This window comes from Anaerococcus vaginalis ATCC 51170 (assembly GCF_000163295.1).
GTDB lineage: Bacteria > Bacillota > Clostridia > Tissierellales > Peptoniphilaceae > Anaerococcus > Anaerococcus vaginalis.
On sequence record NZ_GG700527.1, the window covers coordinates 434,014 to 531,636 of the forward strand.

At 27.9% G+C, this 97,623-nt stretch carries 74 protein-coding genes and 3 pseudogenes (1 of these 77 only partly in view); 70 read left to right on the forward strand and 7 right to left on the reverse strand.

Annotated elements, in window-relative coordinates:
- The 17 genes from HMPREF0078_RS02135 to HMPREF0078_RS02205 all read left to right on the forward strand — a co-directional run.
- On the forward strand, positions 1-1,117 hold the 3' end of the coding sequence (locus HMPREF0078_RS02135; RefSeq protein WP_004838434.1) for a C40 family peptidase. Its footprint begins 1,850 nt before the window's first position; only the last 1,117 of its 2,967 coding nucleotides appear in the window; the start codon falls outside the window, past its left edge; the stop codon is at positions 1,115-1,117.
- Between the two features lie 19 nt (positions 1,118-1,136).
- Positions 1,137-1,394 carry a hypothetical protein gene (locus HMPREF0078_RS02140; RefSeq protein ID WP_004838435.1) on the forward strand — a complete coding sequence of 86 codons (258 nt, stop codon included), beginning with the start codon at positions 1,137-1,139 and terminating at the stop codon, positions 1,392-1,394.
- Positions 1,395-1,423: 29 nt separating this feature from the next.
- Positions 1,424-3,745, forward strand: a complete 2,322-nt coding sequence (locus HMPREF0078_RS02145) for a leucine-rich repeat protein (protein WP_407647771.1) — start codon at positions 1,424-1,426, stop codon at positions 3,743-3,745.
- Between the two features lie 15 nt (positions 3,746-3,760).
- Positions 3,761-4,639 carry a CD1107 family mobile element protein gene (locus HMPREF0078_RS02150; RefSeq protein WP_004838437.1) on the forward strand — a complete coding sequence of 293 codons (879 nt, stop codon included), beginning with the start codon at positions 3,761-3,763 and terminating at the stop codon, positions 4,637-4,639.
- 212 nt (positions 4,640-4,851) lie between these two features.
- Positions 4,852-4,986: a hypothetical protein gene (locus HMPREF0078_RS09310; RefSeq protein ID WP_277260963.1), complete on the forward strand. Its 135-nt coding sequence runs from the start codon at positions 4,852-4,854 to the stop codon at positions 4,984-4,986.
- A gap of 69 nt (positions 4,987-5,055) precedes the next feature.
- Complete coding sequence (locus HMPREF0078_RS02155; protein ID WP_004838439.1) at positions 5,056-6,762, forward strand: DNA topoisomerase 3; 1,707 nt, start codon at positions 5,056-5,058, stop codon at positions 6,760-6,762.
- A gap of 341 nt (positions 6,763-7,103) precedes the next feature.
- Positions 7,104-7,370, forward strand: coding sequence for a type III toxin-antitoxin system ToxN/AbiQ family toxin (locus HMPREF0078_RS02160; RefSeq protein ID WP_004838440.1), 267 nt, complete (start codon positions 7,104-7,106; stop codon positions 7,368-7,370).
- A gap of 1,238 nt (positions 7,371-8,608) precedes the next feature.
- Complete coding sequence (locus HMPREF0078_RS09365; protein ID WP_350310033.1) at positions 8,609-8,917, forward strand: TnpV protein; 309 nt, start codon at positions 8,609-8,611, stop codon at positions 8,915-8,917.
- A 1,262-nt stretch (positions 8,918-10,179) separates the two neighbouring features.
- Complete coding sequence (locus HMPREF0078_RS02165; RefSeq protein WP_407647772.1) at positions 10,180-18,558, forward strand: SNF2-related protein; 8,379 nt, start codon at positions 10,180-10,182, stop codon at positions 18,556-18,558.
- 262 nt (positions 18,559-18,820) lie between these two features.
- The gene (locus HMPREF0078_RS02170; RefSeq protein ID WP_039920404.1) at positions 18,821-19,477 is read left to right on the forward strand and encodes a single-stranded DNA-binding protein; all 657 of its coding nucleotides are present in this window, start codon (positions 18,821-18,823) and stop codon (positions 19,475-19,477) included.
- Between the two features lie 187 nt (positions 19,478-19,664).
- Positions 19,665-20,351 (forward strand): response regulator transcription factor, encoded by a 687-nt coding sequence (locus tag HMPREF0078_RS02175; RefSeq protein ID WP_039920406.1) that lies wholly within the window; start codon positions 19,665-19,667, stop codon positions 20,349-20,351.
- A complete protein-coding gene (locus tag HMPREF0078_RS02180) occupies positions 20,341-21,420 on the forward strand; it encodes a sensor histidine kinase (protein WP_004838444.1) in 1,080 nt (359 codons plus the stop codon). The genes HMPREF0078_RS02175 and HMPREF0078_RS02180 overlap by 11 nt, the downstream gene beginning before the upstream one ends.
- 214 nt (positions 21,421-21,634) lie before the next feature.
- Positions 21,635-23,206 carry a radical SAM/SPASM domain-containing protein gene (locus HMPREF0078_RS02185; protein ID WP_208853655.1) on the forward strand — a complete coding sequence of 524 codons (1,572 nt, stop codon included), beginning with the start codon at positions 21,635-21,637 and terminating at the stop codon, positions 23,204-23,206.
- A 34-nt stretch (positions 23,207-23,240) separates the two neighbouring features.
- Positions 23,241-23,435, forward strand: a complete 195-nt coding sequence (locus HMPREF0078_RS02190; RefSeq protein ID WP_004838446.1) for an Apre_1838 family putative sactipeptide bacteriocin — start codon at positions 23,241-23,243, stop codon at positions 23,433-23,435.
- Between the two features lie 103 nt (positions 23,436-23,538).
- Positions 23,539-24,417: an ABC transporter ATP-binding protein gene (locus HMPREF0078_RS02195; RefSeq protein ID WP_039920408.1), complete on the forward strand. Its 879-nt coding sequence runs from the start codon at positions 23,539-23,541 to the stop codon at positions 24,415-24,417.
- The gene (locus tag HMPREF0078_RS02200) at positions 24,410-25,651 is read left to right on the forward strand and encodes an ABC transporter permease (protein ID WP_167317028.1); all 1,242 of its coding nucleotides are present in this window, start codon (positions 24,410-24,412) and stop codon (positions 25,649-25,651) included. The genes HMPREF0078_RS02195 and HMPREF0078_RS02200 overlap by 8 nt, the downstream gene beginning before the upstream one ends.
- Positions 25,652-25,671: 20 nt before the next feature.
- Positions 25,672-27,312, forward strand: coding sequence for an ATP-binding cassette domain-containing protein (locus HMPREF0078_RS02205; protein ID WP_081445738.1), 1,641 nt, complete (start codon positions 25,672-25,674; stop codon positions 27,310-27,312).
- Between the two features lie 597 nt (positions 27,313-27,909).
- Here HMPREF0078_RS02205 and HMPREF0078_RS02210 read toward each other — a convergent pair.
- Both HMPREF0078_RS02210 and HMPREF0078_RS02215 read right to left on the reverse strand, forming a co-directional pair.
- Entirely contained in the window at positions 27,910-29,322 is a 1,413-nt protein-coding gene (locus HMPREF0078_RS02210) for a relaxase/mobilization nuclease domain-containing protein (RefSeq protein WP_004838450.1), read from the reverse strand.
- Positions 29,322-29,690, reverse strand: a complete 369-nt coding sequence (locus HMPREF0078_RS02215) for a hypothetical protein (RefSeq protein WP_004838451.1) — start codon at positions 29,688-29,690, stop codon at positions 29,322-29,324. The genes HMPREF0078_RS02210 and HMPREF0078_RS02215 overlap by 1 nt, the downstream gene beginning before the upstream one ends.
- A 543-nt stretch (positions 29,691-30,233) precedes the next feature.
- Between HMPREF0078_RS02215 and HMPREF0078_RS02220 the strand changes: the two genes are divergently transcribed.
- The 28 genes from HMPREF0078_RS02220 to HMPREF0078_RS02355 all read left to right on the forward strand — a co-directional run bounded on the left by HMPREF0078_RS02220 (position 30,234) and on the right by HMPREF0078_RS02355 (position 73,047).
- Positions 30,234-30,605: a metal-dependent transcriptional regulator gene (locus tag HMPREF0078_RS02220; protein WP_073998359.1), complete on the forward strand. Its 372-nt coding sequence runs from the start codon at positions 30,234-30,236 to the stop codon at positions 30,603-30,605.
- Positions 30,606-30,761: 156 nt separating this feature from the next.
- On the forward strand, positions 30,762-31,520 hold the full coding sequence (locus HMPREF0078_RS02225; RefSeq protein WP_004838453.1) for a thioesterase II family protein: 759 nt from the start codon (positions 30,762-30,764) through the stop codon (positions 31,518-31,520).
- Entirely contained in the window at positions 31,498-32,172 is a 675-nt protein-coding gene (locus HMPREF0078_RS02230) for a 4'-phosphopantetheinyl transferase family protein (RefSeq protein WP_004838454.1), read from the forward strand. Before HMPREF0078_RS02225 ends, HMPREF0078_RS02230 begins: the two co-directional genes overlap by 23 nt.
- An 18-nt stretch (positions 32,173-32,190) precedes the next feature.
- The gene (locus HMPREF0078_RS02235) at positions 32,191-33,780 is read left to right on the forward strand and encodes an AMP-binding protein (RefSeq protein WP_004838455.1); all 1,590 of its coding nucleotides are present in this window, start codon (positions 32,191-32,193) and stop codon (positions 33,778-33,780) included.
- 16 nt (positions 33,781-33,796) lie between these two features.
- Positions 33,797-39,970, forward strand: a complete 6,174-nt coding sequence (locus tag HMPREF0078_RS02240; RefSeq protein WP_004838456.1) for a non-ribosomal peptide synthetase — start codon at positions 33,797-33,799, stop codon at positions 39,968-39,970.
- A gap of 25 nt (positions 39,971-39,995) precedes the next feature.
- Positions 39,996-41,057, forward strand: coding sequence for a Gfo/Idh/MocA family oxidoreductase (locus HMPREF0078_RS02245; RefSeq protein ID WP_208853656.1), 1,062 nt, complete (start codon positions 39,996-39,998; stop codon positions 41,055-41,057).
- Complete coding sequence (locus HMPREF0078_RS02250) at positions 41,054-42,511, forward strand: condensation domain-containing protein (protein WP_004838458.1); 1,458 nt, start codon at positions 41,054-41,056, stop codon at positions 42,509-42,511. Before HMPREF0078_RS02245 ends, HMPREF0078_RS02250 begins: the two co-directional genes overlap by 4 nt.
- 24 nt (positions 42,512-42,535) lie before the next feature.
- On the forward strand, positions 42,536-43,912 hold the full coding sequence (locus HMPREF0078_RS02255; RefSeq protein ID WP_004838459.1) for a phosphopantetheine-binding protein: 1,377 nt from the start codon (positions 42,536-42,538) through the stop codon (positions 43,910-43,912).
- A complete protein-coding gene (locus tag HMPREF0078_RS02260) occupies positions 43,909-44,982 on the forward strand; it encodes an NAD-dependent epimerase/dehydratase family protein (protein WP_004838460.1) in 1,074 nt (357 codons plus the stop codon). Before HMPREF0078_RS02255 ends, HMPREF0078_RS02260 begins: the two co-directional genes overlap by 4 nt.
- A gap of 1 nt (position 44,983) precedes the next feature.
- Positions 44,984-46,033 carry a Gfo/Idh/MocA family oxidoreductase gene (locus HMPREF0078_RS02265; RefSeq protein ID WP_039920410.1) on the forward strand — a complete coding sequence of 350 codons (1,050 nt, stop codon included), beginning with the start codon at positions 44,984-44,986 and terminating at the stop codon, positions 46,031-46,033.
- Between the two features lie 19 nt (positions 46,034-46,052).
- On the forward strand, positions 46,053-51,416 hold the full coding sequence (locus tag HMPREF0078_RS02270; RefSeq protein WP_004838462.1) for an AMP-binding protein: 5,364 nt from the start codon (positions 46,053-46,055) through the stop codon (positions 51,414-51,416).
- Between the two features lie 19 nt (positions 51,417-51,435).
- A complete protein-coding gene (locus HMPREF0078_RS02275) occupies positions 51,436-53,547 on the forward strand; it encodes a class I SAM-dependent methyltransferase (RefSeq protein WP_004838463.1) in 2,112 nt (703 codons plus the stop codon).
- Between the two features lie 4 nt (positions 53,548-53,551).
- Entirely contained in the window at positions 53,552-54,241 is a 690-nt protein-coding gene (locus HMPREF0078_RS02280) for an alpha/beta hydrolase (RefSeq protein ID WP_004838464.1), read from the forward strand.
- Between the two features lie 119 nt (positions 54,242-54,360).
- Positions 54,361-54,984, forward strand: coding sequence for a TetR/AcrR family transcriptional regulator (locus HMPREF0078_RS02285; protein WP_004838465.1), 624 nt, complete (start codon positions 54,361-54,363; stop codon positions 54,982-54,984).
- A gap of 68 nt (positions 54,985-55,052) precedes the next feature.
- Positions 55,053-56,798 carry an ABC transporter ATP-binding protein gene (locus HMPREF0078_RS02290; protein ID WP_004838466.1) on the forward strand — a complete coding sequence of 582 codons (1,746 nt, stop codon included), beginning with the start codon at positions 55,053-55,055 and terminating at the stop codon, positions 56,796-56,798.
- On the forward strand, positions 56,792-58,525 hold the full coding sequence (locus HMPREF0078_RS02295) for an ABC transporter ATP-binding protein (RefSeq protein ID WP_004838467.1): 1,734 nt from the start codon (positions 56,792-56,794) through the stop codon (positions 58,523-58,525). Before HMPREF0078_RS02290 ends, HMPREF0078_RS02295 begins: the two co-directional genes overlap by 7 nt.
- 81 nt (positions 58,526-58,606) lie before the next feature.
- On the forward strand, positions 58,607-59,188 hold the full coding sequence (locus HMPREF0078_RS02300) for an MptD family putative ECF transporter S component (protein ID WP_004838468.1): 582 nt from the start codon (positions 58,607-58,609) through the stop codon (positions 59,186-59,188).
- Positions 59,188-59,922, forward strand: a complete 735-nt coding sequence (locus HMPREF0078_RS02305; RefSeq protein WP_004838469.1) for an energy-coupling factor transporter transmembrane component T — start codon at positions 59,188-59,190, stop codon at positions 59,920-59,922. The genes HMPREF0078_RS02300 and HMPREF0078_RS02305 overlap by 1 nt, the downstream gene beginning before the upstream one ends.
- Positions 59,923-59,924: 2 nt before the next feature.
- On the forward strand, positions 59,925-61,388 hold the full coding sequence (locus HMPREF0078_RS02310) for an ABC transporter ATP-binding protein (RefSeq protein WP_004838470.1): 1,464 nt from the start codon (positions 59,925-59,927) through the stop codon (positions 61,386-61,388).
- Positions 61,389-61,430: 42 nt separating this feature from the next.
- The gene (locus HMPREF0078_RS02315; protein WP_004838471.1) at positions 61,431-62,795 is read left to right on the forward strand and encodes an MATE family efflux transporter; all 1,365 of its coding nucleotides are present in this window, start codon (positions 61,431-61,433) and stop codon (positions 62,793-62,795) included.
- 238 nt (positions 62,796-63,033) lie between these two features.
- Positions 63,034-63,444 carry an RNA polymerase sigma factor gene (locus HMPREF0078_RS02320; RefSeq protein ID WP_004838472.1) on the forward strand — a complete coding sequence of 137 codons (411 nt, stop codon included), beginning with the start codon at positions 63,034-63,036 and terminating at the stop codon, positions 63,442-63,444.
- Positions 63,445-63,859: 415 nt separating this feature from the next.
- Positions 63,860-64,027, forward strand: coding sequence for a hypothetical protein (locus HMPREF0078_RS02325; protein ID WP_004838473.1), 168 nt, complete (start codon positions 63,860-63,862; stop codon positions 64,025-64,027).
- Positions 64,028-64,125: 98 nt separating this feature from the next.
- Positions 64,126-65,844, forward strand: coding sequence for a recombinase family protein (locus tag HMPREF0078_RS02330; RefSeq protein ID WP_004838474.1), 1,719 nt, complete (start codon positions 64,126-64,128; stop codon positions 65,842-65,844).
- Positions 65,845-65,890: 46 nt separating this feature from the next.
- The gene (locus HMPREF0078_RS02335) at positions 65,891-67,579 is read left to right on the forward strand and encodes a recombinase family protein (RefSeq protein ID WP_232618479.1); all 1,689 of its coding nucleotides are present in this window, start codon (positions 65,891-65,893) and stop codon (positions 67,577-67,579) included.
- Positions 67,572-69,092, forward strand: coding sequence for a recombinase family protein (locus tag HMPREF0078_RS02340; RefSeq protein WP_004838476.1), 1,521 nt, complete (start codon positions 67,572-67,574; stop codon positions 69,090-69,092). The genes HMPREF0078_RS02335 and HMPREF0078_RS02340 overlap by 8 nt, the downstream gene beginning before the upstream one ends.
- A gap of 189 nt (positions 69,093-69,281) precedes the next feature.
- Entirely contained in the window at positions 69,282-70,085 is an 804-nt protein-coding gene (locus HMPREF0078_RS02345) for a KilA-N domain-containing protein (protein ID WP_039920413.1), read from the forward strand.
- Positions 70,086-70,166: 81 nt separating this feature from the next.
- Positions 70,167-70,706, forward strand: a complete 540-nt coding sequence (locus HMPREF0078_RS02350; RefSeq protein WP_004838478.1) for an ABC transporter ATP-binding protein — start codon at positions 70,167-70,169, stop codon at positions 70,704-70,706.
- Entirely contained in the window at positions 70,696-73,047 is a 2,352-nt protein-coding gene (locus tag HMPREF0078_RS02355; RefSeq protein ID WP_155811428.1) for an FtsX-like permease family protein, read from the forward strand. Before HMPREF0078_RS02350 ends, HMPREF0078_RS02355 begins: the two co-directional genes overlap by 11 nt.
- A gap of 91 nt (positions 73,048-73,138) precedes the next feature.
- Here the strand turns inward: HMPREF0078_RS02355 and HMPREF0078_RS08925 are convergent.
- Positions 73,139-73,439 (reverse strand): annotated as a pseudogene (locus tag HMPREF0078_RS08925) (relaxase/mobilization nuclease domain-containing protein); the annotation flags it as partial.
- 398 nt (positions 73,440-73,837) lie between these two features.
- Between HMPREF0078_RS08925 and HMPREF0078_RS02360 the strand changes: the two are divergent.
- The 5 genes from HMPREF0078_RS02360 (at position 73,838) to HMPREF0078_RS02380 (ending at position 79,042) form a co-directional block, all read left to right on the forward strand.
- Positions 73,838-74,737 carry an ABC transporter ATP-binding protein gene (locus HMPREF0078_RS02360; RefSeq protein ID WP_039920414.1) on the forward strand — a complete coding sequence of 300 codons (900 nt, stop codon included), beginning with the start codon at positions 73,838-73,840 and terminating at the stop codon, positions 74,735-74,737.
- Positions 74,734-75,576, forward strand: a complete 843-nt coding sequence (locus HMPREF0078_RS02365; RefSeq protein WP_004838481.1) for an ABC transporter permease — start codon at positions 74,734-74,736, stop codon at positions 75,574-75,576. The genes HMPREF0078_RS02360 and HMPREF0078_RS02365 overlap by 4 nt, the downstream gene beginning before the upstream one ends.
- 7 nt (positions 75,577-75,583) lie before the next feature.
- Complete coding sequence (locus HMPREF0078_RS02370; protein ID WP_004838482.1) at positions 75,584-75,880, forward strand: radical SAM protein; 297 nt, start codon at positions 75,584-75,586, stop codon at positions 75,878-75,880.
- A gap of 151 nt (positions 75,881-76,031) precedes the next feature.
- On the forward strand, positions 76,032-76,712 hold the full coding sequence (locus HMPREF0078_RS02375) for an ABC transporter ATP-binding protein (RefSeq protein WP_004838483.1): 681 nt from the start codon (positions 76,032-76,034) through the stop codon (positions 76,710-76,712).
- The gene (locus tag HMPREF0078_RS02380) at positions 76,712-79,042 is read left to right on the forward strand and encodes an FtsX-like permease family protein (RefSeq protein ID WP_004838484.1); all 2,331 of its coding nucleotides are present in this window, start codon (positions 76,712-76,714) and stop codon (positions 79,040-79,042) included. Before HMPREF0078_RS02375 ends, HMPREF0078_RS02380 begins: the two co-directional genes overlap by 1 nt.
- A 96-nt stretch (positions 79,043-79,138) precedes the next feature.
- On the opposite strand, the gene HMPREF0078_RS02385 is transcribed toward HMPREF0078_RS02380, so the two are convergent.
- The 4 genes and pseudogenes from HMPREF0078_RS02385 to HMPREF0078_RS09370 all read right to left on the reverse strand — a co-directional run.
- Positions 79,139-80,470 (reverse strand): relaxase/mobilization nuclease domain-containing protein, encoded by a 1,332-nt coding sequence (locus HMPREF0078_RS02385; RefSeq protein WP_004838485.1) that lies wholly within the window; start codon positions 80,468-80,470, stop codon positions 79,139-79,141.
- 1 nt (position 80,471) lies between these two features.
- On the reverse strand, positions 80,472-80,828 hold the full coding sequence (locus HMPREF0078_RS02390) for a plasmid mobilization protein (protein WP_000013364.1): 357 nt from the start codon (positions 80,826-80,828) through the stop codon (positions 80,472-80,474).
- Between the two features lie 171 nt (positions 80,829-80,999).
- A complete protein-coding gene (locus tag HMPREF0078_RS02395) occupies positions 81,000-81,821 on the reverse strand; it encodes a serine protease family protein (RefSeq protein ID WP_039920416.1) in 822 nt (273 codons plus the stop codon).
- Positions 81,799-81,997 (reverse strand): annotated as a pseudogene (locus HMPREF0078_RS09370) (hypothetical protein); the annotation flags it as partial. The pseudogene HMPREF0078_RS09370 and the gene HMPREF0078_RS02395, both read right to left, overlap by 23 nt.
- Positions 81,998-82,749: 752 nt before the next feature.
- On the opposite strand from HMPREF0078_RS09370, the gene HMPREF0078_RS02400 reads away from it, so the two are divergent.
- The 20 genes and pseudogenes from HMPREF0078_RS02400 to HMPREF0078_RS02490 all read left to right on the forward strand — a co-directional run bounded on the left by HMPREF0078_RS02400 (position 82,750) and on the right by HMPREF0078_RS02490 (position 97,567).
- Positions 82,750-83,160, forward strand: coding sequence for a sigma factor-like helix-turn-helix DNA-binding protein (locus tag HMPREF0078_RS02400; RefSeq protein WP_039920420.1), 411 nt, complete (start codon positions 82,750-82,752; stop codon positions 83,158-83,160).
- Between the two features lie 434 nt (positions 83,161-83,594).
- A complete protein-coding gene (locus HMPREF0078_RS02405; RefSeq protein ID WP_004838488.1) occupies positions 83,595-83,804 on the forward strand; it encodes an excisionase in 210 nt (69 codons plus the stop codon).
- 77 nt (positions 83,805-83,881) lie between these two features.
- Positions 83,882-85,117, forward strand: a complete 1,236-nt coding sequence (locus tag HMPREF0078_RS02410) for a tyrosine-type recombinase/integrase (RefSeq protein ID WP_004838489.1) — start codon at positions 83,882-83,884, stop codon at positions 85,115-85,117.
- Positions 85,118-85,261: 144 nt separating this feature from the next.
- Positions 85,262-85,729, forward strand: a pseudogene (gene metG, locus HMPREF0078_RS02415) (methionine--tRNA ligase subunit beta); the annotation flags it as partial.
- Between the two features lie 372 nt (positions 85,730-86,101).
- Entirely contained in the window at positions 86,102-86,323 is a 222-nt protein-coding gene (locus HMPREF0078_RS02420) for a helix-turn-helix domain-containing protein (RefSeq protein WP_004838491.1), read from the forward strand.
- Positions 86,324-86,326: 3 nt separating this feature from the next.
- Positions 86,327-86,488 (forward strand): adenine-specific methyltransferase EcoRI family protein, encoded by a 162-nt coding sequence (locus HMPREF0078_RS08930; protein WP_004838492.1) that lies wholly within the window; start codon positions 86,327-86,329, stop codon positions 86,486-86,488.
- Between the two features lie 184 nt (positions 86,489-86,672).
- Positions 86,673-87,716 (forward strand): Fic family protein, encoded by a 1,044-nt coding sequence (locus HMPREF0078_RS02425; RefSeq protein ID WP_039920421.1) that lies wholly within the window; start codon positions 86,673-86,675, stop codon positions 87,714-87,716.
- 306 nt (positions 87,717-88,022) lie between these two features.
- Positions 88,023-88,766 carry an ABC transporter ATP-binding protein gene (locus tag HMPREF0078_RS02430; RefSeq protein WP_004838495.1) on the forward strand — a complete coding sequence of 248 codons (744 nt, stop codon included), beginning with the start codon at positions 88,023-88,025 and terminating at the stop codon, positions 88,764-88,766.
- Positions 88,747-89,472 carry a hypothetical protein gene (locus HMPREF0078_RS02435; protein ID WP_004838497.1) on the forward strand — a complete coding sequence of 242 codons (726 nt, stop codon included), beginning with the start codon at positions 88,747-88,749 and terminating at the stop codon, positions 89,470-89,472. The genes HMPREF0078_RS02430 and HMPREF0078_RS02435 overlap by 20 nt, the downstream gene beginning before the upstream one ends.
- An 8-nt stretch (positions 89,473-89,480) precedes the next feature.
- Positions 89,481-90,248: an ABC transporter permease gene (locus HMPREF0078_RS02440; RefSeq protein WP_004838499.1), complete on the forward strand. Its 768-nt coding sequence runs from the start codon at positions 89,481-89,483 to the stop codon at positions 90,246-90,248.
- An 11-nt stretch (positions 90,249-90,259) separates the two neighbouring features.
- The gene (locus HMPREF0078_RS02445; protein WP_004838500.1) at positions 90,260-90,940 is read left to right on the forward strand and encodes a response regulator transcription factor; all 681 of its coding nucleotides are present in this window, start codon (positions 90,260-90,262) and stop codon (positions 90,938-90,940) included.
- The gene (locus HMPREF0078_RS02450) at positions 90,930-92,006 is read left to right on the forward strand and encodes a sensor histidine kinase (RefSeq protein WP_004838501.1); all 1,077 of its coding nucleotides are present in this window, start codon (positions 90,930-90,932) and stop codon (positions 92,004-92,006) included. Before HMPREF0078_RS02445 ends, HMPREF0078_RS02450 begins: the two co-directional genes overlap by 11 nt.
- A gap of 117 nt (positions 92,007-92,123) precedes the next feature.
- On the forward strand, positions 92,124-92,390 hold the full coding sequence (locus HMPREF0078_RS02455) for a DUF3847 domain-containing protein (RefSeq protein WP_232618489.1): 267 nt from the start codon (positions 92,124-92,126) through the stop codon (positions 92,388-92,390).
- Between the two features lie 107 nt (positions 92,391-92,497).
- Positions 92,498-92,734, forward strand: coding sequence for a helix-turn-helix transcriptional regulator (locus tag HMPREF0078_RS02460; RefSeq protein ID WP_004838503.1), 237 nt, complete (start codon positions 92,498-92,500; stop codon positions 92,732-92,734).
- 210 nt (positions 92,735-92,944) lie between these two features.
- Positions 92,945-93,577, forward strand: coding sequence for a hypothetical protein (locus HMPREF0078_RS02465; RefSeq protein WP_208853657.1), 633 nt, complete (start codon positions 92,945-92,947; stop codon positions 93,575-93,577).
- Positions 93,578-93,585: 8 nt separating this feature from the next.
- Positions 93,586-93,819, forward strand: a complete 234-nt coding sequence (locus HMPREF0078_RS02470; RefSeq protein WP_004838505.1) for a hypothetical protein — start codon at positions 93,586-93,588, stop codon at positions 93,817-93,819.
- Positions 93,820-94,200: 381 nt separating this feature from the next.
- On the forward strand, positions 94,201-94,728 hold the full coding sequence (locus tag HMPREF0078_RS02475; RefSeq protein WP_004838506.1) for an RNA polymerase sigma factor: 528 nt from the start codon (positions 94,201-94,203) through the stop codon (positions 94,726-94,728).
- Positions 94,725-95,513, forward strand: coding sequence for a hypothetical protein (locus HMPREF0078_RS02480; RefSeq protein ID WP_004838507.1), 789 nt, complete (start codon positions 94,725-94,727; stop codon positions 95,511-95,513). The genes HMPREF0078_RS02475 and HMPREF0078_RS02480 overlap by 4 nt, the downstream gene beginning before the upstream one ends.
- The gene (locus tag HMPREF0078_RS02485; RefSeq protein ID WP_004838508.1) at positions 95,494-96,387 is read left to right on the forward strand and encodes an ABC transporter ATP-binding protein; all 894 of its coding nucleotides are present in this window, start codon (positions 95,494-95,496) and stop codon (positions 96,385-96,387) included. The genes HMPREF0078_RS02480 and HMPREF0078_RS02485 overlap by 20 nt, the downstream gene beginning before the upstream one ends.
- A gap of 25 nt (positions 96,388-96,412) precedes the next feature.
- Positions 96,413-97,567, forward strand: coding sequence for an ABC transporter (locus HMPREF0078_RS02490; RefSeq protein WP_232618482.1), 1,155 nt, complete (start codon positions 96,413-96,415; stop codon positions 97,565-97,567).
- The last annotated feature ends 56 nt before the right edge of the window (positions 97,568-97,623 follow it).

Below are 97,623 nucleotides of genomic sequence, written 5' to 3' on the forward strand. Positions count from 1 at the left end.
TCAGAGAGATTTTAGGAAGAAACACGGGGAAGGTTTAGTAAATAGAATAAAGAAATCTTTCGCTAATATTGGAAAGAAAACATTGGAAGTTTTAAAAAACAAAGGATATAAGCAAATTTTAATTGCTCTTTGTATTTTAGGACTTTTTTTTATGCTATTTCAAGGAATTAGCAATGTTGGCAGTCTTACTTCAGGATTAACAAGTAATGTTATAGCTACAAGCTATCTATCAAAAGAAGAAGTTTTAATGGATATTAATAATGAATTTACAAGTTATGAATATGCATTACAAGATGAAATAGATAGTATTAAAGAAAATTATCCAAATTATGATGAATATCATATAAAAGGAGATTCTGTTGGTCATGATCTACACGAGCTTTTTAGCTATTTAACAGCAAGATATGGAGAGATTAAGTCAGCTGAAGAGATACAAAAGGAATTAAAAAAACTATTTAATCAAATGTATGAGAAAAAATATACTTCAAAGTCTATTACAAAATATGACAGTGAAGGAAATCCATATACCTATAGAATTCTAACATTAACTATAAAAAAGAAAAGTGTTGATGAAATAGCAAGAGAAGAATTTGCAAACTATGAAACAAATATGGCTCATTATTTAGCTTTACTTGATAGTCAGGGAAATATGAGTGGATATTTTGGATCAAGCTATGGGAACTTGGGAGAGATTATAGACAATCCAAACTTTGGAAATCCCGGTCTTGCTTTTGATTCTGAAACTGCCAAAGCCTTATTTAATGAAGCAGAAAAGCATATAGGTAAAAGATATGTGTTTGGAGCAAGTGGACCATCTAACTTTGACTGTTCAGGTTTTGTATGTTGGTCATTTACAAAGTCTGGTGTAAAGAGAATGCCAAGAACTACAGCTTGGCTTATTTATAAAAACTATTGTAATCCAATATCTCCAAGCGAGGCAAAACCTGGGGATATTATTTTCTTTAAAGGCACATATAATTCCGGTACGCCAATTTCTCACGTAGGGATATATGCCGGAAATGGAATGATGCTCCATGCAGGAGATCCTATCCAATATACCAGTATAAACTCAAGATACTGGAAAAATCACTTTTATTCCTTTGGTAGACCAAAATAAGGGGAAGGAGTAAAAATCTATGAATAAAAAATTAATCAGAAACATAGAAAAACAGAAGAAATTAAGAAAGAAAAAAGAAGAAATTGAAATAGAACTTCAGTTATTAGTAGAGGAACAAGAAGAAATAGAAAATTTAGAGGTCATCAAGGAATTTCGAAGTCGAAAAATATCTCTTGATGAATTTTTATTTATTGTTAGAAAAAATAAGGAAGAAGAAAATAGAGAAAGACAAGAACTTAAAAAAAAAGATATAAATGAAAGTGAGGAAAATTTATGAAAAAAATAACCAGTGGGATTTTAGCTGTAATGATGCTACTTGTAAGTCTAGTGAATATAGTTGCTGTAAGTCCTGTATATGCAAAAACAGATGATAAGGTGGAGTGGACGGAAGATGATTTTATGTATTCCTCTGAGGGAAATATAATTGCCTTTAGTGATAAAGGCTTAGAAAAGAAAGAGAAGACAAATATTCTAGTGTTTCCTGAAGGAACGAAATCTGTAAATGGAAATTATTCTTTAAGTCATTCAAACGATGAACTTAGATATAAAAGAGAATTTGGACGTGGCAAACATTGGGATAAAGTAATTATTCCTGATTCTGTTAAGCATTTAGGTTATGCTGCCTTTTACGAAGCAAGTATAGACGATGTAAAACTATCAAATAGTCTAACTTATCTTGGTGGTTTAGCATTTTTCAACTGTGGACTTAGAGAAGTGACTTTACCTGATACTTTGGCAAATATTGAACATAATGCTTTTGAAAGAAATAACCTCCAAGAAATAACTATACCTAAGTCTGTGAAGACAATTGAACAGTATGCTTTTTCAAGAAATAAATTGCACACTATAAAAGTTTTAGGCAATCCAAATATTAACAGTAAGGGAGTATTCCATGATCAAGAAGTTGAGTATAGACCAAAACAAAATCCATTTTACGAAAATCATTTTGGTTTCAACGGAAATCAAGGATTCAAATCTATTCCTAATGGATTAAGTTATGAAAATGGAGAATTTGTCTTTGATAAGAATGTAGATAGTGTAGAACTTGAATTTGATTATAACAATGATATGTATCAAGGAAAGATGACTATATACAATCCAAATAAATATTCCATTGATACTCAAACAGATTTGACAGGACAAGATATTGATGAAAAGGACAATAAGATTGATGATTTAACTAAAAACATTAAGGATTTAGAAAATCAGATCAAAGACTTAAATGATAAGAAACAAGAAGACCAATCAAAGATAGATGAATTAAAGGAAAAGTTAGAATCTTGCAAAGATAATGGGGAGAAACTAAAACAAGAAAAAGCTAAGCTAGAAGAAGAGATTAGAGATAAAGACAATAAGATAGCTCAATTGAATAAAGAAATTGAGGATCTTAAAAACTCTAACAATGATGAACTAGTAGCAGAAATTACTCAGCTTAAAGATGAATTAAAAAGATTACAAGATGAAAATGAAAAACTAAAAGAAGATTATTCATCTACAAAATGGGAGTTAGAAGCTGAGAAAGAGAATACCGATAAAAACGAAAATAAAATCAAAGAAATGCAAGAAAAGCTCGAGTCTTTAGAAGGAGAACTTGCAAAGAAGACTAAAGAAATTGAGGATAAAGACAATAGAATTAAGGACTTAGAAAAAGCCCTTGATGAAAAAGATACTAAGATAAAAGACCTAGAGTCTAAAAAGAAAGAGATAGAAAAGACTAAGTCAGAATGCTGTAAGAAAATTGAAGAGCTTCAAAAGGCTATTGATAGTTTAAAAGAATCTTCTGAAAAGACGAAAAAAGAATTAGAAGATAAGATTAAAGAACTAGAAGAAAAACAAAAATCTTCTGATGAAGAAATTAAAAAGCTAAAAAAAGAGTTAGATAAGAAAATTGAAGAAGCAAAGAAGTTAATCGAGGAAGCAAATAAAAAATCGAAAGAAGAACTTGAAAAGCAAGCTAAAGATGAAAAAGATAAAAATCTAAATCAAGACTTATCTAAAAAATTAGATGAACTTCTAAAACTCCAAAAAGAAAACAAAGAGAAGAAAGAAGATAAGAAATCTCAAGATAAGAAGTGGGACGAACTTTTGAAAGCTGATGATAAGAACATTCTAAATCAATTTGATCTTAACAAGATGAAAAAGCAAGAGGAACAACAAGACAAAAAGCAAGTTAAAGATGAAAAAGAATTTGCAGTTTTCCAAGTAAACAAAAACTTCTATAACATTATAAAAGATGGAAAGAAAACTACTGTGTATATGGATGTAAAAGCATATATTAAGGATAATCGCATTATGCTACCTGTTAGATATGCAGCTTATACTCTTGGGTTTAATGTAGAATATGATGATAGTAAGAGAGAGGCTATCTTTTCAAATAAAGAAAATACAGCCTTACCTAAAAAAACTCTAAGATTAAATATAGATACTGGTGTTATGAAAGATAGTCAAGGAAACATTTATCATTCTGACACTAAACCTGTAATTATAAATGGAAGAATTCACGCATCTATTTCCAATATAGCTAAAGCTTTTAATGCAAGCTGTGGGGATATAAGAGATGAAAAAGATCAAAGTATAGAATGGGATAATAGCAGAAAGGCAGTTTATGTCTTTAAGAATATAAAGTAAGAAAAGGAGATAACTATGAAGAAAAAAAGATTAGGGGTAGCCTTAGTGCTACTCCTTTTACTATTAAGTATGCCAAGCATATCCATAGCTAAGAGCAATGATAATGAAATAAAAAATCAGTCAAATGATATTTATTTGCCAGAAAAAAGTAAAGAATTAGAAAGCTTATTTGATGAAGATATATATGAACCATCTAATGAGAGTCAAAAAATTCCTTATCAGGAAGTGCCGAAAATACAAGAAAATAACATAAAAAATGAGCAAGTAGATAAAAAAGAAAAGCCATCTAAACTTGTTAAAGGTGGCAATACTAAAGCAATTAATCCATTAGCTACAAAAGAAAATAAGGCAAGAGGAACAGTTATAGAAAATGTAGATAAAAATGGACAGGATATTACACCGAAAGTAGAAGATCAAACATCAAGAGATGAAAAAAAGGAAAATCCAATAGATGTTAGACAATTTTTAACCTTTCAAACAAAGAGTGGAAAAACTATGCACCTCATTGTAGATCATTCGGAAAATCAAGAAAATGTACAATTACTAACAGAAGTTGGAGAACAAGATCTACTAAATATGATTGAAGGAGAAAGTGAAGTAAAGCCAAAAGAAGAAGTAGTGAAAAAAGAAGAACCGGTGGAGGAAAAACCGAAGAAAGAGGAGAAAGAAGAAAAGAAATCAGGGGTAGGACTTTATTTATTTATGGGTTTAATTATTGTTGGTGTAATGGGTGCAGGATATTACTTCAAAATCTATAAAAAAAATGAAGAGGAAAGTTTTGAAGAGGAGCAAGATTATAATGAATTAGAAGATGATTATGAATCTGAAGGGGAGGATTATGATCTTGAAGATAAGGAAGATACAGAAATTATTCCAGATGAAGATGAATTTTAATCTTCTCAATGATTTAAGCAGTAGATTAAGGACAACAATAAACTCAATTATCGTGTAAATTTATAAAAAAAGTACAATTAGAATTCTGGAACTTTAATAAAAAACGATGAACAAAACGACAGCACAAACTTAATATATAAGTAAAGCTAAGTTGAAATGATTGATTGTATAATTAAGAATTTGATATAGATAAAATCATAAGTTTAATGAGAATGCTAAAAACGGATCAAGCTTTTTTATACAGATGGAATTCTTATTCGAAGAAAAATCTTTATGTTAGAGACATAAAGTTTGAAGATGTAATAGATAATGGAATAAATATTATAGAAAAAATAAAAAATCAGTAGAGCTATAAAAAGATGAGGGATTGAAAATTTAATCTCTCATTTTTTTATTAAAAAATTAAAGGAGGAAAAATGAAATTAGTAATCGCAGAAAAACCAAGTGTTGCAGCATCAATAGCAAAAGTTATAGGAGCAAAAAATAGAAATAATGGATATTATGAGGGAAACGGATATATTGTTTCATGGTGTGTTGGACATTTAGTACAAATGGCAAATCCTGATGTGTATGATGAAAGATATAAGAAGTGGAGAATTGAAGATTTACCTATTATCCCAAAAGAATACAAGTATGAGGTAACGAAGACAACTAAAAAACAGTTTAATATTCTTAAAAGGCTAATGAATAGTAATGAAGTTGACACCATTATTAATGCTTGTGATGCTGGTAGAGAAGGAGAAGCTATCTTTAGACTTGTATATATGATGGCAAATTGTAAGAAGAAAATGAAACGTCTTTGGATTTCCTCAATGGAAGACTCTTCCATAAAAGAAGGATTTAGCAACTTAAAAGATGGAAGTAATTATGATAATCTTTTTGATTCAGCTAAGGCTCGTGCCATAGCTGATTGGCTTGTTGGAATGAACATAAGTAGACTTTACTCCTGTCTATATAATGAAAATTATAGTGTAGGCAGAGTACAAACACCAACTTTATCAATGATTGTGAATAGAGATGATGAGATAAATAGTTTTAAAAAAGAAAAATATTATACAGTGGAGATTTCTATGAATGGATTTACACTGTCGACAGATAGAATTGATGACAAGATAGTGGCAGAGCAGCTTAAAAATTTAATCGGAGAAAAAATTGAAATAACCGATGTAATTAAAAAAGAAAAGATTACAAAGCCTAATCTGCCCTTTGATCTAACAACACTTCAAAGAGAATGTAATAAGTATTTTGGATACAGTGCAAAACAAACCCTAGATTATGCCCAAAGCCTGTATGAAAAGAAGTATATTACCTATCCACGAACAGATTCAAGATATTTGACAGTAGACATGATAGAAAGCACTGTAAATAATATTATAGGGAAAAATGATTTTGATACAGAAAGAATTAAGGTTGTTTTTAATACTGAAAAAGTTACAGATCATCATGCAATAATTCCAACGATAAGTTCGTTAAATAAGGATATTTCAGATCTTCCGGAAAGTGAAGCCAAAGTATATAGACTTATAACAAATAAACTCTATGCAAGTTTTGGATACCCACTTGTAGAAAATACAACAAAGATAGTGGCTGAATTTGACGGGTTTGAATTTATAAACACTTATAAAATAATTGCTGAAGAAGGATTTACAAAATATTTAGAAGAATATAAATCAAAGAAGAAAGAAGATATACAACTTCCTGATGTAAAAATAGGAGATTTTTTATATATTGAAAATAAAGATATAAAAGAGAAGTATACAAATCCACCTAAACACTTCACTGAAGACACACTCTTAAAAGCAATGGAAATAGCTGGGAATGATGAATTAGTTAAGGATGTTGAAGTTGAGAGAAAAGGACTTGGTACTCCTGCTACAAGAGCGGGAATAATAGAAAATTTGATATACAAAGGTTATATAAAAAGAGAAAAGAAAAACCTAATATCAACTAGAAAGGGATTAAACCTAGTGACTATAGTTATAGATGAGTTTAAATCTCCAAAGACAACAGCAAAATGGGAAATGAGATTAAGTGATATAGCAAAGGGTAAGGAATATAAAGAGAATTTTTTAAAAGAAATTGAAGAAGAAATAAAAAATACTATATGTAAATATTATAAGTAAATTGATTATAAAAACTTGAATATAATTATAGGAATTAAGAAAGGAATGATTTATGAAAGAAATAGGGTATAATATAAGTGATAAACGAGTAGGCATTAGGAAATTTGCTTATTTGACATTACTATAAATATACGTTATACTCTTATCAGATAAAGATGGTGTCCCGCTACCGTTAAAGGTGGAGCATTAAAGAAGGTGTATCACTATCTACATCCCAAAGGTAAAATATTAAAGCAAACAGAGAGGTTAAAACCTTTCTATTTTTTTATTCCAATTTCTTCTGCAAAGGAAAACGCAAAAAATGAAAGAATGTTTCTGATGAGCATTTTTTAATTTATGAAGTGATCGATGATAGTATTACTATAGATGGAGATATTTACAGATATTATTCTGATAAAGAAAAAATGCACATATTATCTATATTGGATATTAAGAAAATGATTCCTGTACCGACTGATTGTTATGAAAGAATTGATTTTAACGAACTTGAAGATATCAGATATAAAGACTTATTTCAAAAAGAATATGCTTTTTGTTTAAAAATAAAAACAAAGATCTTGATAAAGGTAGAAAAATATACAAAAATCAAAAGAAAACAGGAATTATAAGAAGAGCAAATTGCAATTTTTCAAAGTTAGAAAAAGCAATGTTGTGTTGGAAGTAATAGAATAAAGGCAGTTAAAGTGATTAAAAAAGTAAAAAATCTAATCACTTTTTTTATTGTAATAAAAAGATAGAGTAAATGACATTTTAAAGTTATCTTTTGCTTACAGAAATTTAAAAAATAGAAAGAAATAAAGTTTAATAAATAAATATATAAAAATTTAGTTCATTTTTATCACTATAATGAGGAGGGATAAAATGCCAAGATATGATATAGTAGATTTAAGCAGAACAATCTATCTTGCAAAAGAAGAATTTAAGAAAGATATAAAAAAATATGAGGAATATTTAAAGGTATCAGGCAATAACTATAAGTATCCATATATACATCAAATATCTATATACAATATGGATCCAAAAGCAACAGCCTGTGCAGAATTTGATTATTGGAAAAGTATAGGTAGAAGCGTTAAAAGAGGCGAAAAAGGAATACCACTTTTAGATATAGATAGTGGAAAAATAAAATATATATTCGACATAAGGCAAACAGTAAGTATTAATCATAATATTTCTGAGTTAAAGCTATGGAAATATGATAGCAAAAAGCATTTAAACTTATTAGATGAACTGATAGATAAGTTTAAAGAAAAAGATAGTAATCTTCTATTAAGCCAAGAAGATAAAATTGATGCCTTAGTAGAAAGTAATGTTAGAGGAAAATTCAATAAAATTATAGAAAGTCTATCTGATGAAAGTTTAAAAAGCATTCAAAAGGTAGACCTTTTTAATTTGTTAAAAGAATCCGTAAAAATTTCCATAAGCGAGAGAATGGAGATTTCATATCAGCTAAAAGAAGAAAACTTGTCCTTACTGTCTAAAATATCAAGTTCGGACGTAGACAAAGTATTAAGTATAAGCTCTAACATAAGTAAAAATATCTTACTTGACTTGGGAAGGGAAATAAAAAGATTAGAAATTTTAGAGAAAATTCAAGAAAGAAAAGATTTGGAGCAGACAAAAGAGCTTAAGGAGCGTTATAATAAATTAAGTTCTGATATAAACGGTGAAATAAATTTTAAAGGAGGCTTGGAAGATGAAAGAGAAATTAACATTGGCAGGCAAGGAATACCTCATGGAGGAGGGGATTTACACACCAATCGTCAAGGAGAATTCCTTCGAGAGACAGGGAGGGACATACAAGATGGAAGAATTGGAGGAAGGCATGGAAGTCCTAATACCCAATATGGCAATTCCCAAGGAAATAGATTTAAAGAAACTCAACAGATGGGGAAGGATGAGATTGAACTTTCTCAAGGAGAACAAAGAAGAGGATTATCAGATAATGTATTTGCAAGGGACATTGATGGATCATCTTCTATCAAAGGAAAAAGAGATAGAGGACTTTATCACGAGGGAAGAAGTCAAAATGATGGAAACTTGGGGTCTGACAGAAGAACTGAAAGAAGAGGACTATCTGAAATATCTGAGATTGAAGAAGAACATGGATATGACCCTACAAGAAATAGGGGAAAGGGAGATAATCCTAATCTAAAAAATGAGGAAGTAGAGTCTACTTCCTTTTTTTCTGCTAAAAATCATGGAGAGCAAATATCCTTCTCAAATCCAATAAGTCAAAGAGAAATAGATACATTTTTAATACATGGAGGAAATCATGAAGATGGAAGATTAGCAGTAATAGCAGAATTTTCTAAGGGTAAATCTTTAGAAGAACAGGCAAACTTTTTGAAAGAAATATATAGGGGAGCCAATGGTCTTGAAATTGAAGGAAGAAAGATATCTGCATGGTTTGGAAAGGAAGGAGCAATTTTTAAAGATGGAGATGAGGCAAGATATAGAGAAGGGCAAATAGTTTCTTGGAAAGATTTAGCTAATAATATTAATAATTTATTAGATAGAGGAGAATTTGCTAGCAATGTTGAGATTGTAGAAAGTGCGACATATGAAAGAGAAAAAATAGCAGAAAAATTATTGTATTTAAAGAGAGATCTTACTGATGAAACTAAGGATAGATATTTAGCGATTCTTAATGATATAAAAGGAAGAGGCTTCCCAGATGAAAAAGAAAATCTCGGGAAAAAACTTGAAGATAAAAATTTTATAAATAAACTCAGAAAAGAATACGAGGTATTTTTAGAAGAATATAAGATTAATCCTGATATTTTAAGATTTCATCATTATAAATTATCTAAAATCTATAATGATATCAATGATTTAGAAATAGAAAGAAAATTATATAGGTCAAATTTAAAGGATATTGCACCTATTCAGAGTTTTATAACACAAGATGAAATAGATGAAAGCCTAAAAAGAGGAAGCGGGTTTTCTGATGGAAAGAAAAGAATATATGAATTTTTTACTGAAAAGCATGATTTAAAAGAACAAGCAGATTTCTTGAAAAATGAATATGGCGTAGGTGGAAGTTCTCATGTACTATCTGCTGCAAGAGAAAGTGGTGAGTGGCACGATGCGAAGGGAATAAAATATAATAAAGGTAATGCAAAAGAAATACTACTATCTTGGTCTAATGTTGCAAGAAGAATTAATGACCTTATTAAAAAGAATAGATATATAGATGAAGAAAGTTTTGAAGAAAATAGGAAGAAAAAAACAGATCAGGAAATAAATAAAACAGAAAAAGAAAGCCAGGAGTATATAAATTATCAAGATGATTTGCCTCCAACTGATAATGATGTATATATAGAAAGAACAAATAATAGTTCTATATATTATTATCAAGGACAGTCTGTAGCAAGTATAGGTGATGATGGAAAACTTATCATTTATGATGAATTTATGCCAAACTTTTTAAAAGAAGAAATATATTCCATAGCCTTTGAAAAACAATTAGATATACCATTAGACCAGTTAGACGATGGAATTATTCTTGAGGGAATACATGACACTTTTTATATTAAAGAAAAGGAAGAAATAGAAGGAAGAGAATATTACCTTTTAGAAAGTCAAAGTCGATATGATGATATTCCAAATATTGTAGTTAATTCTAACAAAGAAGTTATAGATGATGATATAGTAAATGGTTTTGAAGAATTTAAGGAATTTTATCCTAATAAAAATAAAGAGAATATAGGTTTTGATTTAGATAGCCATAGAAAAGATGATTATTGGATAATTGAGTTTAATGAGGGTTCAAGTCTAATAGAAAAAGATTATGCAGGACAAAGGCTGACTAAAGAACTATTAGATGAAATAAGGGAAATAGATGAAAAGATAAGACTTCATAATAAGACCTTAGGAGAAGATGAATATGGGCAGATGACTGATAAGTGGGAGGGGTATTCCAAATTCTATTTTAACCATATAGTAGATGGGAAAATAGTTGATCACTATAAGATAGACATAGGTGATGGAAATGAGATCAACCAAAGAGACTTTGAATTTCTTTATGAACAAATAGGAAAAAGTCAGATAGAACTTAATCAAACTATAGAAGGAAATAAGATAGATGAAAAAATAATTTCAATAAATCAAATTGAAGATAGAATTTTTGATGTATTAGTTAAGGATAAAGTTTTAGAAAATGAAATTATAAAGGCAAGAGAAAACTTAGGAAATAATACCTTAGCAAGTTTTAACTCTGTATTCCAAAGAGAATATGTAAAAATCATGAGAGAAGTTGCCGATAAACAGGGAAATCTTCCGGATGATATGAAGGCAATAGATAAGGTTAAAGAATTAGCTATTAGAATAGAAAATAGATATAGAGAATATTTAAATAATTCACATGAAAACAATATAGAAGATGATAAGGAGATACTCTCTATAAAAGTGGGAGATATAGTTAGAACAGAGGATAATAAATATTTAAAAATAAAAGATATTTCCAGTGGATATGATAATAACCATAATCAAATAATATATTATTCATATGATGCCTATTTTGATAAGGACTTAAAACTATTCTCACATTCCTTTAAAGAAAGCGATTTAAAAGCTTTAGAAGTATTAAGAAATGAAGTAGAAGAAAAATTAACAAAAGAGATTGTAGAAGATAAAATAGCAGTAAAAGTAGGATTTTATTATGCTTTAGTAGATAAATATAAAACAAAGGATATAGAATTAGAAGAAACAGGAATTAGAGTTTATCCAAGAAAGGAAAACTCACAAGGAAAGATCTATACTTTATATAAAGGGAAATCTTTTGAAGATAGCAAAAAAATAGACAGTTTGTTTGATGAAATTACTGCCAAAATGAAAGAAGCAAATCTTACAAATTTAAATGATGTATTAGAATTGGAAAGGGAAGGTTTATTTGAAATTACTGATGATAAAGTTACAAAATTTGAGGAAGGCTATGATATAGATGTTCAAAGCTTTAATCAGCAATTTCCAGATTATTATAATGATATATATGTTTTTAATAAAAATCTTGAAATCAATGGAGCATATCAAAATTTAGCACATATAAATGAAGAAAATAAAATCACTTTTAATATAAATTTATCGCAAGAAGAAAAATCCAAAATTGAAGAAATAAGAGATAAGAAACAAGTTCTTTCCATGTTAATAGATAAGGATATCAAAGAAAAAAGAGAATACTATTTTGATCCTCAAGATGAAGAATACTTACTACTGTCAAAGAAAATAGAAGATGGATTATTAAAAAAACCAGAAAATATTATAGATGGAAAAGAAGGGTATAAGGTAGAGCTAATCTTAGATGTTAAGGGAAAATCTCTTAAACAAAATTTACGATACAATGGGTATATTTTAAATTCTAATCAAGCTATAAAATATAAAAGTTATAAGGACATATTAAGTAACTTACCTTATTTACTTGATGATAAACATAGAGAAGTGCTTTTAAATGGATATTTAAATCAGCAAATTGAAAATGATAGAACAAGGCAAGAAGAAAATCCATTTAAAGAAGGTATGAATGTTAGATACAAAGGAAAAGAATACACTATAACTGCCATTAACGATACTACAAGTCCTAAAACTATAGAACTAGAAGATAGCACAGGACTAATGAATGGTTTTATTACCGGAAGTGAAATAATTCTTTTTAATGACTACAAAGATCTTGATTTGGAAGTTATAAAAAAAGAGGAATTAATTCCGTTAGAAATAGAAGATTATAGTCTTTTAGGATTACCAGTTCAATTTAGAAATAAGGAATATTTAATTAAAGAAAATGAATTTAATGAAGCTGGAATGGGTAGATTAGCTTTAAGTACAATAGATAAGAGTGGTATTACTGAAGTAATATATAGTAGAGAAAGACCTGTTTCTAATATCTTTGTAAGAAAGGAAGATTTAGAAGAATATAAATCTAGTGAAAAAGATATATTAAGTAAAAAACAATCTATCGATAAAGAGGAATTAGTAGAACAAATTAGCTTTGAAGATATTGACAATAATAACGAAGAAAAAGTTAAAAAAGACAATTCAAGGCTTTTACATAAAAGCCTTGATGTAATAAATAATAAATCTTCTCTTATTGCTGATCAGTTTATAGTAAGAGTTGATAATGAAAAGGAAGAATTTTTAGTATATAGTTCGTCTAATCCAAAAAATTATAGGGAATTTACTCTACCTTTTTCTTACCTCAAAGGAATCGACAAAATTGACGGAGATGGTAATTCATTGAAATTAACCACTCATAGAAAAGAAACTATTGATAAGAAGTTAGAAGAATATAAGGAATGGAAAGAAAATAATAATTTAATAAGGAATGATAGAGAAAATATAGAAGGGGTTTCTGAAGTTTCTTTAGAAAACTATAAAATTATTAATGAAGAGGAAAACCTACCACCTTCACAGAGATTAAAAAACAACATTGAAGCTATAAATGTCTTAAAGGCTTTAGAAAAAGAAAATAGAAGTGCAAGAAAAGATGAACAGGAAATTTTGGCAAAATATATCGGCTGGGGAGGACTTTCTGATGTATTTGATGAAGAAAAGGAAGGTCAATGGCTTGATGCAAGAAACTTTTTAAAAGAAAATCTAACTGGGGAAGAATATAATAGGGCAAGAGAATCAACCCTAACAGCTTTTTATACGCCGAAAGTAGTTATAGACGCTATCTATGAAAGTCTTTCTAATCTTGGCTTTGAAAAAGGAAATATATTAGAACCAAGTGCTGGGACAGGTAGATTTATAGGAAATCTACCTGAAGAAATGAAAGAGTCAAACTTTTATGGAGTTGAATTAGATAGCATTAGTGGACAAATTGCCAAAGAACTTTACCCTAATTCCAATATACAAATAAAAGGCTTTGAAGAAACCAATTTTTCTAATAACCTATTTGATGTGGCCATAGGAAATATTCCTTTTGGAGAATTTAAAATAGCAGATCGTGAGTACGAAAGAAATAACTTTCTAATTCACGATTATTTTTTTGCTAAAACTTTAGATAAGGTTAGAGATGGCGGCATCATTGCCTTTATAACATCTTCAGGAACAATGGATAAAAAAAGTGAAGATGTTAGAAGATATATATCGGAAAGAGCAGAGTTTTTAGGAGCAATAAGACTGCCAAATACTACATTTAAAGGGGTAGCTGGAACAGAAGTAACTTCAGATATAATCTTTTTAAAAAAGAGAAATAGGCTATTAAAGATAGATGAAGACTGGATAAAGCTAGACAAAGATGCAAAAGGACTAATATATAATAAATACTTTGTAGATAATCCTCAGATGGTAATAGGGACTATGGAAGAAATACCGTCAAGATTTGGGACAAGCCTTGCATGTATTGAAAATAAAGATATTTCTTTAGAAGAAGGACTAAAAAAAGCCATTAAAAATATCCAAGGTAGGTATGAAGAAGCTCAAATAAATGATGATTTAGGAGAAGAAACAATACCAGCTGATGATAGTGTTAAAAACTATTCTTTTGCTTTAGTGGATGATGAAATATATTTTAGAGAAAATTCAATTATGCAAAGAATATCCTTAAACCAAAAGGATAAAGATAAGGTAAAAAAATATTTAAGATTAAATGAAAGTCTAAGGAAAGTTATAACCTATCAAAGAGAAGACTATTCAGATGAAGAGATAAAAAAAGAACAAGAAAATCTAAATAAATTCTACGATGATTTCAATAGCAAACATGGAAGACTAAATTCAAAAACCAATAAAAAGTTATTTAGAGAAGATGCCAATTTTTCTTTAATTTCAACTTTGGAAAAATTAGATAAAGAAGGCAACTTTATAGGAAAATCTGACATCTTTAACAAGAGAACTATAAAAAAAGCTGTAATAATAGATCATACAGATAGGGCAATAGATGCTCTGGTACTCTCTATTAGTCAAAAAGGTAAAATAAATTTTGATTATATGGAAGAATTGACAGGAAAAACAAGAGATAAATTAATAGAAGAATTAAAGGGAGAAATATTTTTAAATTTAGATTCCTTTGAACCTAATGATATAAATCCATTTAAGTCTGCTAATGAGCTAGGAGATTTTTCAAGACCTTACGTAAGTGCTGATGAATACTTGTCAGGAAATATAAGAGATAAAATTGAAGTTGTAGACTCTTATATTAAAAACATCGAAAAAGAGTTAGGAAAGGAAGAAAATCTAGAGGATAGTAAACTCTTAAAAAAAGAATTAGAAGAGTTACATTTTCAAAAAGCAAAGCTAGTGGAAGTAATGCCTAAAGCACTAGATGCAAGTGAGATTACAGTTAGAATGGGTGCAACATGGATACCGGAACAAGATTACAAAAAATTTATGTTTGATTTGTTGAAAACACCAGTTTCATCAAGGTGGAATATAGATATTAAGTATTCTGACTTTACAGGAGAATATAGAGTTGAAGGAAAAAGCTCTGATAGGGACAATGACCTTGCTTCTTTTACCTATGGTACAAATAGGGTAAATGCCTACAAATTGATAGAAGATACTTTAAATTTAAGAGATACTAAGGTATTTGACCAAGTAGAAGACAGTGATGGAAAGAAAAAATCTGTGCTTAATCAAAAAGAAACAATGCTTGCAAGAAGTAAGCAAGAGATGATAAAAGAAGAATTTAAAAGCTGGATATTTGATGATGTGGAAAGAAGAAATAGATTAGTAGAAGATTATAACGAAAGATTCAATTCCATAAGACAAAGGGAATATGATGGATCTAATCTTACTTTTGAAGGAATGAATCCTGAAATAGAATTAAGAGCACATCAAAAAGATGCCATAGCAAGAGGTTTGTTTGGTGGAAATACTTTACTTGCCCATGAAGTAGGAGCAGGAAAAACCTTTGAAATGATAGGTATAGCCATGGAGTCAAAAAGACTTGGTATGAGTAATAAGTCAATGTTTGTTGTTCCTAACCACATTGTAGAGCAATTTGGAAGAGAATTTAATGAACTTTATCCAGGAGCTAATGTATTATGTGCTACAGAAAAAGATTTTACACCAGATAGAAGAAAAAGATTTTGTAGTCGTATTGCTACAGGAAGTTTTGATGCTGTTATTATAGGGCACAGTCAATTTGAAAAAATTCCTATATCAAAAGAAAGACAAGAATATGAATTGCAAGGTCAAATTGATGAAATCATTGACTATATAGATGAATATAAGAGAGAAAGGGATCAAAGATTTACTGTAAAGCAATTAGAAAAAACAAAGAAAAAATTAGAGACAAAGTTAGAAAAACTAAATGCTGATTATAAGAAAGATGACGTTGTAACCTTTGAGGAACTGGGAGTAGATAAGTTATTTGTAGATGAAGCCCACGCATACAAAAACCTCTATCTATTTTCTAAAATGAGGAATGTAGCAGGAATTACTTCTACAGATTCACAAAAATCATCAGATATGCTTATGAAATGCCGCTATATGGATGAAATAACTAATAATAAAGGATTAGTATTTGCCACAGGTACACCAGTAAGCAACAGTATGGCTGAACTTTATACCATGCAGAGATATTTACAGTATGATGAATTAAAAAAGATGAAATTGCAACATTTCGATTCTTGGGCGTCTACTTTTGGAGAAACAATAACGGCAATAGAATTAAATCCTGAGGGTAATGGTTATAGGAGCAAAACCAGATTTGCAAAATTTTATAATCTTCCTGAACTTATGAATACTGTAAAAGGATTTATGGATATTAAAACAGTTGATGTTTTAAATCTTCCTACACCAATTGCCCATTATGAAACTATAAAAACAAAGCCTACCGAAGAACAAAAAGAAATTCTTGAAACTTTTTCCGAGAGAGCAGATAAGGTTCGTGATAAGCAGGTAGATGCAAGTGTTGATAATATGCTTTTGATTACAAATGACGGAAAGAAAATGGCACTTGACCAAAGGTTAATCAATCCTTTACTTTCTGATGATCCTAATAGTAAGGTGAATACCTGTATAAAAAATGTATTTAGCATTTGGGATAAATATAAAGATAAAAAATCTGCTCAATTAATATTTTGTGATATGTCTACACCAAGTAATGATTTTAATATCTATGATGATATTAAAACAAAACTTATAGATATGGGAGTACCTGAAAATGAAATAGAATTTATTCATAAGGCAAAAAACAATATGGAAAAAGACGCTATCTTTGATAAGGTAAGAAAAGGAGAAATAAGAGTCTTACTTGGTTCAACACAGAAAATGGGAGCAGGTACTAATGCCCAAGACAAACTAATTGCAATTCACGATCTTGATATACCATGGAGACCTGCTGATCTTTCTCAAAGGGCAGGCAGGATTGTGAGGCAGGGAAATGAGAATAAGGAAGTCCATATATTTAGATATGTAACAGAAAATACTTTTGATGCCTACCTATTCCAAACCTTAGAGAATAAACAAAAATATATTTCCCAAATTATGACTTCAAAGACTCCTGTAAGAGTTGCAGAAGATGTAGACGAAGCCACATTAAACTATGCCGAAATCAAAGCTCTTGCAACAGGAAATCCATTAATAAAGGAGAAGATGGACCTTGATGTTGAAGTTTCTAAACTTAAAATGCTAGAGTCCAATTTCAAATCAAATCTTTACAAGCTGGAAGATAAAGTAGTTAAATTTTATCCAAAGGAAATAGAAAGATTAAAAGAAAGGATAGAGAACTTAAAGGAAGATATTAAAAATGTTGAGCCTTATAGAGAAGTAGATAAAAATTTAAAAGAAGATAATAAATTTACCTCTCTAATTATTGACGGAAAGAAGTATATAGATAAGAAAATAGCTGGAGAGTTTTTGTTGAACAAAATTAAGGGAGTTAAAATATATAGGGAAATGGATAAAGATGGAGAAAAAATAGGTGATTATAGAAATTTTGATTTATCCATAAAATATGATTCTTTTTTCAATAAATATAACTTTATATTAAAAGGTAAGGGAGAATATAGAGGAGAGTTTGGAACAGATGAAATAGGTAATATAACAAGAATGGATAATGTATTGGATAAATTACCAGAAAGATTAGAAAATACAATTTCAAAACTAAAAGATATAGAGGAGCAATTTCAAACAGCTAAAATTGAAATACAAAAGACATTTCCACAAGCTGAACTTTTAAAGGATAAGACACTAAGACTTGCAGAAGTAAATAATTTACTAGATATGGGAAAAAGTGAAGATATAAGCCAAGATAATCCATTGCTAGAAGAAGTAAAGGAAGAATTGATAGATTTCCTTAACAGAGAATATGATGAAGAAAACAGGTTAGAGGACTTTGATACTATATTTCCTGACTTAACAGATATAGGAATAGCTTATACAACTACACCAGATGAAAAACATGAAATACAAGTAAGTTTAGATTTAATAAATTACAAGATGAACACCTATGTAGATAAGAACCTAATTGACAGCTTTCAATACACCTATGATCCCTTAGATGCAAGTGATTTGGAAGAGTTAATACAAATAAAGACGGATATTGGCTTTTGGGATTTTAGTGAGCTTTTAGCAGTTGATGAAAAAAAGTTAAAGGAAATTCTTGGATTTGAAATAGATGATGAAGGTAATTTTTATGATCCATTAAATTTAGACTTGGATAATGATGGAATTCCTGATAGATATGATAATGACTTTAAAGATTCTGATTATTTTGAATCTACTTATGATGTTGAAGATAATTTTCATGCTAAAGAAGAAAAGCAGTCTATATTAGAAAAAATTGCAGAATTTAAAGAGCAAGAAAGAATAGAAGAGATAAAAGATAAAAATGATAAGATACAAGAAAGGTAATAAGAGGGTCAGATTTTGTTCTTATATTTATTTTAAAGGTAGATATGGGATTTGAAAAAGATAAGTTTGAAGATTTTCTTAGAGGGAAAATTTACATTTGATGTAAAAATTCAAAAAATTAATATCAAGCTTATTAGAACAGGAAATAGAAAATTTAGATAATAATAAATTTTAGTTAACAGATTTTATCGAAAAAGATGTAGACGAACCAGTATTAACATTGGATAAAATAAAGCAATTTGAAATACAGGAGGATAAATATATGTATTACAAAGATATTAGAGAGAATATTAAAAAAATGGCAAATGACAATTACAAGGATTTTATAAAAGCGATTGTAGGTATAGAAAAAGGAATAGATGACGAAAAGGCTCTTGAGGAGATATATGATAAGTATATGGAAAATGATACAAGTGTATTATTGAGTGAAGGTTTCGATTATATGATTGATGAAATGAAAGAGCAAGGGAAAATTGTTGAAAATGAAAATAGTATTGAAGAAAAAGATGATTTAGTAAATTTGGTAGGAAATATAGTTGGAGAAGTTAAAAATCTAGAAAAAGAAAATGCAAATGGTGAAAAATTTAAAGTAAGTAATTTTTCAGTAGTATCAAAAGACGAGAAAGGAAATAAAATCTATACAAGATGTTCGGCTTATGGAGAAAAAGCAAAGGATGTAGCAAACTATAGAAAAGGAGATTTCGTAAAGATATTTGGACAAGTAAAGACATTTATAGATAATAATGGAAAAGAATATAAGAACGTGCGTATTCTATCTACTAAACTTTTAAAAACAAGAGAACAGTTAAAGAAGAAAAATAAAGGAAAGAAATCTATATTAGGGCAAATAGGCGATTTAAAAAGTAAGAATAAAGAAAATATAAAAAAGTTGGAGCATCATAAAGGAGTTGAGAGGTAGTATGGCGGTCTTCGGACTGCCATGTTTTTTTATTGCTGAATTGAATGTAATATTGAATAATCAGTTAAGATATCATATACTATTTGTAATAGAATACTGTAAGTAAGATGATTATTTTGCATATTTAAAAACAAGGTATTAATAAAGATAAATAAAAAAATATAAATTGAGAGTAAGAGGTAGACTATTGAAAAAAAACATTGTAATTGTAGATGACGATGAAAGGTTAGCAGATCTAATGAGAATTTATTTAGAAAATGCTAATTATAATGTTGTAACTTTTTTGTCACCAGTCAATGCATTAGAATATTTAATCGACAACATTCCCGATATCTTGTTGTTAGATATAATGATGCCGGAAATAGATGGTATAGAGATGTTAATAAAATTGAGAGATAAGTATAAGTATCCGATTATTCTTGTTAGTGCAAGAAATACCAATTTAGATGTAATAGATGGATTAGGCAAGGGAGCTGATGATTATTTGAAAAAACCTTTTGATCCAAGTGAATTGGTTGCTAGAGTTAATGCAATGATTAGGCGAAATGAAGAATATAGCAAAAATTCAAATTATACCATCATATATTATAAAGATTTAGAAATCGATATGGACAAACAGATGGTATTTAAAAATGATAAAAAGTTAGATCTTACCCAATCAGAATATAAGATTTTAAAAGAGCTAATAAAATGTAAAGGGAAAATTATATCAACTGAAAATTTATTTAAGTTAATTAGTGGAGATGATTACTATAATAGAGAATGTAATTCAGTGGCTGTACATATTAGAAATTTAAGATTGAAGTTAAATGATAGTTTTGATAATCATAAATATATAAAAACGTCATGGGGAGTTGGCTATTATGTTGACTAAAGAAAAAAGATTATTAATAAAAAGTTTGTTGTTTTTCCTACTTATTTTGTTTATAGTTTATATAATACTTGGGAGTAATATACATGATATTTTTGTAAAGAACTATTTGTTTGAAACAAAAGAAGTTAAGTACTTAGGTAAAGTATATACTAGTGGAATTTTAGATTGGCAAATTTTAAGAAATCATATTGTTATTGGTATAATCTGTGTGTTTATTATCACTTTTTATATTAATTATATATTTTTTCAAAATGAAAGTAAGAACTTTGTTAATAATATTACTCAGAGAATTATAAGTATAAGAAAAGGTGAGAAAGTTAAAGATGGATTGGAATTTATTTCTATAGATAGAGAAATAGAAGAACTAATAAAATTAGAAAATGATTTATCTGAAAAAATAAAAGCTCAATTTATAGAGTACAATCAAGAGATGATGTTTTTAGCTCATGATCTTAAAACACCATTAACAGCGATAATAGGTTACACAAATTTATTAATAGATAATCCAGAATTAGATAGACAAAAAGGGAATAAGTATTTAGAAATAGTTTTGGATAGTTCTCATCAGTTAGAAACTTTAATAAATAAATTTTTTGAGTTATCAAAATATAGTGTTCAATCTGATTTATTAACTAAACAAAATATAAAATTAGAAGACATAATTATTGAGATACAAGAATCCTTATATGTTGAAAGAAAAAAACATGATATAACACTTAGTAATAATTTAGAAGAAAACGTGTACGTTGATGTGAATTCAGAGCTTTTTGCAAGAGCATTGATAAATATATATAGGAATGCTGTTAAATATGCAGATAGAGGCTCAGAAGTTATAACGAATTTAACAGTAAATAATCAAGATAAAGTTTCTTTGTCCATTACAAATAAATTTTCGAGTGTAAATAAAGTTGATGTAAATAAAATATTTAATACTTTTTATAGAGGAGAAAATAGTTACGAAGGAAATGGATTAGGGCTAGCTATTGCAAAAACAATAATAGAAAAACAAGGGAGTACAATAAAAGCATTTCAAGAAAATAATGAATTGACAATTGTAGTTGAAATATAATGACAAAGAAATATTAATTTTTTAACCTTCACTAGTTGAAAACTAGTGGAGGTTTTATATTGAAATAAATTAAGGAATGTTATATATTAGCATTTCTTTATCAGGAAAATAAAGAAATCTTAATATTTTTATTTTTAAATATTTACTATATCTATATGGTTTTTTAATAAACAAATTCACATAAGTTGTTATAGTTAAGTTAAATAAAGCGGGGGTGAATGATAAAATGCTTGATTCAAAGTATCTAATAAAATTAGAAAATAATAGAGAAGTAAAGCGAATATTAAGTGATTACTATACACCTAGACTAGGAAGAGTGTTTAAAGCTGAAGAAAAGAAATATTTTTATGATACGGGTACAGGGAAAATAGCTGAAATAACTGATGAAGTTTATAAAATATTAAAGACGGTTTTAGAAAATGGAAAAATACAAGACCTTAATAAACTGAATTTAACAGACGAACAATTAGAAGAAGGTTTTTTAGATATTTTCAAGGCTATAAAAGAAGAAAATGTTTTATCTGCAAATCCAGTAGTTAAATTAACTGGAGAGGGAGTATACAATCTAGAATATAGTTTATCCAATAATCTCACAAGTTTATTGCTAGAGGTTACAGAAAAATGCAATCTAAGATGCAAATATTGTATTTATAATCCTAATCATCCAGAATTTAGAGACTTTGGACATAGAGATATGAATATAGATATTGCAATCAAAGCTGTTAATATGTTGTTTGAAAATTCGAATGACACAAACGAAGATATATGCATAGGCTTTTATGGTGGAGAGCCATTATTAAATAAGAAATTGATAAAAGAAATTGTTGAGTACTCTAAAGTAAAATCTATTGAATATGATAAAAATGTTATATTTGCAATGACTTGTAACGGAACATTAATGGATATAGATACTGCTCAATATATAGTTGAAAATAATTTCAATATCATTTTTAGTATAGATGGACCAGAGGAAATACATAATGAGAATAGAATTTTTGCTAATGGAAAAGGAAGTTTTCAAAGTGCTATTCAAGGTGTTAAAAACTATCAATATGTAAAAGAAAAAAGCGGAAAAGAAATGGAGAACCCATTAGTATTTAACATGGTAGTAGATGGTCAAGATATTTTAGGTAAATACACTAAGATTCAAAACTTTATTGATAGTAATGAATGGCTACCAGAAAATTTACAGATTTTGATTACCGCAATAGATTTAGGACCAGAAGAGTCTGAATACATACTTCCAATGAGTATTGAAGAAAGAGAAATCACTAAAAATAAAATTGATCCTTCGTTATATTGGCTTAGGAAGCAAAATACTAATAGAAAAGAGAAAACAATAATTGATCAGTCATTGTATAAAGGGCTTGAGAGAATACATAAGCGCCTTTGTATTGATAAACCAGTTACTCATTATGGAATGAATGGATGTTGTGTTCCTGGCAAACAAAGGATGTATGTAACAGTAGATGGAGAAATTTATCCGTGTGAAAAGACTGGTAATATACCGTCTTTAGGCAACGTTGAAAAAGGATTTGATATAAATAAAATAAAAAGATTTTATATAAAAGATTTCATTAATGAATCTTCTAAATACTGCAAAAATTGCTGGGCAATAAACTTATGTGGTTTATGCTATACGAACTGTTTTGATAGCAATTCTATACATTATAGCTATAGACATAAAAGTTGTATAGAAGAAAGGATTTATCTTTCTAATCTTCTAAGTGAATATTGTGCGTGTTTGGAAAATTTTCCAGATATCATAAAAAATTTGGAAGACTAGATTTTGATAAAAATATTAAATAGGAGGTGAGAAAATGAAATTTATTTCTACAGGAAATGGTGGAGCTAGACCATTTGCATGTATGTGTAGTACAACTACAGGACATGCTGATGCAAGACATACTAGCTGGATACCACCTTGTTTACATTGTGGTTGTTCATGTGGTTCCAAAGGTGAATACAAAACTGGAAATAGAGTTGCATCTTTAAGAACAATAGGACAGAAGTAATTATAAACAGCTCTTGAGCTTTTACTCAAGAGCTGTTTATAAAATTTTAGTTACATTTAAAAATTATTTAGTGTGGATTATTTTATATATTGGAGATAGAAATATGGACAGATTAGAAATTTCAAATTTAAGCAAATCATATGATAAGAAAGTGCTAAATGATATTAATTTAATTTTAGAACCAGGATTATACGGACTTTTAGGAGCTAATGGATCTGGGAAAAGTACGTTGATGAAAATTTTAGCTACTCTTTTAAAGCCTAGCTCAGGGAATGTAGTTTTTAATGGTGAAAAAGTAAAGAGAAATAATAGTAAATATTTAGATAAAATATCATATTTACCCCAAGATTTTGGGGTGTATTCAAATTTTAGCGGTAAGGAATTTATAGATTATATAGGAAAACTAAAAGGAGTTCCGACAGGAAAATTAAGAGAACGTAGTGAGATACTATTTAAGAAATTTGAATTACGTGATTATAAAAGTAGAAATGTTGCAAAATATTCCGGTGGAATGAAAAGAAGGATAGGAATAATACAAGCTTTTATTAATAATCCATCAATAATACTTTTAGATGAACCAACGGCTGGTCTTGACCCGATGCAAAGATTGACTTTTAAGAATTTTATTTCTGAGGAGAGTAAAAATAGAATTATTATATATTCTACACATATAACCGAAGATATTGAATCTATTTGCGATAATATAATTATGATAAAATCTGGAGAAATAATTTCTGAAGGTACTGAAGAAGAAGTATTAAAAGCTTTAGAAAATAAAATTTATGAAATTATAATATCAAAATCTGGTTTGTTAGATTTTTTAGAAAATAATTTAGTAGTAAATTATAAAGAACAGGATAATTGCTATAGGGTTAGATATATTAGTAATAAACAAACATGCAATTCTAAATTAGTTAAACCTAATTTGGAAGATTTGTATTTATACTATAATAAAAGAGTCGGAGATGTTAAAAATGTTTAGTTTAATCGGATATGAATTTAAAAAAATAATAAAGAATAAAGTTAATATAATTTCAATTCTTATTATGACCTTAATAATTTTATATTCATTTATTCCAAAAATAATCAATTATAGTACAACAACAGAAGATAATGACTTATTGAAAGGTAAAAAAGCAGTTAGATATGAAACAAATTATTTGAATGAGAGATTTGATAAGCCATTAGCTTCAAATAAAATATTAGGTGATATTAAAGATTTAAAAAAATTAACTAAAAATACTAATGAAGAATTTTATGATCCTAAAAATTATATGGATAAGAAAGATTATAACTCTTTATTTCTTCCATTAGGGGGATATTATTCTTGGATATCAGAAAGTTATGAAGGATTAGATGATAAACCTTATTGGGTATTATCTGATTTGTTAAATTATAATGATAAGTTAGATGATTTTTATAATTATAGAATGATGAAAGTGGAGAAGAGTATTAATAATTCACAGACTATAAAAAATCATCCTAAAGAAAGACAATATTGGAAAGAAAAGGCAATTCGTACAAATGGTCCGTATAATTATGGGTATTATGAAGGATGGAGCTCAATAAATGATACCTTCGATATATATGTCTTATTAATACTATTAGTTGTAGCCATCTCTATTTCAGGTGTTTTTTCTAGAGAGAACGAAAGTAATATGGTTTCTATTATTTTATCATCTAGAAATGGTGTCAAAAAATTATCTAAAGCTAAAATAATAGCTTCTGGTTTGTATATAGTACTGCTTTCATTAATTATGATATTAATATTAACTATTCCAAATTTATGTTTCTACGGGACTAGTGGTTGGGATTTTCCAGTACAAATTTTAAACACCAAAATACTATATAGTTGGAATTTATTAGATTTATATTTGATTAGAATAGCTATAAGTTTAGTTACTGCATTATCATTTGGATCACTATGTTTGTTTTTATCATCAATAACTAAAAAAACTTATATAGTAAATGTTATTTCAATGTTATTTATAATAGCTTCTTTTTTACTACCTGATGTGAGGAACAGATTATTTGTACAAATAGCAATGTTATTACCTCTTCAGTTAAATGGAGTTTTATATTATTCATATATAAGTTATTCATTATTTGGAAAGATATTTAATATATATCAAATAGGACCAGTTATTAATGTGTTAATTATGATATTGCTCTCTTTAATAGCTGCGTTATACTTCCGAAAGCAAGAATTAAAATAATATATAGAAGGGAGAAAATAGTGAGAAATATTAAAAGATGTATAGAGATTGCATATAATAGTAACAGAAATCATATGATAATTTATATTTTACTTACAATTTTAAATGGTATTTTCTCTGGCATATCTATCTTCTCTCTACAAAACTTGGTAAATGTTATACAAGTGAGTTACCAAAATGACAATTCAATGATCATTCCAGTAGGGAAATTTTTAATAATAAATATAGCATTTATATTAATAAGTTCATTGCAGCAATATTCGTATAGCATATTGAGCTTTTCGATGGATAAGTATTTATGTGTAGTATTTGCTGAGAATTGTAATGAATTAAGCGTAAAGGATTTTGAAAACGAAGAAGTTTATAATAAAATAGGCCAAATAAACAGATTTGGTAAAGATAAAGTTGTAGAAATATTTTTTAATATAGTACAGTTTATAGAAAGTGTAATAGCTATTATTACTATTTCAGGAATTATTTTCTCAAGCTCAAACAATAGTTGGGTTATAATAATTTTGATACCTATTATTAATTTCTTGATAAACATTAGATTTGGGAAATATATCTATAATATCGAAAATGATAATATAGTTTTATATAGAAAACAAGAGTATTGCAATTATTTGATTAGTAATAATATTGCTTGTAAAGAGAGAATATTCTATAACTTTGGTGAAAGTTTGATAAAAAAATTGGATCAAGTTACAGATGCTATAATACTTAAGAACAAAAAGATCACTGTTTTGACTTTATTAATAAACAGCATTTTTAATATTATTGAGCTGATTGCAAAAGTATATCTAATTTTAGTAGAAAGTATTAGTGTTTTTACAAATGACGGTCTGCTAGGTTCAATACTTGCATATATTTATTCTTTAGACATTGTCATGCAGAAGACCAATTTGTTACTTGGAAATATGCTGCTTATTATTAGTAATAGACTCTATGTAGAAACTTTTTTTGGGCTAATAGATAAAAATAATACTAATAATAAAAAAACAGATGATTTAAGAAAAATAAATAAAATAAATCAGATTGAACTTAAAAATATTTCTTATTCTTATGATGGAAATAAAAATGTGCTTAGCAATATCAATATAAAATTCGATCACAATGGGTTATATATAATCAAAGGGGGTAATGGAAGAGGAAAAAGCACTTTACTTAAGTTATTATGCGGGTTATACTTTGATTATACAGGAGAAATAAGGGTTAATGGTTTGAATATTTCGAGCTATAGTTTATTAGAATATAGGGCTAGAATAGGTGTAGTATTTCAGGACTTTAATAGATATGAAACTAGTGTAAAAGCAAACATAGCATTAAATAAAATGAATGAAACAGATTGTGTATTGAAAATCAAGAAATTGTTAAACTCTAAAGGAATTAAAATAAAAGATATCAATCCAAATACAATTTTAGGAAATTGGTTTGGAGGAAAAGAATTGTCAGGAGGAGAGTGGCAAAAAATTGCTTTTTTGAGATCTTTATACAATGAAAATGATATATTGATAGCAGATGAACCCACTTCAAATCTTGACTTTCAGTCAAAACAGAAGCTTGTAGAATTTTTCATAGAGGAATCAAAGAAAAAAATAATAATTTTGGCTACTCATGATGATATATTTGATACAATAGAGCATATTCCAATTGTTATATAGTATTCCGTTTTAATTTATAAATATAGATGTAATAAGGTGAGGGGAAAATAATGCTAAAATGATGATTTTAAGTTTGTTTTTTAGTTTTGAGTACATAAATAATTTGAAAATAATATATATTAATAATTAATGTTGGTAGATAAAAAACGTGAGAAATACCTAAATCATTTTAAAGATGTAAAAATAAAAAAAGATTTAGTGAAGATATTTTAGAGGATAAGGACATCTATTTATAATAATTATAAAGAACATAAAAATTTATGAATATTATTTATAAATTTTTTGAAGCTAAGAAAACACTAAAAGAACAAAATAAAGAAAAGAAATCTATATTAGAAAATATAAATGGTTTTTAAAGATGAAGATGAGAAAAAGGTAAAAATGGAATTTTATAAAAGATATTGGCGGTATTCGTACTGCTTTTATTATAGAGCTATTTATTTAATATTTTTTTGTATCAGAAAATTTTAGTTTTTTAATATGATCTTAGTAGCTATTTTATAGTTTAGTTTATACATAATATTTTACACTATCATTCTCAAAAATTTAGAGTTGAAGTTTTTTGGGGGAAGTAAGTGTAGATCAAGGGATATATACTTAAATTTTCTTAACATTCTTGTGAATATTTAACAGTATTTGCCACTTACCAAGCTCATTATTAATATACTTATCTGTATTTTTTCTTAATTGAGTAAGCTCGTAAATCAAGATGTTCTTATTGGAATATTCTACCATAAGAATATCTTTTTTACTTTTATATTCATCGTAAATATTTGATAGTTCTTTTATGCTTAAATTTTTATACTTGTTTTTATCTAAAATAGTTATTGATTTTTCGTATGCAATAATTTGAGTTTTGTATTCGGCATAAAATTCTTTATCTTTAGAGTTTGATTTATAGATTTCATAAATAGATTTATTTATTTTTAAAGTGTTTAAAGCCTCAATTGCAGTATAGATTTTGTTCAAATCTTTTTCTATATCCTTAATTTTATCTAAAGTTTTTTGCCTATTAATGGCTTCTTGTTGAAGTTTATTTTCTAGATCTATATTAGATGTCAGCCCATACTTTCTGAGTTGATTTAAAGTGTCAGCCATAGTATTCATATTGTGCTTCTTTGCCCATATTTCATAAGCTTTAGAAGATTGTATCTTTTTATTATTTTTTAAGTCTATTATATTATCAACTTTTTTGTATGCTTTCGTAGAAGAATCAAAATCAATTTTTACGAACTTTTTATTCATATTATTCTCGATTCTTTCCTTGATCTTTTCATTGGTATAATCTTTTCCAAGAGTAGTTTCTTTAGCACGAATAAATCGTCCTTTTTCTCCTTGCTCTTTATGACGAAAAGATAGGTACTTGCCTAATTTGATTTCGTATCCATATTCTTCCATAGTTTTTAAAAAGTTATCATAGCTATTAGACTTTTGAATAGCATGATCAATAGATATTTGAAGTCTATATTTCCAAGATGTTCCTTTTTTAAATTCCATATATTCTTTATATGATTTCCCATTAGTTTTATATTTATTTTTAAACTTCATATAGTCTTCATCTATAACAGACAACTTATATTTTCTACACAAGTCATCACTATAATTTCTAATTTGATGGTAAGATTTTTTATTGCTTTGATAGGCTTTACCTGTATGAAAAGAAACATTATTAAATAGAATATGGTTATGAATATGCTCCTTATCAACATGGGTAGTTATTACGTATTCATATTTTCCTTGCAGTACCTTCTCACATAATTCAATTCCAATTTTGTGAGCCTCTTCAGGTGTAGTTTCTCCAGGTGCAAAAGCTTGAATTAAATGTCTAGCTAAAACTTTTACCTTAGAATTACATTCTATTTTTGTTTGTTCAAACTCTAAATGAGCAGTTATAGGGTTGCAATTTAGAGATGAGATTAGAATTTTTTCGTCTGTTTTATTGCTATTCATAATATAATCAAGGGCAGCTTTTAAGGTAGATTTAATAGGATGGATTTTAGTAACAGCCATTATTTTTTCTCCTTATTAAAACTATTGGAATAGGTAAGAGAGTATATTTTTTTACGCATGGCTAAAATATCTTTTGCTTGTTTTTCTAATGATTTTTTCAAATCATCTACATCATTTTTATATATAAGGGATGTTGAGTTTACTCTTTTTGCAATTTGATTTATACTACTTGAAGTACGACTTATATTTGTTGACATTTCACGAAAAACATCCATATCTAGAATAAAGATATCTTTTTCTAAAATACATTTTATAATAAATTGTCTAAGAGATTTGCATTTAGATGCTTTATATTTTTTGTTCAGTAATTCTAATTCTTCATCAGATAGCATTAGATATATCCCGTTATTTCTAGTTCTATTTGCCATAGATTACCCTCCTTTATATAGTTAAGTAAAAAAAAGAAAAACCTGTAAAAGCAAGTATAGCAACTTGTTTTACAGGTTTAATTTATTATATATTCTTTAAGAAAACTCCTGAGTTTTGCTTCTAATTATTTTATATTTTATCACCTTTAAAAAGAATAATCAAATTTCATATAGGAGAGAATGTAAATATTTTTTATAAGGATAGCTAATGCAAGTTAAAAAAATTAGGGGTTTGGGGATATTCCCCAACAAGCAAAATAGATTAAAACAAACAGTAGCTTTATAGTTGATTTAATCTATTTTTTCGTAAGTGCATATGCACTTACTGTGCTTGCTATTTTTGCTATTTTTGCTATTTTTGTTTAATAAAAATACACTATTTTATGATAACTTAAATTTTAAAAAATTAAAAAAATCACTTTGAAATAGATACTTTTACAACTATAATAATATGTATGATATTAAAAAATATTTTAAATTATCATATTTAAAGATATTTAATTAAATTATTAGTTACTAACAATTTAAGAGGGGGAATAATTTATTTTACACAGAGAATTTGCTGAAGAAAATTATTTAGAAGCCATATATATTTTATCTTTGGAAAATGAAGAGGTTAGAAATATAGACATTGCTAACTATTTGGATTACAAAAGACCGACGGTTACAAGAATGCTAAAAAAACTTGACAATAAAGGTAGGATAACTTATGGAGATGATAAAATAATTCGTTTAACAGACGAATCAAAAAAATTTTGTGAAAAGATGTATAAAAAACATATGTATCTTACTAGCGTATTCATTAAACTTGGAGTTAATCCTAAACAAGCAGAAAGTGAAGCTTGTCTTATAGAACACGTTATATCAGATGAAACGTTTAAAAAATTAAAAAAACATTTTAATGAAACCTTATAATTAATAGCATAGATAACTTTTAAATAAGTTTTTTATGCTATTTTTTTTAATTATTTTACAAAAAAGTTCAAAAACTCATTGATAAATGTTATCAAATGGTATATAATGAATAAAAGTTAGCTATTGCTAACAAAAAATATATTAAAAGGTGAATTTATGTCAAAAAATTTTGAAATGCTAAATAAAGAATTAGACGAAAACAATATTAAAGCTAGTCTTGTTATATTTCCGTTTGCAGGAGGTGGAGTATCTGCATTTAGAAATTGGAAATATGAATTTGAAGATGTAAGGGTATTTGTTGCTCAATATCCAGGAAGAGAAAATAGATTTTCTGAAAAGGCTACAAGTGATATTAATATTTTAGTTGAAACATTATTCAATGATATGAAAGAAAATTTTGATTTTGGAAAACCTTACTATTTATTTGGACATAGTATGGGAACAAAAATTGTTTATGAAATAGCCTTAAAGATCAAAAATTCAAGTTATGAAAATCCAAGAGGAATAATAATTTCAGGTGGACGTGCTCCAGTGTATAAAGAACCAAATCCAATCTATCACCTTGATGACGAAGGTTTTATAGAAGGGCTAAGAAGATATGAGGGAACCCCGAAAGAGATATTAGATAATAAAGAATTGATTTCAATTTTTTTACCGACACTTAGAGCAGATTTTGTAATAGACGAAGACTATCAAGATACAAAACATGAAAAATTAGAAAGTCCCATACTTGGCCTTATGGGAGATAAAGATCAAGAAATGAAATTAGAAGAACTTAAAAAATGGCAAGATTATACAACAAAAGAATTTGTCTATAAATATATAGATGGCAAGCATATGTTTGTAAATACATCTACTGAAATGGTTATAAGGGAAATAAAAAGCTATATTAATGAAAACGTTAAAAATAATTAAAATTACAGAATTAACAAAATTTGACATTAATGAGGTAGTTCAATTTATACATGATGATTGTATAGCAGTAGTTGCTGTAGAAACAAATAGTTATGGAATTATAAGTGAATGTATTCCATATTTAAGTAAAGATCAAATTGAAATTATGTGGAAGTATAGAAAAGAAAGTGACAGAATTAATTATGTTGTAACAAAAGCAATAGTAAACTTGCTATTTTCTAAAATTGAGAAACTAAAATTCGAAGAGATTAGATGGCGTTACGGTAAATATAATAAACCATATATTAGAAATCATTTGAATTTACATTTTAATATATCACATACCACAGGATTTTCAATAGTAGCTTTCTCAAGAAATGATATAGGAGTTGATATTGAAAATATAGAAAGAAATATAGATTATAGTGAAATTAAGAATAATTTTTTTATTAACAATGAAAAAATATTAGGTTTGAAAGACTTTTACAAATATTGGGTTTGCAAAGAAGCTTATTTAAAATATAAAGGAGTCGGTTTAATTCAAAATTTGGAAACAGTTGATGTTATTAATAAAAATAATAATGTAATGAAAGTTATAGATAAAGAAAATAATATTCAAAAGGAGATTTTGATTTTTGAAAAAGAAAAATTTGTTTTTGCGTTATGCTATTAAAAAGGTAGGGCAAATATTATGAATTTAGAGATTAAGAGACAATTAATCAACTTTTATGATAAAGATGTTTGGGAGCATCTAACTGTTGGCGAACATTTGAAAATGTGGTCAAATACATACGCCGATAGAGTAGCAGTTGTAGATGAAAATGAAGAATTGACATATAGACAACTTAAAGATGAAGTGGATTGTTATGCTAATGGACTTTTAAATCAAGGCTTCCGTAAGGGAGATAAAGTATTATTTCAACTTCCTAATAGCAAAGAATTCATTATAATTTTATTTGCAATGATGAGTATAGGAGTGATTCCTGTAATTATCTTGATGGGTCATAGATATTCAGAAGTTAAGGGAATTTTAAATAAAACAAATGCAAAAGCATATATTGGAATTAACAGGTACTTAGGATTTTCATATGAAGATATGGTGTCTAATATTATAGAAGATACGAAAGAAGATTTACAAGTTTATTTGATTGGCGAAACAGAGAAATATGAGAAGTTATGTACCTTAAGACAAAATAGAAAAAATAAATTTGTTGAAGAATTAGAGTATAAGGAAACAGCTATATTTTTATTGTCAGGAGGTACAACCGGCTTTCCGAAACTAATACCTAATAGGCATTGTGAATTTATATATTTAGCAAAAGAACTGGCAAATGCAACAGATATGAATGAAGATACAGTGTATTTGGCAGCTTTACCTATGAGCCATAAATTTGCACTTTGTTGTCCGGGAATGATTGGGACATTGTCAAAAGGTGGTAAGGTAGTTACTTGTAGAGTATCCAGTCCTGATGAAATAATACCTTTGATTGAGGAACAGGAAGTTAGCATTATGGCATTGGTACCTACTTTAGCTAATATGTGTATAGAATATCTTGAAAATGATGATGCTGATATCAGCAGTTTGAAGTATATACAGATAGGTGGATCTGTTCTTGATTCTAACTTAGCAAAAAAGATTCAGGAAGAATTTAATTGTAAATTATTGCAATTGTATGGCATGAGTGAGTCGTTGATTACTTGCTCTAGGGTTTTGGACGATGATTATGACAGATTACATACTCAAGGGAAGAAGTTAAGTGAGTTTGACGAAGCTCGTATTGTTGATGAAAACGGGAAAGAGGTTCCTGATGGAGATTTTGGAGAGCTAATAGTTAGGGGACCATATACTATTTTGGAATATTATGATTCATCAAAACTAAATAATACTCAGTTTACAGAAGAATGTTTTTTAAGAACAGGAGATAGAGCCGCTAAGTTATATGGAGACAATTATAAAATTGTTGGTCGTGTGTTGGAGATGATAAATCGTGCTGGAGAAAAAATAGTTCCTTCTGAGTTGGAAAATATTTTGCTTACAAATAAGAATATTAGAGAAGTGCAAATTGTTGGCATACCCGATGAGACTCTCGGAGAAAAAATAGGTGTATTTATTTTGAAGGGGAGTACCGTTCTTACACTTAGAGATATAAAGAATTATTTGGTAGAAAGAGGACTTGCTTCTTTTAAGTTACCGGATGAAGTACAGTATGTTGATCAATGGCCATTAACAAGCGTTGGAAAGGTAGATAAAAGTAAATTAAAACAACAAATGATTAAATAGATAAGGAGGCTACAATATGGAAACATATCAAACTAGACAACAGGCAGTACGACTTCTTGATGAAGTGTTACAAGCAAACTTAGATGGATTTAAACCTTCAGGAAAAGACAATTTGATTGAAAAGGGTTTAGGCTCTATCCAAATCATGCAAATAGTTTCAGAGCTTAAAAAATTAGGGATAAAATTATCATTTGCAAAACTAATGGAAAATCCTACACTTGAAGATTGGATTAGACTTATTGAAAAAGCAAATATTAAAAATATTGATAAAAAGACTGAATCAAGAGAAAAGAATATTTCGGAAGAGTTCCCTTTAACGGATGTACAGTATGCTTATTTTGTAGGGAGAGAAGAAGATCAGGTTCTAGGTGGTATTGGGTGTCACGCATACTTAGAAATTGATGGACAAGAGATTGTAACAGATAAATTAACTGCTGCTTGGAACTGTTTACAAATGGAAAATCCAATGCTTAGAGCAAAATTTAACCGTAATGGTACTCAGCAAATTATGGAAGAACCATACTCAAAAGAAGTTAAAATTTTTAATTATACTTCACTATCTGAAGAAGATGCAGACATAAAATTATTGGAAATGAGAAAAGAAATGTCTCATAGAAAATTTGATATAGAAGTTGGAGAAGTAGCTAGCCTTAGCATTGCGTTACTAAAGGATAAAAAACATAGAATATTTTTAGATATTGATATTCTAGTTGCAGATATAATGAGCATAGGCATTATAATGAGTAGACTTGTAGAGCTGTACTGCGGAGAAGATAAAGTTTCAATAGATAGCAATTATACTTTTAAAAATTATCTGGAGGAACGAAAAATAGATGACGAAATATACAAAAAAGATAAGGAATTCTGGAAGAAAAAAATTGAATCCAGTTTTCCTTTAGAGGCACCTAACTTACCCATTAACAAAAAACCAGAAATGATTGAAAAAGTGGTTTTTTCAAGAAGAAAGAAAATTATTAGCAAAGAAAACTGGATTAAGATTAAAGAAAATGCATATAAAAATAAAGTTACCCCATCAATGGTTCTGTTATCAGCATATTCAATGATTATTGAAAGATGGACAAATCAAGAAAAATTTGTGATCAATGTGCCATTATTCAATAGAGATGTAAATGATAATAGTGTTAAAAGAATGGTTGCAGATTTTACTAATCTTCTATTAGTTGAGTGTGAAAGAAAGAATGAAAAATTTTTAGATAGAGTGAAAACTATATCTGGCACATTTTTAGAAAATGCCTCTCACAGCTCATACTCTGGAGTGCAGGTACAAAGAGATGTTTATAAAGAAGTTGGAAAAACTATCAATATTGCACCTGTGGTGTTTGCTTGTAATATAGATTATCCTTTAGAGACTCAGGAAACAAGAAAAATATTCGGGAAAATAAACTATATGGTATCACAAACTCCACAAGTTTGGCTCGATTTTCAAACTTATTTAGTAGATGATGAGATTGTATTATGCTGGGATGTGGTTGATGAATTATATCCAGATGGAATGATTGATGATATGTTCGACTCTTTATACACTTTATTACAATCATTAAGTGATAATGAAAATTGGTATAGATTGCCTGAAATTCTTCCGTTGAATCAGATTGAAGATAGAGAAAAAGAATTAAAAAATATTTTGCCTTTGAGTTACCCTAAACAAACTCTCTATACAGAATTTCTTGATAGGATTAAAGTAAACCCGGAAAAAGTTGCTATTGTGGATGCACAATCCGGTATTGAATTAACTTATGGAGATTTATACAAAAAGGCGTTAATTATTGCAACAAATTTAATTTCTTTTGGAGTAAAAAAGAATGACTACGTGGGAATAACATTGCCAAGGGGATATAGTCAAATAGTTGGTATTTTAGGAATTTTATTTGCCGGCGCAGCATATGTTCCTATCGGTATTAATCAACCCAACGAAAGAAGAAGGAAAATATATGAACAGATAGGAATAAAACATGTCTTATCCAATAAAAATACAATAAGGGATTTTAATTTAGATGATACAGATATCACATTTGTTGATATAGATCAATCAACTATTCAAAGTATAATTGAAAAACCTGTCAATATTAGTCCGTTTGATACAGCCTATGTAATTATGACATCAGGAACGACGGGAATTCCTAAAGGTGTGGAAATTGCACACAATAGTGCTGTTAATACAATCAATGACTTAAATGAAAGATATGAAGTAAATGCCAATGATAGCGTAATAATGGTATCAGCAATTGATTTTGATTTATCAGTTTATGATATTTTTGGAATATTATCGGCTGGAGGAACCATCATTACTTTAGATGATAATAATTTCAAAGATCCGGAACTTTGGTTAAAACTTATTGAAAAATATGAAGTAACAATGTGGAATTCGGTGCCAATTCTTTTTGATATGCTAGTAACTATGGCAGAGGGTAAAGATGTTTCTATTCCATTGAGATTAGTTTTTCTTTCTGGAGACTGGATTGCAACAACATTACCTAAAAGATTTTATAACAGAAGCAAAAATTCTCTTGTAGTTGGAATGGGAGGAGGAACAGAGGCTTCCATTTGGTCAAATTATATCAATGTTCCAAAGGAAATACCTAAAAATTGGATTTCTATTCCATATGGAAAAGCGTTAAAGAACCAAGTCTATAGAGTAGTTGATGGTTTAGGAAGAATATGTCCTAACTATGTTAAAGGAGAATTGTTAATTGGTGGGGTTGGTGTTGCAAAGGGATATAGGGGAGATAAGGAATTAACAGAAAAGAAATTTATAGAATCGGATGGAGTTAAATGGTATAGAACTGGAGATGCTGGAAGAACATGGAATGATGGAACTATTGAATTTTTAGGAAGGCTTGATAATCAGGTAAAAGTTAAAGGGCATCGAATAGAACTTGGAGAAATTGAAGATGCTTTAATTGGAAATCCTAAAATTAATAAAGCTGTTGTTGATGTTATTAAGATAGGCACTAATAATCAATTGGTCGCATTTATTGAAAGTAATGAGAGTAAGGATTATACATTAACTAGATTAAGTAGTAATGAAAAAATAAATAAACTGAAATCTGAATACATTGATTATGATGAGTATCTAAATAGTGAAAATAATATGGTTTTAGGTTTGATATTTTCTATTTTCATGGATTTGGGTATTAGTCAAGGAAAAAGGTATTCTTTTGATGAAATAATGAAATTTGGAGAAATAGATATAGGATACGAATTGCTCGTAAAAAGATGGCTATTATTATTGCAAGAGCATAGTATGATAAGTTTAGAAGATGGTATTTACTTATTTAAAAAAATAGATATAGCATTAGACACAACAGTCAACCTAGATAATTTCAAAAATAATGTGGTAGATATTATACAGGGTAAGAAACAAGCTATTGATGTGTTTTATGCTTCTGAATCTAAACCTAGTCCTTCCAGACTTTTGAGAAAACTGAAAAATTATAGAGAAAATATAAATGAACTTATTGAAACTATAAAGATGGTATTTGATGGCAAAAATAAAAAGCTTAAGATTTTAGAAATAGGTGGAAGAAATAGCGAATTAACAGAAGAGGTAATTACAAACTTTGAAGATAAAATCGAAAAATATGTTTATACGGACAATTCACTATATTTTGCAAATGAGTTTGAAGACATAAAAAATAAATATACTTGTTTCGAGTTTATAAAAATAAATTCTTCAAGTAAGTATTTGGAAAATTTTAAAACGGAAAATTTTGATATTGTCATATTATATAATTCACTACATCGTTCTCATAATATTTCAGATATGTTGCGTAATATAAAAACCATATTATCTCCTATGGGCGTTGTGATTGGAACTGAAATAAATGATGAATTATTATTACCAGAAATTAGTGCATCTGTATTAGAACGTGGTTTTATTGATTTTGATTTGTTAGAGCGTAATGGAAAAATTATTCCAAATATTAAAAACATTAAAAATGCAAGTGAAAATTGTAAATATAAAATTGAGTATTTATCTAATGAGACTGAAATTAACAAAATGGGAAGTATGATATATGTTCTTAAAAATAACAAAATAGATGTTGAACAAGATGAATTAATTAAATTTTTAAAGAACAAGCTTCCTGAATACATGATTCCATTTGAATTTGTAATAGTAGGAGAAATGCCTTTAAATAAAAATGGTAAAATTGATAGAAAAGAATTAAGGAAATTGATAGAAGGACATGATAATCAAGATTCTGGTTATGATAGCAAAAGTATTGAAGGTAAAAATGAAACAGAAAAGTATGATGAAATTACAAGGAAATTAGTCAATATTTATAAAGAAATTTTAAATGATATGAATGTATTATCGACTTCTAATTATTTTCAATTAGGAGGAGATTCTCTTACAGCGACGAAAATTGTTTCCGAAGTACAGAAAGAATTGTGTGTACAAATATCAATTGGAGACATCTTCAAATATCCTGTTTTGAGAGAACTTTCAGAGTATATTAAAAAAATTGACAAAAAGAGAAATTTATCATTTCAAAAAATTATACCTGATGTTGAAAATATAAATGAGCCATTTCCATTAACGGATGTGCAATTTGCATATTGGATAGGAAGAAACAAAATGTATTCTTTAGGTTCAGTAGCAACACATTGTTACTTCGAATTAGATTGTTTGAATATTGAGCCTAATAAACTTCAAAAGATAATAAATGATATGATTAAGTATCATTCTATGTTAAGGGCGATAATTTTAAACAATGGAACACAACAGATATTGGAAAAAGTTCCACCATTTATGTTAGATATTAATAACTTATCATGTCTTAATAAGGTTGAACAAGAGGAAGCTTTAAAATTGACTAGAGATATTATGTCTCACGAAATATTAAAGATAGATAAATGGCCTATATTTAATTTCAAACTTAGCATTTTAGATGAAATTAAATCCAGACTCCACATTAGTTTAGATAATATTATTTTAGACGGTTGGAGTATGTTCTATATTCTAGATGAATTGAAATTAAGATATAATGATGAAAATTTTTATAAGGAATTACCAGATGTTTCATTTAGAGATTATGTTTTAGAAATTAGAAAAGTAAAAAACACATCTAAATATCAGGTTGATAAAAAATATTGGCTGAATAGATTGAATGGATTTTTGGAAGCCCCTAAATTTGAAATAGCAAAGTTAGAAAGTGATATAGAAGAACAAACTTTTAATAGAAGAGAAAAAATCATTGATTCTTGTGGATTGAATAAATTAAAAGGAATCGCAAGAGAAAATAACATAACATTGACAATTTTATTAATAACATTATTTTCTGAAATAATTAGGAAATATTCATTAAATGATGAATTTGTATTAAATATTACACAGTTTAACAAGGAACAAATTCATCCGGATATAAATAAAATCATAGGAGATTTTACTAACCTAACATTTCTTGAAGTAAAAAATTGTACTAGCGATTCATTGCTAGAAAAATCCAAAATGTTGCAAAAACAATTATTAGAAGATACAAAACACAATTCATATAGTGCTGTAGAATTTGGAAGAGAATTAAGGAATAAATACTCTAACAATAGATATTCTTTAATGCCTATAGTATTTACAAGTGGATTAGGTTTGTCTGAAGGCAGGAAAGATACTTGGCTAGGAGAACTTGTATATAATATTTCTCAAACACCACAAGTTTGGCTTGATCATCAAGTTATGGAAATGGACGGCAAATTAAAAATAATTTGGGATTCCATTGATGAAATATTTACGGCACAGTTGCTAGATAGGATGTTTGAGTCTTATGGAAACTTATTGGATACTATAATAAATAATACCAATACATTTTCCACTAAAATTAATTATAAGGAAAATAAAGATACTGAAAATAATGTATGTATTAGAGAAGACTTATCAGTTTATCAAAATAATGAACCTGATGAAGATATTCATAAATCAAACAAGAAAACAGAAGATAAACTGAACACTGAGCTACTTTATTCTATATCAGAAATTTGGAAAGAAATTTTAAAAATTGAAGAAATAAAAAAAGAAGATAACTTCTTTAAACTAGGAGGGAATTCTTTAAATATGATACAACTATCTAATACATTAATGGAACGATATGGTTTTCATTTAGAATTAGGAGAATTTATGGAAACTCCATATATTGAAAATTTGGTAATAAAGTTGATGGATTTTTTGAAATGATGTATTTGGAGAGAGGAACATTATGATGAAAGCGATAGTTTGTGGAACAACTTTTGGTCAATCCTATATAAATGCGATAAAAAAAATAAATAATATTGAATTGGTAGGTATATTAGCTTTTGGAAGTAGTCGTTCTAAGAGGTGTGCAGAAGAACATAATGTTCCACTATATGTTGATGTAGATTCTATTCCAGGAAATATAGATATTGCATTTGTTATAATTAAATCTTCTGTATTGGGAGGTAAGGGAACTGAATTGTCAGAGAGTCTCTTAAAAAAAGGAATTCATGTGATACAGGAACATCCAATTCATTATAGAGAGATAGAGAACTGCTTAAAGTTGGCTCATGAATTCAACTCATATTATATAGTAGGGAATTTATATAATTCATTGGAAACTATTGAAAAATTTATTGAAGCTGCAAAATATTTAAATAAAAAAGATGTTCTTGAACATGTAGATATCATGACATCTTCGCAACTTCTTTATTCTTTGATAGGTATTCTGAACGAAGCATTACCTCTTCTTAGAAGTTTTAATATAATTCCAACGTTAACAGAGAAAAGATACCCTTTTAATCGTGTTGTTTTGTCAAATGGGCAATTGGATGTAAACTTACAAATTCATAATGAGGTTTCTGATGTGGATGGGAATAACCATATGCATCTTCTTCATAAAATTACTTTTTTTTATAAAAGTGGAAGATTAGATCTTGAAGATACCTTTGGATCTGTAATATGGAGGGATAGAATGAATATATCTGATAATATTGTGTTAGATTCAAAACAAATTGATGTTAATTATTTAAATAAGCCAATAAAATTTAGCTTGGCAAATTACAGTAACTTGACATATGAAACTATACTTTATGATGTTTTTCCGAATGCCATAAGGAAAGAAATTGAAAAATTTATTGAAAATGTTAAACAAAGAAAAAATAATATTACAAGAATGCAAAAGGAAATAATAGTTTCGAAAAAATGGGGAGAAATAATGAAAGAAATAGGGTTTCCTAAAAATGTTAAATTTGGTGAAGAACATCTTAACCATTTACAAGCTTTAAAAAATTTAGGGATGAAAAAATGAAACTAAAAAATGATAGTACAGACTTAGAATTATTTGATTATGTAAATGAGCTGAGAAAACAGGGAATGTTTTTATTTGTGGAAGATAAAAAATTAAAATATAGAATCAAAAAAGAATTATACAATGAAGAGGTAATCAACGAAATTAAAGTTAACAAAGAGGATTTACTCAGATATTTATCAAAAGCACAAGAAAACACTTTGGAATTGAGTTCACTTCAGTTGGCATATATGGCTGGACAAGTAGATGGGGAATTTTTAAATAAAGTTAATGCTCATTATTATATTGAATTTGAAAAGCAAAATTTAAATATTGCTAATCTTGAAAAAAACATTAATTTGATGATTAGAAAAAATGATATTTTAAGATTGATTTTATTATCGGATGGTAGAGGGATTATACTGGAAAAAGTTCCTGAATATAAAGTTTTTAAATATCAATATAATTCTAAAGAGGATAGGTATAAAATGCGAAAGATTTTATCGCATATGAAGTATAATATCGAAACATGGCCTATGTTTAAATTCGTAGTTGGAAAGAAAATTAATGGCGGGAATAAAAATGATGTACTCCACATAAGTTTTGATTGTTCTATATTAGATGCGTGGAGTGCAGGTAATATGATATATAAGCTTTTTGCGTTATACGAAGGAGAAAAAATAAGTTTTTCCGATGTATCTTATAAAGATTATGTAATGAATTTAAGAATATATAAGGAACTTGCGTTTAATAAGAGACTTTTAGATGAGGCTGAAAAATATTGGAATAAAATGATAAAAACACTACCAAAAGCACCGAATTTAAGAACGAAAATGCCGATTAATGACTTAGAAGAATACAATTTTAAAAGAAAAGAATATCGTTTTAGTAAAGAACAAACTGACAATTTAATACATTATTCAAAACTAAGAGGTGTAACGTTGTCTGCTATATTAATCACTATTTATATGAAAGTATTGTCTGACTTAATTGAGACTGACGAATTAACAATAACAACAACATTATTTGGGAAATTACCAGTAGTTAAAAATGCAGATGAATTGTTGGGAGAATTTACAAATATAGGATTAATTAGCTATAAAGATGAATATAAATCTATATTAGAGTCCATCAAAAAAACCCAAAAACAAATATTTAAGTTATTAGAATATAGATGTTTTGATGGGATTAATGTTATAAATAAAGCTAGGCAAGAGAATGGAATAAATAAATTGTTTCCAATAGTAGTTACCTGTATGATTGGAGAGAGTTATAACAATTGTAAAAATGGATTCCATGAAATATGTTCATTAAGTCAAACACCTCAAGTTTATCTAGATCATCATATAAGAATGATTGATGATAGTATTGTGATTACTTTTGATTATATAGATGAATTATTATATGAAGAGGATATTATTTGGATGGTAGGTAAGTATATTGATGTTTCAAATGAAATATGCTCTAATTTTTGATAAATCAACTATGGAGGGAATAATATGAAAAGAAAAAAGTTTAATATTGAGTATCAAAAAAGAATTTATAGTGGTAAATATAAAACAATAATCTCACAAGAAAATGTTAAAACGCTCCTGGTTGAACCAGAATTAGAGGAAGATAAATCGGAATTTAAGATAAATTATATTGATAATATTAATACAGACAATGAAGTAAAAAAGAGAAAGTATTTTGTCCAAAAATTTTTATTAGATTTATTAACTGAAATTAATGTTAAAAAAATAAAAATAGACAACAAGAATGAAAATATAATTAAATACTGGTTGAAATATGTGAAAGATTTTAAAGCAGATGAGATGAATGAAGTAAAAATCGCAGAGGATTCTTTATATAGAAAACTACAACTAAAAAAGAATTTATTTGTAGATATACTTGAGAATAATAATAAAAAAGAGCTTTTGCTTTTAGATAATGAAATATCCCCAGCAAAACTAGGCATTAGAAGTGAGTTTACTGAGAGTTTATTAGATAAATTAATTAAAAACATCAATAATGAAAGTAAAGATATTAAAAGGTTAACAATAGGCATTGTTAATGATGTAGATTGCACAATAAAAGATAACTTAGTCAGCAGAATTAAATATTTAAACAATGTAATTTTATTAAATGATTGCAATGATAAGAAATTTTTAAAAGATAATTACTTAAGTAGATTTGATCACATTATTTCTGTTAATTTTTTACATCAAATTGAAGATGTTGAATCTTTTTTCAAAACCTCAAAACTAATGTTAAAAAGAAACGGAAAAATTCATGTAATTGATTTTGGTAAAATGGATCCAATATCTATACTTACAGCCATATTTTTTCAAGAAAAAAATCTTAATGTAGAAACTGAAAAACGTACGCAGTTTTTTTATAAAGTTGATTATATTAAGAAAATAGCCAAAAAATATTTTTTTAAAAATACTATGTTTTCGATAGAAAATAATATTGCTTATTATCTCGAATCAGAAAACTATACAGATCATCTTGAGTTGACAAATAACTTAGAAAATGAAATTGGGTTAGATTTCGATAAGAAGATTGTTTTGCTGTCATTGGACTCTTTTGATGTGGATGTCTCTGATAAAGCAACAATAAAAGAACAATTAAAAAATTATAATGAAAATTTAGAAGAAATCTTAAAAATAATATGGATGCAAAATTTGGATATAGATGATGTAGATAGAAATTCTAATTATTTTAAGCTTGGAGGAAATAGCTTATCTGCAACAAAGCTTCTAGTTGAGATAGAAAGAAGATTAAAATGCAAACTCACATTAAATGAAATTTTTTCAAATCCTGAATTTGAAAAAATGTTAAATTCGATAAATTCAAAACAGTTAGGTATGGAGGTAGTAGAAGGTGAAATATGATAGGAATAATTGGAGCTACTGGAGATATTGGTTCAGAATGTACTAAAATTTTGAATGATTATGGAATCAAAGATATAAAGTTGGGATATAGAAGAAAAGAAAAAGTTTATAAGAGTAAGAATACTTTTGCATTTATAGATTTGGATGATATAAATACTTGTATTGAGTTTGTTGATGGATGTGACTGTATTATAAACTGTTCAGGGTATTCAGATTCATCAATATTTAATTTAATAGATACAGTTAATAAAAACAAATGTATTCTCATTGACTTAAGTTATTATAATTTCTATGAGAAATCTGTTTTTGAAGGAGGAACAATATATCATGGAGTTGGTTCATCGCCAGGATTAATAGAAGCATTGCCAGTTATTATTTCTAGAGTTTTTGATAAAACCCTTAGTTTTCAAATGTATTACGCCTCTAATGGAGAATTTACTTATAATGCAGCCAAAGAATACTTGAGATATTTAAGTGAAGATGGTTTTTATGCAAGATCAATCTTAAATTCAGGAAAGATAGAACCCTATTTGGCAGGAAATAAAACAATAACATTGCCAATAAGCAGCGAAAGATGGGTGCCATTTCCGTATATTGATAAAAGAACTCTTAAAGTTTGTAGGCAAATAGGTGTGGAAAATGCCATATTTTATATGTGCATAAAGAACGGATATGTTTGCAATTTTTTAAAGAATATTCGTTCTGATAACATTGAAAATATAAATGTAATGGCACAAAAATTAGTGGATTTATCCAATTTGGATAATATTGAAAAAAAAGAATTTGGAGGATTTATCTTAGAGGCAACAGGAATAAAAAATAAAAATACTATAGATGCTAATATGATTTTAAAAAGCATTTCACCAACTAGATTAACGGCTCTAACAGTAGCAGCTGTTTCTATTTTAGCTCTAGAACATGGTAATAAAACTGAAATCAAAGATATGAGTGAGTTTCCTTTATTAAATAGTTTACTTGATAAGATGATGGAAATGGATACAACATTTTATTACAAATTGATGAAAGGAACAAATTTGAAATTGAATAATATCTTTGAAGGAGAAATATAAAATGAAAAAAAGATTGAAAGCCATAGTTTGTGGCACGAATTTTGGGGAATTTTATTTAAAAGCATTAAAGAGAGCCGAATCAGATTTTCAAATTGTTGGTATTATCGGAAGAGGCAGTGAAAGGTCAAAGACACTTTCAAAGAAATATAATGTACCACTGTATTTTAATGTTGAAGAATTGCCATCAGATATAGATTTAGCTTGCGTTATTGTTAGAAGTGAGGGAACAGGTGGGGATGGAACAGAATTGTGCATAGATTTACTAAATAAAGGAATAAACGTAATTCAAGAGCAACCTGTTTATCAAGAACATTTATATAAATGTTATAAGCTAGCAAGAGAGAAAAACCTTATTTATTTGACTGCAAATCTATATTCAAATTTATCAAATATGCAGAGCTTTGCAGTGTATGCAAAAAAATTAAATATATATTCTAAGTTAGAATATATAAGCGTTTCTTTTTCTACACAATTATCATATGTAGCTTTGGATTTATTAGCTATTTCTGGTATTTTAGGTGATTTAGAGTTGGATAATAATATAATAAAGGGATTAGGCCCATTTGATATATTATATGGAAATATAGGGAAATTGCCTATTTTAATAGAATTCAATAATCAATTAAATCCCAAAACACCTGATTATAATATGCAATTAATGTATAGTTTTAAACTTTATTATGAAGATGGAGTATTATCGCTAAATGATGCTTATGGAGATGTTGCTTGGCGTCCAAGAACATATTTAAAAGGAGCTAAAGACGATTTAAATATAGGTAAAGAGTCAATCTACAAGGTTTTGAATTCTTTAAAAGAAACGAGTACTTCAAAATTTTTTCAAACATACTGGATTGATTCAATAACAGCAGAATTGATTAAAATGAAGAAATATATGAATTCAGGCAAACTTGATATTCGTCGAGTAAACAGGGAACTATCAACATCTAAAAAATGGGAAATTTTGCAGAAAAAAGCGGGATATGCAAAGTTTATGGAGACTAGTAAAGAGAAGCTGCTTTTGCTGAGTGATATAAAAATTTTTGATGAATAATTTAATAAGGAGGTAAATAATGGAGAACGGTTATAAAGAAATAATTGAAAAATATTCTAAGCAAGGTATTGAGTTGTATGTTGATGGTGAAAAGTTAAAATATAAATCCATAAATGGTCAGTTAGATGAAGATATTTTAATGGAATTAAAATTAAATAAAGAGGGACTTAAAGAATACATTAAAAAACTTGAGAATAAATATGATGTTAAAGATGATTACGCACCATTTCCATTATCTCCAGTTCAGACATCATATCTTTATGGAAGAGATGACTTACATTCATATGGAAATGTATCTTGTCACATTTATCAAGAATTTTTATATGATAATTTAGACGTTTCAAAAGTACAAGATACATGGAATTACTTGATAAATAAACATGAAATGCTGAGGGCAGTTATATTTAAAGAAGGATATCAAAAAATACTACAAAAAGTTCCAGAATATGAGGTTGTTACTGGAGATAGGATATCTATTAGAGAACAGTTAGAGGATAAAGTTTATCAATTAGAAAAATGGCCAATGTTTGATATTGGAGTATCAAATTATGGAGAAAAATCAATTTTACACTTTTCGATGGATTTTATGATATGTGATTGGTCAAGTATATGGCAACTTTTATTAGAGTTTGAGATGAAGTATTTTAAAGGAATAGAGAATGATAGACAATCTAAGATATCATTTAGGAATTATATAATAAGTGAAGAAAAGACAAAAGAAAACTCGGAATACAAGAAGGCGAAAGCATATTGGAGTCAAAAGACTAGAAAATTAAAGACATCTCCAGTAATACCTTTAAAAACGCTAAAAGAAACGGACGTTTGCAAGTTTAAAAGATTGTCTTTCACATTAGATAAGGATATGTGGGATAAATTTAAAATTTTAGCTCAAAACCATGCTTTAACACCGACAGCATCAGTATTGACTGTATATAGTGAAGTACTAAAAAAATGGAGTACAGAAAAAGAATTTCTTATAAATTTAACTTTATTTAACAAGAAAAATTTAGGGGAAAATATAGAATATTTAGTAGGCGATTTTACAAATACATCGGTAATTTCGATAAAAAACATAAAAGAATCTTTTTCAGAGTTAGCAAGAGAAGTTAATAAAGAATTATTCAGCTCAATAGATAATAGTGCATATCCTGGAGTTAATATATTAAGAGATATTGCTAAACTGCATAACTCCAAAGAATTTTTAGCACCATATGTATTTACAAGTGCAATAGGTTTAATTAAAAAGAGGTTGATAGGAAGATATGTGTATGGAATATCTCAAACACCGCAAGTATTTATTGATTGTCAAGCTATGGATACTGAATTAGGTTTACAGATTAATTGGGATGTTCGTGAAGGAATATTTGAAGATGATATGTTGGAGGATATGTTTAGTGAGTTTAAAAAGATTTTAATAAATTTATCGAACAATAAAGAATTTTGGGAGAAACGTCTTGAAATTGATCTACCTAAGTGGCAACGTGAAATTAGAGAAAAAGTTAATGCTACAAATAAAAAAATTAATAATAAGACATTATTAGAAGATTTTATAGAAAAAGTAAAATCTTATCCAGATAAGGCGGCTGTTATAGACTCTAGAGGTTCAATTTCTTATAAAGAATTATATAATAAGTCTGTATCTATAGCTTTAGCATTGAAAGAAAAAAATGTAAAAAAAGGTGAGCATATAATTGTAAAACTACCACATAATAAAAGTCAAGTTTATACTATTCTTGGAATACTTATGGTAGGAGCTATATATGTTCCAGTAGATTTTAATATAGAAGAAAAAAGATTAGAGAATATTTTAAAACAATGTAATTGTAAAGTTATTTTGACAAATGGCAGTTGTTATTATAGCAGACAAAGAAATTTTGTGAACATTGATGATGTAAATTATAGGTTGGATTTGATAAATATGTTTAATATAGAACATGTTGATTCGAATGATGCAGCTTATATCATGTTTACGTCAGAGACTACTGAAAATCCAAAAGGTGCTGTAATAAATCATGGCGCAGTATTTAATACTATATATGATATAAATCAAAAATTCGAAATATCTGAGAGAGATTGCTTATTAAGAATATCAAAATTAGATTTCGACTTATCTGTTTATGATATTTTTGGAATGTTATCAGTTGGAGGAACTATTGTATATCCTGATGAAAGTGAGTATTTAAATCCTGCTCATTGGGATAAATTGATTGAAGAAAATTCTGTGTCTATATTAAATATGGTACCAGAATTAATGAAACTATATTTAAATTATTTAGAAAATTTATCAAAAAAACAAAATTTTATTAAACTAATATTGCTGTCAAGAGATTGGATTCCTTTAAATATGCCTAATGCGGTGCAAAAAACTTTTGTAGAATCTAAAATAATAGTATTGGGAGGTGCTACAGAAGCCTCTATATGGTCTAACTATCATGAATATAAAGGTATTAAAAAGGGATGGAAAAGCATTCCGTATGGGAAACCGCTCACTAATCAACAAATTTATGTATTAGATAAAAATTTTGAAGATTGTCCAGTTTATTGCGAAGGTAATTTATATATAGCTGGTAGAGGCTTGGCGGAAGGGTATTTAGGAGATAAAAAGTTAACAGAAGAAAAGTTCTTTATTCATCCTCTAAAGCAGGTCAGACTTTATTCTACTGGAGATTTGGGTCGCTATTTATCAAGTGGAGAAATAGAATTTTTAGGTACGGAAGATACTCAGGTAAAAATAAGAGGCAATAGAATAGAACTTGGAGAGATAAAAAACACCTTAATGAAACAGGAAGGAATTGATGATTTAATTGTTAGAGTCAACTATAATAAGGAGGATAAACCGATTGAAGTTATTGCCAAAATAGGGGTTGATATTAGTGAGGTTGACGAACAATACGATAAATATTTTGATGGGTTTGAGGCAATAGAAGAAAATATTCAGAGAAATATAGACTATGATTGTTATCAATATATTTGCAAACAAAGGGATATAGTTTGCCTTAATTCGATGTTAAATACTTTGATAGATTTAGGGGTATTAAAAAATATTGGTTTAAATTTATATAATTATGAAAAAAATTCAACTGATATAGATTTAAAATATCATAAAATTATAAATAAGTGGATAACTCAGCTTAAAATAAATAATGTTATTTATTCAAAGGGAGAATCAATTGTAATTCCTAAAATAATAAAGAAAGAATTATTAGATAAGTTATGGAATAATTGTATTTTAATGTGGGATAATGCATTCGGAGATATTAATATAATGTATTATATTAAGGAAAATATAGATAATTTAAAAAACATTTTAACAAACAAGATTGATCCAAGAGGAATTCTTTATCCTAATGGCTCAAAGAAATATACAGAATCTCTTTATGAAAAAAGTATATTTTCAGCCTTGATTAATGACTATTATTGCCAGTTTTTAGAAAATTATTTAAAGTACAATAAAAAGAAAAAGATAAGAGTTTTAGAAATTGGTGCAGGTACTGGTGCAACAACAAAAAAACTATTAAAAATACTTGATGGTCATGACTATGAATATCATTTTACAGATTTGCAAAAATATTTTTTACCACAGGCTAAAGAGAATTTTAAAAATAATAAGAATATATTAGTTTACCAACTAGATATAAATGAAGATCCAATTAAAAATGGCCTACAACCAAATTATTTTGATATTATTATAGGAGCATATGTATTGGAAAATGTTAAAGATATTGCTAAAAGCATGTCTTACATTAAGACATTGATGGCACCTAAAGGATATTTGTTATTCTCAGAAGCTATAAAAAACGAACCTTGGCTATTGGTATCGCAAGCATTAATGATGGAAGAAGCAACTGATAGCATAAGAGAAGAAACTGTATTTATAGACACAAAAACATGGGAAAATATATTGCTTAAGGTTGATGATAGCAATAAAGTTTATAAATTTCCATATGAGAATAAATCGTTAGGGATTTTTGGGGCAACTCTTTTTATTAAAAAGTTTAAAACGAAGTTTATGGAAATAGATAGGGAAAAAATAAACGAGAGTATTAAGGGATATTTGCCAAATTATATGATTCCATCTAAAGTTTACTATGTAGAATCTATAATGTTGAATAGTAATGGCAAAATTGATCAGGAAAAGAATTTTGATATAATTAATGCTGAGAATAATGAAGAAAAAGTTTATACAGCTAACAATGAAGCGACATCTGAAACTGAAGAAAAAATTCTTAAAATTTGCAAAAATTTGTTGGAAACTGAAGATTTAACACTGGAATCAAATTTTTATGACTTTGGTGCAGATTCACTTATTATTGCAAAAATAGCAACCGAAGTGAAAAATAAGCTAAATAAGGAAATTTCTTTTGAAGAATTATTGAGAGAAATAATTAATTTTCCTTTTGTATCTGAAATTTCTGCGTTTCTGGAAAAAAGTGATGACAAGGACGTAGAAAAAGATTATAGTGATGAAGAAATGGTATATACAAAAATTTTTAAAGGTTCAAACAATTTGGAGACCTCAAGGTTAAGGGTACTTGTACACGGCGCTTTTGGAAGTTGGGAAAATTTCAAGTATTTAGCTACAGAATTATGCCAACAAAATGCAGGAGATGTTTTGATATTGGGAGTTTCAAATATAAAAAAATATTTAGAACTTGATAAGAAAAACCTGGTGCCTATGTTAGCGGATATGTATTGTAAAAAGATAGTTGGATTTGATGTCAAAGAAGTGCAGCTAATAGGATATAGTTTTAGTGGAGTCGTAGCAATAGAAATGGCAAGAAGACTTTTAGAAATGGGAATCAATGTTGTTAATTTATCTATAATTGAAGGCGGAACAATTCCAGAGAATAGTTTTGATGAATTACCACTTGAATTAATATTCATATATGCGTTTGGTATAAACTTAGAAGATTTAGGAATTAGACAAATTGATATATTTGATGATATTTATACTTCAATTGATACTAATAAAAACATACTAACGATATCAAATATTTTAGATCATTTAAATAATGAAGAAGATAAAAATCTTATTATAGAATTAAACAATATGATACAGAGTGATAGATTTATTAAGTATCATAGTCTTATTAATAAAAAGCAGAAACAGGCGTTATCTATGTACTCTTTGTTTGAACTATATAAAATATTTAGACATTCAGTAGAAGCTCAAAAATATAATCCCGATCTTTTCTTTGGGGATCTTGATTATTATATTGCTAAAGATAACAAAGGAGCATATAAATATATTGAGCATTTAGTTGATAAATGGAAAGATTCAATTATAGGCGATATAAACAAATTCTATATTGATGGAAATCACTACAGTTGTGTACAAAATAAAAATAATGCTAAACAATTGGCGATGTTAATAAAAAAATAAACGTCTAAAGGAGATGTAAATGAAGGTGTCAAATGTTTTGATATGTGGTAATCCAGAAAATTTACATTATTTGCAAGCAAAAACTAAATTATGTATATTAGATTCTGAAGATGAGTTAGCTGAGAAAAATGCTTATTTTAAAAATCTAAAACTATACAAATTTGTTTCGCAGTTACCATCAGATATTAAATGGGCGTATATTCCTCAAAAATCCTTGATAGCTTCTAACAATCCCTATTTAAGAATGGAATTGTTAGAAGCCGGAATTTCTATAGTTGATCAGATGCCATTGGATGTAGATCAAATAAAAGATTGTGTAAAAATTGCAAATAATAAAAAAGTTTATTATATTCCAGAAATACCAAGTGAAAATGATATTTTTTTTAAACAGTGTACAAATACGATATATGAAGAATTTAGTAAGAACAATATTTTATATATTGATGGGTTATTTTCAAAGTTTTTGATATATTATATTTTTAAAATACTGAAAGAAGGATTGAAGACAAATCAAAAAGTAAATATAACAAATAATCATGGTAATTCAATGATAAAATCATTTTCAGGATATATTGCAAGTGTTCCGTTTTGCATAAGAATATATAGACCTAATCTTAATGAAGAATATCAATTTACTGCGTACAATGATGAGTTAAAAATTTTCACAAAAAATTGTTGCATAACAATTAACTTTATTCAGAAAAATATATTATATGGTTATAATATAATAAAAAAAACAGCAGGAAATATTAGCGGTTTTAATCAAACATTGAAGAACAATTATAAGTTGAATTTAAGTACAGTTATTGAGGAGGGCATAGATATAAATGAAATTAATTATCGCTCTCATATTCAAGAAGCATTAAACGATTTATCTTTTATTCAAGATATAAATAAAGTATTATCATGTGATAAAATGACAGGAATAGGAGAATATAAAAGAAAAAATAATTGGTTTCAAACTTTGAAACAAGGAGATGGATTTAATTATAATAATTCAGTTACAATAAATATGAGTAAAGAAATTGCTAATATAGAGAGGAATTATTCATATATCTCGAAAGAATATTTATTAAAGTATAAAGAAACGTTGGATACTTATATATTAGGAGAAATATTTAAATTTTTTAAAGACAACGGTGCTTTTAACGATCAAAATATAAAATATTCTGAGGAAAAGATCATTAAAAACTGCTTCCATAGCAAAAATAGTAAGATAGTAAAGAGATGGTTAAAAATGCTTGTTTTGCATGGATTTATAGAAAATAATGAAGGAAGTTTTTATTTGACTAAGAATTTACAAATCAATACAGAACAACTTTTTTGTGAGTTGCGTGAATTATGGGATTGGAAATTAGGTGATCCCTCTTCGATAGATTATATCAGAGAAAATATAAAAAATTTGAAAGAGTTGTTTTATGGGGAAATTGATTGTAATGCTATATTATTCCCGGAAGCTGATATAAAATATGCTACAGCTCTGTATAAAAATAATTTAATATACAGATTTTTAAACGAAATAATCGGAATTCAGGTCGCTGATTATGTAAACCGACATTTTGAAAGCAAGCTTAGGAAAATAACCATACTTGAGGTTGGCGCTGGTATAGGTGCGTCAACAGATAGTATAATTACAAAATTAAATGAATATAGTTTGATACAAAAAATAAATTATTTATATACTGATATTTCGAAGTTCTTTTTAGATATTGGAAAAGAGAAGTTTAAAAATAATTCAGCAATTAAGTATTTAAGGCTTAATATTGATAATTTAGAAGAGATAGAATCTTTAGATAAGGTAGATATTATTGTTGCAGCAGGGGTTTTAAATAATTCTAGTAATCTTGAGAAAGTAATGAAGGCATTTTTAAAAAAGATAAGACCAGATGGAGTAATGTTGATTACAGAACCAATAGGTAATCCAATTGAGATGCTAGTATCACAAGTATTTATGATGGAAGAACCTGATGATATACGAAAGATTAAAAATAGCACTTTTTTAGAATTAAATGATTGGATAGAACTTATTAATCGATGTGGGGATTTTGATATTAGTATTTTCCCTAGAGAAAATTTCAAATTGAATATATTTGGGCAAAAGTTATTAATAATTAAAGATAAAGTGAGGTGAAAATATGGTAACACAAAAATATAATATTGTTTTTATATGTGGAGCATCACATGCTGAATGGTGTTGGGATGAAAATTTTACTAAATATTTTATAAAGAAAGGCTATAGTGTTAATATCCACGTTCTGTCTAAAAATGCGAGAAATGTTAGGAACTCTGTTTTAATGTTAGAAGAAATTATAAGAAAGATAAAAAGAGAAAGTAATAGTAAATTAGCGATAGTTTCTCATTCAATGGGCAATTTAATCTTAAATGAATATTTACAAGATGATAAAAATATTAATAATGTAAATGCAATAGTATTACTTTCACCTTATCCAATTAGTAATAGGTTATTGAATGCTATAAAAATTTCTTTTAATTATTACGGAAAAACGAAGGAAGAACTTTTCTTTTCTGGAAGAGTAGATAAAGCTGAAGAATATGTAGCTAAAATGAAAGAAGAAGCTAAAAATATAAGATTGTTGACATTAACATATTCTTCTATTAAATTTTTTTGCAAATTTGTACCAACTTTTATAATTGGCTCAAAAAATGATAGATGCATACCTGTAAAGTCTCTGATTGATAGTATGAATTATTATGGTGCAACTTTGAAGATTTATAATGAATTATGTCATGATTGTATGCTTGATCCACATTGGGAAAAAGTTGCCGAAGACATACATTTATTCTTACAAAATAATCGTTCATGAATATGGATGTTGTAAATTCATAAAAATCATGTCTCTTCTAAATTCTCTTGACTTAAAATGGAATATATAGTAAAATTTTAGATAACAAAGTTATCTGCATATAGGAAGAGGTGAATAACATGAAAAATCTGAAAGGATTTGATGTTACACACGAAAACATTTTGAAAAGTGGGAAAATTAATTTTTTAAATGATGGATATGAACGAGCTAATTTAAGAAAGATATGTAAAGATGCCGGTGTTACTACAGGGGCTTTTTATAGACATTTTGAGGATAAGGAAGCTCTATTTGTTGCATTAGTTGAACCACTCGCTAAAGAGATTTTAGATTTATATACAAAATTTGAAGAAGAATCATTTAGAAGTATTGATGAGAAACACATTAAAGATTTAGCTGAAATTAATATTGATGGATCAATTGAAACCGCAATATATATATTTAGAAAAAAAGATATATTTGAACTTTTAGTGTATAAAGCGTATGGAACAAAATATGATAATTTCATTGAAAAATTAGTAAAAATGGAAGATTTAAATAGAAATAAAATCTCAAAAATAGTTTTAAAAGATAATTATAAATACATTAATATATCTGAAAAATCAATGCACTTACTTAATCATGCATATATTAATGCATTGTGTGAAATTATTATGCATTCTGACAATATTGAAGAGGTTAAACAAAACTCAGAAATTGTTGCGAGATTTTTTCGTGAAGGGTGGAAAAAATTGCAAGGATTTTAAGGGTTAGTTTTTTGCATAAATGATAACTAAGTTAGCTAATAATGTTATTTTATTTGGAGGTGTTGATTATGAAACAAAAAAGTCCTGCTGCTATATTGTGGGAGCTTGCAAAAAAGGAACATTCAAAGTTAAAAACATCTGTATTTATAGCGAGTATCGGTGTTATTGCAGGGATTGTTCCATATATTGCAGCAAGTCGTATTTTAGTTGAATTGTTAAAGGGAAATGAGGATTTTAAAATTTATTCTTTATGGTTAGGAATAGGATTGTTATCCTACATCTTAAAATCATTTTTATACTCTATGGCTTTATCTGTATCCCATAAAGCAACTTTTAGTGTACTGAAAGATGTTCGTTTAAGAATGCTTGAAAAACTTCCAAAGATGCCATTAGGAGAAATAATCTCTGTTCCAAGCGGAAACTTTAAGCAGATTATAGTGGATCAGGTTGAAAGTATGGAGAAACCGCTCGCTCACCTGTTGCCTGAAATGACATCGAATCTCTTAGGTTCTTTGAGTATATTTATTTACTTATTATTTCTTGATTGGAGAATGGCTCTTTTATCATTAGTATCCATTCCTGTGGGAATGCTTTTTATGGGACTCGTAATGAAAAATTATGCTGTTCAATATGAAGGATCTGTAAAGGTAAATCGAGAAATGAATTCTGCAATTATTGAGTATGTCAATGGAATAGAAGTGATAAAAACATTTAATCAAGACAAGAGATCGTACGCAAAGTACAAAGATAAAGTCATTGCAAATGCAAGATACTTTTATGAATGGATGAAGAGCTGTCAGTTACCTGTATCTTTATCTAAAAATATATCTCCTACTACAATGATAACAGTGCTTCCATTTGGTTGGTATTTCTACATTAGCGGCAGTTTAAGTGCAGAAGTATTTATATCTGTAATTATTCTATCTTTAGGTATTGCAGGACCTTTACTTGAAACAATCAATTTTGTTGATGGTCTTGCTAAGATAGGAACTATTGCTAATTCTATTAACTTAATTTTAGAAGGAAAAGAACAAAAGCATTCTGATAGAGAAGTAACTATCCAGCAATATAATATTGATTTACAAAATGTAAAGTTTGGATATGAAGAAGAAAAAGAAATTCTTCATGGAATATCCCTAAACATAAAAGAAGGAACAACAGTGGCTTTTGTTGGACCAAGTGGAAGTGGCAAGTCAACTTTAGCAAAATTAATAGCTGGATATTGGGATATTACGGAAGGAAATATAAATATTGGTGGATACAATCTTAATGAAATTCCATTAAAGCAATTATATAGTTTAACAGCCTTTGTTTCGCAGGATAATTTTTTGTTCAACGAAAGTATTAGGGAAAATATCCGAATGGGTAATCCAAGTGCCAGTGATAAAGAAGTAGAAGACATTGCTAAGAAATCGGGTTGTCATGATTTTATTATGAAAATGGAACATGGTTACGATACGGTTGTCGGAAGTAGTGGTAGCCATGTTTCTGGTGGAGAAAGGCAAAGAATATCTATAGCAAGAGCAATGCTCAAAAATGCACCTATTGTAATACTTGATGAAGCTACTTCATATATAGATCCTGAAAATGAAGTGATTATAAAGCAAGCTTTATCAAAGCTTATAAAAGATAAAACGGTGATTATTATTGCTCATAGATTATCAACTATAACAGATGCAGAACAAATATTCTTAATTGAGAATGGAAAACTTGTTTCATACGGTAAGCATGATGAATTATTAAAAGGTTGTGAATTATACCGAAATATGTGGAACGCTCATATAGGAACAAAGGATGGTGGGATGAAATGTTAAGTGCTTTAAAAAAGATTTTAGATTTCTCAGGTGATGAAAAGAAAAATGTATATCACTCTATATGGGTAAGTTTTTTGTTTGCGATTTTTCATATGCTTCAAATCAGTGCTATTTATTTTATAGTGAAAGCAATTGTCCAAAAAGACATGAGCATGATGCCCGCGTGGATCGCATTAATACTTCTTGTTATTAGCATAATCGGAAGAAGTGTTACAAATTATTTTTCACAATTACAGCAATGCCATGCAAGTTATTTCATGGTGGCAAATAAAAGAGTAGCAATAGGTGAAATGTTAAAAAAAATACCTATGGGATTTTTCAATGAAAACAATATTGGTGAAGTGGTTGGAATTTCTACAACTGTTTTAGAAGATGTAGAAAATACCGCAGCAATGGTTATGGTAAATACATTATCAGGTTTTATAAACACGATAATATTTACAATAATGATTTTAGCATTTGAGTGGAGAATAGGTTTTATTGTTGCAATTGGATGCCTATTGTACTTATTTGTTCTCTCAAAAATGGAAAGCAAATCAAGGAGTGTTCTTCCTAAAAGACAAAAAGCATCTGCTAAATTAGTTGATGCCATTTTAGAACAAATTGGAGGAATGTCTGTTATAAAATCCTTCAATTTAACAGGGAAAGGAGATGAAAAAGTCAGAGGTGCTATTGAAAATAGTAGAAAAATAAATCTTGATTGTGAAAAACTGTTTACACCTTATACGATTTTGCAAAATATTCTTTTGGATTTGTTTAGCATTTTGATAATAGGTGCAGGTATTTTCTTTTATATCAATGGAGAACTCTCATTCTTAAATACAGTTATGACGATTATAATTTCTTTTCTTGCTTTTTCTCAAATAAAATTGGCAGGAAGTGCAACAACTTCTCTCAGAGTTGTTAGTGGATCTATTGAGCAAACAAAGAAGTTAGAGAAATTTCCACAGATGGATATTGATGGAAAAGACATAAAGCCTACTACTTTCGATATTTCTTTTGATAATGTAGAGTTTTCTTATTCAGGCAAAAAAATCCTTGATGATATTTCTGTCAAGATACCACAAAACCAAATGACAGCTATAGTTGGACCTTCAGGAGCTGGAAAAACTACATTTTGCAATTTGATAGCGAGATTTTGGGATGTAGAGAAAGGAGAAATCAGCATAGGTAAACATAATATTAAAGAATATTCATTGGAGTCATTAATGAGACAAATTAGTATGGTTTTTCAAAATGTTTATTTATTTCAAGACACTATTGAGAACAATATAAAGTTTGCTAAGCCAGATGCTACACATGAGGAAGTTATAGAAGCTGCAAAGAAAGCGTGTTGTCATGAATTTATTATGAAGCTTCCTGAACAATATGAAACAGTTATAGGAGAGGGAGGTGCAAGTTTATCTGGTGGAGAAAGACAAAGAATATCAATTGCAAGAGCAATGATAAAGAATGCACCTATTATTATTTTCGATGAAGCTACTGCAAATGTAGACCCTGAAAATGAGGATAAATTGCAGGTTGCTATGGAGGAACTCACAAGAAATAAAACAGTAATAATGATAGCACACAGACTAAAGACAATAAAAAATGCAAACCAAATACTTGTTTTAGCAAATGGAAAAATAAATCAAAAAGGCACACATGAAGAGCTAATTCAAGCAGAAGGTATCTATAAAAATTTTGTTGAGGCACGACAAAAGGCAGTTAATTGGAAATTGTCATGAGTGAAAATGATTTATATGAGAATTATTCAAATATAGCTCATGTAGATTTATATTATTTTAATTTAAGGAGGATTAAAAAAAATGAAAAAAGGATTGTCAGCTAAAGATCTAATCAATGTAGGAATTTATACAGCCATTTATTTAGTTCTGTTTTTTGTAGTAGGGATGATGAATGCAATTCCTATCTTATACCCAGCTATCTATCTTCTCATTCCTATAGTCACAGGAATTCCATTTATGTTGTTTTTAACCAAAATAGAAAAATTTGGCATGGTTACGATTATGTCAATTATTATTGGTGTGTTTTGGTATTTTATGGGCTATACATGGTTAGCGTTAGTGGGATATATTCCATTTGGAATTATCAGTGATCTGGTTATGAAATCAGGTGGTTTTAAGAGTTTTAAAAAGAATGTTATTGGATTTTGGCTATTTTCTTGTGGAATGATAGGTTGTCAAATGCCAATGTGGGTAATGGCAGATACCTATATGGAAGGTGTTAAGCAACAAATGGGAGAACAATATGCACTTGCACTCGCAAAATATATGCCTTCTTGGATGGGTATTGCTGCATTTGGAATTATTTTTATCGGCTCATTTATTGGTGCAAATTTAGGGAGGAAAATGCTTAAGAAACACTTTGAGAGAGCGGGTATCATTTAATGGAAGAGTATGAGGTATACGAACCGAATAAACCAAAGGGCTTTTTCTTAGATCCTCGTACTAAAATTTTATTTATGATATTTATAACAACCATAATGTCTGTCGGATATAAGGATATTTTAGTTAGCCTTATATCCGCCATTGTGGCAATAGCATTATTATTATCTAATAAACAAGTTAAGATAGCTTTCATTTATGGAGGGCTATTTACCTTGGCTATTATGGCACACTTTACGAAAGATATGTACACATTGCCTACACTCATAAATACAATTTCAGTATTGTTGAATGCCTTAATTTTAAGACTATTTCCAATTTTCATGTTGGGATATTATGTTGTAATGTCCACAAAAACGAGCGAGTTTATAGCAGCCATGGTAAAGTGGAAAATTCCCAATGCATTTATTATTCCAACAGCAGTTGCATTCAGGTTTATTCCAACTTTGAAAGAAGAACACAACTCTATTAAGACTGCTATGAAAATGAGAGGAATTAGTTTTAAAAATAAAAAGGCGTGGAAAAATCCAAGCTTATACTTGGAATATGTAACAATACCTTTAATCGTTTCTATTGCAAAAATAGGTGATGAATTGTCGGCGGCGGCAATAAGTAGAGGATTGGGAGCTTTGAAAAAGAGAACTACTGTAGTAAAAGTAAAGTTTACTATATATGATTTGCTCATTTTACTCTTTTCAATTGCCTTTACAGGACTATTTTTTTATAGGAGGGGATAGCATTGATTGAATTTAAAGACGTGTCATTTACTTATGATAGCGGGAATAAGAATGCTGGAATTTATAATATTAATTTAAATATCAATGCTGGTGAAGTAGTTGTATTTTGTGGTGAGTCCGGTTGCGGAAAAACTACAATAAGTAGGTTGATAAATGGGTTAATTCCCGGGTATTATTCCGGAAATTTGACTGGTAGCGTTATTGTAAATGAACATGAAATTTCTAAAAATTCTATTAATGAATTGAGTCAATATGTAGGATCAGTATTTCAAAATCCAAGAACTCAATTTTTCAATGTAGATTCAACAAGCGAAATTGCATTCGCCTGTGAAAATTTTGGGATTTCAAGAGAAGAAATTTGTAGAAGAATTGGCAAGGTAACAAAAGAATTAAATATAAAAGATTTGCTTGATAAGAGCTTGTTTTCTATGTCAGGAGGAGAAAAACAAAAAATTGCTTGTGCTTCTGCTGCTGTTATGGAGCCTGAAATCTATGTATTAGATGAGCCATCTTCTAATTTAGATATACAAACTATAAAAATGTTAAAATATATCATAAAAAAATGGAAAGAAAAAAAGTCAACTGTGGTTATTGCAGAGCATAGACTACAATATTTAATAGATATTGCAGATAGATTTATTTATATGAAAGATGGAAAAATTAACAAAGAATTTTCTTGTGTTGAGTTCAAGAAATTACCTAACAGCATTTTAAATAATATGGGGTTAAGGAGCATACACCCTATTGATACCAGTAGCCGTATAAAAAATATAGAATCTAAGGAACAAATAGAGATTAAGAATTTTATGTTTAGTTATGGAAAAGAGCCGTTTTTTGAAATTAATGATGCTGTATTACCTCAAAAATCTATTGTGGCTGTTTTAGGAAATAATGGTTCTGGAAAATCAACTTTTTCAAAATGCTTATGTGGAGTTGAAGAAAAAGCAAAAGGAACTTTAAATATACAAACAGAAAGTTATGCTACAAGAGAAAGGCTAAAAAAATGTTTTATGGTGATGCAGGATGTTAATCATCAATTATTTACCGAATCAGTTAAAGAAGAAATTCTTTTGAGTATAGAGAACGATGAGAATAAAGAAGAAAAGATCGATGAAATATGTAAAAAGTTAAATTTAATGGATTTTATAGATTGCCATCCAATGTCATTATCCGGAGGGCAAAAACAAAGGGTTGCAATTGCAAGTGCTATCGCTTCTGATAGGACAATACTGATTTTGGACGAACCTACAAGTGGTTTGGATTTTAAGAATATGAAAGAAGTTTCTAATGAAATGATAAGGCTTAAAGAGGACGGAAAAACTATTTTTATTATCACACATGATCCGGAATTAGTAGAATGTTGTTGTGATTATTTTATGTTTATGGAGAATGGAAAAGTCAAATGGCATGGTATTAAAGATGAAAAGAATATGGGAAAAATTAGGGAATTCTTCGATCAAACTTAAAATTTGCTAAAAAAATCTGGATAAAAAAAAGGAGGTAATTTTATGAAACAAGATATGAAAGAACAATTATTAACAAAAAGACCTATAGATTTACTTTTTCAATTATCTATCCCTGCTGTAATAGGAATGATAGTAATAGGTCTTTATCCACTAATGGATGGAATTTTTGCAGGAAATATTATAGGACAAACAGCAATGACAGCTTGTGGTGTAGCTATGCCACTTACATTTTTCAATAGTGGTGTATCTACACTTATTGGTGTAGGTTCAGCATCGGTTTTATCAAGAGCTATAGGAAAGGGCGACAAAAAAACAGTTGATAAAATTATGGGGAATTTAATCTTTTGGGTTATTCTATTCTCATCAATTATTACAATAGGCGGAATTTTACTTGCACCACATTTTTTAGATATGGTTGGAGCAAGTGGAGAAATTAAAGAATATGGTATCAGATATTTACGAGTAATTTTTATTGGTTCTTTATTTGTAAACTTTACTCAATCAGCAAACATGGTTATGCGTGGAGAAGGATTAATGAAAAAAGCAATGCTCATTATGGGGCTAGGGGCTTTTTTAAACATAATTCTTGATCCCATTCTAATGAAATTAATGGGAAAATATTCAATTGAAGGAGCTGCACTTGCAACTATTACAGCACAATTTGTTCAAGCAATAATAACACTCCATTACTTCAAATATAAAAGTAAAGCAGTAAAAATAAATAAAATCAAACCTGATCAGGAAATAAAAAAAGAAATGTTTGGCGTAGGGTCATCTGCTATGATGATGCAAATTTTATTTATGATTCAACAAACAATGCTATATAAAATGTCATTTAAATATGGCGGAGATACAAATGCTATCTTGATGGCAGCGACACTTAGAATATATGCCTTTTCATTCATTCCACTTTGGGGAATGAGTCAAGGTTTACAACCTGTAGTTGGTACAAATTTTGGAGCGAAAAAATACGACAGAGTAAAAGAAGCTATGAAAGTATTTTCTATCGGAGGATTAGTTCTTGCATCAATATTTTGGATACCAGCATTAGCATTTTCAAAGAATATACTTTCCTTATTTGGAGTAGAAGAAAGTATTATAACTCAAGGGATAGGGAACTTTAGATTATTTTATTCTATCTTTATCCTATATGGAGTAATGGTAATGACTATAACATTCTTCCAATCAATAGGAAATGCTAAAAAAGCTGGCATAATAGTAATGCTAAGACAGCTATTTTTATTCGTACCTGCAATGATTATTTTACCAATGATATTTGGAGTTAAAGCAGTATGGTTTGCTGAACCCCTTGTAGATCTAATTATGATAATAGCTGGTGTAGTAATGATGTTTGGGGAATTAAATAGGATGGATAAAATTAGTTTGAAAAATTCAAGTAATGAATAATAAGTGGGTTTATTTAAAAGAATGGAGGGAAATATGCAAATAAATATAATTAAATTACATTTACCTTTTTTCTTTGGTTTACGCTGTTTACAAGTTAGATAACTCAGTTAAAAAATTAAATACAATTACTATTAGAAAGAGTTTCTTTCATTCTAGAGGACTAACCATGCCCAAGAGCAGGAGTCCTCCTTTTTTTGTCTGAAAACATAAAGACAAAAAAAGAATGGAGGAAACATAAATGACAAAAGAATATTACCTTTATGTCGGTGGGCAAAAAATCAAAGTAAGTGAGCAGATATACAAAGTCTACTGGCAAGAAAGAGAACACGAAAAATATTTAGAGCAGGTGGACAAGAAAAACCACTTGCTCTTTTTTTCGTCCCTAAATCATGATGGGAATTTCGAAGATAATTTAGAGGATAAAAACGTTGATGTAGAAAAAGTTGTAGCTACACAAATGATGATTGAAGCACTAAAAAGTGCTTTGTCAAAGTTAAATAGGGATGAGCGGGAAATCATAGAAAGATTATATTTCAATGATGAAACACTTCGTGCAGTAGCAAAGACTAAAAATATCTCACATCCAACTTTAATTAAAAGACGAGATAAAATTTTAGAAAAACTAAAGAAATTTATAGAAGAATTATAAATTCTGGTTACCAAAGAGGGCAAATTTTCCTTTATAAAGTGAAGGGGAATTTTGTCCTCTTTTATATAAAAAAGAAATTAATAGAAATTTGAACCGTGACAACTGAATAGACCAAGACAGGACATTAACCATTTGTGGAGCTTTATAATTTCTTCGCCATGACTTTTCTGCTGATAAGGATTTCGGTTTAAATAAATACTCTAGCTAAAGGAAGGATATAAGAAAACGAGCGACAAAAAGAAATTATATATTCAGCCTAGGAAACTGATGCATTGAAGCAAATGGGGATAATGATACTTCTACAGTTGTTGCCGGCTCATCTTGAAAAGGGGCGGTGGTGAAATTCCAATGTCGTGACCTACACGCCTGTTAATGTCAAAAAACTTAAAAAAATTAAAGATAAGGAGAAGATATTATGTGTGATGAACATAATATAAATACAGAAATGAAAACAGATAAAAAAGATAAACAGATGATAAATCAAATTGATGGTTGGAATATAGAAGTTAAATTTAATGAAAATGGATTTAGTTTAGAAAATTTAGTAGAGGAATACATCAAAGAAAAAATTTCTGTCTATTAGGGGCTGACAAAAAATATAAGGAGCGTTATAATATTTTTGTGGAAGCCTAACCTTGGTTCGATTTATTGTATGTAAATTGAATTAAAGGAGGCTTTTTTATGTTTAAAAACAATTTAGCAAAAGAAAATTTGGCAGTTATGTATTTAAGATTATCAAAAGAAGATGGCGAAAAAACAGAAAGTAACTCTATATCCAATCAAAGAGAAATTATAAACTCTTATGCAAGAAAAAATCAAATTCCAATAGTAAAAGAGTATGTAGATGATGGGTATTCAGGTGCAAATTTTGATCGTCCCAATTTTAAAGAAATGATAAAGGCTGCCTATGATAGAAAGTTCAATACAATTATTGTAAAGGACTTATCAAGATTCGGAAGAGATTATATAGAAGCTGGAAAATATATTCAAAGAATATTTCCGGAAAATGGTATAAGATTTATATCAGTAAATGACAATTACGATAGTAAAAGTGCAGATATAAACGATACACATCTTATACTTCCTATAAAAAACTTCATCAATGATAGTTATTGCCGAGATATTTCCAATAAGGTAAAAAGCTCTCAAAAGATAAAAAGAGAAAAAGGAGATTTTATCAGTGCTTTTGCACCTTATGGATATAAAAAGTCTGAGGAGAATAAAAACAAGTTAGTGATTGATAAAAAGATATCGGATATTATCAAAAATATATTTGATATGAAACTCTTGGGATATTCCTCAAAGGCAATTGCAGATGAACTAAATCATTTAGGAGTTTTAAATCCAAGAAAATATAAAGAAAGTCAAGGATTTAAGTGTAATGGATTTCAAAATACAAAAGGTGGAACTTGGTCAGCAAAGACAGTAAATAGAATTATAGAAAATGAAGTATATATTGGAAATACTTTACAAGGAAAGAGTGTTACTTTAAGTTATAAAAATAAAAAGCAGATAGAAAAAGAGAAAGAAGAATGGATAAGAGTAGAAAATACCCATGAAGCAATTATAAGTAAAGAAGTTTTTACTATTGCAAATACTATGTTAAAAAGAGATTTGAATAATTCTCGTGGAAAGGACAAAATTGATATTTTTACAGGAATGCTTTTTTGTAAAGAATGTGGAAGTTCTTTGATTAGAAGGACTGTAAAGTATAAAAAAAGAGAAGAGATATTCTATATCTGTTCAAAGTACAACAAGGGAAAATCTTGCACAAGACACAGCATAAAAGAAGAAACTTTAATAAAAGCAGTATCTAAAATAATGAAGTCCTACATTGAATTTAATGAAAATCTATATTCTAAAGTTCAGCGTATAGATATAAATAAAAATTTGAAAGACAATCAAATTCCTATACTAAAACGAGAAAAAGCAATGACAGAAGAACTCTTATCTTCCCTTTACCTTGATCTAAAAGAAGATGTTATTAGTAAAGAAGAATATCAACTTTTTAGAAAAAACTATACAGAGAAATTGACTAAATTAGATGAAAGTATCGAGTATAGATTAAAAAAACAGGAAGATACTAAGGAGAAGATTGACAAAAATAAAAGTTGGATCATCGACATTAACAAGTATAAAAATTTATCGGAAATAGATAGATTATCTGTTGTGATGCTTATTGATAAAATTTTTATTTCTGAAGATAAGACGATATATGTTAGGTTTAATCATACCGAAGAATTATCTTTACTTGAAGAAATGACAAAAATGGATAAGTCTGACATTAAAGCTAACACCATAAAAAAGAAAAGTATCGATATAAGCAGGAAGTCAAAAACTATACCCACTGTTATGAATAAAAGTCTTGTAAGGGCTGAAAGTGAGGTATGCTATGGCTAGAACAAAAAATAGGCATATATCACAATCAGAAACAGAAGTTGTAAAAGTGATTGAAAAAATATACATTGCCGGTATTTATGCTAGATTATCACAGGAAAGAAAGGAAGCTTATAGGGATAAAAGTAATTCACTTGAAATGCAGGAAGAACTTTGCATAAAAGCTGCAAACGAAAAAGATATAAAGATTTTAAGAGTATACAAGGACTATGAGTATTCTGGAACAAATTTTAAAAGACCTGCATTTATTGAAATGATGGAAGATATCCGAACAGGTAGGATAAATTGTATCATCGTAAAAGATATGTCAAGGTTTGGTAGAGAGTATTTAGAAATCGCAAACTATATCGAAAAAGTATTTCCATTTTTGGGAGTTCGATTTATTTCCGTAAATGATAATCTGGATACCAAAGACGGTATAAAATCAGATCAGAGTTATGAAATAGCAATAAAAAATATCTTCAATGATTTATACGCAAAAGATATTTCAAAGAAAATAAAAGCCTCTAAAGAAATAAAAATGAAACAAGGGTCTTTTATAGGAGCGATGGCTCCGTATGGCTATAAGGTTGATAAAATTGATGGAAAAAGAGTTCTGGTGATGGACGAAAAGGCATCAGATGTAGTAAGACTTATCTTTTATATGGCAGGTCAAGGTAAATCCAATATGCAAATAGCAAGAGAATTGACTAAAACATATACGACACCTGATGAATATAAAAGAACAGGTAAAATTTTTAAGGATAAAGAAGATACAAAACAATGGGATATTTCTTATATATCAAAAATGCTTTCTGATGAAGTATATATTGGGAATTTGATTCAAAGAGTATACTCAAATAGACATGATCCAAGTAGGAAAAGTAAGTTTCGTGATAAAGAAGAGTGGATTATAACAGAGAACACCCACGAAGGGTTAATAGACAAAACTACATTTAAAAATATCAGAGAGATAAAGGAGAAAAAACAAAACTATCTACCTTACCATTCACTGAAAAACATAATAAAAGACGGAAAAGAAAATGTTGGAGTAAAAATTCAAAGAGATTATAAAAAAGAAGGAAAGTATGACGGCCTCATACAATGCAGTGTTTGTGGTAGAAATTTGAAAAAACAATATGGACCACGAGGACTGAAATATCATGATGAGATTTGCTATTGCTATTATTGTAAAGGTGGAGACAGATTAAAATTAGAAAAATCTCATGTCAGAATATATGAAACAGACCTAGACAAAATTTTAGTAGATACCTTTAAAAGACTGTTTTCAAGCTTTTATAAAAAGGATAAAAGATTACAACTAAAAATATATTTAGAAAATATAAGTGCTGAAAAGATAAATCAAGTTTCTATAAAAACAGATGTAAATAATAAAAAGATTGCTTCTCTTAGGATCAATCTACAAGAACAATATGAAAACTATGTTAAAGGAGAGGTTCTTTTAAGTGATTTTAAAATAGAAAGTAAAAAAATAAATAATCAAATAAAAACCTTAAAAAATGAGTTAAAAGTTTTTGATGAAAGAATAAGAAATATAAAAAAGAAAAAAAGAGAAATTATAGAATTTATAGATGTACTATTTTGCTGCTTGGATGCTAAAAGCATAGAAGTTGATAAAGAATTGGTCGATACATTAATTAGCCATATAGAAATATCAGAGTATAAGCAGGTTACCATATATTTTAAGTTTAATCTTGATAAAGATATGGAAAAGCAGTTGGAGGTAGAGCATGAATAAGATAGCTATATATTTAAGACTTTCTGAAGAAGATTATCACAAAGTAGATGAAAGTGTAAGTATAGTAAATCAAAGAGATTATATAAAAAGCTACATTGAAAATGAAACATCTTTAAAAAGTTGTGAAATAGAAGAATATGTAGATGATGGATATTCTGCTACTAATACAAATAGACCTTCATTTTTAAGGCTTATTGAGGATATAAAGAGTGGTAAAGTAGGAACTATAATTGTAAAAGATATGTCTAGGTTTTCAAGAGATTATATTTTGCTTGGGGATTACTTAAGCAATATATTACCATTTCTAAAAATACGATTTATTGCTATTAATGACAACTATGATTCTTTAAAAGAACAAGGCAATGGCTTAGATACAGATACACAGTTTAAGACATTGTATTATGATTTATTCAGTAAGGAATTATCTGAAAAGGTAAGAAGTTCTATTAGGCAAATTAAATCGCAGGGGAAAAATATAAATTGGGCAGCACCTTTTGGATATATTAAAGATCCTAAAGATAAACATAGTATCATCATTGATGAAAAAACAGCTTTTATAGTTAAAGAAGCTTTTGATTTATTGCTAAAAGGATATTCCTGTAATCAAGTGGCTAATATATTTAATGAAAAAGGTTATATTACACGCTCTGAACGAAAAGAAGAACTGAAACTTTCTGATTATACTGGAAATTTAATTACTGGAAGTGAGGTAAAGAAAAGAGTTTGGACAAACGCAGCTATCTCACAGATTACAAGGAACGAACTATATACAGGAGATTATGTATATAATAAATTCAAAGAAACAAAAATAGGTGGAAGAAAAAGAATTTTACTTCCTGAAGAGGAGTGGAAAATACTTCCAAATACCCATGAAGCGATTATTTCAAGAGAAGTATTTGATGAGGTAAAGAAAATAAAAGAAAAAAGAAGTTTTGGGGGATATACAGGAAACAAAAATCGTTCTATTTTTTCTGATAAGATTTTTTGTAAAGAATGTGGTAGACATATGAGTTTTCGCAGTGATATTAGACAAAAGAAAAATTCGGATAAAATATACAAGTATAAAAGTTATTATTGTAATTTATGTAAAGCTGAGAAAAAACCAAACAATATCAAAGAGAAAGATATTATTGAACTTATAAAACCCAAATTAAAAGATTTTAAGATACAAAACACATTAAATGAAGAGAAAGTCATAGAACACAAGAATGTGAAAGAAGAGATTCTAAAGGAAATATCCATATTAAACAGTAATTTACAAATCATCTATGAAAACTATAAAAGGAAAAATATTTCAAAAGATGACTATTTAAAGGAAAAATCTTTTATCCAAGATAAAAAGATATTATTGGAGAGTAAGTTGGAAGAATTGAAGTCGGAGAATATTGATTCAAAGAAAGAAACGGATATTGTTATCTTAGATGAGGAAGGTTTGCTGAAAGTTTATGTGAAAAGTTTAATTGATAAAATAATCGTATCAAGAAGTGGAGAAATAGAAATTGTAGAAAAATAGATGAATAGCATTAAAAGTAACTCATAATCTCGCCAACTTTAATTTAAATACGCCAAAGTGAAAATAATGGCGAGGAAATTTGCGGAAATAAATAGTACTGTTTACTATGAGTTGATAGGGTAAATATTTAGGAACAAATAAAAAAATGATATAATTATAGTTAAAATGAGATATTGTGAGGTGATTTTTGTGTCTAAAATAAATGTAGAAGGATCAGAAATTAGCATTATTGCCATAGATAATAGAGATTATATTTCTTTAACCGACATGGTTAGAAATGTTGAAAATGGTGTGGCACTAATAGAAAAATGGCTAAGGAATAAAAATACAATTGAATTTTTAGGAATATGGGAAGAAATGTATAATGCGAATTTTAATTCCACCGAATTCGAGGGAATTAAAAATGAAGCAGGTTTTAATCGTTTTATTTTATCGGTTAAACAATGGGTCAATAAGACGAATTCTATTGGAATTATTGCCAAAGCAGGAAGATATGGTGGAACATATGCACATAAAGACATAGCTTTTGAATTTGCGTCGTGGGTATCACCTTATTTTAAGCTCTATCTTATTAAAGAGTTTGAGCGCTTAAAAGAAGAAGAACAAAAACAATTAGGTTGGGATATCAAGAGGAATTTAGCTAAGATAAATTACAAAATTCATACAGATGCAATTAAGAATAAACTTGTCCCTGAGAAATTATCAAAGGAAAGAATAAACTATATCTATGCAAGTGAAGCAGATATATTAAATGTAGCTTTGTTTGGAATGACAGCAAAAGAATGGCGTGAAAATAATCCGGAGTTAAAAGGAAATATGAGAGACTATGCTGATATATCACAATTAGTGTGTTTATCAAATCTTGAGAACTTAAATGCTGTTTTTATAAATGAGGGAATGGATGCAACTGAAAGGATAGAAAAATTAAATGCAATTGCTATTGAACAAATGAGGATTCTAACAGAAAGTGAACGTATAAAAAAGTTAAAATAAAAGTTTTGTATATAAATTAGGCGATAGAAATATCGTCTAATTTTATGTAACAATTGCTTGACATTGTAGGGGAAGACAACATTGTTAAATCTTATAGGAGGGATTGATCATCAAACAGAGGGGAAAATTATGTTTGATGATGTGGAATTAAATAATTTAAATGAGGAAGAATTAACAGAGTATCGTAGAAAGAATATAGGGTTTATATTCCAAGAATACAATCTAATTCCCATCTTAAATGTTCGAGAAAATATAATTTTACCTTTAAATTTAGATGGCAAAGAAGCCGATAACGACTATTTAGATGAAATTTTAGATTTGTTAGAGATAAAACAAAAAATATCTGCTTTCCCAAACCAATTGTCAGGAGGACAACAACAAAGAGTAGCTATTGCCAGAGCTCTCATTTCGAAACCAAAAGTAATTTTAGCAGACGAACCAACAGGAAATTTGGATCAAAGAAATAGTCAAAATATAATGGAGCTATTTGTTCAGATGAATAAAAAATTTAATCAAACAATTATAATGATTACACACAATTTAGAATTAACAAAGTATTGCGATAGAGTTATACGCATATTAGATGGTCAAATTGTGGAGGATAAAAAAAATGAAAAATAATATCCTGAAAACATATGTCAAAAGAGATTTGAAAGTTAATAAAATTAAAAGTTCTACAATATTGCTGACTATAATTTTATCTTTTGTCTTTATTAGCATAATGAGTTTGTATTCTATAAGTGCTAAATTAATGTTTCAGGAAAAACTAGAAAATGGACATCAAGCATCATTAATTAAAGTAAATCCTAAACAAGTTGAAGGGATAAAATCAGAGAAGAGCATAAAAAAAGCAGGAATAGGATATATTTTTCCAGAAGTTAGTATAGGTGATATAAATCTAAGAGTTGCATATATGGATTCAGATTTACGTGACTTAGGGAATGTAAATAGTATAGAAGGATCTTATCCTCAAAAAGATAATGAGATAATAGTGTCTGAAAACTACTTAAAACGTATTAACAAAAAAATTGGTATTAGAGAAAGTATAAACCTAAATTTAGGTAATGGTTCAAAAAAATATATAATAAGTGGAATTTTATATAAAGAAGGTGTAGAAGGAACTTATCCCATATTTGTATCTAAATCTTATGTTGATAAATTTGGTCAAGTTGATAATTACTTAGTACAACTAAGTATGAAATCACCAAATTCATACTCTGAAGATATGCTAAAAAATGAGATAAATTCAATAGCAGCTAAATATAAAGTAGAAGAATCTGACGTTCACTTTTTTGATATGTATTTTAGTTATATGAATTTGGTTAATACAGATCAATATATTATGCTTTTAATATTGGCAGTTTTGTTAGGGGTAGTTTCATATCTCATTATCCATAATATTTTGTATGTTTTTACATTAGAAGATAGGAAAAACATAGCGATTCTGCGATTGATAGGAGCAAGTAGAAAACAGTCAATGATTATTCTAAATAAAAGGATATTATATATTGGTTTAATAGGAATTTGCTTAGGAATTTTAGGGACTTTTAGCATATTTTTTATCAATAACAGAAATGGACTAATATTTTTATTAGAACATAATCCATTATATATAATAGTCACTTTAATACTTAGCAGTTTGTATATTTTTATGGTTCTTAAATCTTCGGCAATCTCTATAAGAAAAGATATAAATAGAATTTCTGCTAAAGAACTTTTTACAAGTGGTCAATCTACAAGCCATCTGGTAAAGAGAAAGGAAAATAGTTTTGTTACACCTAAATTTATAGCATGGCTTAATATAAAAAGAGATCCTAGAAAGACAATAACTATGATTCTATCACTAAGTATTGGAGGAGTATTACTTGTTTCATCTTATGCTTTTTTAAAATCCTTTGATCCAGAACAATTAGCAAGAAAAAGTTATACAAATTATGAAATAAGTATTATGTCAAATGAAGATTCTATTTTGGGCAGTTCTAATGATGAAATTAATGGTGATATGGAAAAAAGAAATCCATTAGATAATAACTTAATTCGTTCATTAGAAGAGATTGATAATGTAGAAAAAATTGAAGTGGTAAAAGGTACAAATGCAACTTTCGTAAGTCCAAATGGAAACTCAGAAGATTTGAGTATTGTAGGATATACTCATCAACAAGAAAGCTTTCTTAATAACAAACTTATAGAGGGAAATACCTCATACTCGAAGTTGACCAAAGAAAAGGGAGTTATTGTTAATCAGCCAAAAGAAATAAAAAAATATTATGGATGGGATGTACAAATAGGTGACGAAGTAAAATTTCAACAAAATGGCAAAGATTTTACGGCTAAAGTAATGGGTATAACCGATACTTTAAGTAGTGGGATATACTTTTATATTCCAGATAATTCATTGAATTATTTTGGAGATAATAATACTAATTTTAATTATGAATTGAGACTTGAATTAAAAGATAAGACATTAAAGGCTCAAAAAAGTACTGTAAATAAAGTAAAACAATTGATTAATATGCATCCATTAAAAATGGAAACTTATTTAAATGCGGTAGATGAATATAAAGTGTCTTTAAAAACTAGTAAAAAGTTTCTTTTATCAATAACTATATTAATTTTGATTATGGGTGTTGGAAACTTAATAAATACTTACTTTACAAATGTGATTAGTAGGAAGAAAGAGATTTCTTTCTTAAATCTTGTAGGTATGAGTAAATCTCAACGTATTAGTATGCTCATGAACGAAAATCGTTACTATATGAAGAGAATTCTTATAATTACTTTAATAGGTGGAGTTATTATTTCGTATGGTCTTCACGTTTATACAAATAATGATCCGATTCTTGGTGGATTGCAATATAGATTCCCAATTGTAGAATTTATATTGTATTCTATTATTATGTATGTCATTGGAAGAATTGTTTTGAGGATTGTTGATACCATATTGATTACTAAGAGGAAATAGTATGGGTAAAAAATAAAAAATCAAATTACAATATTTGAGGATTTAGATTGATACACAAAATTATTTACAGATCCATTATAGAAGTTATATTCTATCTCTCCACCTCCTTTCCATAATAATTTTCATAGTTTTTTCTATACTGAACAAGGTCAGAAAATTGTTCTTTATTCAAAGAATACTCTTGCATAAGGGTGTTCTTTTTTCTTGCAATTTATTAAGTTTAGATAGTATTTCTTTTGTCTTTGGTAGTTTTTATAGTTTTCTAAGATTTCTTTAACGTCTATTTTGTAGACAGAAAGTTCACTATAATATTCTTTGACAAATTGTTTATCTTCAGGATTTTTCTTGTGGTATTTATAAATCTCATGATATTTATTTATAATATTTACATTTTATCATATCTTGTGACTGACTTTTTTATTTCGGTTTATACATCAGAAAAAGAACAAAAATATCAGGCTAACTAGGATAAAGACATGCTTAACATTCTTTGATTCATTTAAACGTAGCATTATCTGAGTTTTACATACAATTGAAGTAAAGAGCAATTTCTAAAATAAAAGGCAAAATTTAAAATAGTATTATAGTAATAATTTTTTATGAACAAGGAATTCAAAAAGCAAGTGACGAAGTATTTTCAATGACTAAAAATTATATAGGAAAGATAATAAAAAATATTCACAAAAGTTAGCTGAAATATCTTATAAAAGACCTTATAATTATGTTAAAAGTAGGATATATAATATCATTATTTAGAATTCCTCATAAAATTATAGAAAGGAATAATCAAATGAGCGAATATATATTAGAAACTAAAAATTTAGTAAAAAATTTCGGAAATTTTACAGCAATAGATAATGTTAATTTAAAAGTAAAAAAACAATCTATCTATGGTTTAATAGGAGATAATGGAGCCGGAAAATCAACTATTATGAGGATGATATCTGGATTATCTAATAAGAGTAGTGGGAATATAGAGCTATTTGGTAAAAATGTTAAAAAAAATTCTAGTTATTTTAGTAAAGTAGGCAATTTAATAGAAACACCAGCATTATATATGCAGCTAACAGCTTATGACAATTTGAAATTAAAATGTTTATCTTATGATATAGAAAATGAAATGTATATAAAAGAAATACTTAAAATAGTTGGGTTGGAAAATTGTTATAATAAACAAGTTAAGAGTTTTTCATTAGGAATGAAACAAAGACTTGGTATTGCAATGGCACTTATAGGATCTCCTGAAATTATTATTTTAGACGAGCCAATTAATGGGCTTGATCCTCAAGGAATAGTCGATATTAGAAATATGTTAAAAGAAATTAATAAAAAATACGGCATTACCATAATTATATCAAGCCATATATTAGAAGAGTTATCTAAAATCGCAACAGATTTTGGAGTAATTTCAAAAGGGAAGTTACTAGCTGAGTTTACAATAGAAGATTTGCATAAAAAATGTAGATCAAGAATAGAGATAATAACCAGCGAAACGAATGAAGTATCAAAAATTTTAACTAAAAATGGATATGAAAATGAGATTATAAATAGTAAAAAAGTTATATTAAACGATTACTTTGATAAAATAAGTCTAATAAACTCTTTGTTAGTAAATTGTGGTATAGAAATAAGTTCAATTTCTGTAAAAGAAATGAGCTTTGAAGATTATTATATGGAGATATTAAGATGAGTAGAGCAATAAAATTAGAGTTATATAGACTACGAAGAAACAAATATCCATGGATAATTTTAATTCTTAGTAGCCTTATGATAATTGGATCTGTATATATGACAAAAGTTGATTATCATTACTATATTAATGATAAAGCAGCACTAGAAAACTTGAAAATAAATTTCACACAGATAAATTGGGGGATTTATGTTGGAAGTGTGATTCCAGATTGGTTAGATTTAGGCTATATACCTATAACTGAATTATTTATGAGAAATATTCAAAGTAAAATTTTATTGATGTTTCAAACAGTTTTTATTGTGATGTATATAGGAGATGAACTTAAATCTAGTTTTCTAAAAAATATTAATCAAGTTTTTCCAAAAAAAATAGAGCTAATTTTAGGAAAAGTAATAATAATATGTATATATACATTCGCAATATTTATTACCAGTTTTATTATTATGTCATTATCATTTTATATTATGGAAGGATATTTGAAATTCACAGAAACAGGAATATTCATAAAATATATACTCGCAGAATATTTATTATATATTACATATAGTATTGTAATAATGTTTTTAGCGTATTTGATAAGAAATTCTGCCGTTACACTTATTATTGGTCTCCTTGAGTCAGCTGGAATATTACAAATAATTGATACAATATTCCATCAAATATCTGGAAATTTATCATTTTCAATTATGAATTATCTTATATCAGGAAACATAGTATTATTATCAATTGATAGCAGTGTTTCTATTTATTTAAGAGTGACATTATTATCGATTATTTATTTGGTGATTATGATAATATTGAATACCATGATTCTTAGCAAAAGAGATATTTATTAAACTATAAATGGAGGATTTTATAGCATATGATACATTGGGATTTGCTCTATTTAATAAATGCACGGCAAAATGCAAACATTGTTGTTTTTCATGTTCTCCTGAATCTCAACAAAGACTTGATATCAATAGAGTGATACAATACATTAAAGAATCAGAAGAAATAAATGAAATAAAAACAATAGCTTTTACGGGAGGAGAAGTTTTTTTAGAATATCCGACATTATTAAAATTAGTTGAAATTTCAACAGAAGTTGGTAAGAATACTAGTATTGCGACAAATGGATTTTGGGCTGTAAACGAATAAGCAACATACGATAAACTTCATCAGCTTAAGAAAGGCGGATTAAAACATTTAAGTATAAGTCATGATAGATATCACAGTGAGTTTATTAGTACTAATAATATAAAAAACATACTTAAAGTTTCTTTAAATTTAGATATACAAGGAGATAAATATGGAAATATTAAATATAAAAGCAATAAAAAAATATTATGGAACAGTAAATAATCAAGTAAAGGCTTTGGATGGGGTTGATTTAGAAGTTGGGAAAGGCGATTTTTTAATAATCCAAGGAGCATCTGGTAGTGGTAAATCTACGCTCCTAAATATAATAGGAGGGCTGGATAGAGCGACAAGCGGAAGTATAAAAATTAATGGTATAAATTTAGCGGATTTAGACGATAATGGATTGACTGAATTTAGAAGTAAAAATATTGGGTTTATTTTTCAAAGGTTTAATTTGATAAATATATTGAATATAAAAGAAAATATACTTTTTCCACTTAATATTAGTGGACTTGTAGAAGATGAGAAATACCTAAATAAAATAGTTGATACTTTAGGTATCGAAGATATATTACAAAAAATGCCAAATGAACTTTCGGGCGGACAGCAACAAAGAGTTGCTATTGCAAGAGCTTTAATAACAAATCCAAGTATATTATTGGCAGATGAACCTACTGGGAATCTAGACAGCAAAAATAGTAAAAATGTTATTGATTTACTTGTTTCAACTAATAGAAATTTTAACCAAACAATTATTTTAATTACCCATGATCAAAATATAGTTGAGTATTTATTGGAGAATAAATATGCAAGTATAGTGCGTCTTGAAGATGGGAGGTTATCAAAATAATGAATTATATTAGTAGATTGGCAACTAAGTATATAAGAGGAGAAAATAAAAATTTCCTTATAGGTTTAACAATAATCTTTTCCGCATTTATTTTGTCATTGACACTTTCTTTTTCTGCATCAAATCAAATTGGCATACATAAGACTACAAAATACATGCCTCAAATAACAGTATTAAATAAATCTGATAAAATTAATGATATAAAATCAGATAGAAGCATAGATAAAATTGTTACGTTAAATATTATTGATCAAGTAAAATTTCAAGGATCTCCAACTAATGTAATTTATTTAGACAATAATAATTATTTCGATTCAATAAAAGGTGAATTGCCAATAGATTCACATGATATTATGATAGAAAAATCTATTTCAGACAAATATGGTTTGAAAATCGGAGATGAAATAAAAGTCGATGATAATTCTGGAGAAAAAACATTTACTATATCATCTATAGCATATAGGGATATGGAAGTGAGTCAGGTTAATTTATACGTATCGGAAAATTATTTTAAGAATTCAAAAGTAAAAGTAAGTTCCTCTATGATATTTTTGAAAGATAAGTCAGAGAAGTTTGCTTATAGTAAAGCTAATGAAATAAGAGATAAGTTTGAAATTCCTAAAGAAAACATTAATATTTATAATGAGTTTTTTACTTATTCCAATAATCAAAAAATTAGTGATTCTAGTATAGAACTAACGCTTATTTTGCTATTGCTTTCAATTACAACTTCATTAGTTTTATATTCAATATATTATATATCTATAAATAGAAGCATCAATGAACTTGGTAAATTAAGAGCACTAGGTTTAAAGCGTAAAGATTTAAAAAAATTAATAATAAGACAGGCTCAGTTTATTGCAATTCCTTCAGGAATAGTGGGCGGATTATTGGGCATTTTGGTAAATATATTGATTAGACCAGGAACTTTTGATTTCAAGATACATGGTTTGATTTTTATTGCAACAGTCATCTTTGTATTCACAATTGCTTGTATTTCTACATTAAGACCTGCAAATTACGCATCTAAAATTTCTCCAGTTGAAGCAATGAGTTATACTTCTTATACGGATGTTATAGCTCCAAGGCATAGCTCTAAAAAAGTTACTCCTTTATATCTAGGTATGTTAAATGCTAAAAGGAATAAAAAGCGTTCTATATTTACGTTAATATCTTTAGCGTTATGTAGTGTAATATTTATTGCTATGATAGGTGTTTTTTCTTCTATTTCGACTGAAGATATAGCTAAAAATACTAAATTCAAATTAGGTGAATATAATATCACATTTAAATTTATGGAGTATAAACCAGATGATATAAATGCAAGCAATTATAAAAAAGCTTTTACACAAGCCGAAAACAATCCAATTGATGAAAAATTAATATCAAAAATTAAGGAAATAGATGAGATTGATCGTATTAATATTGAAAAAGCTACTACGGTAAATTTTGATATAGAAAAGAATGATATACGCAATCAGGTTACAACTATTGTGGGATATAAAGAAACTGATATTGATAAATTAAAGACTAAATTAGTATTGGGAGATATAAAAGATGAGAATGATTTGATAGTTAATAATGCTAACAATGTTTTTGAAGATGTGTATAAACTAAGTCCAAAGTTAGGGGACACTATTAGGTTAAAATTTAGAGGGAAAGATGGACATATTGATGAAAAAGATTTTACTATATCCGCTATTTTAAACGATACAAGTTCAGAATATATATTTGGTATTCCAGAAAAAAAATTAGAAGAATTATGCGACTATAACATTAACAATTCTATTTCATTAAAATTAAAGGACTCTATAAATAAGAAAAAAATGAATATTATAGAGGATAAAGTTCGAAACATCTTGTCAGAAAATAAATTACTTGAATTCAATAAAGTTGATGATTATGTAAAAGAGCTTAACAAGCAATACAAAACAATTTTGTTAGCATCACTGATATTTACGTGTGTTTTTTTGATATTTGCTTTGTTTAATGTCATTAATTTATCCATAACCACATTTATTGAAAGAAAAAATCAAATAGGAACTATGATGGCACTAGGGATGAAAAAATCACATTTTATACTATCAAGAATATTTGAAACACAAATAATAATAGTAATATCTAATATTATTTCAATTATACTAGGGGGGATAATAGGGAAAACATTGATAGATATAATCGGAGATATAGTATTGAAGTTCGAATATAATTTTAACTTAATATATGTGTTGGCTTATCTAATATTAATTCATGTATTAGCGGCAATTATTGAGATTGTAATAGCTAAAACTGTAGACAATAAATCATTGATAAAATATATTGAGGAGTAATTATAGACAAAGAAAAATATTCAGAAGAATATAATGAACTAAATATTTTATTCGAGTGGGAAAAGTAATAAATGTAAAAGAGGTAGTTAAGCAGTCCTACCTCTCTACTTCCTTTCCATAATAATTTTCATAGTTTTTCCTATATTGAACTAGGTAAGAAAATTGTTCTTTATTCAAAGAATACTCTTGCATAAGGGTGTTCTTTTTTTCTTGTAATTCATCAAGTTTGGATAGTACTTCTTTTGTGTTTGGTAGCTTTTTATAATTCTTTAGTATGTCTTGAGCAGCTATTTTATAGACAGAAAGTTCACTATAATATTCTTCTGCAAATTGCTTATCTTCAGGATTTTTCTTGTGGTATTTATATATTTCACGATACTTATTTATAGTATTTATATTTTCCATATCTTGAGATAAACTCTTCATTTCAGTTTCGATTTTCTTTATTTTATCTAATAAGTCTTGTCTATCAACGGCAGATTTTTTTATTAGATCATCGAGTTGAGTAATTGAATTAATTCCTTGCTCTCTAAGCTTAACTATCGAGTCAGCCATTGTTTTTATATTATGTTTCCTTGTCCAAACTTCATAACCTTTAGAGGATTGAGCTTTTTCATTAGTAGATATATCAATAACATTTCCTACTCGCTTTTTAATAGGATTAGCTTTATTTTTGATAGCTAAATCTATTCTATCTTTGATTTTCTCTTCAGTATAATCTTCTCCGATAGTCTTTGCTCTTGTAAATCTTTGCTTATCTTTATGACGAAAAGCAATATGTTTACCAAACTTAATTTCATAATCAAGGGATTTCATGTTTTCTAAAAACTCCTCCCAGGAGTTAGACTTATTAATCATTCTATCTATGTCAAATTGCAGTTTAGACTTCCAAGAATTTCCTTTCTTACTTTGGTCAAACTCATACCAAGATTTACCAGCAGTTTTATATTTTCTTTTGTAAGCTTCATAATATTCATCAATGACCGAAAGCTTATTTTCTTTACACAATTCATCACTTTGATACCTGATTTTATGGTAAGTTTTTTTGTTAGATTGGTAGCATTTACCAGTCTTGTAATTGACATTATTAAAAATAATATGGTTATGGATATGCCCTCTATCTATATGAGTTGCAAGAACAAATTCATAATCTTCTTTTAAAATTTTCTTGCATAATTCCATTCCAATTTCGTGAGCTGTTATAGGATCAACCTCTCCTGGTAGAAAAGATTGGATTAAATGTCTAGCCAAAACTGTACCTTTAGTATCATTGTCTTCTCGTGTTTTCATAAATTGAATATGGGCAGTAGATGGATGACATTTAAATGAAGATACCAAGATTTTTTCATAAGTTTTTTCACTCTTAGTAATGTAATCTATTGCCAAATTTAAAGTTGATTTTATAGGATGTATTTTTGTAATTGCCATACTAATCACCAGAACTTTCTTTTGATTTATTTAGAAGTAGGGAATGGATTTGCCATATTTCTCTTGATAATTTTTCTATTTCTTTATTCATTGCTTCAATTTCATTTTTGTATATAACACCAGTTGTATTAGTTGCTTTTGCAATCTGGTTTATATTATTTGTTGCATTTGAAAGTAGCCATTGTAGGTTTCTAAATGGTTCTAAATCTACAACATAAATCTCTTTTTCTAATACACATTTTCTAAGAAAGTGGGACATAGTTTTGCAGTTTGCAAGTTTCATTTTCTTTTCAAAAACTTCTTTTTCTTCTTTAGTTAGTTTTATTTCTATTCTTTCATTTCTAAATCTATTAGCCATTTTGTTCTCCTTTATAAGATATATTTCGGGGTCTTAGGGTTCTCCCTAACAAGGTAAAAATTAAAAAAATGGAGCATGCCATAAAGGTCTGCTCCATTAATTTTTTCGTAAGTGTCCGTACACTTACTGTGCTTGCTATTAAAGTTATAAGCGTTAAGCGTGTATTAATATTTAATTTTGATTTTTAAGTATACTTTCTATTACATTTTTAAATTCAAGTAATTCAGCAGATTTAATGTAATAACCTAAGTTAGTCATTATTGATGTTTTGCTTATTATTTTTTGTTGTGTAGGTATATCAATAGCAATTATTTCTCCATTGGTATTAATAGTAGGACCAGCAAATAGAATACCTAAAAATATTAACCTGCTTTGTCCAATAATTATACCACCAGTTTTTTCTTTGTAACTACCCTCATTTATAATATAAATTGGAGATCCTGATGATCCAGGGAATGCTGCAATATCAGCGAGAGCAATTCCTTTTTCATTAAAATCATATGATGGATGTGAAGAAGTATAACCCTTTCTAAAAATAGGATAATTATTTATTTTATCCCATAGTCCTATGGGATATCCTACCATTACTATTTCCTCTAAAGCAGAAAGATTACTTGTGACTTCTTCATTGGGAATCAAATCTTCCTCGGCCGGTATATAATATACACTTTTACCAGTACGTGCTTTTACTTCTTCAAAAACTTGGTTCATAAATGAAAAACATAGATCTTTATTCGAGTGGAATATCCAATTTGTTTCTAATGTAATAGGATAACTTTCTATAGTCTCGTTATCCTTTCCTTCTCTTAGATGTAAGAAAAAAGTGACGGTTTCTGATTGATTGTAGTTTACTACGTGTTTATTTGTTACTAAAATTGGTACATAACTATTTCCAAATATAAAATTGAAGAAAAATCCTGTACCAGAACCTTCTTTAGTTTCTAATCTTACAGTGTTGAACATAAGTTGTTCAGATATATTTACTGGTATCATAAGTCCCTCCATGTATGAATTGCATTCTACCTTTTCAAACACTGAAATACTAATCAAGAATACAATTAAGGATTTATCATCATACTTTTTGTTATTGGTAATTGATGATAAGTTTGATCTATTATATTAAAAGCTATAATGTTGATTTTAATAAAAGCTTGTGCCAACCATAAGGCATTTGATAATTTTATTATATCAATTTATATTGAAAAAATCTCCTAATGATATTTCTTATTCTATCTTTTATCTTACTAATATGCATTAGTAATATCTAAATTAGTTACATCTTTATCTCCAATATAAATTTTGTTAACGTGAATTATTACCATAGACTTTGCTTTTAATACTACTAACTATACTTAATCCTTTCTTATAATCATTTTTATAAATTCGATTTTTAAACTCATTGTTTTATTCTAAAAGCTAATTACAATCGTATTTCATATATTCAGATATTTTTGAAAAGCTCGGTATCTATCAGTATATTTTTCTATCTTTATTATAACATTTTTATTACTTTATCTATCATATTTACCCATGATACAAAACAGTAATTGCTTATAAAAATATGCACAAAAGTTAGCAGAATTATAAATTTATTTAAGTTATACTATACTTTAAAAGACAAGAAACTTAGTTTCGCATTTATTCTCACCAAGTGAAAATAATCTAGTGAGGATAAGGTCTTTATAAATTCAGAAAAAAGGAAAGGACTTACTTTATGAAAATAACAATAATGGATCTAAGTAAATATTCCTTTTTCTATAATTTACTATGGTTATCATCAAGATAACTCTGATGAAAAATTAAATATTATCAACACTAGAAAGGGTTTCTTTCATTTTAGAGGACTAACCATGCCCAAGAGCAGGAGTCCTCCTTTTTTGTCTAAAAACAAAAAGACAAAAAAAGAATGGAGGAAACATTTATGACAAAAGAATATTATCTTTATGTCGGTGGACAAAAAATCAAAGTAAGCAAGCAGATATACAAAGTCTACTGGCAAGAAAGTGAACATGAAAAATATTTAGAGCAGGTGGACAAGAAAAACCACTTGCTCTTTTTTTCGTCTCTAAATCACGATGGGAATTTTGAAGATAATCTAGAAGATAAAAATGTTGATGTAGAAAAGGTAGTAGCTACACAAATGATGATTGAAGCACTAAGAAACGCTATGTCAAAGTTAAATGAGGATGAACGGGAAATAATTGAAAGATTATATTTCAATGATGAAACACTTCGTGCAGTAGCAAAGACTCAAAATATATCACATCCTGCTTTAATAAAAAGACGAGATAAGATTTTAGAAAAACTAAAGAAATTTATAGAAGAAATATAATTTCTGGTTACCAAAGAGGGCAAATTTTCCTTTATAAAGTGAGGGGAGTTTTGTCCTCTTTCTATTTTAAAAGAAATTTAAACAATATTTGAACCTTAACAATTGAATAGACCAAGACAAGACATTAATCATTTTTGGAGCGTAATAACCTATCCGCCAAGATCTTTCTGCTGAAAAATTCGGCAAAACAAGTACTGCTAAGCTAAAAGCAAGGGAAGAAGAAAGGGAGCGATAAGTAAGAGTTTGAATATAGGGAGGGATACCCTATCCGCTAAGAAGAAAATGAGGATAATGATACTTCTAAGGTTGAAGCCGGCTCATCCTGAACAGAGGCGGAGGTGAGATTCCTATGTTGCTAATCCAAGGCACTTGTCAATGTCAAAAAACTTTAAAATTTTAAAATTAATATTTTTAATACACTATTTGGAGGATTTATGATTAATGAAAATATAAAAGGAGTTCGTGTTTCTGAAAAAGCATTTTTAACGTTAAAAGAAGCATCTGAATATTTTAATATTGGTCAAGATAAAGTTAGACAATTAACGGATGAAGATGATTGCAATTTTGTATTATTTAATGGTAGTAAGCGTCTTATTAAGAAAAAATTAATGGAAGAATATTTGAATAGACAATTTTCCATCTAGATATGGAATTGTATAAAAAACACGCATAATGCGGTATAATAATTATAGCGTGTTCTTTTATCAAAAGGAGAATTTTTATGGTAAAAAGACGCAAAGATAGTAAAGGGGTTGTTTTAAAAGACGGTGAATATCAAAGGTCAAATGGCACTTATGAATTTAAGTGGCAAGACAAAATAGGTCGTAGAAAATCTATCTATGCGAAAACTCTAAAAGAATTAAGAGAAAAGGAATTAGATATTTTACGCAATACTATAGATGGAATTAATAACGAAGGAAGTAGTTTATCTGTAAATGATATTTTTAATCTATGGACGAAGGTTAAAAGAGGATTAAAAGATAATACCTTTAAAAATTACATCTATATGTATAAACAATTTGTAGAACCGACTTTTGGTCGTATTAAACTATCTGATATTAAAAGATCTGATGTTAGAAGTTTTTATAACAGATTAAAGGAAGATCAGGGATTGATGGTTTCTACCATAGATTGTGTTCATACTGTCTTACATCAGGTGTTAGAATTAGCAGTGGATGACGAATATATAAGGTTTAATCCATCTGACAATGCTTTGAAGGAATTAAAAGTAGCTTATCGAAATGAATCTCCGAAGAAAAAAGCCATGACATTAGAAGAACAGATGCTATTTGAAGAATACTTATCTAATAGTGACGAATATAAAAAATGGTATCCAATATTCATTGTTATGCTTTGGACAGGAATGAGAGTTGGAGAAGTCACAGGATTGCAATGGGACGATCTAGATTTTGATAATGGTCTTATAAATGTAAATAGGACTTTGGTATATTATAGTAAAGGTAAAGGATTAAACAATAGATATGCTATTAATACACCGAAGACAGCATCGGGTAAGCGAAGTATTCCTATGGTTCAAAAAGTAAAAGATGCTTTTCTTATGGAAAGAGAGTTACAAAAGACTTTTGGAATCAAATGTTGTGATTCAATCGATGGATTTAAAGACTTTGTATTTTTAAATAGATTCGGAAAGGTTCACAATAATGGAACACTTAATAAAGCTTTGAGAAGAATTGTTAGAGATTGCAATTTAAGTATAATGGATAAAAATAAATCGAACTCTAATGATATTCTATTAGTTCCACATTTAAGCAATCACATTTTCAGACACACCTTTACTACAAGGCTTAATGAACAAAATATAAATACAAAAGCAATGCAGTCTATTCTAGGTCATTCTGATATTACTACAACAATGGATATATATGTAGATGCAACAGAAGATTTTAAAATAGAACAGATGGGAGAATTTGAAAAAGCGATGAAATTTATATTTTAGGATTTACGACAGCTTACGACAAATTTACGACAATTTGCTAGAAATCTATAGGCACTTATAGAGAGTTAGCAAATTGTCGTAAATGGAGAAGTACCATAAAATAGACTTTTATAGAGATTTAGACAATTATCTAAGGTAGAGGGGATTTTCCCAACAATGAAGCCAATAGGAAAAGAAAAAGCAGAAAATGAAATCTCATCAAATGAAAATTATGGAAAAATTGCTACAGAAAAAATTGACTTATCAAAAATAAAAGTTGAACCACTATTTGAAGATTATGTAGATTTTGAAACTTTCTCAAAATCTGATTTTAGAGCTGTGAAAGTTAAAAATTGCGAAGAAGTTCCAAAATCAAAAAAACTTTTGAAATTTACATTAGATGATGGTTCTGAAAAAGAAAGAGTTATTTTATCTGGTATTAAGGATTATTACAGCGCAGAGAGCTTAATTGGAAAGACACTGCTTGCAATTTGTAATCTTCCTCCACGTAAGATGATGGGAATCGACTCAGAAGGTATGATTATATCTGCAATTTGTGAGTACGATGGAGAAGAAAAACTTAACTTGATAATGCTTGATAATAATATTCCAGCAGGATCAAAATTATATTAAAAGAACACGCTAATTATGAAACTGGGGTTTGTTATGAATCCCAGTTTAATTTTTATAATTGGATCAATAGAATTATTAAGATATACAATAAAATCAATTTAAAGAAAAACAAATATTAGATAATCACTTGCTATATATGGACCTGAACCCCAAAATCCGGAATACGGATGGAGGGGTTTTTGTATGCCAGAATACACAAAAGAATTTAAGGTAAAACTAGTAAAGGAATATGTGTCTTGCGATTTGGAACGGCTTGATAGGACTATCTCAATAAATACTCACGCAAGCACAAGTATAAAATAGGCTAAAGTGACTTATTAGCCATTTATGATATAATATATCTTAACAATAAAACGGATAAGGGGTAATAATATGGCAATTTCTTATAAACCATTATGGCACTTATTAGTAGAAAGAGAAATGAACAAAGAAGACTTAAAAAGAGCTGCAAACATAACAAGCAACATAGTTTCAAGAATGAGCAAAAACTCTTATGTGAACTTAGAGTCATTAGAAAAGATTTGCTTGGCGTTGGATTGCAAAATTGAAGATGTTATCGAGATTAGCAAATCAATACAATCACAAGAGGATTAAAGAATGAGTAGACAAGCTAGTAATAAAAATTTAAAAAAAGCAAGTAAAAACAAAAATGACGAATTCTATACTCAACTTGTTGATATAGAAAGAGAGTTGAAATATTATAAGGCTCATTTTAGATATAAAGCGGTTTATTATTATCATTATAATTTTGGCTCTTGATAGGACTATAAAACTTGGTAACGATTCAATTGAATTTTCCAATGATGATAAATGATTAATTGTATTTAATCTTGCCACTTTTGATCCATCATAACCAAATTCATTAAAATGGCGATATTAATCTCGCCAACATTGACTTATATACGCCAATTGTGCTATAATGGCGAGAAAGGTGGTGGATTACATGAGAGAGTTTAATTATGCAAAATTACTTAATTTAAATATACCAGCAAATATGTATGATCTAATATCAAAAATATATGAGTATAAAGGCAAACAGGAATTATATGTGGTTAATTTCCCAGATATACTTGAAAAAATGGTAGAAGTTGCTAAGATCCAATCAACAAAATCATCAAATGCAATTGAAGGAATTTCTACAAATGATAGTAGGTTAGAAGAATTGATGAAGAAAAAAAGCCAACCAAGAAATAGAAATGAAGAAGAAATATATGGCTATAGACAAGTACTAGATATCATACATGAAAATTATGAAAACATTGAATTTACAAAAAATAATATTTTGACCTTGCACAATAAACTATATTCTTTCTCTGGTCATAGTCATAAGGGCAAATTTAAGGGCATAGATAATAGTATAGTTGAAACAAATGCACTTGGTGAAAAAAGAATAAGATTTCAGCCTGTATCAGCTTTTGAAACAGAATCTTATATAGATAAAATGATTAGTGCTTATGATGATGCTATAAGCCAAAAAATACCACCATTGCTTTTAATTCCAGTGGTAATTCATGATTTTTTGTGCATCCATCCTTTTTTTGATGGAAATGGGAGAATGTCAAGGCTTATAACACTTTTGCTTCTTTACAAAAATGGTTTTTTTGTAGGAAAATATATTTCATTAGAAATGTTAATAGAAGATACTAAAGATTCGTATTATGAAGAATTACAAGCGTCAAGTGAAAATTGGCATTCTGGAAATAATGATGAGTTGCCATTTATAAAATATACCTTATCTGTAATCTACAAGGCATATAGTGAATGTGATGAGAGATTTAAGATAATTGGGGAGAAATCTTTGACATCTGCAGAAAGAGTGATGAAGGTATTTGAAAACTCCTTAGAGGCTCTATCCAAATCTGACATTGTTATACTTTGTCCAGATATTTCAAAGAGAACTATTGAGAGAGCATTAAAAGAACTAAGAGATGGAGGATTAATTAAACAAATAGGAAGTGGAAGATCGACTAAGTATATAAAAGCCTAAGATTATTAGCATCTACAAGAGTGGGTGCTTTTTTCATACTTAGGTTTAGGAAGTGGTAACACAAACAATTTAAATAAAATATTCAAATCTTTTTATTAAGAATAATAGCAGGACTTGTAATAATGCCATTGCAATAGCTATGGCTTGTGAAGATTATGGTACGAGTTTCGTATTCGTTAATATGAAATTTAAAGACCAATTAAAATAATATTACTGATTGTTATTCAAAAAATAGTTAAAAATTATGTTGTTTTTATAGTTTTGTTATATTTACCTCTTATAATAGAATCATCAAAGGAGGAAATTATGTCCAAAAAAGTACTTGAAATAAAAAATTTATTTAAATCTTACGGTAAAAGAAAGATTATAAATGATTTGAATATGACTGTGTTTAAAGGAGATGTTTATGGTTTTCTTGGTGCAAATGGAGAGGGGAAAACAACTACTATTAGAATGATTACATCATTAATTAGGTCTGATTCTGGAGAAATTTTAATAAATGAAAAATCTGTAATAAAAAATAGAGATCAAGCAATTAAAAACATAGGTGCTATGGTAGAATCTCCTAAGTTTTATGAAAACCTATCTGGATATGAAAATTTAAAATTAATGGCAAAACTAATTGATGGCACTAGTGATAAAGATATTGATAAATTACTTGAATTAGTAGGTCTAAAAGATAGGAGCAAAGATAAATTTGCCTCATACTCTATGGGTATGAAACAAAGACTTGGTATTGCTAATGCCTTATTAGGAAATCCAGATTTAATAATTTTAGATGAGCCTACCAATGGACTAGATCCGTATGGTATGAGGGATATAAACGAACTTATAGTATCTTTGGCAAAAACTTCTAATAAAACATTTATAATCTCATCCCATCTTCTCCATGAAATGGAATGTATTTGCAATAGGGTTGGAATTTTACATGACGGAAAATTATGTATAGAAGGTGATGTAAAAAAATTAGTTTCAGGAAATAATGTATCTAATCTTGAAGAACTTTTCTTTGATCAAGTAGGTGGGAAAAATGAAAGCATTAATTACTAATGAATTAAAGAAAATCATTAAATCAAAGATAGGATATGTATTTTTATTGTCAGCTGGACTCTTAATTTGGATGAATATTACCATGTATGATCCAAAAGAAGGAGTGTGGAATATTGATAGTTTTTATACTTTTCCTGCTAGCCTTTTAGATATTTATATGCAAATATTAATATTTTTCATACCAATTTTAGTAAATGCCTTAGTAACAAAGGACCTAGTAGCAGGCACAATGAAATTGAGCATATTGAAAGAACCGTCAAGAATTAAAAATTTAGTCAGCAAACAAATTGCCTTTACAATATTTTGTATAATAACAACTACAATTTTTGTTATCTTGTGCTATTTATTTGGAATCCTATATTTTAAAAATATGAGTGATTTATCTTTAATAAGACCAGGATTTACAAAAGCTAGTGATTTAATCTATACATTCTTAACTTATGGGAAGATTCTTTTACCAACAATTACCTACGGCTTATTAAGTATGTCAATAGGATTATTTATAGAAAATGTTAGCCTAGCAAATATCATTTCTATTGTTGGTCTTATATTTTTCTTTAATACAAGCATGGGAGAAAAATTTACAATGATAAAAAATGTATCAGCTAATGAATTTGGTATTCTAATATTAGCAAGCGGGATATTATTAGCTTTATTTTTAATAATAAGCAATATTTATTTAGAAAAGAAAGATATTTTATATTAGGGTGAGATATGAAAAAATTTATAGATTTTGAGTTATATAAACAAAGGAAAAATAAGTTTTATTATCTATTTTTTCTAATAATTTTAATTTCTCATATAGTAAAAGCGAATAAATTTATTCATACGGATATGAATTGGATGTCATTTCCCTTAGTTTCAGTTCCAGATACAGTTTTGTTTTTAGTCTTATTTGTGATTTATATATCTTCAGACTTAACAGCTATAGAATTTGAAAAAGGTCTTGTCAAATTATCAATAATGGTAAATGGAGATCGAAAAAATTTAATAAAAGCAAAAATATTAACTACAATCATGTGGATAATAGCCTTAGTGATTTTTGATATAATATCATCTTTTTTGGTTGGCAAAATAATGCTTAATGATGGAACAGTTTTGATTTCCGATGGGCAAGTTATTTTGCTTGGAGGAGTAAAGTTAGAGGGAATAAGAGCTTTTGTTAGTGTACTTTTTAGTGAAATTTCTATTATCTTGCCACTAATATGCTTAGCTATGTTTATTGTATATGCTGGTCTTTTTTTAAAAAATGCTTCAAGTGTTATGGGAATGGGATTTTTATATTATATTCTAAGCTTAATAGGTCCTGAAAAATTAAAATATTTATTTTTAGTAAGATATGTTTATAAAATACCATCTCTTTTAATCAAAGGGGAATTTGGTATTGAACTTAGCTTGTATATTGCAATATCTTTAATAGGTATATTAATCTTATATTTTGTCAATATTTCCTATTTTAAAAGGGTAGAAATATTAAAATAGGAGAGGATAGGATGAGTAGAATTTTAATCGTAGAAGATGAACTTGACTTGGCAAATTTAATAAAAGATTATCTAGAAAAAGAGCTATATGAGGTAGAAATTTGTACAGAAGGTGATAAGGCAATAGAAATTTTTGATAAATTTAAGCCGTCCTTAGTAATATTAGATTTAATGCTTCCAGGTATGAATGGTTATGAAATCTGCCAAAATATAAGAATAAAATCTACAATACCGATTTTGATTTTGTCAGCAAAAATTGATGAATTTGATAAGGTAAAGGGACTTGATCTTGGAGCAGATGATTATATTACCAAACCCTTTAGACCAAGAGAATTACTTGCAAGAGTTAATGCTCAACTTAGAAGAAGCCAAGTTTTTAATAAGGAAAATCTTGAAATAATAGACCTAGAAAATATCAGAATATATACTAAAGAATATAAGGTAGAAAAAGATGGTAGAGATCTTGATTTAAGTAGAAATGAATTTGAACTTTTGATATTTTTATCTAAAAATCCAAGACAAGTTTTTAGTCGAGAACAACTATATGAGAGAATCTGGGGCTTCGATAGTTATGGAGATTTGAATACTGTTACCGTTACTATAAACAGACTCCGTCAAAAAATCGAAGATAATCCAAAGAATCCAAAATATATTTTAACAGTTTGGGGAGTAGGTTATAAATTTGAAATCTAAATCACTTAAAAAAAACTTAATAATATTTGTCATATCAATCATTCTAATACCAATTTTATTTTTGTTGGTTTTAGGAATACCAGAAAAAGAACCTAAAAGTCTTTTGTTATCTTTAACATCAATTTCTATCCTTATCGCTATAGTAGTTATCATTATATCGACTATATTTTTAGCTTACGTCGATAAGATTATTATAAAGCCTATATATGATTTGCTAGATAATTTTAAAAAGCTATCTAAAGGGGAATATGATTTATATATAGAAAATGATAGGGTGGATGAAATAGGAGAATTGTTGGATAATTTTAATAAATTGGTAGCGTCTTTAAAATCATATAGGGAAAGAGAAAATAAAGCAAAGGAAGAAAGAGAAGAGCTAATATCATCTATAAGCCATGACTTATCAACTCCCTTATCTGTAATACAAGCCCATATAGATGGAATAAGTGACGGAGTTGCTGACAGCCAAGAAAAAAAAGACGAATATATAAGGATAATAAACAAAAAGATTAAACAATTGAATAATAGAATCAAACAACTAAAAGATTATTCATCATTTGGTATATATGACAAAGAAATAAATAATATCAGAGCTAGAGAATCTTTGGATAGAATTGTAGATGAATTAAATAGATCATTTACAAATGAAATAGAAAATTTATTTTATAAAAATGATATAAAAGAAAGTACAGTTATAGGTTTATCTGATAGGATGCTTGAAATCATATTAGAAAATCTGTTTTCAAACTCTATAAAATATAGAGGTGAAAATCCATTGGAAATTGATATAATTGCAAAAGAAAACCCAGATACAGTTATAGTAGAATTTAAAGACAATGGAAAGGGCATAAAGAAATCTGAATTAGATAAAATATTTAATCCATTGTACACAGTGGATAAAGCTAGGACGACTGATAAAGAATCAATGGGATTAGGCTTATCAATAGTAAAAAAAATACTTAATAATGTGGGAGGAGACATAGGAGCAACAAGTGAGTTTGGACAATATACAGTATTTTTTATAGAGATACCTATAGCTTGCAAAATTGAAATGGGTGTAAAATAAAAATAAATAGGATAAATAACCTAGGCGATAGAAAATAAAAACTCTATCGTCTTTTTTATTGCAAGAAGGGAGATTAGTATGAAAAAATTATATCAAATAAGACAAGAGTAAAAAGAAATAAAAGAAAAAATAGACGATACAGAAGAAAGATTAAGGCAACTAAAAAATCAAGAACAAAAGATATTAAAACAAGACATAGTGAAAAGAAGAAAAGAAAGAACTCATAGGCTCATAATAAGAGGAGCAATCTTAGAAAGCTTTATAGAAAATGCAGAAGAACTAACAGATGAAGAAATAAAAATCCTACTAGAAGAAGCAACAAAGACAAAAGAATTCAAAGAAACACTTAGAGCAATAAGGCAAAATGGAAAAGTATTAACATAGATATTATGTAACAATATACGAGGAAAAGGTAATTAAAAAATATGATGAATTATTGACACCTGGATGAGATTGTGTTTAACTATAGTTAACCAAAGAAAGGTGAAATAATGAATAATAGAATCGAGAAATACCGTAAACCTCTAGGTTTATCACAACATAGACTTGGTAAAAAAGTGGGAATATCAAGGACAAGTATAAATAAAATAGAAACAGGAAAAACGATTCCGAGCCTAAAAACTGCTAACGATATAGCAAATGCTTTGGACGTTTGTATATACCAAATATTTGATTTAGATGGTACAGGACATTATAAATGTTTAGATTCAAATTGTAGTAATAATTAGCAAAATGCATTACTAATTTATGTTATTTCTTAAAATAAAGGTAGGTTTAATTGTGATAAATTATATGAATCCTCAGAGGTACAAGAACGGAGATTTATTTATATTATAGTTTGAGAATAAGAATTGACACAGTATTATAGTTTGTATTTGAAAAACAAATAATTGATAATAAGAAGGTTAGAGATTATGATAAAAAACTTTAAAAAGCGAATGAGTGTATTAATATTGACAGTTTTAGTAATGTCTACAAGTCTAATTTCACCAATATACGCAAGTGAAAATTATGGTATAGAGAAAATAGAGGGACAAGATTACTCAATAAGCGAAGATGGCAACGATGCTGTTACAATAAATTCAAAAGATGGAATTGAGCGTGTTAGTGTTAAAGAAGATGATAACACAAGAAAGGTTACCATTTATAATAATACTACTGGTGAAGAAGAATACTTAATCTTAAATAAAAAGGATGGTTCAATTTATTCATCCATTACGAATAAAACATTAAGTAGCGATGAACAGAATCCTATTATATCACCTCGCTCAGATACTTCATATAGTACTGTATATATATCATGGGCAGAGTTTAAAACTACTATCGGTACAACTGCAACAGTGGGTGGTGTAGTAGGTTTAATTTTGACAAGAGTTCCTGGTGGGCAAGTTGTAGGAAGTGTAATTGGAACAATCAGCACTATAGTTGGTGGAGGAACATTACTTATTCCTAATGATTCTAGCCATGGTTTGAAATTTACAATAAAAAAAGTTAAGCATTATCGTAGTAGGCTTGGGAAAAGACATGTATGGTATATATCTAAATCAATCGTTTCAGTTAGTCGTTATTAGGTGTATATATGAATAAAATATTAGGAATAGTATTTTTACTTGCTACTATCCTGATTGGGATGGTAACTAATGAGAAGATTAAGTTAGATAACATCTGGGTTATTTTGATATTTATTGTACAAATTACAAGTTGGATTGGATATATTAATTTATTAGATATAGAAAAACGCTATAAATTATGGTTGAGTGTTTTATCTATGTGTGCTGTTTTTATTATAGGATTTTTTTATATCTTAAAATAGCAAAATTAAATATAGTACAGAATTATTTAAGAAATGTTTAAAAAATAAATACAGAAATCTATTTCTGTGTGAATAATATTAAAGGCTATTTATCTGAGAAATATTTAGTCTTTTTTATTTTTTATTTGTGTCGCATTTAATTTTACAACTTATCATATTGAAAAAAAGAGAATTACAGACTGATATAAATTATAGGACGGTGAGAGTATATCTTCATCGTCTTTTTTTTGAAAAATTTCAAACACTTGCAAAATAAAATTTTGCTTGTAGATGGAATTTAAAGAATAATTTATTTAAATTAAATTTTTAAACTATCTTTTTGTAGTTTTTAATCGTTAAACATTACAGAGTGCAAGATTTATTTGAGGAGAATTGTTAGGAATGAACGTAGATTTTTTATTGATATCTAGGGCTAGAAATGGCGATAGTGATGCTTTTGAAATGATAATACGAAAATATTATGGAGATATATTTAACTATTGCAAATATCATGCTTTGGATATAAATACGGCTGAGGACATAACGCAGGATGTATTTTTAACTTTTCTAAAAACAATTAATCATTATAAGCATAAAGGCAAACTTTTAAATTATTTATATACAATTGCTCGTAATAAATGTATTGATAAAAAAAAGAAGGCAAGCAATAAAGATCTTAATATTGAAGATTTTTCTGAAAAGATGTTTTTGGAGTGTACAGAATCTGATAGGAAAATAGAATATTTAGATGTTAAAGAGGCTGTTAAAAAATTGCCATCAGATATTAAGGATGTAATAATTCTATATTATTTTTTTGATAGAAAACAAAAAGAAGTTGCAAAGATTTGTGGCATTTCATTAGAATTAACTAAATATAGGCTTAGGATAGGCAAGGATATGATAAGAAAGTATGTAGAAGGTGAAATATGAAAAAAATAGACAAGTATGATAAAAAAGTGGAAAAAATACTAAGAAATATAGGAAAATTTGATGAAAAAAAGCCTTCCAATGAAGCAATTGACAAATTAGTTTTTAAAGCTAAAGAATTTATTAATAGCGAGAAAAATGAAAATAGAATTGGCTTTATTGAATTTATTGCCTTGCAGATTAAAATTATGAAAAAAGAGTGGTTATTTGCACAAATGCTTTTGCTTTTTTTTGCAGGATATTGGCTTTCTATTTCAAAAGAAATAGTTTATATGCAAAGGGGATTGAGTGTTTTGGCGGCACTTTTTGTAATATTTATAATTCCAGAACTTTGGAAAAACATTGAAAATAAATCGATGGAAATTGAAAAAAGCTCACTTTTTGATTTGAGAAGAGTATATGCCGCTAAATTAATAGCCTTTGGACTTATTGATACAGGAATTTTAACTGTGTTTTGTGTTTATGCTGTAGAAATTCAAAAAATATTGGTCGTAGATCTTTTGGGGCAGTTTGTATTTCCGATTATGATTTCATCAATCATTTGTATGATGGCTTTTTCTAGAAAAAGATATTTAAATCAATTTGTGACAATGATTATTTGTTTGGCTGCCAATATGGGATGGATGTTAATAATTTTGAATGATAATCTCTATTTAAAAATAACACCAATAGTATGGATTTTAATCTTTATTATGTGTGCCTTATTATTATTTTATTTTATTCAAAAAGTTTTACTTGATCATAGTGAATATTTGGAGGGAAAGTTTAATGAGCTTAGTATTGAATAATGTTAGAAAAAAATTTGGGAATTTGATAGCAGTTGATGATATTTCAATTGAAATGGAAAATGGCTTATATGGACTTCTTGGCACAAATGGAGCGGGAAAAACTACCCTTATGAGAATCTTATGTACAGTTTTAAAACCTAGTGATGGAAAAATATATTATAATGGCGAGGATATATTTGAAATGGATGGTAGGTATAGAAATATTATTGGCTACCTTCCGCAAGAATTTGGTTTTTATCCAAACCTTAGTGTCAAAGATTATCTTTCTTATATAGCTTCTTTAAAAGGATTAAATAAAAGATTGACTAAAGTGCGTATTGAAAAATTATTAGAAATTATGGGAATGCAGATTCATTCATCAAAAAAAATGAAAAAATTATCGGGTGGAATGAAAAGGAGAGTTGGAATTGCTCAAGCTTTATTAAATGATCCAAAAATACTTATACTTGATGAGCCAACTGCTGGACTTGATCCAATGGAAAGAATTAAATTTAGAAATTTAATAGGAGAGCTTTCCAAGGATAAGATTGTTCTTTTATCTACCCATATAGTTTCTGATATTGAAGCAATTGCAAAACATATATTTGTCATGAAAGATGGAAAAATTATAAAACAAGGAAGTGCTTTCGAATTATGTTCAAATATTTCTTATAAAGCATGGATTTATCGTTGCAAATCCGATCAAGCAGATAAATTAATAAGCAAATTTAAGAATTCGATTAGTTTTGTAAAAGAGAGTGGAGAATATGTTGAAATGAGAATTTTATCAGAAGATAAGCCCGACAACAATGCAAAATGTGTTGAAATCACTCTAGAAGATGTATTTTTCTATTATTTTAGAACAGAAAGTGGAGATAAATATGATAAGGCATGAGATAAAATTATTACTTAGCAATCGTATGAATAAAATTTTATTAATATTTTTGTTTGCTATAGCAGTTTCTTTTAGCATATTTGCAGTATGGAGCATAAGTTTTGTGGATAATAATGGAAATACCCATAATGGAATATTTGCACCAAGAAAGCTAAGCGAGAAAAAATTAAAATATGCGGGTAAATTAAATCCTGATGTATTTGAAGATGTGATAAAAAAAGATAAAAAAATTAAGGCTATTTATAAAAATCAAATTCCAGAAAAAATATATGCTACAAATATGCAAGAGTATATGGATATAAAAGATTTTATGGTAAGCACTTTGTCCTATGGAAGTGAAATGGATTATGAAAAATTTGATTTTTTAGAAGTCAGCAAAGCAAAAAATATTTACCATATCAGGAAAGAAAATATAAAAAAATTGGTAAAAGAATATGGAGTTACTGAGAAAAAAATGAAATATTTGAAAGAAAAATTTTCAAAAAATAAAACTCCTTTTTATTACGAACCTGCCGATTCGTGGATAACTATGGGCTTATATGCAACAACCTACTCATTAATATTGATTATTGGCATATCATTTCTTGTATCAGGAATATTTACTGAAGATTTCAAATTAAAAGCTGATTCGATTTTTTTTAGCACAAAATTAGGAAAAAATAAGGGAGTTAAGATAAAAATAGGAACAGGCTTATTGATGACAACAATTATATATTGGGCATTGATGCTAAGTCTTTGCATAATATCTTTTACGATAATGGGTGTAAGCGGAGCAAAATCGCCCATTCAATTAGAATACAGTTATTGTATTTATAATTACACTTTTTTTGAAAGATATTTGCTAATAATTATTGGAGGATATATTGGAAGTATTTTTGCAAGCGTAGTAACAATGCTAACATCAGCCAAAACACATTCGTCACTTCTAAGCTTGTGTATTCCAATAATATTATTCGTAGTATCGCCATTTATTGGAAGAGTCTTGCCATTTGAAAATTTATTTAAAATAACACCAGATCAGTTAGTAAATATATATAATTGCATAAAACTACCCATATTATATGAAATTTTTGGTCATATATTTATGCAAATACCAATGATAATTATATTATATTTGCTAATTTCAATAATATTGATTCCATTTATATATTTTACATTTAGAAAATATGGGCAAAAGTAGATTAAAAAATTTATTAATATAATTTTTAAAAGGTTGACAATAATCAGCCTCAGAGC

What these genes read in the sequence shown, in the direction of transcription:
- HMPREF0078_RS02140 (WP_004838435.1), top strand. Translation starts at nt 1,137, where the DNA reads ATGAATAAAAAATTAATCAGAAACATAGAAAAACAGAAGAAATTAAGA.
- HMPREF0078_RS02145 (WP_407647771.1), top strand. Translation starts at nt 1,424, where the DNA reads ATGATGCTACTTGTAAGTCTAGTGAATATAGTTGCTGTAAGTCCTGTA.
- HMPREF0078_RS02150 (WP_004838437.1), top strand. Translation starts at nt 3,761, where the DNA reads ATGAAGAAAAAAAGATTAGGGGTAGCCTTAGTGCTACTCCTTTTACTA.
- HMPREF0078_RS09310 (WP_277260963.1), top strand. Translation starts at nt 4,852, where the DNA reads ATGCTAAAAACGGATCAAGCTTTTTTATACAGATGGAATTCTTATTCG.
- HMPREF0078_RS02155 (WP_004838439.1), top strand. Translation starts at nt 5,056, where the DNA reads ATGAAATTAGTAATCGCAGAAAAACCAAGTGTTGCAGCATCAATAGCA.
- HMPREF0078_RS09365 (WP_350310033.1), top strand. Translation starts at nt 8,609, where the DNA reads ATGGCAATTCCCAAGGAAATAGATTTAAAGAAACTCAACAGATGGGGA.
- HMPREF0078_RS02165 (WP_407647772.1), top strand. Translation starts at nt 10,180, where the DNA reads ATGCCAAACTTTTTAAAAGAAGAAATATATTCCATAGCCTTTGAAAAA.
- HMPREF0078_RS02170 (WP_039920404.1), top strand. Translation starts at nt 18,821, where the DNA reads ATGTATTACAAAGATATTAGAGAGAATATTAAAAAAATGGCAAATGAC.
- HMPREF0078_RS02180 (WP_004838444.1), top strand. Translation starts at nt 20,341, where the DNA reads ATGTTGACTAAAGAAAAAAGATTATTAATAAAAAGTTTGTTGTTTTTC.
- HMPREF0078_RS02190 (WP_004838446.1), top strand. Translation starts at nt 23,241, where the DNA reads ATGAAATTTATTTCTACAGGAAATGGTGGAGCTAGACCATTTGCATGT.
- HMPREF0078_RS02195 (WP_039920408.1), top strand. Translation starts at nt 23,539, where the DNA reads ATGGACAGATTAGAAATTTCAAATTTAAGCAAATCATATGATAAGAAA.
- HMPREF0078_RS02200 (WP_167317028.1), top strand. Translation starts at nt 24,410, where the DNA reads ATGTTTAGTTTAATCGGATATGAATTTAAAAAAATAATAAAGAATAAA.
- HMPREF0078_RS02210 (WP_004838450.1), bottom strand. Translation starts at nt 29,322, where the DNA reads ATGGCTGTTACTAAAATCCATCCTATTAAATCTACCTTAAAAGCTGCC.
- HMPREF0078_RS02215 (WP_004838451.1), bottom strand. Translation starts at nt 29,690, where the DNA reads ATGGCAAATAGAACTAGAAATAACGGGATATATCTAATGCTATCTGAT.
- HMPREF0078_RS02225 (WP_004838453.1), top strand. Translation starts at nt 30,762, where the DNA reads ATGTCAAAAAATTTTGAAATGCTAAATAAAGAATTAGACGAAAACAAT.
- HMPREF0078_RS02230 (WP_004838454.1), top strand. Translation starts at nt 31,498, where the DNA reads ATGAAAACGTTAAAAATAATTAAAATTACAGAATTAACAAAATTTGAC.
- HMPREF0078_RS02235 (WP_004838455.1), top strand. Translation starts at nt 32,191, where the DNA reads ATGAATTTAGAGATTAAGAGACAATTAATCAACTTTTATGATAAAGAT.
- HMPREF0078_RS02240 (WP_004838456.1), top strand. Translation starts at nt 33,797, where the DNA reads ATGGAAACATATCAAACTAGACAACAGGCAGTACGACTTCTTGATGAA.
- HMPREF0078_RS02245 (WP_208853656.1), top strand. Translation starts at nt 39,996, where the DNA reads ATGAAAGCGATAGTTTGTGGAACAACTTTTGGTCAATCCTATATAAAT.
- HMPREF0078_RS02250 (WP_004838458.1), top strand. Translation starts at nt 41,054, where the DNA reads ATGAAACTAAAAAATGATAGTACAGACTTAGAATTATTTGATTATGTA.
- HMPREF0078_RS02255 (WP_004838459.1), top strand. Translation starts at nt 42,536, where the DNA reads ATGAAAAGAAAAAAGTTTAATATTGAGTATCAAAAAAGAATTTATAGT.
- HMPREF0078_RS02260 (WP_004838460.1), top strand. Translation starts at nt 43,909, where the DNA reads ATGATAGGAATAATTGGAGCTACTGGAGATATTGGTTCAGAATGTACT.
- HMPREF0078_RS02265 (WP_039920410.1), top strand. Translation starts at nt 44,984, where the DNA reads ATGAAAAAAAGATTGAAAGCCATAGTTTGTGGCACGAATTTTGGGGAA.
- HMPREF0078_RS02270 (WP_004838462.1), top strand. Translation starts at nt 46,053, where the DNA reads ATGGAGAACGGTTATAAAGAAATAATTGAAAAATATTCTAAGCAAGGT.
- HMPREF0078_RS02275 (WP_004838463.1), top strand. Translation starts at nt 51,436, where the DNA reads ATGAAGGTGTCAAATGTTTTGATATGTGGTAATCCAGAAAATTTACAT.
- HMPREF0078_RS02280 (WP_004838464.1), top strand. Translation starts at nt 53,552, where the DNA reads ATGGTAACACAAAAATATAATATTGTTTTTATATGTGGAGCATCACAT.
- HMPREF0078_RS02285 (WP_004838465.1), top strand. Translation starts at nt 54,361, where the DNA reads ATGAAAAATCTGAAAGGATTTGATGTTACACACGAAAACATTTTGAAA.
- HMPREF0078_RS02290 (WP_004838466.1), top strand. Translation starts at nt 55,053, where the DNA reads ATGAAACAAAAAAGTCCTGCTGCTATATTGTGGGAGCTTGCAAAAAAG.
- HMPREF0078_RS02295 (WP_004838467.1), top strand. Translation starts at nt 56,792, where the DNA reads ATGTTAAGTGCTTTAAAAAAGATTTTAGATTTCTCAGGTGATGAAAAG.
- HMPREF0078_RS02300 (WP_004838468.1), top strand. Translation starts at nt 58,607, where the DNA reads ATGAAAAAAGGATTGTCAGCTAAAGATCTAATCAATGTAGGAATTTAT.
- HMPREF0078_RS02305 (WP_004838469.1), top strand. Translation starts at nt 59,188, where the DNA reads ATGGAAGAGTATGAGGTATACGAACCGAATAAACCAAAGGGCTTTTTC.
- HMPREF0078_RS02315 (WP_004838471.1), top strand. Translation starts at nt 61,431, where the DNA reads ATGAAACAAGATATGAAAGAACAATTATTAACAAAAAGACCTATAGAT.
- HMPREF0078_RS02320 (WP_004838472.1), top strand. Translation starts at nt 63,034, where the DNA reads ATGACAAAAGAATATTACCTTTATGTCGGTGGGCAAAAAATCAAAGTA.
- HMPREF0078_RS02325 (WP_004838473.1), top strand. Translation starts at nt 63,860, where the DNA reads ATGTGTGATGAACATAATATAAATACAGAAATGAAAACAGATAAAAAA.
- HMPREF0078_RS02330 (WP_004838474.1), top strand. Translation starts at nt 64,126, where the DNA reads ATGTTTAAAAACAATTTAGCAAAAGAAAATTTGGCAGTTATGTATTTA.
- HMPREF0078_RS02340 (WP_004838476.1), top strand. Translation starts at nt 67,572, where the DNA reads ATGAATAAGATAGCTATATATTTAAGACTTTCTGAAGAAGATTATCAC.
- HMPREF0078_RS02355 (WP_155811428.1), top strand. Translation starts at nt 70,696, where the DNA reads ATGAAAAATAATATCCTGAAAACATATGTCAAAAGAGATTTGAAAGTT.
- HMPREF0078_RS02360 (WP_039920414.1), top strand. Translation starts at nt 73,838, where the DNA reads ATGAGCGAATATATATTAGAAACTAAAAATTTAGTAAAAAATTTCGGA.
- HMPREF0078_RS02365 (WP_004838481.1), top strand. Translation starts at nt 74,734, where the DNA reads ATGAGTAGAGCAATAAAATTAGAGTTATATAGACTACGAAGAAACAAA.
- HMPREF0078_RS02370 (WP_004838482.1), top strand. Translation starts at nt 75,584, where the DNA reads ATGGAGGATTTTATAGCATATGATACATTGGGATTTGCTCTATTTAAT.
- HMPREF0078_RS02375 (WP_004838483.1), top strand. Translation starts at nt 76,032, where the DNA reads ATGGAAATATTAAATATAAAAGCAATAAAAAAATATTATGGAACAGTA.
- HMPREF0078_RS02380 (WP_004838484.1), top strand. Translation starts at nt 76,712, where the DNA reads ATGAATTATATTAGTAGATTGGCAACTAAGTATATAAGAGGAGAAAAT.
- HMPREF0078_RS02385 (WP_004838485.1), bottom strand. Translation starts at nt 80,470, where the DNA reads ATGGCAATTACAAAAATACATCCTATAAAATCAACTTTAAATTTGGCA.
- HMPREF0078_RS02390 (WP_000013364.1), bottom strand. Translation starts at nt 80,828, where the DNA reads ATGGCTAATAGATTTAGAAATGAAAGAATAGAAATAAAACTAACTAAA.
- HMPREF0078_RS02395 (WP_039920416.1), bottom strand. Translation starts at nt 81,821, where the DNA reads ATGATACCAGTAAATATATCTGAACAACTTATGTTCAACACTGTAAGA.
- HMPREF0078_RS02400 (WP_039920420.1), top strand. Translation starts at nt 82,750, where the DNA reads ATGACAAAAGAATATTATCTTTATGTCGGTGGACAAAAAATCAAAGTA.
- HMPREF0078_RS02405 (WP_004838488.1), top strand. Translation starts at nt 83,595, where the DNA reads ATGATTAATGAAAATATAAAAGGAGTTCGTGTTTCTGAAAAAGCATTT.
- HMPREF0078_RS02410 (WP_004838489.1), top strand. Translation starts at nt 83,882, where the DNA reads ATGGTAAAAAGACGCAAAGATAGTAAAGGGGTTGTTTTAAAAGACGGT.
- HMPREF0078_RS02420 (WP_004838491.1), top strand. Translation starts at nt 86,102, where the DNA reads ATGGCAATTTCTTATAAACCATTATGGCACTTATTAGTAGAAAGAGAA.
- HMPREF0078_RS08930 (WP_004838492.1), top strand. Translation starts at nt 86,327, where the DNA reads ATGAGTAGACAAGCTAGTAATAAAAATTTAAAAAAAGCAAGTAAAAAC.
- HMPREF0078_RS02425 (WP_039920421.1), top strand. Translation starts at nt 86,673, where the DNA reads ATGAGAGAGTTTAATTATGCAAAATTACTTAATTTAAATATACCAGCA.
- HMPREF0078_RS02430 (WP_004838495.1), top strand. Translation starts at nt 88,023, where the DNA reads ATGTCCAAAAAAGTACTTGAAATAAAAAATTTATTTAAATCTTACGGT.
- HMPREF0078_RS02435 (WP_004838497.1), top strand. Translation starts at nt 88,747, where the DNA reads ATGAAAGCATTAATTACTAATGAATTAAAGAAAATCATTAAATCAAAG.
- HMPREF0078_RS02440 (WP_004838499.1), top strand. Translation starts at nt 89,481, where the DNA reads ATGAAAAAATTTATAGATTTTGAGTTATATAAACAAAGGAAAAATAAG.
- HMPREF0078_RS02445 (WP_004838500.1), top strand. Translation starts at nt 90,260, where the DNA reads ATGAGTAGAATTTTAATCGTAGAAGATGAACTTGACTTGGCAAATTTA.
- HMPREF0078_RS02460 (WP_004838503.1), top strand. Translation starts at nt 92,498, where the DNA reads ATGAATAATAGAATCGAGAAATACCGTAAACCTCTAGGTTTATCACAA.
- HMPREF0078_RS02465 (WP_208853657.1), top strand. Translation starts at nt 92,945, where the DNA reads ATGAGTGTATTAATATTGACAGTTTTAGTAATGTCTACAAGTCTAATT.
- HMPREF0078_RS02470 (WP_004838505.1), top strand. Translation starts at nt 93,586, where the DNA reads ATGAATAAAATATTAGGAATAGTATTTTTACTTGCTACTATCCTGATT.
- HMPREF0078_RS02475 (WP_004838506.1), top strand. Translation starts at nt 94,201, where the DNA reads ATGAACGTAGATTTTTTATTGATATCTAGGGCTAGAAATGGCGATAGT.
- HMPREF0078_RS02480 (WP_004838507.1), top strand. Translation starts at nt 94,725, where the DNA reads ATGAAAAAAATAGACAAGTATGATAAAAAAGTGGAAAAAATACTAAGA.
- HMPREF0078_RS02485 (WP_004838508.1), top strand. Translation starts at nt 95,494, where the DNA reads ATGAGCTTAGTATTGAATAATGTTAGAAAAAAATTTGGGAATTTGATA.
- HMPREF0078_RS02490 (WP_232618482.1), top strand. Translation starts at nt 96,413, where the DNA reads ATGAATAAAATTTTATTAATATTTTTGTTTGCTATAGCAGTTTCTTTT.